General features: G+C 39.3%; 89 protein-coding genes and 2 pseudogenes (1 of these 91 running past the window's edge). 47 read left to right on the forward strand and 44 right to left on the reverse strand.

Features of this window, described 5'->3' with window-relative positions; translation table 11 throughout:
• Window positions 1–129: 129 nt before the first annotated feature.
• Complete coding sequence (locus CTY47_RS13350) at window positions 130–669, reverse strand: hypothetical protein (protein WP_099465286.1); 540 nt, start codon at window positions 667–669, stop codon at window positions 130–132.
• A gap of 154 nt (window positions 670–823) precedes the next feature.
• Here CTY47_RS13350 and serB point away from each other — a divergent pair, with 154 nt between their 5' ends.
• From serB to CTY47_RS13365, 3 genes are read left to right on the forward strand one after another with little or no spacing between them, the layout of a single operon-like run.
• Window positions 824–2,050 carry a phosphoserine phosphatase SerB gene (serB, locus tag CTY47_RS13355; protein ID WP_099465287.1) on the forward strand — a complete coding sequence of 409 codons (1,227 nt, stop codon included), beginning with the start codon at window positions 824–826 and terminating at the stop codon, window positions 2,048–2,050.
• A gap of 18 nt (window positions 2,051–2,068) precedes the next feature.
• Entirely contained in the window at window positions 2,069–2,371 is a 303-nt protein-coding gene (locus tag CTY47_RS13360; RefSeq protein ID WP_099465288.1) for a Dabb family protein, read from the forward strand.
• Between the two features lie 26 nt (window positions 2,372–2,397).
• Complete coding sequence (locus tag CTY47_RS13365; RefSeq protein WP_099465289.1) at window positions 2,398–2,871, forward strand: C-GCAxxG-C-C family protein; 474 nt, start codon at window positions 2,398–2,400, stop codon at window positions 2,869–2,871.
• Between the two features lie 4 nt (window positions 2,872–2,875).
• On the opposite strand, the gene CTY47_RS13370 is transcribed toward CTY47_RS13365, so the two are convergent.
• Entirely contained in the window at window positions 2,876–3,580 is a 705-nt protein-coding gene (locus tag CTY47_RS13370; protein ID WP_099465290.1) for an MgtC/SapB family protein, read from the reverse strand.
• A gap of 125 nt (window positions 3,581–3,705) precedes the next feature.
• Here CTY47_RS13370 and CTY47_RS13375 point away from each other — a divergent pair, with 125 nt between their 5' ends.
• On the forward strand, window positions 3,706–4,470 hold the full coding sequence (locus tag CTY47_RS13375) for an exodeoxyribonuclease III (RefSeq protein ID WP_099465291.1): 765 nt from the start codon (window positions 3,706–3,708) through the stop codon (window positions 4,468–4,470).
• Between the two features lie 90 nt (window positions 4,471–4,560).
• On the opposite strand, the gene CTY47_RS13380 is transcribed toward CTY47_RS13375, so the two are convergent.
• From CTY47_RS13380 to CTY47_RS13405, 5 genes are all read right to left on the reverse strand, one after another.
• Complete coding sequence (locus tag CTY47_RS13380; protein ID WP_099465292.1) at window positions 4,561–5,472, reverse strand: dihydroorotate dehydrogenase; 912 nt, start codon at window positions 5,470–5,472, stop codon at window positions 4,561–4,563.
• Entirely contained in the window at window positions 5,460–6,239 is a 780-nt protein-coding gene (locus CTY47_RS13385) for a dihydroorotate dehydrogenase electron transfer subunit (protein WP_099465293.1), read from the reverse strand. The genes CTY47_RS13380 and CTY47_RS13385 overlap by 13 nt, the downstream gene beginning before the upstream one ends.
• 61 nt (window positions 6,240–6,300) lie before the next feature.
• Entirely contained in the window at window positions 6,301–6,750 is a 450-nt protein-coding gene (locus CTY47_RS13390) for a helix-turn-helix domain-containing protein (RefSeq protein WP_099465294.1), read from the reverse strand.
• Window positions 6,751–7,583: 833 nt separating this feature from the next.
• Window positions 7,584–8,606: a DNA polymerase III subunit delta gene (holA, locus tag CTY47_RS13400; protein WP_099465296.1), complete on the reverse strand. Its 1,023-nt coding sequence runs from the start codon at window positions 8,604–8,606 to the stop codon at window positions 7,584–7,586.
• A gap of 12 nt (window positions 8,607–8,618) precedes the next feature.
• On the reverse strand, window positions 8,619–9,395 hold the full coding sequence (locus tag CTY47_RS13405) for an AMP nucleosidase (protein ID WP_099465297.1): 777 nt from the start codon (window positions 9,393–9,395) through the stop codon (window positions 8,619–8,621).
• A 46-nt stretch (window positions 9,396–9,441) separates the two neighbouring features.
• Here CTY47_RS13405 and CTY47_RS13410 point away from each other — a divergent pair, with 46 nt between their 5' ends.
• On the forward strand, window positions 9,442–9,897 hold the full coding sequence (locus CTY47_RS13410) for a type I restriction enzyme HsdR N-terminal domain-containing protein (protein ID WP_099465298.1): 456 nt from the start codon (window positions 9,442–9,444) through the stop codon (window positions 9,895–9,897).
• A gap of 414 nt (window positions 9,898–10,311) precedes the next feature.
• Here the strand turns inward: CTY47_RS13410 and CTY47_RS13420 are convergent, their stop codons facing one another.
• From CTY47_RS13420 to CTY47_RS13450, 7 genes are all read right to left on the reverse strand, one after another.
• Window positions 10,312–10,530 (reverse strand): hypothetical protein, encoded by a 219-nt coding sequence (locus CTY47_RS13420; protein ID WP_099465300.1) that lies wholly within the window; start codon window positions 10,528–10,530, stop codon window positions 10,312–10,314.
• 198 nt (window positions 10,531–10,728) lie between these two features.
• The gene (gene nqrF / locus CTY47_RS13425) at window positions 10,729–12,018 is read right to left on the reverse strand and encodes an NADH:ubiquinone reductase (Na(+)-transporting) subunit F (protein WP_099465301.1); all 1,290 of its coding nucleotides are present in this window, start codon (window positions 12,016–12,018) and stop codon (window positions 10,729–10,731) included.
• A gap of 28 nt (window positions 12,019–12,046) precedes the next feature.
• On the reverse strand, window positions 12,047–12,664 hold the full coding sequence (gene nqrE / locus CTY47_RS13430; RefSeq protein WP_099465302.1) for an NADH:ubiquinone reductase (Na(+)-transporting) subunit E: 618 nt from the start codon (window positions 12,662–12,664) through the stop codon (window positions 12,047–12,049).
• A gap of 23 nt (window positions 12,665–12,687) precedes the next feature.
• Complete coding sequence (locus tag CTY47_RS13435; protein ID WP_099465303.1) at window positions 12,688–13,317, reverse strand: NADH:ubiquinone reductase (Na(+)-transporting) subunit D; 630 nt, start codon at window positions 13,315–13,317, stop codon at window positions 12,688–12,690.
• A gap of 3 nt (window positions 13,318–13,320) precedes the next feature.
• Window positions 13,321–14,133: an NADH:ubiquinone reductase (Na(+)-transporting) subunit C gene (gene nqrC, locus CTY47_RS13440; protein ID WP_099465304.1), complete on the reverse strand. Its 813-nt coding sequence runs from the start codon at window positions 14,131–14,133 to the stop codon at window positions 13,321–13,323.
• A gap of 8 nt (window positions 14,134–14,141) precedes the next feature.
• Entirely contained in the window at window positions 14,142–15,353 is a 1,212-nt protein-coding gene (locus CTY47_RS13445) for an NADH:ubiquinone reductase (Na(+)-transporting) subunit B (protein ID WP_099465305.1), read from the reverse strand.
• Window positions 15,354–15,375: 22 nt separating this feature from the next.
• Window positions 15,376–16,725 (reverse strand): Na(+)-translocating NADH-quinone reductase subunit A, encoded by a 1,350-nt coding sequence (locus CTY47_RS13450; RefSeq protein WP_099465306.1) that lies wholly within the window; start codon window positions 16,723–16,725, stop codon window positions 15,376–15,378.
• Window positions 16,726–16,857: 132 nt separating this feature from the next.
• On the opposite strand from CTY47_RS13450, the gene CTY47_RS13455 reads away from it, so the two are divergent.
• Both CTY47_RS13455 and CTY47_RS13460 read left to right on the forward strand, forming a co-directional pair.
• Window positions 16,858–18,129 carry a type IX secretion system plug protein gene (locus tag CTY47_RS13455; protein WP_099465307.1) on the forward strand — a complete coding sequence of 424 codons (1,272 nt, stop codon included), beginning with the start codon at window positions 16,858–16,860 and terminating at the stop codon, window positions 18,127–18,129.
• A 201-nt stretch (window positions 18,130–18,330) separates the two neighbouring features.
• Window positions 18,331–18,900 carry a 3'-5' exonuclease gene (locus CTY47_RS13460; RefSeq protein ID WP_099465308.1) on the forward strand — a complete coding sequence of 190 codons (570 nt, stop codon included), beginning with the start codon at window positions 18,331–18,333 and terminating at the stop codon, window positions 18,898–18,900.
• A 64-nt stretch (window positions 18,901–18,964) separates the two neighbouring features.
• On the opposite strand, the gene CTY47_RS13465 is transcribed toward CTY47_RS13460, so the two are convergent.
• A complete protein-coding gene (locus CTY47_RS13465; RefSeq protein ID WP_099465309.1) occupies window positions 18,965–19,195 on the reverse strand; it encodes a hypothetical protein in 231 nt (76 codons plus the stop codon).
• A 154-nt stretch (window positions 19,196–19,349) separates the two neighbouring features.
• On the opposite strand from CTY47_RS13465, the gene CTY47_RS13470 reads away from it, so the two are divergent.
• From CTY47_RS13470 to CTY47_RS13485, 4 genes are all read left to right on the forward strand, one after another.
• Window positions 19,350–20,351: an N-acetylmuramoyl-L-alanine amidase family protein gene (locus CTY47_RS13470; protein ID WP_099465509.1), complete on the forward strand. Its 1,002-nt coding sequence runs from the start codon at window positions 19,350–19,352 to the stop codon at window positions 20,349–20,351.
• 96 nt (window positions 20,352–20,447) lie between these two features.
• Window positions 20,448–21,683, forward strand: coding sequence for an anaerobic sulfatase-maturation protein (locus tag CTY47_RS13475; protein ID WP_099465310.1), 1,236 nt, complete (start codon window positions 20,448–20,450; stop codon window positions 21,681–21,683).
• 6 nt (window positions 21,684–21,689) lie between these two features.
• On the forward strand, window positions 21,690–23,222 hold the full coding sequence (locus CTY47_RS13480) for a TldD/PmbA family protein (protein ID WP_099465311.1): 1,533 nt from the start codon (window positions 21,690–21,692) through the stop codon (window positions 23,220–23,222).
• A 1-nt stretch (window position 23,223) separates the two neighbouring features.
• A complete protein-coding gene (locus tag CTY47_RS13485) occupies window positions 23,224–24,543 on the forward strand; it encodes a TldD/PmbA family protein (protein WP_099465312.1) in 1,320 nt (439 codons plus the stop codon).
• Between the two features lie 380 nt (window positions 24,544–24,923).
• Here the strand turns inward: CTY47_RS13485 and CTY47_RS13490 are convergent, their stop codons facing one another.
• The 4 genes from CTY47_RS13490 to CTY47_RS13505 are packed head-to-tail and all read right to left on the reverse strand — an operon-like array spanning window position 24,924 to window position 30,470.
• The gene (locus CTY47_RS13490; protein WP_099465313.1) at window positions 24,924–27,320 is read right to left on the reverse strand and encodes a S9 family peptidase; all 2,397 of its coding nucleotides are present in this window, start codon (window positions 27,318–27,320) and stop codon (window positions 24,924–24,926) included.
• A gap of 50 nt (window positions 27,321–27,370) precedes the next feature.
• On the reverse strand, window positions 27,371–28,021 hold the full coding sequence (trhA, locus tag CTY47_RS13495; RefSeq protein ID WP_099465314.1) for a PAQR family membrane homeostasis protein TrhA: 651 nt from the start codon (window positions 28,019–28,021) through the stop codon (window positions 27,371–27,373).
• A gap of 5 nt (window positions 28,022–28,026) precedes the next feature.
• Window positions 28,027–28,236 (reverse strand): heavy-metal-associated domain-containing protein, encoded by a 210-nt coding sequence (locus tag CTY47_RS13500; protein ID WP_099465315.1) that lies wholly within the window; start codon window positions 28,234–28,236, stop codon window positions 28,027–28,029.
• 20 nt (window positions 28,237–28,256) lie between these two features.
• Window positions 28,257–30,470 carry a heavy metal translocating P-type ATPase gene (locus CTY47_RS13505; protein WP_099465316.1) on the reverse strand — a complete coding sequence of 738 codons (2,214 nt, stop codon included), beginning with the start codon at window positions 30,468–30,470 and terminating at the stop codon, window positions 28,257–28,259.
• A 118-nt stretch (window positions 30,471–30,588) separates the two neighbouring features.
• On the opposite strand from CTY47_RS13505, the gene CTY47_RS13510 reads away from it, so the two are divergent.
• Entirely contained in the window at window positions 30,589–31,038 is a 450-nt protein-coding gene (locus CTY47_RS13510) for a YhcH/YjgK/YiaL family protein (RefSeq protein WP_099465317.1), read from the forward strand.
• Between the two features lie 36 nt (window positions 31,039–31,074).
• On the opposite strand, the gene CTY47_RS13515 is transcribed toward CTY47_RS13510, so the two are convergent.
• Both CTY47_RS13515 and hypD read right to left on the reverse strand, forming a co-directional pair.
• Window positions 31,075–31,980 (reverse strand): glycyl-radical enzyme activating protein, encoded by a 906-nt coding sequence (locus CTY47_RS13515; protein ID WP_099465318.1) that lies wholly within the window; start codon window positions 31,978–31,980, stop codon window positions 31,075–31,077.
• Window positions 31,981–31,982: 2 nt separating this feature from the next.
• Window positions 31,983–34,367, reverse strand: a complete 2,385-nt coding sequence (gene hypD, locus CTY47_RS13520; RefSeq protein WP_099465319.1) for a trans-4-hydroxy-L-proline dehydratase — start codon at window positions 34,365–34,367, stop codon at window positions 31,983–31,985.
• A gap of 172 nt (window positions 34,368–34,539) precedes the next feature.
• On the opposite strand from hypD, the gene CTY47_RS13525 reads away from it, so the two are divergent.
• Window positions 34,540–36,204 (forward strand): AMP-binding protein, encoded by a 1,665-nt coding sequence (locus tag CTY47_RS13525; RefSeq protein WP_099465320.1) that lies wholly within the window; start codon window positions 34,540–34,542, stop codon window positions 36,202–36,204.
• Between the two features lie 538 nt (window positions 36,205–36,742).
• Window positions 36,743–38,410, forward strand: coding sequence for an Lcl C-terminal domain-containing protein (locus CTY47_RS13535; RefSeq protein ID WP_099465322.1), 1,668 nt, complete (start codon window positions 36,743–36,745; stop codon window positions 38,408–38,410).
• A gap of 123 nt (window positions 38,411–38,533) precedes the next feature.
• Here the strand turns inward: CTY47_RS13535 and dapA are convergent, their stop codons facing one another.
• The 10 genes and pseudogenes from dapA to cysQ all read right to left on the reverse strand — a co-directional run bounded on the left by dapA (window position 38,534) and on the right by cysQ (window position 49,688).
• Window positions 38,534–39,427 carry a 4-hydroxy-tetrahydrodipicolinate synthase gene (gene dapA, locus CTY47_RS13540; RefSeq protein WP_099465323.1) on the reverse strand — a complete coding sequence of 298 codons (894 nt, stop codon included), beginning with the start codon at window positions 39,425–39,427 and terminating at the stop codon, window positions 38,534–38,536.
• A gap of 51 nt (window positions 39,428–39,478) precedes the next feature.
• Window positions 39,479–39,997: a DUF6913 domain-containing protein gene (locus CTY47_RS13545; protein ID WP_099465324.1), complete on the reverse strand. Its 519-nt coding sequence runs from the start codon at window positions 39,995–39,997 to the stop codon at window positions 39,479–39,481.
• The gene (gene ligA / locus CTY47_RS13550; RefSeq protein ID WP_099465325.1) at window positions 39,994–41,997 is read right to left on the reverse strand and encodes an NAD-dependent DNA ligase LigA; all 2,004 of its coding nucleotides are present in this window, start codon (window positions 41,995–41,997) and stop codon (window positions 39,994–39,996) included. The genes CTY47_RS13545 and ligA overlap by 4 nt, the downstream gene beginning before the upstream one ends.
• An 80-nt stretch (window positions 41,998–42,077) precedes the next feature.
• A complete protein-coding gene (locus CTY47_RS13555) occupies window positions 42,078–42,938 on the reverse strand; it encodes a PCMD domain-containing protein (RefSeq protein ID WP_394340720.1) in 861 nt (286 codons plus the stop codon).
• A 123-nt stretch (window positions 42,939–43,061) separates the two neighbouring features.
• Complete coding sequence (locus CTY47_RS13560) at window positions 43,062–44,165, reverse strand: sulfotransferase family protein (RefSeq protein WP_099465327.1); 1,104 nt, start codon at window positions 44,163–44,165, stop codon at window positions 43,062–43,064.
• A 9-nt stretch (window positions 44,166–44,174) separates the two neighbouring features.
• Window positions 44,175–45,608 (reverse strand): annotated as a pseudogene (gene cysN / locus CTY47_RS13565) (sulfate adenylyltransferase subunit CysN); the annotation flags it as partial.
• A 20-nt stretch (window positions 45,609–45,628) separates the two neighbouring features.
• Entirely contained in the window at window positions 45,629–46,537 is a 909-nt protein-coding gene (gene cysD, locus CTY47_RS13570; RefSeq protein WP_099465329.1) for a sulfate adenylyltransferase subunit CysD, read from the reverse strand.
• A gap of 29 nt (window positions 46,538–46,566) precedes the next feature.
• Entirely contained in the window at window positions 46,567–47,169 is a 603-nt protein-coding gene (gene cysC, locus CTY47_RS13575; protein WP_099465510.1) for an adenylyl-sulfate kinase, read from the reverse strand.
• 27 nt (window positions 47,170–47,196) lie between these two features.
• Window positions 47,197–48,750 (reverse strand): SLC13 family permease, encoded by a 1,554-nt coding sequence (locus CTY47_RS13580; protein ID WP_099465330.1) that lies wholly within the window; start codon window positions 48,748–48,750, stop codon window positions 47,197–47,199.
• Between the two features lie 134 nt (window positions 48,751–48,884).
• Complete coding sequence (gene cysQ / locus CTY47_RS13585; protein ID WP_099465331.1) at window positions 48,885–49,688, reverse strand: 3'(2'),5'-bisphosphate nucleotidase CysQ; 804 nt, start codon at window positions 49,686–49,688, stop codon at window positions 48,885–48,887.
• Between the two features lie 295 nt (window positions 49,689–49,983).
• Here cysQ and glyA point away from each other — a divergent pair, with 295 nt between their 5' ends.
• Both glyA and CTY47_RS13595 read left to right on the forward strand, forming a co-directional pair.
• Window positions 49,984–51,264 (forward strand): serine hydroxymethyltransferase, encoded by a 1,281-nt coding sequence (gene glyA / locus CTY47_RS13590; protein ID WP_099465332.1) that lies wholly within the window; start codon window positions 49,984–49,986, stop codon window positions 51,262–51,264.
• 113 nt (window positions 51,265–51,377) lie between these two features.
• Window positions 51,378–53,726 (forward strand): family 20 glycosylhydrolase, encoded by a 2,349-nt coding sequence (locus CTY47_RS13595; RefSeq protein ID WP_099465333.1) that lies wholly within the window; start codon window positions 51,378–51,380, stop codon window positions 53,724–53,726.
• 81 nt (window positions 53,727–53,807) lie between these two features.
• Here the strand turns inward: CTY47_RS13595 and CTY47_RS13600 are convergent, their stop codons facing one another.
• A complete protein-coding gene (locus CTY47_RS13600; RefSeq protein ID WP_233202194.1) occupies window positions 53,808–56,204 on the reverse strand; it encodes an alpha-L-arabinofuranosidase C-terminal domain-containing protein in 2,397 nt (798 codons plus the stop codon).
• 269 nt (window positions 56,205–56,473) lie between these two features.
• Between CTY47_RS13600 and CTY47_RS13605 the strand changes: the two genes are divergently transcribed.
• The 18 genes and pseudogenes from CTY47_RS13605 to CTY47_RS13690 all read left to right on the forward strand — a co-directional run bounded on the left by CTY47_RS13605 (window position 56,474) and on the right by CTY47_RS13690 (window position 75,612).
• Window positions 56,474–56,836: a response regulator gene (locus CTY47_RS13605; protein WP_099465335.1), complete on the forward strand. Its 363-nt coding sequence runs from the start codon at window positions 56,474–56,476 to the stop codon at window positions 56,834–56,836.
• A 416-nt stretch (window positions 56,837–57,252) separates the two neighbouring features.
• A pseudogene (locus CTY47_RS13610) lies at window positions 57,253–58,014 on the forward strand (sugar transferase); the annotation flags it as partial.
• A gap of 25 nt (window positions 58,015–58,039) precedes the next feature.
• Window positions 58,040–58,819 (forward strand): TolC family protein, encoded by a 780-nt coding sequence (locus tag CTY47_RS13615; protein WP_099465511.1) that lies wholly within the window; start codon window positions 58,040–58,042, stop codon window positions 58,817–58,819.
• Window positions 58,819–60,978: a GumC family protein gene (locus CTY47_RS13620; protein WP_099465337.1), complete on the forward strand. Its 2,160-nt coding sequence runs from the start codon at window positions 58,819–58,821 to the stop codon at window positions 60,976–60,978. Before CTY47_RS13615 ends, CTY47_RS13620 begins: the two co-directional genes overlap by 1 nt.
• A gap of 6 nt (window positions 60,979–60,984) precedes the next feature.
• On the forward strand, window positions 60,985–62,448 hold the full coding sequence (locus tag CTY47_RS13625) for an O-antigen ligase family protein (protein ID WP_099465338.1): 1,464 nt from the start codon (window positions 60,985–60,987) through the stop codon (window positions 62,446–62,448).
• A 4-nt stretch (window positions 62,449–62,452) separates the two neighbouring features.
• Entirely contained in the window at window positions 62,453–63,682 is a 1,230-nt protein-coding gene (locus CTY47_RS13630) for a glycosyltransferase (protein WP_099465339.1), read from the forward strand.
• Window positions 63,666–64,778 (forward strand): glycosyltransferase family 4 protein, encoded by a 1,113-nt coding sequence (locus tag CTY47_RS13635; RefSeq protein WP_099465340.1) that lies wholly within the window; start codon window positions 63,666–63,668, stop codon window positions 64,776–64,778. Before CTY47_RS13630 ends, CTY47_RS13635 begins: the two co-directional genes overlap by 17 nt.
• 9 nt (window positions 64,779–64,787) lie before the next feature.
• The gene (locus CTY47_RS13640) at window positions 64,788–65,414 is read left to right on the forward strand and encodes an acyltransferase (RefSeq protein WP_099465341.1); all 627 of its coding nucleotides are present in this window, start codon (window positions 64,788–64,790) and stop codon (window positions 65,412–65,414) included.
• Window positions 65,374–66,324 carry a glycosyltransferase family 2 protein gene (locus CTY47_RS13645; protein WP_099465342.1) on the forward strand — a complete coding sequence of 317 codons (951 nt, stop codon included), beginning with the start codon at window positions 65,374–65,376 and terminating at the stop codon, window positions 66,322–66,324. The genes CTY47_RS13640 and CTY47_RS13645 overlap by 41 nt, the downstream gene beginning before the upstream one ends.
• Before the next feature lie 5 nt (window positions 66,325–66,329).
• A complete protein-coding gene (locus CTY47_RS13650; RefSeq protein WP_099465343.1) occupies window positions 66,330–67,775 on the forward strand; it encodes a lipopolysaccharide biosynthesis protein in 1,446 nt (481 codons plus the stop codon).
• Window positions 67,772–68,884 carry a glycosyltransferase family protein gene (locus CTY47_RS13655; protein ID WP_099465344.1) on the forward strand — a complete coding sequence of 371 codons (1,113 nt, stop codon included), beginning with the start codon at window positions 67,772–67,774 and terminating at the stop codon, window positions 68,882–68,884. Before CTY47_RS13650 ends, CTY47_RS13655 begins: the two co-directional genes overlap by 4 nt.
• A gap of 75 nt (window positions 68,885–68,959) precedes the next feature.
• Window positions 68,960–70,039, forward strand: coding sequence for an acyltransferase (locus CTY47_RS17645; RefSeq protein WP_099465345.1), 1,080 nt, complete (start codon window positions 68,960–68,962; stop codon window positions 70,037–70,039).
• Window positions 70,040–70,206: 167 nt separating this feature from the next.
• Window positions 70,207–71,373, forward strand: coding sequence for a glycosyltransferase (locus tag CTY47_RS13665; RefSeq protein ID WP_099465346.1), 1,167 nt, complete (start codon window positions 70,207–70,209; stop codon window positions 71,371–71,373).
• Window positions 71,366–72,286, forward strand: coding sequence for a glycosyltransferase family 2 protein (locus CTY47_RS13670; protein ID WP_099465347.1), 921 nt, complete (start codon window positions 71,366–71,368; stop codon window positions 72,284–72,286). The genes CTY47_RS13665 and CTY47_RS13670 overlap by 8 nt, the downstream gene beginning before the upstream one ends.
• Complete coding sequence (locus tag CTY47_RS13675; protein WP_099465348.1) at window positions 72,261–73,454, forward strand: glycosyltransferase family 2 protein; 1,194 nt, start codon at window positions 72,261–72,263, stop codon at window positions 73,452–73,454. Before CTY47_RS13670 ends, CTY47_RS13675 begins: the two co-directional genes overlap by 26 nt.
• Window positions 73,455–73,549: 95 nt before the next feature.
• The gene (locus CTY47_RS13680) at window positions 73,550–74,671 is read left to right on the forward strand and encodes a hybrid sensor histidine kinase/response regulator (RefSeq protein ID WP_099465349.1); all 1,122 of its coding nucleotides are present in this window, start codon (window positions 73,550–73,552) and stop codon (window positions 74,669–74,671) included.
• 76 nt (window positions 74,672–74,747) lie between these two features.
• Entirely contained in the window at window positions 74,748–75,080 is a 333-nt protein-coding gene (queD, locus tag CTY47_RS13685) for a 6-carboxytetrahydropterin synthase QueD (RefSeq protein WP_099465350.1), read from the forward strand.
• On the forward strand, window positions 75,067–75,612 hold the full coding sequence (locus CTY47_RS13690) for a 7-carboxy-7-deazaguanine synthase QueE (RefSeq protein WP_099465351.1): 546 nt from the start codon (window positions 75,067–75,069) through the stop codon (window positions 75,610–75,612). The genes queD and CTY47_RS13690 overlap by 14 nt, the downstream gene beginning before the upstream one ends.
• 1 nt (window position 75,613) lies before the next feature.
• On the opposite strand, the gene CTY47_RS13695 is transcribed toward CTY47_RS13690, so the two are convergent.
• Together CTY47_RS13695 and CTY47_RS13700 are read right to left on the reverse strand one after the other, a co-directional pair.
• Window positions 75,614–76,963 (reverse strand): dihydroorotase, encoded by a 1,350-nt coding sequence (locus CTY47_RS13695; RefSeq protein WP_099465512.1) that lies wholly within the window; start codon window positions 76,961–76,963, stop codon window positions 75,614–75,616.
• Between the two features lie 78 nt (window positions 76,964–77,041).
• Complete coding sequence (locus CTY47_RS13700; protein WP_099465352.1) at window positions 77,042–77,779, reverse strand: polyprenol monophosphomannose synthase; 738 nt, start codon at window positions 77,777–77,779, stop codon at window positions 77,042–77,044.
• Between the two features lie 260 nt (window positions 77,780–78,039).
• Between CTY47_RS13700 and CTY47_RS13705 the strand changes: the two genes are divergently transcribed.
• Window positions 78,040–78,714, forward strand: coding sequence for a hypothetical protein (locus CTY47_RS13705; RefSeq protein ID WP_099465353.1), 675 nt, complete (start codon window positions 78,040–78,042; stop codon window positions 78,712–78,714).
• Between the two features lie 36 nt (window positions 78,715–78,750).
• On the opposite strand, the gene CTY47_RS13710 is transcribed toward CTY47_RS13705, so the two are convergent.
• A complete protein-coding gene (locus tag CTY47_RS13710) occupies window positions 78,751–79,185 on the reverse strand; it encodes a hypothetical protein (protein ID WP_099465354.1) in 435 nt (144 codons plus the stop codon).
• Window positions 79,186–79,433: 248 nt separating this feature from the next.
• Here CTY47_RS13710 and mfd point away from each other — a divergent pair, with 248 nt between their 5' ends.
• The 5 genes from mfd to CTY47_RS13735 all read left to right on the forward strand — a co-directional run bounded on the left by mfd (window position 79,434) and on the right by CTY47_RS13735 (window position 91,521).
• Window positions 79,434–82,775, forward strand: a complete 3,342-nt coding sequence (gene mfd / locus CTY47_RS13715; RefSeq protein WP_099465355.1) for a transcription-repair coupling factor — start codon at window positions 79,434–79,436, stop codon at window positions 82,773–82,775.
• 64 nt (window positions 82,776–82,839) lie between these two features.
• Entirely contained in the window at window positions 82,840–84,741 is a 1,902-nt protein-coding gene (locus tag CTY47_RS13720; RefSeq protein WP_099465356.1) for an AMP-dependent synthetase/ligase, read from the forward strand.
• A gap of 51 nt (window positions 84,742–84,792) precedes the next feature.
• Window positions 84,793–87,393 (forward strand): beta-mannosidase, encoded by a 2,601-nt coding sequence (locus CTY47_RS13725; RefSeq protein ID WP_099465357.1) that lies wholly within the window; start codon window positions 84,793–84,795, stop codon window positions 87,391–87,393.
• Window positions 87,394–87,622: 229 nt separating this feature from the next.
• Window positions 87,623–90,208, forward strand: a complete 2,586-nt coding sequence (locus CTY47_RS13730) for a DUF5686 and carboxypeptidase-like regulatory domain-containing protein (RefSeq protein WP_099465513.1) — start codon at window positions 87,623–87,625, stop codon at window positions 90,206–90,208.
• Entirely contained in the window at window positions 90,208–91,521 is a 1,314-nt protein-coding gene (locus CTY47_RS13735; RefSeq protein ID WP_099465358.1) for a Na+/H+ antiporter NhaC family protein, read from the forward strand. Before CTY47_RS13730 ends, CTY47_RS13735 begins: the two co-directional genes overlap by 1 nt.
• A 158-nt stretch (window positions 91,522–91,679) precedes the next feature.
• Here CTY47_RS13735 and CTY47_RS13740 read toward each other — a convergent pair whose 3' ends face one another.
• Complete coding sequence (locus CTY47_RS13740) at window positions 91,680–93,791, reverse strand: M3 family metallopeptidase (RefSeq protein WP_099465514.1); 2,112 nt, start codon at window positions 93,789–93,791, stop codon at window positions 91,680–91,682.
• A 213-nt stretch (window positions 93,792–94,004) separates the two neighbouring features.
• Window positions 94,005–94,187, reverse strand: a complete 183-nt coding sequence (locus CTY47_RS13745; protein WP_099465359.1) for a hypothetical protein — start codon at window positions 94,185–94,187, stop codon at window positions 94,005–94,007.
• 146 nt (window positions 94,188–94,333) lie between these two features.
• Between CTY47_RS13745 and CTY47_RS13750 the strand changes: the two genes are divergently transcribed.
• From CTY47_RS13750 to CTY47_RS13760, 3 genes are all read left to right on the forward strand, one after another.
• Window positions 94,334–95,284 (forward strand): NAD(P)H-dependent flavin oxidoreductase, encoded by a 951-nt coding sequence (locus CTY47_RS13750; RefSeq protein WP_099465360.1) that lies wholly within the window; start codon window positions 94,334–94,336, stop codon window positions 95,282–95,284.
• Window positions 95,285–95,824: 540 nt separating this feature from the next.
• Window positions 95,825–96,544, forward strand: a complete 720-nt coding sequence (locus tag CTY47_RS13755) for a hypothetical protein (RefSeq protein ID WP_099465361.1) — start codon at window positions 95,825–95,827, stop codon at window positions 96,542–96,544.
• Window positions 96,545–96,547: 3 nt separating this feature from the next.
• Entirely contained in the window at window positions 96,548–98,080 is a 1,533-nt protein-coding gene (locus CTY47_RS13760; RefSeq protein ID WP_456238499.1) for an Lcl domain-containing protein, read from the forward strand.
• A gap of 106 nt (window positions 98,081–98,186) precedes the next feature.
• On the opposite strand, the gene CTY47_RS13765 is transcribed toward CTY47_RS13760, so the two are convergent.
• From CTY47_RS13765 to CTY47_RS13790, 6 genes are read right to left on the reverse strand one after another with little or no spacing between them, the layout of a single operon-like run.
• Window positions 98,187–98,867 (reverse strand): ABC transporter ATP-binding protein, encoded by a 681-nt coding sequence (locus tag CTY47_RS13765; RefSeq protein WP_099465363.1) that lies wholly within the window; start codon window positions 98,865–98,867, stop codon window positions 98,187–98,189.
• 28 nt (window positions 98,868–98,895) lie between these two features.
• Window positions 98,896–101,289, reverse strand: a complete 2,394-nt coding sequence (locus tag CTY47_RS13770; RefSeq protein ID WP_099465364.1) for an ABC transporter permease — start codon at window positions 101,287–101,289, stop codon at window positions 98,896–98,898.
• Between the two features lie 34 nt (window positions 101,290–101,323).
• On the reverse strand, window positions 101,324–103,660 hold the full coding sequence (locus tag CTY47_RS13775) for an ABC transporter permease (protein ID WP_099465365.1): 2,337 nt from the start codon (window positions 103,658–103,660) through the stop codon (window positions 101,324–101,326).
• A gap of 44 nt (window positions 103,661–103,704) precedes the next feature.
• Entirely contained in the window at window positions 103,705–106,089 is a 2,385-nt protein-coding gene (locus CTY47_RS13780) for an ABC transporter permease (protein ID WP_099465366.1), read from the reverse strand.
• 26 nt (window positions 106,090–106,115) lie between these two features.
• A complete protein-coding gene (locus tag CTY47_RS13785; RefSeq protein ID WP_099465367.1) occupies window positions 106,116–107,366 on the reverse strand; it encodes an efflux RND transporter periplasmic adaptor subunit in 1,251 nt (416 codons plus the stop codon).
• Between the two features lie 42 nt (window positions 107,367–107,408).
• On the reverse strand, window positions 107,409–108,749 hold the full coding sequence (locus CTY47_RS13790) for a TolC family protein (RefSeq protein WP_099465515.1): 1,341 nt from the start codon (window positions 108,747–108,749) through the stop codon (window positions 107,409–107,411).
• 306 nt (window positions 108,750–109,055) lie between these two features.
• On the opposite strand from CTY47_RS13790, the gene CTY47_RS13795 reads away from it, so the two are divergent.
• The 3 genes from CTY47_RS13795 (at window position 109,056) to CTY47_RS13805 (ending at window position 113,229) form a co-directional block, all read left to right on the forward strand.
• On the forward strand, window positions 109,056–110,399 hold the full coding sequence (locus tag CTY47_RS13795; RefSeq protein ID WP_099465368.1) for a sigma-54-dependent transcriptional regulator: 1,344 nt from the start codon (window positions 109,056–109,058) through the stop codon (window positions 110,397–110,399).
• Window positions 110,400–110,451: 52 nt separating this feature from the next.
• The gene (locus CTY47_RS13800) at window positions 110,452–111,768 is read left to right on the forward strand and encodes a sensor histidine kinase (protein WP_099465369.1); all 1,317 of its coding nucleotides are present in this window, start codon (window positions 110,452–110,454) and stop codon (window positions 111,766–111,768) included.
• 207 nt (window positions 111,769–111,975) lie between these two features.
• Window positions 111,976–113,229 carry an Nramp family divalent metal transporter gene (locus CTY47_RS13805; RefSeq protein WP_099465516.1) on the forward strand — a complete coding sequence of 418 codons (1,254 nt, stop codon included), beginning with the start codon at window positions 111,976–111,978 and terminating at the stop codon, window positions 113,227–113,229.
• Here the strand turns inward: CTY47_RS13805 and CTY47_RS13810 are convergent.
• Window positions 113,216–113,869: a DedA family protein gene (locus tag CTY47_RS13810; protein WP_099465370.1), complete on the reverse strand. Its 654-nt coding sequence runs from the start codon at window positions 113,867–113,869 to the stop codon at window positions 113,216–113,218. The genes CTY47_RS13805 and CTY47_RS13810 overlap by 14 nt on opposite strands.
• 111 nt (window positions 113,870–113,980) lie before the next feature.
• Here CTY47_RS13810 and CTY47_RS13815 point away from each other — a divergent pair, with 111 nt between their 5' ends.
• On the forward strand, window positions 113,981–115,343 hold the 5' portion of the coding sequence (locus tag CTY47_RS13815; protein ID WP_099465371.1) for a glutamine--tRNA ligase/YqeY domain fusion protein. The gene runs 380 nt beyond the window's last position; only the first 1,363 of its 1,743 coding nucleotides appear in the window; the start codon lies at window positions 113,981–113,983; its stop codon lies beyond the right edge, outside the window.

Consider the following 115,343-nt stretch of genomic DNA (forward strand, 5'->3'; position numbering starts at 1 on the left):
TAACATATCTCTCTGATTATGTACCATAAAGTTACTAAAAAATCGGCACATACACAAGTTTATCACTTGAATATATGCCGATGAATTTTAGATTCCATCAATGGAGAGATACTTTTTCAGTGCCCTCAATTAATTACCAGGCTTTTTCTTTATGTTTTCAGGAGGTGGCAAAGGCACACCTTCATTAATATATTCATCATATACAACCTTCGGATGATCTTGCGGTGAGGCCAAAATACTTTCCCCTTCAAAATTATCACGGCGAAAATTCTTCAACTTTAAGTTTTCCGCACTATAGTTTCTCAACGTTTCTTTTTTATCACCAAACAAAGAGCTATTCAGCACTTCCGAATTAAGTATATTCTCTTTTGGCGTTAACGATGGAAGGAGATTTTGCTCCAATAAGCCTCTGTAAGCTCCGATATACTCACACCAAACAGTTTTTCCACGTAAATAAATGCGATAGGTATAATTAGACCAGGCAGTAGTAACATGGACCTCTTCTTCCCAAATGTCGATTGAAGCCTCCGAGTCGAAATACGGATCCTTTATAACAACCCGTTTCAAGCCATGTTTTTCTTCCTTTACAAGGGTAAGCCATTTGTCTGAATGTAATACTTCGTCAATTATTTCGGGAAGCGTCTCTCTTATCTCAAACTGAATTCTCATACACATATGCCTGCCAGTCAGGACTTATTAAGGTCGCCAGGTTCTAAGTTAAACAATCCCTTTTTCTATATGTAACAAATATAGGGAAATTTGTTCGATGCTATGTCATATATTTACCTAATTCTTATGTACCTTTGCGCTATAATATCTTAATATGGTACAAAAAGACGAAATAATTCTGATTAATATAAACGGAACAGACCGACCTGGCGTAACTGCCGCCCTTACTGAAATATTAGCCAAGAACAATGCTGTTATCCTAGACATCGGCCAGGCCGACATCCATAGTCATTTATCACTAGGCATTTTGTTTCAAAGTACCGAAGGCAATTCCGGAGAAATACTAAAGGAGCTCTTATTTAAAAGTTATGAATTAGACGTGAATATCCGGTTTAAGCCAATTACGGAAGACGAATACAACCAATGGGTCGGCATGCAAGGCAAAAACCGTTATATTATTACTATTTTAGGTCGTAAATTAACAGCTAAACAAATAGCAGGCGTTTCGCGCATTGTTGCCGAACAGGATATGAATATCGATGATATCAAGCGACTTACCGGACGTATTCCGCTGGATGAAAATGCACGTACACCCAAAGCCAGTGCAGAATTCTCTGTTCGCGGTACGCCCAAAAACAAAGAACAAATGAAAGCTGATTTCATGAAGCTATCATCTGAACAGGAAGTAGATATCTCATTCCAGGAAGAAAGTATGTTCCGCCGTATGCGCCGCTTGATTTGTTTTGATATGGATTCTACATTAATTGAAACAGAGGTCATAGACGAACTGGCAGTACGTGCCGGTGTTGGAGATCAGGTTAAAGCCATCACAGAAGCAGCCATGCGTGGTGAAATTGATTTCTGTGAAAGTTTCCGCCAACGTTGTGCTTTACTGAAAGGATTGGATGTTTCAGTCATGCAAGAAATAGCAGAAAACCTGCCTATAACAGAAGGCGTAGATCGTTTGATGCATATTTTAAAGAAAGTCGGATTTAAAATAGCAATTCTTTCCGGAGGATTTACATATTTTGGCAACTACCTGAAACAGAAATACAACATAGATTATGTATACGCCAATGAACTGGAAGTTGCAGACGGCAAACTAACAGGTAACTATTTAGGCGATATAGTAGATGGTAAACGCAAAGCAGAATTACTCCGTTTGATTGCGCAAGTGGAGAACGTAGATATACGCCAGACTGTGGCCGTAGGCGACGGAGCAAATGACCTTCCTATGATTAGTATTGCAGGATTAGGTATTGCCTTCCATGCAAAGCCTAAAGTGAAAGCGACGGCCAAGCAATCTATTTCCACAATAGGATTGGATGGTATATTATATTTCCTGGGATATAAAGATTCGTACTTAGATGAGCAAATGTAACTGTTAAAATAGAAAGATATGGTCAGACACATTGTTATGTTCAAGTTAAAAGAGTTTGCAACTCCGGCTGACAAACAAGCCAAAATGCAAGAAATCAAAGAAAAACTAGAAGCTTTGATTAACAAGATAGATGTTTTGCGTATGATTCGCGTAGATTTCAATATCAATCCGGCGGAAACATGGGACCTAATTCTTACTACCGAACTTGATACTCTGGAAGACGTAAGCACATATGCCAACCATCCGGAACATGTTGCTGTATCTAAAGGAATTATAGGTCCGGTTAAAGCAGACAGAGCTTGCGTTGATTATAAATTCTGATAATCAACTTTTAATTTTGTATTATTATGAAAGACTTTGACATTGAAGAACGCGTAAAGCAAGCTATAGAAAATTTTAATTCTGGTTATAACTGTTCGCAATCGGTTTTTCTGGCTTATGCAGATGTTTTTGAATTAACTTTGGATATGGCTAAAATGATGTCCGGTTCTTTTGGAGGCGGTATGGGACGCATGCGTGAAGTTTGCGGAACAGTAAGCGCAATGTCTATGTTGGCAGGATTCAAATATCCGGTATTAGATACTTCTGACCAAGCTGCACGTACAAAAAACTACGCAATGGTGCAGAAAATGGCCGAATTGTTTAAAGAAAAACATCAAACAATTATTTGCCGCCAATTGCTTCCGGCTGCAGCGGCCGAATCAAACAGCCCTACTCCTTCTTTACGTACATCCGAATATTACAGCAAACGTCCGTGTGGCAAATTTGTTGAAGATGCAGCACGGATAGCCGGAAGGATGCTTAAAGGAGAGTTGGAATAGACATTTATGCCAATAATCTGATTTGGGATATATATCCAAGTTTTCGTATTTCAGCAAATAAGATGCTATACGAAGACTTGGATTTTACATTTACTTTATAAGTAATTATGGAAGTATTCTTATCATAATTATGTTCGTAAGACAAACTCACAATAAAGATGTTATTGTTTTCAAGGATCTCCCGTATGCCTTTTAAGTCTGGAGTTGAAGTAGAACAATTAATAGTCAGCACTTTATTCACGCCATCCAGATACATTTTTCTTTCTAAACGTTCCAAGGAAACCAAAACAAATAGCGTAAAAGCCGTTGCGATTCCTGCTGCCAGAAACATACCGGCTCCAACAGCCAATCCAATAACGGCCATCACCCAAATACAAGCAGCAGTTGTTAAACCATGAACACTGCCGTGGCTTTGTATAATAGCGCCGGCACCAAGGAAACCAATACCAGTCAATACTTGTGCAGCAATTCGTCCCGGATCACCATTCAGAAAGTTAGGATAACATTGTGGAATCCAAATAGAAATCAACATTGCTGCTGCCGAACCCATACAAATCAGCGTAAAGGTACGCATACCGGCATCCCGTCTTCTAAATTGTCGCTCTACACCAATAATTGCACCCAGAAAAAAGCTGATTGCCAATCGTACGGTTGCCGTATAAGGCGTTACAACCGTGCTATTAAGTATTTCCTGCAAATGATCAAGCATAATTGTTTCTTTTATTAACGCAAATATATAGAAATAATCTATCGTGTATACAGATTTCTAACAACATAAAATGGATGAAAGTTTGTATCTTTGGATCAAGATATTTATTTATAAGATAAAAAGATATGAAGATCATAACCTATAATGTAAACGGATTAAGAGCTGCAGTTGGAAAAGGTCTGCCCGAATGGCTTGCCAAAGAGGATCCTGATGTTTTATGCCTACAAGAAACAAAGCTCCAGCCAGAACAATTTCCGGCAGAAGTCTTTGAAAGCCTGGGATATAAGTCTTTTCTTTATAGTGCTGAGAAAAAGGGATATAGCGGAGTTGCCTTATTGACAAAAACGAATCCCGATCATGTAGAATATGGTATTGGTATAGAAAAATATGACAATGAAGGAAGATTTATTCGTGCTGATTTCGGCAATCTTTCTATTGTAAGCGTATATCATCCGTCAGGGACCAGCGGCGATGAAAGACAAGGTTTTAAAATGATATGGTTGGAAGATTTCCAGAATTATGTAGTTGAATTGAGAAAATCGCGCCCTAATCTGATTTTATGCGGAGACTATAATATATGCCATGAACCTATCGACATCCACGATCCGGTCAGGAATGCCAAAAACAGTGGATTTCTTCCAGAAGAAAGAGAATGGATGACGCGCTTCCTATCAGTTGGTTTTACCGATACATTCAGGTTTCTGCATCCTGATAAGCAAGAATATACGTGGTGGAGTTACCGGTTTAATTCGCGGTCTAAAAATAAAGGTTGGCGTATAGATTACTGTATGGTTACAGATTCCGTTAAGCCTTTACTTAAAGATGCTTACATATTAAATGATGCCGTACATTCAGATCACTGTCCGGCCGTTTTGGAGATTACGGAATAAGAAAAAAGCTAAAAGGAGAAAAGATCCCATTCGGATAAAATTCATATTTCTTTCGAGAGAAATCCAAATTCCTTCCGAATGGGATTTATTTTAAACGTCTAATGCACCTATCAATTCGCTGGCAGATTTAAAACCGTGGCGATTACAATATTCATTCAAGCCATCAATTACTTTAACAGAAACTGTAGGATCTATAAAATTATAAGTACCGATCTGTATGGCAGTTGATCCTGCCAGCATAAACTCTACGGCATCTTTCCAATTTGAAATGCCGCCTAATCCGATAATAGGAATCTTTATGGCCTTATAAGTCTGCCAAACCATACGCAAAGCCACTGGTTTCACACACGGACCAGACAAACCTCCCGTAACTGTAGACAATACCGGTTTACGCTTTTCCGCATCAATAGCCATTCCCAGCATCGTATTTATAAGAGATACAGAATCTGCACCTTCTGCTTCTACCGCTCTGGCAATTTCCGTAATATCCGTCACATTAGGAGATAATTTAACTATCAGTGTTTTAGGATAAACCTTACGGACTGCACGGACTACTTCTGCAGCTCCACCACAAGTGACCCCGAAAGCCATACCGCCTTGTTTCACATTAGGGCAGCTAATATTTAACTCTATTGCCGGAATTTTATCTAATTCTGCTATTTTTTCGGCACATTGAACGTAAGTTTCAACGGACGATCCGCTTACATTTACAATCATGTGTGTATCAATATCCTTAATTTCAGGATAAATATGTTCAGCAAAATAATCAGCACCTTTATTCTGAAGACCTACAGCATTCAACATACCTGCAGGTGTTTCTGCCATACGCGGATAATTATTGCCTTCACGAGGTTGAATGGTTGTCCCTTTTACAAAAATACCACCTAAACGGGTAATATCTATTAAATCGGCATACTCGATACCATATCCGAAAGTTCCGGATGCAGTCATAACCGGGTTTTTCAACTCCAGGTTACCAATATTTACTTTCAATTCAGCCATGTCAACTTATTTATATTAAATACAGGTCCTTCGGTACACACACACACATGATGGCCTTCGTTATCCTTTTCAACACAACATAAACATGCTCCGATACCGCACGCCATCGTATTCTCCAAAGAAACTTCACATGTAATAGACTCAGATGCCGCATATTTAGCTACAGCAACCATCATTGGCTTAGGTCCACATGTGTAAATCCTATCAAAATGTAGAGCTTTTAGTATAGAATGATTGGTTACATATCCTTTTTCACCCAAAGAGCCGTCTTCTGTTGTAACATATACGGTACCAAATTGCTCAAATTGTTCCAATTGTAATACATCTTCCTTTGAGCGAGCACCTAAAAGAAACATAGGTTCCAATCCTGCACCTTTTAGTATAGCGCCAAGATATAGCATTGGGGCCGTTCCGACACCGCCGCCAATCAGTAAAACTTTTTCAGTATTACATTCCGGAATGGTAAACCCATTTCCTAAAGGTAAAATAATGCTGATAATATCCCCAGGACGATATTCGGCCATTTTTCGGGTTCCATCTCCAACTAATTGTATAAGCAACCATAGCTCATTAGTTTCCTTATCTATATAATTGATAGAAATAGGACGACGAAGAAATGTCGTAGGAGAGTTATCTACACGAACCTCCACAAATTGGCCCGGAATCATTTCTGGTAGAGTCTGATCGGAGGTTAGCTTTAGTAGGCAGTAATTTTTATGAAGGCGACGATTTTCAGTAACCTTCATATCTAAGATGTACTTCTTCATATATGATCACTCAATTTGAGTACAAAGATACATGAATATGGTATATATACCCAATATTGAGCTAGTCTTTCTTATTTTTTTCTGATACAAAAGTATCGAATGTATTATCTGAATAAAAAATCATTATTTTACTTACATTTTTAGAAGGTTTTTCTATTGGTATAACTTGTTCAACAACAGTTTGTTTACAAGTGTTTACTGGTGTCTCAACCCCATTTTCCCTGCGATATTCGGGAACAACTTGTACTACGGGCGGATTTATTGGAGTATTAGAAAATAAATTCGGCTCTGTTAATACATGTTCTCTTATCATTTCGCCTTTTCCAAATAACAACCAGTCAGAATCTACATAAGTAAATCTCTCCAATATCTTAATAAGTACGTCTAAACTTGGATTATTTCTACCTGATATAATATGTGACATAGCAGAACGTTGAATCCCGATAGATTCAGCAAATTTAGAAGGGGTAAGTCCTTCCCGTTCCATTAATTTTAATATACGATCTCTCATTATCTCTGATAGATATTATTGTTATGAAAACACTGACAATATGACTTGTTTACAATAATGATATACACATTTGTAGAACGACACAAATATATATTATTATTTCCATTTGTGCAATTTATTTTTATAAATCCAACCAAATACAACAGTAACGCAAAATATACAATGGTATACAACACAGTTGTAAACATCTAAAAAAGCTTAGTGAAATAGTATAAAGTAAAACTTAAGTCATTGTATATAAACAACTGTTTATATGATAATTATAATGTATAAATGGACGTAATAAAGGCTTCTTGTTTACATTTAGATTAGTAATAAAGGCAAAGTTTAAATAAGAAAATCAATAAACTTATATAAAATCCTGGTTTTTGATTATTTATACTTTAATGTATCGTAAATAGATAATTGAACTTTTTATGCTGTTCACTTTACTAATATATACACTATACATATGTAACACAAATGTATGATTGTATTTATGTAAACGCTATAATCATGTATATTACTTTTGTAATTGGGTTTACATTTGTTACAGGAGTAAATCATATCACATTTGTAACAAAAAGAGAATGCCCCTATTTAAAGTTACTGTCATATTGTCTTATTTACAAAAAAGGGAATAATACTAACAATGATAAAAAGCCTAAACCCCCTATTATCGGCAGTATTTCTGTACAATTATGTTGACCGTTGTAAATATTAAATTCTCAGGAAGTAAAAAATGATGTAAACGACTGAAATATAAAAAGAAAAGGCACTTTTTCAGAATAATTATTTCTTTTATTCTGGAAAAAGTGCCCTTTCCTCCTTATTCAAATTGATAAAATATAGGCTCAGTGTAATATTTTAAATAAAAGTTCTTTTAGTAAATCCGAATCAGTGGCAGAACTATTCTCTACACCTTTTGATCTTGCGTCGGTAGTTCGTATATCCCCGATCAAATTAAAAACTTTCATTGCAGGATAATTTCTTAAACCGGTAATATAATCCTTCACCTGAAAATTACCTCTTAAACCTAATGCAGCCATAAGCCCCGCTTCCGAACGATCTTTTGTATAATAACAAATCAAAAGATTAGAAAAATAATTAAACAACACAGGAAGTGTCATTTGTATCGGATTATTTTTTGGATTTTTTTCAAAGTATTGCGCTATACGATTTGCTTTAAGTATATCTTTCGAAGCTAAGGCTTTTATTAATTCAAAATTATTATATTCTTTACTTATCCCGATGTTCTGTTCGATCATTTCTGGAGTGATGCGTTTTAAGTCCTTTTCAGGCAATAAAATTGCCAACTTGTCCAATTCCTTATTCAGGCGGCTCAAATCGTTCCCAAGGAAGTCTGAAAGCATCTGAGAGGCTTTCATGTCGATATCTATAGCCCGCTGTTTCATTAATGAAATGATAAAAGTAGGCATTTTGTAATCCGGTACTTTTTTTGACTCAAATAAAACACCTGTTTTTTCCGTTGCTGCAGCTAGAGATTTCCTTCTATCCAGATTTTTATATTTATAATTTATAACAAGCACCGTAGATGCTAATGGATTCTTTACATAATTAGTCAATAATTCTATATCCCGCACCATTTGTGCTTCGCGCACAACGATGAGCTGATAATTAGACATCATAGGAAATCTACGTGCAGCATTGATTATTGCCGAAGCATCCGTATCTGCACCATACATAATAATTTGGTTAAAATCACGCTCCGATTCTTCCAAAACACTGTCTATCAACAAATCAGTAATTCTATCCATGAAAAAAGGTTCGTCACCCATCAATACATAAACAGGTTGAAACTTTTTTGCAGTTATATTCCTACAGATTTCTTCAAAATTATATTCTTTTTTAGCCATCCTTATACCATGTTACCAGCTGAAACGAATATGACGAATTGTTTTCTTTCCATTTATTATCTGCAACAAAGCCTCTATTCCCAACAGGACATGTTCACCTACAAAGCTTTGTGTCACTTTCCGGTCACTTTCTTCGGTTTTTACCCCTCCTTCATCCATTGGTTTATCAGAAATCATAAGTAAAGCACCAGTCGGTATTTCATTGGCAAAACCGGCGGTAAGTAATGTTGCAGTTTCCATATCAATGCCTGTAGCGTGTGTTGAACGCAGATAATCCTTAAAATCCCTATCGTACTCCCAAACCCTACGATTCGTAGTATATACTGTCCCCGTCCAGTAATCGCGCCCTTTATCACGGATGGCGGATGAAATAGCACGTAACATGGAAAATGCCGGTAATGAAGGAACTTCCGGCGGCAAATATTCATTAGAAGTACCTTCACCCCGAATGGCAGCTATAGGAAGAACGTAATCTCCTAAGTTATTTGCTTTTTTCAGGCCACCACACTTGCCTAAAAATAATACAGCCTTCGGTTTTATAGCTGATAATAAATCCATTATAGTTGCAGCATTCGCACTCCCCATTCCAAAATTAATGATAGTAATACCTTCTGCCGAAGCGTTAGGCATTGAACTTTTCAGTCCTAAAATCGGAACTTTAAAATGATCAGCAAATATCTCGACATATTTAGTAAAATTCGTCAGAAGAATATACTTAGTAAAGTCTTCCAGCCTCCGCTCTGTATATCGAGGCAACCAATTTTCTACGATTTCTTGTTTTGTTTTCATAAATAACTACCTTTGATGGTAAAATATTAATTAGCAAATATAGTAAATGCTCTCGTTAAATTTACCAACATTCGCTGTCAATATAGCCGAAAAAGAAGGGAAGCGCATGATTTTGGATATTGTAAGACGCAAATACGTAGCTCTCACTCCAGAAGAATGGGTACGGCAACACTTTGTTAATTATCTTTTTACTACAAAAGGGTTTCCACATGAACTTTTGGCCAATGAAGTCTCCATCAAACTAAATAACACGTCAAAACGTTGTGATACAGTAGTCTACAATCGTTTTTTAATTCCTTTAATGATCATAGAATATAAAGCTCCTCACATAGAAATAACGAAAGAAGTATTCGACCAAATTGCAAGATACAATATGGCTTTAAAGGTAGAATACCTGACAGTAAGTAATGGTATACACCACTTCTGTTGCAAAATTAACTACAACTCACAAACATATACTTTCCTGGAAGATATACCCGAATATACAGATTTGGGGAAATAAAAAACTTTCTATCCTTAAAAAAAGACAGAATATTCACATTATAAAATGCCTCTCCCCTTATCCTTCAACACATAAACTGTAGACGGATAAGGGTTCGTCAGCCCAACCATTGATAAGGAGGAGGCAAATAGCTTTTCCTAAAAAAGATATCTGACAAAAAAACACGGATTGTTACTTTTCCGGAAAAAACAAAAATAGTTTCAGGAGAGAAAGTTCTATTTTGGAATTCCATTCCGGGGAAAGGGTATAGTATCAAAATAAAACTCTGCACAATAGACAAAACAGTAAACCACAGAGAATCTTGAATATATTGAGTTGAAAAATATTGCATATTTTGTACGTTACTAATTAAATTGCAACAAACATAGCAATATTTATTTATCAAGCAAATAATATCTGACCAAAAAGATGTTTTTAATTAAAAAAACTATTTTTTCCCATCATCTCGAGTATATTCAAATTCATTTTCTTTGCATATAACTCGATAGAATCTGATTTATGTTCATATCTCATGGCTTCAGGTGTAGTAGTAATAACCTGTTCCGGAGTACGTAGTTTCATATCTTTCTCCTTATCAAAGAATAAAGAATAACCCAATAACACTACAAAAAATGATAATATCAACGGCTTCATGTCTACTTCTTTTAAATCTACATTAGCTTAGATGTAATTATAACGCTAAACGCTGCATTATATTTCATGTTTTTTGCAGAATAAGGTAATTTATTTTCTTTTTCCGCAAAAAAACACCTGTTAATGTGCTTTTTTTAGAAACAAAAACGGGGAAAGAATGTTCTCCTTTCCCCGTAATAAATAAACCGTGATTTATCTTTAAGCTCCAAAATCATCGAAGTGTAACATCTCACGCGGAACACCCAGATTATCAAGCATATTTTCTACAGCTTTTGACATTGGGCCCGGACCACACATATAGTACTCTATATCTTCAGGAGCTTCATGATCCTTCAAATAAGTATCATAAATTACCTGATGAACAAAACCTGCCGTATATTTTACACCTGCAGCATCTGCAGCAGGATCCGGACGATCCAATGCCAAATGGAATGTAAAATTAGGAAATTCCTTTTCAATTGACAGGAAATCCTCCAAATAGAATACTTCATTCAATGCACGGGCACCGTAGAAGTACGACATTTTACGATCCGTAGTCCTCAATGTTTTCGTCATATGCATAATCTGAGCACGTAGAGGAGCCATACCGGCACCACCACCAACCCACATCATTTCGCGCTTAGAGTTAAAAATCGGGTGGAAATCACCATAAGGGCCGCTCATAGTCACTTTATCACCCGGCTTCAGGGTAAAGATATAAGAAGACGCGATACCTGGCATTACATCCTGGAATCCAGGACCCTGATCTTTCGGTTTGAACGGCGGAGTAGCAATACGTACAGTCAACATGATACGATCGCCTTCTGCCGGATAGTTAGCCATTGAATAAGCACGGATAGTCGGCTCGTCATTCTTACATTTCAAGCCGAATAAGCCAAAGTTTTTCCAGGCTCCCATATATTCGTCGCCAATTAAGTTCTTATCTATATCCTTGTCATAGTCCATAGAATAAGCAGGAATCTTAATCTGGGCATAAGAGCCCGGAATAAAGTCCATGTGTTCTCCCTTCGGCAAAGCAACGATAAATTCTTTGATAAAAGTAGCAACGTTCTTATTGCTGATAACTTCACATTCCCATTCTTTAACCCCGAATACTTCATCCGGAACCTGAACAGTCATATTTTCCTTCACTTTACACTGGCATGCCAAACGCCAATTATCTTTCACCTGCTTACGAGAGAAAAATCCCTTTTCTGTTGGCAAAATTTCACCACCGCCTTCAATAACCTGAGCACGGCACTGTCCACATTTACCACCACCACCACAAGCTGACGACAAGAAAATACCGCCACTCTGCAAAGCGCCAAGCAGCGTTCCACCTATAGGAGTTTCTATTTCTTTTTCCCCATTTACCTCCAGCTTCACATTACCGGACGGTACCAATTTTGCTTTAGCGTACAACAATGCACCTACAAGGATCAGTGTAACCAAAAGGAATACAACTGCTCCTGTTGCAATAGTAAGTCCGCCAGACATTAATAAAGTCATCTTTATTTCTGATTTAATGCGTTAATACTTAGATCTTAAGTCCGGAGAAGCACATAAATGCAATACCCATCAGACCTGTAATGATAAAGGTAATACCCAGACCTTTCAATGGTTTAGGGATATCTGAGTAAGTCAATTTCTCACGGATTGCAGCCATACCAACAATAGCCAGCATCCATCCGATACCAGAACCTAAGCCATAAACAGTAGCAACTCCCACGTTAGGGAATGCTTTCTGCTGCATAAACAACGAACCACCCAAGATAGCACAGTTTACAGCGATCAGAGGTAAAAATATACCCAATGATGCATACAATGACGGTGAAAATTTTTCGACAGCCATTTCAACTAACTGTGTAAAAGAAGCGATTGTAGCAATAAAGAGGATAAATGAGAGGAAGCTCAGATTTACATTCTGAAAATCAGCCCCTAACCAACTAAGCGCTCCTTCTTTCAATACATAGTTCTCAAGCATATAGTTAATAGGCAATGTACAAACAAGGATGAATGTTACCGCCATACCTAATCCTAAAGCAGTCTTCACATTCTTAGAAACAGCCACGAACGAACACATACCCAAATAGTATGCGAAAATCATGTTGTCAACAAAGATTGAGCGGACAAATGTGCTTAAATATTGTTCCATTCTATTTTCTGTTTAATGGTTTCTTAATTTTCCTGTAGTTCTTTGTTACGTGAACGGTGAACCCATATAATTACGGCGACAACGATCAGGGCCATAGGAGGCAGAATCATCAACCCGTTGTTTACATAGCCGAAGTCATAAAATGCCTGCGGGATAACCTGGAAGCCCAGCAATGTACCAGAACCAAGTAATTCACGAAAGAATCCAACAATAATCAGAATCAACGCATATCCTAAACCATTACCGATACCGTCCAGAAAAGATTCCCACGGACCATTACCCAAAGCAAATGCTTCCAGACGACCCATCAGAATACAGTTTGTGATAATCAAACCTACAAATACAGACAATTGCTTATTGACATCATAAGCAAAAGCCTTCAGAACTTCACTTACGATTGTTACCAAAGCCGCAACAACTACCAACTGAACGATAATACGTATACGATTAGGAATCGTATTACGAAGCAGTGATATAATTACATTGGCAAAAGCCACGACAGCCGTTACTGAAATACCCATTACAATAGCCGGCTCCAGTTTTGATGTTACAGCCAATGCAGAACATATACCCAGCATCTGAACGATAACGGGGTTGTTTGCACTCAACGGGCCTAACAACGTTTCCTTATTCTTATTAGATAATAATCCCATTTTTTACTGATTTTGTGAAGTTAAAAACTTAACATAGCCATTCAAACTATTGAACAACATGGCATCAACACCTTTACTTGTAATTGTACCACCGGAGATGCCGTCAATATAATCCTGACCGGCAACACTCTTTCCTGGTTTTACAACAGCAATAGACTTGAATACACCATCTACAAAAATATGTTTACCAACAAACTCTTTGCTGAACGCAGGCTTAGAAATTTCAGCACCCAGACCCGGAGTTTCTCCTTGGTGGCTAAAATCTGCGCCATAAACTGTATTCTTATCCTGGTCCAAAGAAATGTAACCCCAAAGCGGTCCCCAAAGCCCTGCACCATGCAAAGCCAAAATATATTTGGTTTCACCGTCTACATTTGCAATAAATACCGGATACTCATGTTCTGCTGCTGCTTTCACCACATCAGCGCTAAATGCGTCACCTTCTACTTTTTCACCATTTTCATTAACTAAGAATGCTTCCTTAATCAATTCATTATATTTGGCTTCGGCTTCAGAAGCAGGAACCGTTACATTAATAGAACGAAGAATCTGTTGTCTCTTATCGTTTTCTTCATTCTTTTGCTGGAAAGATCTCAGGGATTGAGACGTAAAAGCCAGCACAACTGCAACTAATACAACCATTACGGATGCATATATTATAGTATAAGCATTACTATTACGGTCTATTCCTTTCTTCTCAGCCTTTACTTCTTCAAATTCTGAAGCAGGAGCTGCACAAATAGGACACACGTCAGGCGCCTTATCTCCTTCGTGGACATAGCCACATACTTTACATCTAAATTTCTTTGTAGCCATACTCCTTCTTATTTATTCATTGTAATACTACGTTTCAATCTGTGGGTAATATTAGCTTCCACTACATAATAGTCGATCAACGGAGCAAATACGTTCATCAGCAAGATAGCCAACATCATACCTTCAGGATAACCAGGATTCAATGCACGGATAATAATAGCCATAGCACCAACAAGGAAACCGTAGATATATTTACCTGTTTCCGTACGGGCTGATGTTACAGGGTCTGTTGCCATAAACACAGCACCAAAAGCAAAACCTCCTAAAAACAAATGATCAAGAGGAGTTACAGCCATTGCTACCGTACTACCGATCATATTAAATATTGCAGCCATGAATGCTCCACCTACAAATACAGAAATCATAGTTTTCCAACTAGCAATCTTTGTAATTAATAAGATGGCTGCTCCAATTAAAATAGCCAAAACAGAAGTTTCACCGATAGAACCCGGTATCAATCCGATAAATGCATCCATAGTTGTAAGCGGATGTCCCAAAACATCAACGGCTTGGAAAGAACCAACCATATCATTCGGAGCAACAGCAATCTGACCTAATGGAGTTGCACCGGAGAATCCGTCTACAACCTGACCGCCTCCAATTCCAAACGTATCAGTGGTACGAACCCAAACCTGATCGCCGGACATTGCTGCCGGATAAGCAAAGAACAAGAATGCGCGGGTTACTAATGCCACATTAAATACATTATAACCTGTACCTCCAAATACTTCCTTAGCAAATATTACAGCAAATGCAGTAGCTACAGCAATCATCCACAGTGGAGTATCCACCGGAACAATCATCGGGATCAAGATACCGGAAACAAGGAAACCTTCCTGTATTTCTTCTTTCTTTGCCTGAGCAACAGCAAATTCTATACCTAAACCAACTACATACGAAACAATGATCTTAGGCAATACGGCCAAAAGACCAAAAATAAAAGTCATGCAAAATCCGGGATCAGCACCTACTGCCAAGTTATGCTGATAGCCGACATTATACATACCAAAAAGCAAAGCAGGCAACAAAGCAATCACAACAACTATCATTGTGCGCTTTGAGTCAATACTGTCATGAATATGTACGCCTGATTTTGATGTTGTATTCGGAACAAACAAAAATGTTTCGAAACCATCAAACACAGAACGGAACATCGCCAGCTTTCCGCCCTCCTCAAAGTTAGGCTTAATCTTGTCGAGATAATTCCTTAACGCTTTCAATGTATTCTAATTTTTAATGTTATTAATTCATTTCCTTGTACATCAGGTCAAGACCATTGCGTACTATTTTCTGTATTTCTATCTTCGAAGTATCTACAAATTCGCATAAAGCAAAATCTTCAGGAGCTACTTCGTATATACCCAGGTTTTCCATCTTATCAATATCAAAAGCAATAATCGCTTTCAACAGATATTCCGGATAAATATCCATAGGGAATACTTTATCATACTCGTTAGACATGATCATGGCACGTTTACCACCTTTAATGCGGGCATCTATAACATATTCTTTGTTTTTGCCAGACAACCAGGTCAGATAAGAATGACTTGTACTATACTTTCCAAAACCGGGAACACCCCAACCCAGGAACTCATGAGTATCATCACCTTCAGGAATAATAGTTATCTGATTATCGTATGCACCCAGATAGCCGTCATTCAAAACCTTAGTACCGGTCAATACATTGCCACTGATAATACGGACATGTTCATTATTATTCAATATCTTACCTTTTACAAGGCTTTCGATTGTACATCCGGCTATTGTTTTGATATATCCTCTTTCTGTCGTTTCAGAACCTGTTATCGCAACCAGGCGGCTAAAGTCGGCAATACCTTTATTAAATAAGCGTCCGATCATAATAACATCAGCTGGATTAACAGTCCAAACAACTTCCCCTTTATTAATAGGCTTAACATGATTAATCTGTACCCCTACATTAGCTGCAGGGTGCGGACCTTCCACTTCTATAATTTCAACATTATTTGCTTTTACAGAAGAACCTTTCCTTATTCCAACATATACCTTTCCGGTGGTAAGTTTAGCAAGGGCATCCAATCCTGTCTGAAAATCAGATTCTTGTCCTTTTATAATAAAATCGAAGTCTGGAGCTAACGGAGCCGAATAAAACGCAGAAACAAAAATGTCACGCGGAAAATCGGTAGGCGTTGCAACAATGTCATACGGACGTTGTTTGATACAAGGCCACAAGCCGGCATTCAGGATAGCATCTCTTACTTCTTCACCATTCAGCGAGGCTACATTCTTTTTGCCGAATTCTTCATATTCGATCTGCGCATCCGGCTTTACAACAATGTTCAGCACTTTACGCTTTTCTCCTCGGTTTACGGCAGTTACTTCACCACTTACTGGCGAACCAAACTTGATTTCGGGACGGTTCTTGTCTATCATTAATACAGAACCTGCTTTGACTTTATCTCCTACTTTGACAACAACTTTAGGGATAATACCGTTATAATAATCGGGGACAATAGCATACGTGGCACTATTTCCTCCGTTTAACAGTACATCCGAAGCTTTGCCCTTCAGATTAATGTCTAAACCCTTTTTAATCTTTATCACATTTGCCATGATACAACTAAAATTGTTTATATGTAATTTTCCCGCAAAAGTAAACATTTTTTTATGCTTAAAAGCAGGTTAAGAGAAATAATTAGAGAAATAATTCCATAATTTTGCAGCGGCAAAGAAATAATAAAGAAAATGAAAGTATTTAGTACACTAATAATGCTACTCTGCTTCATCGGAATACCGATGAAAGCACAACAAACGACGTATTATACAAACGTCAGCAACAAGCAAATAAAAACACTCCAGGTAAAGGTTGCCGGAGAAATGTTTTCTAATCCATGTATCGAATTAAATGGAGAAGATCGTATAGAAATAAATTTTGATGCATTGAATTCGGGAGGAGTACGTTATGCTTATTCTTTGATCCATTGTAATGCCGATTGGACGAAGTCTATTCTTTCTCCTATTGAATACATGAATGGTTTTCAAGGTATGACAATCGATGATTTTGCAAATTCAATGGGCACTACCGTACAATACACCAACTATCGTCTTCTTATACCGAATGAAGATGTGCAACCAAAAGTATCAGGGAATTATGCTCTTACAGTATATAAGGAAGATAATCCCGCTGCAATAGTATTTACGGCTTGTTTTTCTGTTGTAGAACCTATCGTAGGGGTTTCAGCCTCCGTTAGTGGCAACACTGACATTGACACAAACCAAAGCCACCAGCAGGTAAGCTTTGCCATCAACAACAAAAACTTTTCAATTCCTTATCCGCAAACCGACCTGAAAATATGGGTGTACCAAGACAATCGCCGCGATAATGCAGTAACAGGATTACAACCTATGTCTATCCTGGAAAACCAGATCACCTATTCCAACAACCAAAAACTCATATTTGAAGCAGGAAATGAATACCGGCGTATGGAGTTTCTGAGCAACAAATATAATGGTATGCATATACAAAATATCACTTTCCACAACCCGTATTATAATGTGGAACTTATGAAAGATTACAAACGCACCAGCGAAAGTTACCAGTATGACCAGGATCAGGACGGACGCTTTTTTATTCGTTGCAGCAACTGTAATGATCCCGACACGGAAGCCGATTATTTTATAGTTCACTTCACATTAGCTTGCGATGAAATTCCTGAAGGCAATGTCTATTTAAACGGAGAGCTATATAATAATGTATTAGACAACAATAGTAAAATGGACTATAATCCGGAAACAAACCAATACGAAAAAGCTGTATTATTAAAGCAAGGAAGTTACAACTATCAATATCTGTTTGTTCCGGATGGGCAAACTGTTGGAGAAACCGGTCCTATCGAAGGAAATTTCTATCAAACGGAAAACGAATACTCAATTTATGTATATTATCACCCGATGGGGACAAGATATGACCGCTTGATTGGTGTAACATCAGTTAAAAATGCTATGCAGGTATTTTAAAACCGTCCCGATGATTTTATAAAAAGATCCCGATGATTTTGAAAAATCATCGGGATCTTTTCTAAATCATTGTTGTTTCCGCTCCTGTCTATAACCAAAGTAGCGGATAATATTATTGTATTTTCCCGCCGCACCATATTGGATGCTATAAAATTCTTACCTTTACGGAAAATTTATATTTTCTAACACGGCACAAATACTATGAAACTACTATTTTTCGACCTGGAAACAACAGGTATCAAATACTGGCGTAACGGAATCCATCAACTAAGTGGAGAAATTATCATAGATGGCGTTACGAAAGAATCTTTCAACTTCAATGTATGTCCCCATCCGAAATGCGATATAGAAGAAGAGGCTCTGAAAATATGCAATGTAACCAAAGAACAAATACTGTCTTATCCCCCAATGGAGGAAATATATAGTAAATTTGTAGGCATACTGTCCAAATATGTAGATAAGTATGATAAGAAAGACAAATTTTTCCTTGTTGGTTATAACAATGCTTCTTTTGACAATTATTTTCTAAAAGCTTTTTTCGTTCAGAACGGGGACAATTTCTTTTATTCGTGGTTTTGGGTAAACTCGATAGATGTAATGGTATTAGCCAGCCAGCACTTATTGGATAAACGTCCAAGCATGACCGATTTCAAACAAGAAACCGTAGCACGCACATTAGGAATAAAGCTTGACCCTACAAAACTTCATGATGCTTCGTATGATATTTATATCACCAAAGAGATATATAAGAGACTGACTACTCTATTTTAAGGAAACAAGAGAATGCAGGAGTATCCTTCCTGCATTCTCTTCACAAAACAATTTATTACGTTACTTAATTTGATGTACTATTCTTCGCAGCACCTGTAACGTGTTCAACCCTATCTTTAACATATTCTACCTGATTCTTACCGGCATCTACCGCATTCTTAACAGCTCGTTTCGTTTTATCGGCAAATTTATCCAGATCATCATGCAAACAATCAAAATCACCATGATCTTCCATACGGCGGATCATATACCCAACAATAACACCAAGCCCTAAGCCTAAAAGTAAATCTTTCATAACCAACTTATTTTAAATGATTAATATAATTATTTCTTATATCTATGAAACAGAAAAGCCAGTAAGATAGTTCCGCGCTTTTTCCTTTTAATAATTCATTTTGGTTCCTGTTAACACAGAAATACGTATCTTTACTGCACAAAAAAAGCAGGGTATGGCCTTTAAAAAGATAACATTCGTATTAATCGTTCTATTTTTAATATCAGCATATACATTAAGCGCACAAGAGAAAGCAGTTCCTAAATCAGGAGAAGGGATTACTTTATTCCTCAAACGACACAACCGTACCGGCAAAGAGCATTACAAACAGTTCATTGAATTAAATAAAAACAAATTAGGGAAAGGTAACACCCTGCGTATGGGTGTAAAATACACCTTGCCTCCACTACAAAAGAACACAGCCGTTACCAGGCGCAAAAACTACGAACCGTTATTCGGTAAAGAACTGGCACAATACAATGTAACATCGTCTGAACTAAAAGACGCATGTTTTTATTTGGTAAGCGGCCATGGAGGTCCCGATCCGGGCGCTATTGGCAAAGTCGGGAAAATAGAGCTGCATGAAGATGAATATGCCTACGATATCATGCTCCGGCTAGCCAGAAATTTATTAATGAAAGGAGCAAAAGTACACATCATAATACAGGATACCAAAGATGGTATACGTAATGCTAAATATCTGAATAACAGTAAACGTGAAACTTGTATGGGCAGCACCATCCCTTTCAGCCAATTCAGAAGACTGGAACAACGTTGCAATAAGATTAACGGACTATATAAAAAAGATAAAGAATCTTATCGACGGGCACTCTTTATTCATGTGGATAGTCGTCATAAGGGAAAACAAACCGATGTATTTTTCTATCATTCTTTAAAAAGCGAACAAAGTAAACAACTGGCAAAAACTCTCCGTTCCACTTTCAACAGCAAGTACAACAAGCATCAACCGGGACGAGATTTTAAAGGGACAGTCGAGAAACGAAGTCTATACGTACTCAACCATACGGTTCCTGTATCAGCGTTTGTAGAACTGGGTAATATACAAAACAGTGACGATCAAAAGCGCCTTGTGCTTAGCGACAACCGTCAGGCATTAGCCAACTGGTTATGCGAAGGATTTGTAACAGATTACAAACGAACCATAAAAAAGAAATGATTCCACTGTTTTCGGTTAACTTATTGCGTATATGAGAGGCTAATCTAATATTTTTCATAACTTTGTAATTCAATACATATTCGTATAAAAACACCTATGGATAATCCCTATATATCACCGTTTGCGAAACCTGTATACGTGATGTTGAAGCCGGTTGGTTCAGTTTGTAACTTAGCATGTAAGTATTGTTACTATCTGGAGAAAGGGAAGTTGTACCCTGAAGTTAAAAATCATATTATGACAGACCAACTTCTGGAAAAGTTTATCCAAGAATATCTGGAATGTCAAACCATGCAGCAAGTTCTTTTCACCTGGCATGGAGGAGAGACATTAATGCGTCCGATCAGCTTCTATAAAAAAGCACTAGAACTACAACGAAAGTATGCCCACGGCCGGCAGATAGACAACTGTATCCAGACAAACGGAACGTTGCTGAACGATGAATGGTGTCGCTTCTTTAAAGAGAACAACTTTCTTGTAGGTGTCTCTATCGACGGGCCACAGGAGTTTCATGACGAATACCGCCGAAACCGGCAAGGTCTTCCCTCCTTCTACAAAGTTATGAAAGGCATCGAATTGCTGAAAAAACACGGAGTGGAATACAACGCAATGGCAGTGGTAAACGACTATAATGTAGATTACCCGCTTGAATTTTACAATTTCTTTAAAGAAATAGACTGCCGTTACATACAGTTTGCCCCCATTGTAGAGCGCCTCTCGCAACACGCAGATGGCACGCAACTGACTTCTCCCGAACAGCAGGATGCGAGTATCAAATTAGCATCATTCTCGGTAGACTCCGGTAAGTGGGGCAACTTCCTGTGCACCATTTTTGACGAATGGCTCAAAGAAGATGTGGGTAAATACTACATCCAACTATTCGATTCCACACTAGCCAACTGGGTCGGCGAGCAACCCGGAATCTGTACTCTTGCCAAGAACTGTGGACATGCAGGCGTAATGGAGTTCAATGGCGATGTATATGCCTGCGACCACTTTGTTTTCCCCGAATATAAATTGGGTAATATCCAAACGCAGACATTAACAGAAATGATGTACAGCCAACGCCAGCTAAAGTTCGGAACAGATAAACACGATAAGCTGCCATTACAATGCAAAGAATGCGAGTACCTCTTTGCCTGCAATGGCGAATGTCCCAAAAACCGCTTCATGCATACGACATCCGGCGAACCCGGCTTGAATTATTTGTGTAAAGGCTATAAGAAATTCTTCCATCATGTAGCTCCTTATATGGACTTCATGAAAAAAGAACTGTTTGCACAACGTCCGCCGGCAAATGTAATGAAATGGGCAAAAGAACGTAACATATAAAACAATATGAAATACAACAGACGTGATTTTATTAAAACAGGAGGTATGGTTATGCTTGGCTCTTTAGCGACCCCCTCTTTTTTAGGAAGTTGTACCGGTAACACTGCTGATAAAGCGGCCGGTATCTCATTTGCATTAAACCATTTCGGTTTAAGTGAAAACGACATGAAAAAAGTGCTGTCCGCAGCATTGGAAAAAGGAGGAGATTATGCAGATCTTTTCTTTGAACACTCTTACCGCAATAATATCAGTTTGCAGGATGGAGCAGTAAACCGTGCTTATTCCAACATAGACTTTGGAATGGGTGTACGTGTACTTTCCGGAGATCAGACAGGTTATGCATACGTAGAAAACATTTCGCTTGACGATATGTTGAAAGCCGCCCAAACAGCAGCCAGGATTGCAAATAGTACAGCTACCAAAGGTCCTGTCAAACTCACAGAAGAACCTATTATCAACAATTTCTACGGCGTGCAAACACCCTGGGACGAAATTGCTGTTAAAGAGAAAACACCTTACCTGCAAAAACTGAACGACGCTATTTTTGCTTTAGACAAACGGGTGCAAAAGGTAATGGCTTCATTAGGAGACATGACTTCACACATACTGTTCTGCAACTCCGAAGGACAGATGTATTATGATTATCGTCCTATGGTAACATTGGGAGCCGTGTGTATTATGGAAGACAATGGTAAGATTGAAAACTCGTATGCCTCACGTGCATTCCGCATGGGAGCAGAATTCCTTACGGATGATATTATTAACGAAGTAGCCAAAGAAGCAGTAGATAAAACGTCTATACTCTTTCAGGCCATCAAGCCTAAAGGTGGAGAAATGCCCGTTGTAATGGGAGCCGGAGGTTCAGGTATCTTGTTGCATGAAGCGATAGGACATGCGTTTGAAGCCGATTTCAACAGAAAGAATACATCCATCTTCTCCGACCAACTAAATAAGAAAGTATGCAACGAGCATATCAATGTGGTAGACGATGGAACCATTCCGTTTAACCGCGGCTCTGTAAATATAGACGACGAAGGCATAGAAGGGCAAAAGACATACATCGTAAAAGAAGGTATTCTTACAAGCTACCTGCACGACCGCATCAGTGCCAAGCACTATGGAATCCGTTCTACAGGCAATGGCCGTCGCGAATCGTTCCGTCAGATGCCTATTCCCCGTATGCGTGCCACTTACATGGAAGCCGGAAACGTAACGGAGGAAGAGATGATCTCTACAATCAAGAAAGGTATTTACGCTTCCAGCTTTACAAACGGGCAAGTACAGATTGGCGCCGGCGACTTTACATTCTTCGTAAAAGACGGATACCTGATTGAAAACGGGAAGCTGACCCAACCTATCAAAGATATCAACATTATTGGCAACGGGCCTAAAGCTCTAGCCAATATCACAATGGTTGGCAACAACTACAAGATGGATAACGGAACGTGGACATGTGGCAAGGACGGCCAGTCGTGTCCGGTAACCTGTGGCATGCCGTCTGCCTTAGTTAGCAAACTTACTGTAGGAGGAGAAAATTAATATGATAACTAAAGAAAATAAAAAGCTAGCCCAGTGGGCTATGGAATATGCGTTAAAGAATGGTTGCCAGGCATCGCGCGTAAGTCTGTACAATGGTTCGAGCAGCTCTTTCGAGATTCGCGACATGAAAATAGACCGCCTGCAACAGGCTTCGGAAAACAGTTTGGTGATTCACCTGTTTGTAGACGGCCGTTATGGTTCATTTTCTACGAACCGTCTGGACAAGCAGGAATTGGAAAAGTTTATCCGCAACGGCATCGACTCTACCCGTTATCTGGCAGAAGATAAAGCACGCACCCTGCCGGATGCTTCCCTCTATTATAAAGGAGGCAGTGCAGACTTACAGTTGCTGGATCCCAAATTCGATTCTATCCAACCGGACGACAAAGTTGCCCTGGCTATGAAAACCTGCGAAGAAATGATGGGAAAAGACGACCGCATTATCTCGGCCAATTCTTCGTACAGCGATGAAAAGGACTTTAAATATATGGTTGCCAGCAACGGCTTTGAAGGAGACGCATGCGGTTCGTCTTTTAGTTTGGTGGCAAGCGTAAGTATCCGCGGCGAAGGCGATGCCCGCCCCGAATCATATTGGTATGATTCTTCCCTCTATTACGATACTTTAATGAAGGAAGGAATCGGAGTAAAAGCCCTTGAACGTGTTTTCCGGAAACTGGGACAGAAAAAGATAGCATCAGGCAAGTACACGATGATTGTAGACAACATGAACTCGGCCCGTCTCCTATCTCCCGTAATTGACGCACTATATGGTTCTTCTATCCAGCAACGCAACTCTTTTTTACTTGATAAACTGAATCAACAAGTAATCGGAGAAAAGATTACATTAATGGATGAACCACATCTTATCCGGGCATCGGGGGCGCGTTACTTTGACGGCGAAGGAGTGGCAACCAAGAAACTGCCTGTATTCGAAAACGGTATTCTTAAAACATATTATATCGATACCTACACGGCAAACAAGATGGATATGGAACCAACCATTACTTCTCCTTCCATTCTGGCTCTGCAACCGGGTGACAAAGATTTAAACGGATTGATTGCGTCTGCAGATAAGGCAATCCTTGTGACCGGTTTCAACGGAGGTAACTGTAACAGTACAACCGGAGATTTTTCATATGGTATAGAAGGCTTTCTGGTCGAAAAAGGGAAACTTGCACAACCCGTTTCCGAAATGAATGTTACAGGAAACATGCTTACTTTGTGGAGCAATCTGGCAGAGGCAGGCAATGATCCGCGCATGTCTTCAAGCTGGAGGATACCATCGCTGGTATTTGAAGGGGTAGACTTTAGCGGACTGTAAAAAAGAACTTCTTATACGAAAAGGTAGGGGGTGTGTCAAAACGCTATTACCGGACGCAGAACACGCAGAAAAACGCAGACTGATTTTATTAATAATCAATACGGTCTGCGTTTCTCTGCGCTCCGTCTGCGTAGTCTGCGTTCCTTAATTCCGACTTTTGACACACCCCCTTCCTTTTCGACTGATAATTCCAAACACTTTGCAGGCATAACTCCAAACACTCTGCAGGCATAACTCTAAAGACTTTGCACCCATAACTCTAAAGACTTTGCACCCATAACTCTAAAGACTCTGCACCCATAACTCTAAGCACTCTGCACTTATAACTCCAAAGAGTTTGTAAGCATAACTCCAAAGAGTTTGGAATTGTAAGCCGTCTGTTATCTGTTCGGTATATCTACCGATGTCTCAGACGTACCCAGCAAATGCTGCGAGAAATAATCCACCAGGCGCCAGTAGAAATACTCGTTCATATCACCAAAACCGTGGCGTTGCTGCGGAAGAATAAGCATATCGAAACGTTTATTGGCACGAATCAAAGCATTTACCACACGAAGCGTATTACCCGGGTGTACGTTGTTGTCTATATCCCCGTGAATAAGCAATAAATGGCCTTTTAGCTGCTTAGCTATTTCAGGGTTGCTCTTGATATTGTACACAAAAGCAGTGTCGCCTTTGTCCGTCACTTCCTCCTTTACGCCGTGATGCGTTTCGCTCCACCAGCGGTTGTAAATCTTATTGTCGTGGTTGCCGGCACACGATACTGCCACCTTAAAGAAATCCGGATATTGCAGGATAGCCGCCGTAGACATAAATCCGCCACCCGAATGACCGTGAATACCTACGCGATGGATATCAATAAATTTATACCGGTCGGCCAATTGCATGATAGCAGCCTTCTGATCGGCCAGTCCATAGTCTCGCAGGTTGCCGTAGCCATAGTTGTGATACCATTTGGAGCGACTGGGATGTCCGCCGCGATTACCAACAGAGATCACGATAAAGCCTGCCTGAGCCAAACGGTCGGTACGCGGCGTCATGGCCTTAAACGGGTACACGGTAGCCTCCACCTGTGGACCGGGATATACATAATCAATAATAGGATATACTTTTGTCGAATCAAAATCGAATGGTTTGTACATTACCCCGTACAAGTCGGTTATGCCATCGTCGGCCTTCACTTTGAAAGGTTGCGGAAACTGATAGCCGGCAGCAAACATCTGCGAGAAATCACTCTGTTCCAACGACATTATTTTACGTCCCGTATTATCGTACAAGTCAGAAGACGGAACAGTATTAACACGTGAATAGTTATCTACAAAGTATTGGCAATCGTCATCCATACGGGTTTCGTGGAAGTAATCGCCGGCGGAGATCAACTGCAATCCGCTACCATCCAGATTCACACGATAGAGATGTTCGTAATATGGATTCTCGTCTTTCTCCTTTCCATTAGCCAGGAAATAGACTACGCGTTTAGCTTCGTCCACTTTTAATATCTGGTCTACATGCCAGGGGCCGGAAGTGAGACGTTTCTTCAGATTACCCTGATCATCATATAAATAAAGATGCGCCCATCCATCGCGTTCGCTCCAATGAACCAATTCCTTTCCGTTGTTGATAGCGGCCAGCGGACGGACTTCGATATAGATATTCATACGTTCTTCTATTATAGGACGGATAGCGCTTTCACCAATCGTATATGAGCATATATCAATACGGTGCAAATCCCTGCTCGAACGTATCACGAAGAAACGGTTATTGTCTCCCACCCAGCAGCGGGACTGTTCCTTCATATCACGTTGTTTCTCCAATAAAGGCTTACGGGCAATCTGCAATGTCTGATCTTTATAGGCAGATGTAGCAATCTGCTTATAGCTGTTATTATCCATGTCAAACAAAAGCAGGTATTCAACAGGAGCTTCTGCCTCTCCCGGCATTTGGTACTTATAGGTTTCCAATGTAGGACGGGGTTCTGCCACGGAGTTGATAACCCAAAGCTCCTTGACGGCACGGCTATCGGTCAGTGTAATGGCAAAATGGCGGGAGTCGGGAGACCAAACCAAATCATCCGGATAACGGCGTTTGCCATTACAAAGCGTGTCGGTATTCAATAAGCTGCGAGGTTCGCCAAAGCCGAAACTCTTTACACAATCCGTAGTCAAAGGAATCTCTACGATAGTTTTATCATTCTCGTCTTTCTTCGCTTTCTCATAATCCTCACGCGACATACGATACAGATTCATATCCTTGGCATAGACCACCGTTTTGCCATCCGGAGAAATAGAAGCCCATTCAGGGTATTTGTCTTCTTTTTTATCTTTCAGTTCTGTCAGTTTGCGTGTATTATAATCATAGGAGAAGTAAGCCGAGTCTTTCGGGGTCTTTACCTGGAACGTAAAAGTAGAACCATCCGCTTGGGCTTCCAGTTTTTGTATGGGAAGGTGCTGGGATGTAAACGGAGTTTTCATTATTTCCGTAACTTCAGAAGCCAGCTTATCAAGATCAAACAACGGATGCTTTGTCTTCGTTGCAGGATTGACTACATACCAGTTTGTGCCGTTGGTTGTCTTATACTCATACCAAAAACTATTCCCTTTCCGGAACCAATGCGGATCCACCGTAGTTGAGAAAAGCATATTCTTCAGTTTATCTTCGGTGAAACGTTGGGCCAACGTATAGTTTGGCGTTACATCGGAGGGCAATTCTTGTGACTTTGCTTCCTGAAAGTAGCACATACCGGCAGCAAGCAACACGAATAGTAATTGTTTTTTCATGATATTATAACAGATTTAAGTTTCCGTACCTCAAAAGTACGGAATAATATTTATATCAGGCTGTATATAGCAAAGAAATGGCATACAGATCCGCCCAACACAAACACGTGCCAGATAGAATGCATATACTTATGGCTATCCAAATAAAAGAAGATGGTTCCAACCGTATATGATAATCCTCCGGCAATAAGCCAGTATAATACATCCATAGAACCGGTTTGCCTGAAAACATCTACCAGCGGCTTGAACGCAATAACCACTACCCATCCCATTGCCAGATAACAAACGGTTTTCAAATGGTCTTTCTTCTTCATCTTGCGGAAGCTAAGCCACACTCCTATTATTGCAGCAATCCAAACCGTAGCAAAAAGGCTCCATCCCCAATATCCTTCATTACGCAAAGCCAGCAATGTAAACGGAGTATATGTCCCGGCTATATGAAGATAAATAGCGCTATGATCGAACCGCCTCAACAGGCGTTTACGCCGCGCATGGGCAGATGCATGATAAAGCGTAGAAGTAACATACGATAACATCATACATACAGCATACACGGCCACACTCCCTATAGCCCATGTATCGCCACTATAAACGGCTTTATATATTAAGACAGCAAGTGCTATCATCCCAAATACCATACCAGCACCATGGGTAAGCACATTGGCTAGCTCTTCTCCGTAGGTTTGTCGTTGTTTTACCATCTCGTTTACAATAGCTGTTCGGCCTTAAATCCTGCTTCAGTTACCGCAGCTATAATAGTAGTGGCAGGAAGCTCGGTTGTTACAATGAGTAACTTTTCCGGCTTCGTCAGGTCTATCGACCAATTGCCTGGGTTCAAAATCTTATTTAACTTATCACCAATGGCAGACACACAACCGCCACATTTGGCATTCGTCTTAAATTTCAATGTAGACATAATACGATTTGTTTTTAAGTTTATATTTTACTCCACTTCAGCCGAAGGCTGTTAAGCACTACCGATACCGAACTAAATGCCATAGCTGCACTTGCCAGCATCGGATTCAGCAACAGGCCGTTTATAGGAAACAGAACTCCGGCAGCCAGGGGAATACCGATCAGATTATAAATAAAGGCCCAGAACAGGTTTTGATGAATAAGCCTTACCGTACTTTTGGAAAGACGGATTGCTTCCGGCAACAACAGCAGATCTGAAGTTATTAAAGTAACCATAGCTACATCCATTGCTATATCAGTACCTTTCCCCATAGCAACACTAACGTCTGCACGTGCCAGGGCTTGCGAATCGTTAATGCCATCACCCACCATAGCAACCAGCTTACCTGCTTTCTGCAAATCTTTTATATATTCCTCCTTGTCATTAGGCAATACTTCCGCCTTATAATAACGTATACCTAAAGCAGACGCTACAGATTCTGCAGTCTTGATACTATCACCGGTAAGTAAATGGACTTCTATACCCATCCTAGTCAATTCTTTCACAGCAGCAGCCGAAGTCGGTTTAATACGATCGGCAATTGCCATTACAGCCAGAACTTCGTCATTCCGTCCGTAATATACAACACTTTTACCCTCTTGTTGCCAATTATCAATATGTACAGATGTAAAATGAGATACGGTTGCTCCAAATAATTCCAAGAAACCCGCACTGCCAGCCCAGTAAGTCATGCCATCCACATTCACACGGATTCCTCTGCCTGTTATACTTTCAAAGCTGTCCACATCACAAGTCTGCGCTCCGGAAGCTTCTGTAGAACGCACAATAGCCGAAGCTAAAGGATGTTCCGACTTCAATTCCGCCGTATATAGAACATCCAAATATCGTTGTGTGGAACCTTCCGGCCAAAATGAATCCGTTACTTCGGGAATGCCTTCCGTTAAAGTGCCAGTCTTGTCCAATACAACGGTATTCACTTTACACATATTCTCCAAGGCAAAAGCGTCTTTAATAAGAATATGCCGCTCGGCACCTTTGCCTATACCTACCATCAGAGCTGTTGGAGTAGCTAAACCCAATGCACAGGGACAAGCAATCACCAATACAGAGACCGCCGACAATAAAGCGTACGAGAAATAATTACTGCCGCCTATCAACAACCAACACGCAAACGTTACGACCGCCAGTCCTACAACTACAGGCACAAAGACTGCACTTATCTTATCGACAATCCGTTGAACCGGAGCTTTACTACCCTGAGCTGCCTGCACCATTTGTACAATCTGAGCCAGAACCGTAGCTCCACCTACGCCGGTAGCTTCCATCGTGAAAGCTCCTTTCTGATTGATAGTTCCCGCCAAAACCCGATCACCGCTTGTTTTTTCCACAGGAATAGGTTCTCCACTGAGCATGCTTTCATCCACAGAGGATGCCCCTTGTACCAATGTACCATCTACAGGAATTTTTTCACCCGGACGGACACTAATTACATCTCCTATCTGCAACAAAGAAATAGGTACTTCTTCCTCTTTCCCGTCTATAACACGACGAGCCGTTTTAGGTTGTAGTCCCATCAATCCCTTAATGGCCGAAGAAGTGCTATTCTTTGCCCGCTCTTCCAATAGTTTCCCCAAAAGAACAAAAGCGATAATTACACCGGATGCCTCATAGTATACATGCGGTTCCAATCCTCTATCATACCAGAATTGCGGATAGGCCGTATTAAACAAACTGAATACAAATGCTATAGAGGTACTTAAAGCAACCAAAGTGTCCATATTGGCACTCCCGTGCAACGCATGACGGACACCATTTATATAAAATGACCGTCCGAAAAAGAGCATAATTGTTAATGCCAGTACCATCATTATCCAGTTGGCATAAGGCATTTGCATGAACACCATACCGAGCAAAGCCAAAGGAATAGAAAGCAACCACGCCCCTATCGTATTACGACGCAATTTATAATAATGCTTACGAGACATTTCTTCCTGTATAGCTTCTGTATCTTCTTCTTCAATTACCAGATCATATCCTGCCGCCTGTACGGCAGCCCTTATCTGTTTAAGATCGATTATAGCGGGATGGTAAGTTACATTTAACGTATTGGCAGCAAAGTTGACAGTAGCTTTCTCCACGCCGGCCAAATCTTTTACGGTATTCTCGACATTACCGGCACATACGGCACAACTCATCTCCAACACCGGAAGAACTTTTGTTTCCAAGTCTTTCATTATATAATATCCTTTATAACCTTTTACACCTTATTTATATTATGAATAACAAAGGTACACCGAAAATGGTTACCTTTGGCAACAAAATTACCAAAAACAAAAACACAAAAATTATACCATGATACTAGATTCATTATGTAATTCAGCACGGTTTGAAAGTCTTCATCCTTTATTCAAAGAAGCTTTCGACTACCTGAAATCAACCGATTTCTCGAAAGTAGAAGATGGCAAATATGAACTGGAAGGTAAGCAAATAACAGCATCCATAGCAAGCCTTTTCGGCAAAGAAAAGGCAGAAGCCGCCATCGAAACCCATAAGAAATATATCGACATACAAGCTCCGTTGCTTGGTGTTGAGAAAATAGGATGGAAAGCCGGATGCGAGCTAAAAGAAGAGTCGATTCCTTATAACGAAGACAACGACATTGCCTTTTATGTAGATCGTCCTACCGCTTTCACCAAGATTTATCCGGGACAATTTGTTATCTATTTTCCTGAAGACGGCCACGCGCCAGGCATCGGCCAAGGCAGCATCCGCAAGGTAGTGATTAAAATACCAGTATTATAACGGCTGTATGCTAAAGAAAAAAGAAGATGTAACCGATTAACCTCCTATCTTTGCATTTATTCCGTACGAATGGAATATCTCTACGCATTTCTGTTGTAGATTCTCTGACGGAGTTGACATGGGAAATTGGTCCGGATTATAAACAGAACCCAATTTCTCATGTTTATTTTTACCTATATCATGGTAAGGCAGTAGGTTTACAACCTTAAGGTGATGCGGAAGTGAAGCAAGGAAAGATGCGCTTTGACGAATATTATCTTCATCTGTATTTATACCCTCAATCAAAGGTATACGGATAATGAACTCTTTACCGGCATCGGCTACCATCCGCAGGTTAGATAGAATTAATTCATTCGGCACGCCACAATACTTCTTATGCCAAAAAGAATTCATCAGTTTCAAGTCGATAAGAAAAAGATCTGTATGTTCCATCACTTGCCGAACTAATGTTGGGCGTGCATACAAAGTCGTATCTACAGCACGGTGAATACCTTCCTTTCCACAACGTTGTAATAGTTCCAATAAAAAATCGGGATGCATCAGCGGTTCACCTCCGCAGAAAGTTACCCCGCCTTCGGAGCAGTCCATAAAAAGTATTTCCTTCCTGATTTCTTTCATCAGTTCGTCGGCCGTATACTCCTTACCGGATATTTCCATTGCCAGCGAAGGACACACATCCGCACACTTACCGCACACCGTACAAAGTGAAACATCGGAAGAAACACCTTCTGAAGTCAGCCAGAGGGCATGCCCGGGACAAGCATCCACACAAGCACCACAGCCCAGACATTTCTGTCTTGTATATAGTTTCTGTCTTTGTCCGGATATACCTTCCGGATTATGACACCATACACACGACAGCGGGCATCCCTTCATAAAGATTGTTATACGAATGCCCGGCCCGTCATTAATAGCATATCGCTTTATATCGAAAACCAGCATAGTTAAAAGCTTTCCTGTTCCGTACGCGCAATAACATCTGCCTGTAAATCGGCATTCATATCATTAAAGTAGTCGCTATAGCCGGCCACACGCACCAGCAAATCGCGGTATTCTTCGGGACATTTCTGTGCAGCATACAGCGTCTCCGTATCTACTATATTAAACTGAATATGATGTCCTCCCAAAGCAAAATAACTACGGATCAGAGAGCAGAGTTTGGATATATCTTCCTCCCGTTTTAACAAAGAAGGCATAAAACGTTGATTCAGTAAAGTGCCTCCACTTTTTACCTGGTCCAGTTTACCCAATGATTTAACCACAGCCGAAGGCCCATGCGTATCTGCCCCATGCGAAGGAGACGTACCATCCGATATAGCTTTGCCGGCAAGCCTTCCGTTAGGCATAGCTCCCGTCACTTTGCCGAAATAGACATGGCAGGTGGTTGATAGCATATTCAAATGGAAACACTCTCCTTTCGTGTTCGGCTTACCCTCTATAGCATCATATAAATCGTCGTAAACATTTATGGCAATCTGATCGGCATAATCGTCGTCGTTTCCAAAGAATGGAGTCCTGTTTAATATACGTTGGCGCATGGCCTCCTTACCTTCAAAGTTAGTAGTTAAGGCTTCCAGCATTTCAGCCATACAAAATGTCTTATCCTCAAAAACATGCTTTTTCAGAGAGCAAAGGCTGTCAGTAACAGTTCCCAGGCCGGTACACTGGATATAGGTTGTATTATAGCGTGGCCCACAGTTATAGTAATCCTTTCCTTTAGCGATACAATCGTCTATAAATAAAGAGAGAAAGGTAGCCGGAGCATACTTGGCAAACATACGGTCGATATAATTACTTACACGCACTTTCATATCCACAAAATAATGAACCTGCTTCAGAAAAGCGGCATATAACTCATCATAGCTTTTAAAATCACACGGATTACCTGTCTCCAGTCCGACCTTCTGCCCTGAAACAGGATCTACGCCATTATGCAAAGTAACTTCCAAAACTTTAGGAACATTCAAATAACCGGTCAACACATAAGCCTCTTTACCGAAAGCCCCTACTTCAATACATCCACTACATCCTCCTTCGCGTGCATCTCGCAACGACTTGCCTTGCCGTATTAGTTCCTGTACATAAACATCCGGGTTAAACACTGAAGGATAACCATGTCCCTGGCGGATTACTTTACATCCGGCACGCAAAAACCTTTCGGGTGTACGCGTACCGACATGAATCGCACTGCCGGGTTGAAGAATATGCAATTCTTCTATCACTTCCAACATGATATACGACACTTCGCTTACCCCATCGCTACCGTCTGCTTTTATTCCTCCGATATTCAGATTTGTAAAATCATTGTATGTCCCGCTCTCCTTAGCCGTAATCCCCACCTTAGGGGGAGCTGTATGATTATTGACTTTTATAAAGAAACACGACATTAGTTCCTTCGCTTCATCACGCGTCAAAGAACCTTCAGCTATTTCTTTTTCATAAAAAGGAGCCAGGTGCTGGTCAAAATGTCCGGGGTTCATGGCATCCCAACCGTTCAACTCCGTAATTGTACCCAAATGTACAAACCAATACATCTGAATTGCTTCCCAGTAGGTACGGGGAGCATGAGCCGGAACCCAACGGCATACTTCGGCAATCTTACGCAACTCGGAAGCCCGTTTAGGGTCTTTCTCTTCACAAGACATTTTATCAGCCATGTCCGCATGCCTTTCTGCAAAAAGAATAGCTGCATCACAGGAGATAGACATGGCAGTAAGCTCCTCCTGCTTATCGGTAGCTTCCGGATCATTCATGTAGTCCAATGCTGCCAGTCCGGAAGCAATCTGCTCTTTTAAATCCAACAAACCATATTTATAAACCTTCCCGTCCAAAGCAGTATGGCCGGGAGCACGCTGTTCCATAAATTCCGTGAACATACCGGTCTCATAAGCCAATTTCCATTCCCCGGGTACATGGCTAAAGATTCGTTCGCGTTGCGTACGTCCCTTCCAATAAGGTATAACCTCTCTTTCGTAAGTATCAATATCTTGTTGGGAAATAGTATAACGTTGCAATTCCCGCGTATTCAATATATGCAGGTCTTCTATACTATGGCAAGTAAGTTCGGGGAAAGTAGGAACAGATTTTGGTGACGGGCCACGCTCTCCGACAATTAGTTCATCCCGGCCGATATAAATGGTTTTATGTTTGCATATCTCGAGGAAATTTAATGCCCTGAGAACAGGTATCGGATATTTACCTTCATTCTCCTTATAAAAACGGGTCTCGATAAGGGCACGTTCGATAGAAAGAGAAGGTTCTGCTTCAAACGTTTGTTTACGTAGCCGTTTGATACGGTCGTTCATGCCAAATGCATTTGTTGTTTCCATCTTGTATTTTGATTTATGCAAACAAGTAACATAGCCAATGCTACCCTACTTTTACTCCGGTTAATTATACTGAAATAAGAATATTACAATACCGAACAAACATATATGTTTTTTGCTATATTTGCAACATTCACTTTAACTTTCTGGTTATTCTCAATATAAATAAAACAACATGGAGAATCGTTTTTTGGGGCTGATAGAGAACAGCATAAAAGAGCATTGGGATTTGCCCGCTTTTTCCGACTATAACGGACATACATATCATTATAAAGACGTAGCCCGCCGAATAGAAAAGTTCCATATAATATTAGAACATGCGGGCATCAAACAAGGAGATAAAGTAGCTCTGGTAGGACGAAACTCATCCAACTGGGCTATCTGCTTTTTCGGCATACTGGCATACGGGGCTGTTGCAGTTCCCATCCTTCACGAATTCAAGCCGGATAACATACACCATATCGTTAACCATTCCGAAGCAAAGGCCGTACTTGCCGCTTCAAGCAACTGGGAAAATATGAATGAAAAGATGATGCCGGACGTCAGATTATTTATGATGCTGGATAATTTTTCCATTATTCATAGTAAGAATAAAGAAGTAACTACCGTGCGGGAACGTATCAATGAATATTTCGGGAAAAAGTATCCCCGTTCATTCACCGCCGGCGATGTAAAATATCATCTGGAAAAACCAGAAGAACTGGCCGTACTAAACTATACGTCGGGTACAACCAGCTTTTCGAAAGGGGTAATGATTCCTTATCGCAGCTTATGGAGCAATACGCAATTTGCATACGACAATTTACCGTTTATTCATCCGGGCGACAATATTGTATGTATGCTTCCGATGGCACACATGTACGGACTTGCATTCGAGATACTGAATTCGGTTAACAAAGGATGCCATGTACACTTCCTGACCCGTACACCAAGTCCTAAAATCATTGCCGAAGCATTTGCTACCATCAAACCGTCATTAATACTGGCCGTACCTCTTATCATCGAAAAAATTGTCAAGAACAAAGTATTCCCGGAGCTGGAGAAACCGCTTATCAAACTTTTACTGAAGGTTCCTTACATCGATCAAAAAATACGTGATACAATTGCAACAAAGCTAAATACGGCTTTCGGCAACAACTTCGGAGAGATTGTTATAGGCGGAGCCGCTTTAAATAAAGAAGTGGAAGCGTTTCTTAAATCCATCAATTTCCGTTATACCGTAGGATATGGAATGACGGAATGCGGTCCGTTGGTTTCGTATGCACAATGGGATGTGTTCGAACAAGGTTCCGTAGGACGCATCGTAGACAGAATGGAAGCGCGTATAGACTCCTCCGATCCGGAAAATGAAGTTGGCGAAATATTGGTGCGCGGCATGAACGTAATGCTTGGATATTACAAGAACCCCGAAGCGACCAAAGCCGTAATGATGCCTGACGGCTGGATGCGCACCGGAGACCTTGGTACCATAGATTCTACCGGTTCGCTCTTTATCCGTGGACGCAGCAAAAGCATGATACTAGGCCCTAGCGGACAAAATATTTACCCCGAAGAAATAGAAGACCGTCTCAATAATATGCTTTACGTGGCAGAGTCTATCATTATCTCGCAAAATGGCAAGTTGATTGCCCTTATCTACCCCGATTGGGAACAGGTAGACAAAGCCGGCATTCAGCACAGTGAGATAGAAAAACTTATGCAGGCCAATGTAGACCTGCTCAACACCGAGATGCCTGCCTATAGCAAAGTATCGTGCTTCAAACTTTATCAGGAAGAATTCGAAAAGACACCGAAGCGAAGCATCAAACGCTATTTATACCAGCCGGCGGAAGAAAATTAAAACAACAGTTCAAAACGCAAACAAGCGCAGATTTACGCAGATATTTTTCCTTTCCGCGCAAGAAATCCCTATCTTTGCCCCCGCAACATTTCATAAACAAGATGAAATACATTCCTTGTATAAGACATATATCTGCGGAACATACATGTTCCGCAGACCTTCTTCATGAAGAAGGAAATTTTGCAAAAAAAACGTAACCTTTCCTCCTCCTTTTTCCCGGTAAAACTCAATCAAAACATAGCAGGCTGCCCTTGCAACCTGCCGAAAACGTGTGTCCGTACCACACGGAAAACCTCCGTACACCTACAAAAGTATCACCGACGCACCGGCGGAGGCTCCGTACCCCTACAAAACCATTACCGGAGTAGCTGCAGCCATTTTGTAGGCCTACAAAACCATTACAGACGCGCCGGCAGCCATTCTGTACCCCTACAAAACCGTTGCCGGAGCTCCAGTGATACCTCCGTAGGCCTACAGAGGCTCTACAGAACGGATTTCTCAATTTTCAACCTAATATTAACTCTCTAAATTCAAAGTTATGGAACAAACAAAAGCGATCAAAACCCGCTACCTCGCGGCCGGTTTCCTGATAATGCTGGCAATGCTGCCTGCATTGACCGCCTGCAACGACGACGACGGACTAGAAAAAGACAAAACCACAGGACATACCCTGACACTTACGCTCAAAACCGACGTAGAAGCCATACCGGAGACGAGAGCGCTAATCCGCGAAGCAGCCCCGGGAAGCGAAGCCGCCCAAGCAGGCTTCAGCTACGAACTGGTATCGAGTGATGCGGACAGCGTTGCTGTTTCCAGTCCGATGACCAAAGCGCCAACAACGCTGAAAAACGTCTACGCCCTCCTCTTTAAGAGCGACGGAACGTTCAACGGCAGAGCCAACATCGGAACCATGACGGCAAACACAAACAAAATAGTAACCTTTACAAACGTAGCTGATCCGGCAGCAACAAGTTGCCGGCTAGTGATTGTAGCAAACGACAATGCGGCAACAAACAGCTACGCCAGCACGGGAGGCACAGGAAGCTTTGCGAACTTCACAGGAAACTATGCAAACTTTCAAACACTGGTGATGACGAACAATATAGCCGCAGACGCGGACGTACCCTACGCGGGAACAGCAACGGTTAACTTGTCATCGGGTACTTTTGGTGGCACAGCCTCCGTACAGCTCTACCGCACACTGGCAAAAGTGACGGTAGTGAATCAAACCTTCTCCATACCTTATAGCTCACAAGGCGGAGGAAGCATACCGCGCACAGGAATCCAACTCGTAAACATAGGAAAAAAGTGCTTCGGAACAAAAAACAACTACGACGGAACAGGAAACAACACAAACCCTATTGGCATAGAAAACTCCACCTCCGTAAATGCAAACACCGTAACCTGGTATGTAGGAGAAAACGTACAATCCGGCTACTCGGCCACTAACGCCACCGAAAGAAACAGGCTGAAAGCACCCGATGCTGCGAGGGTAATGCTGACAGGAAGCAAAACCCTGGCAACAGACGATGCCTACACATGCTATTTCGAGGTCTTTATAGGCAAAAGCGGCAGTGTGGGAGACTTCTCACTACGCCGACACACAAACTACACGTTGACGGTAAACATCAACTCCCCGCTCGAATTCATTAGAAACGAAATAACAAACTACACCAATAATTCATACTATAAAAATGACGATCCCCGGATATGGCACAGCGTGGCTTCTGTGTGGGTACCGATTAATCAAGCGTCAGCCAATACATATAAAGCTTGGCCAGGAAGTGATTTAACTAAATACCCTCCATTCAATTACGATGGTGGTGTAGTTACGGGTACCCTTGGTTCCGATTATAAAGGTGTTTCCTCTAGTGTTACTATAAGTACGCCTTATTCTATAGAAGTATCAAAAACTCAGTCATCAGACTTGTATCAATATGATAATGGCAATGCCAAAGCTCAGTGTACAGCTTTGGGTAGCGGTTGGCGTATTCCTACAATTATAGAGTTGTTGGCAATGTATCAGAATAGGGCGGCATTAGAATCCGTATCAGGCTTCGCTACGTTCATCAGAGATGCCTACTGGAGTAGTTCGGTCTACAATGGTAATGCTGGTAACCGCAGCGGAGTGTATTTCTCCAGCGGCGATTTCGGTAGCGGCCACACATATGGCGGTTGGTATGTTCGCTGTGTGCGGGATATCTGATCCATAGATAGAAAAAGTTTTCGGCTTGGCTTTAATTGTTATCTGCTAAAGCAGACGGCAATTAAAGCCAAGCCGAAAACTTAAAAGAAAAGAATAGTAAAACTTTGTATCTTTGGATTACTCCTAGCATTTAATACTTAACTGGCGCAATACGTCACGTATCTTTTCGAATGTAACGATACGAGTCGGCACCAATGGAAGGCGTAGTTTATTTTCAATAAATCCCATTGCATTCAACATACTTTTCGCTCCTGCCGGATTTCCATCCACAAACAGTAAGCTGAACAGCTCCGTAAAGCTATGATGAATCGTACGTGCACTATTATAATCACCAGCCAAAGCCAGACGTACCATACGGCTGAATTCCCTGGGGAAAGCATTTCCAATTACAGAAATCACACCTATCGCACCTAATGTAATAAGAGGGAATGCAACGCCGTCATCTCCGGAAATCACATTAAAGTTGGCCGGCTTATTTTTAATAATATCGTCCATCTGGGTAAAGTTGCCGGATGCTTCTTTTATAGCCACTACGTTCTTAAAATCACGGGCAAGACGCAATGTTGTTTCTGCAGTCATATTCACCCCCGTTCTTCCGGGAACATTATACAATACGACAGGAAGTGTTGTTGCTTCGGCTATTGCTTTATAATGTTGGTAAATACCTTCCTGTGATGGTTTATTATAATAAGGAACAACTGATAAAATGGCATCTATCCCTTCAAAATTATCATTCTTCAATTTTTCAACTATAGAACGGGTACAGTTACCACCAACCCCCAATACAATAGGAATACGGCTACGTACCTTCGTTACCACTAAATTGATAATTTTCTTTTTTTCTTCTTCCGTAAGTGTAGGGGTTTCTGCAGTAGTGCCCAGCACAACCAAATAATCTGTACCGTTCTGCACCTGGAAATCTACCAACTTGCCTAACGCCTCGTAATCTACACTCTCATCTTCTTTGAACGGAGTAATCAAAGCGACTCCCATTCCTCTTAAATTTATGTCTGCCATGGGGAAATTATTCCTTTTTGTTATTAGCACTGCAAAAATAAAGAAATTATATCACTTTGAACGGATTGTCTGCAAATAAAATAATATATGTCCGAATAAATGTTTGATATCATCTCTGCTTGTCACAGAAATAGAAAGATCATATAAATCTTGTTCGTTTCTTTTGATGCCGACCTTAAAGTCACATGGATGCAATAACATGAGGTATTGCGACACATAATTAAACGGTTTGGATAGGTCTATCAATATATCTGCATTAATAGCTTTCAGTTTATTGCATACAGATTCCTTCGGAAATCCCCAAAAGTCCAGATCAGTTTTGGCACATAAAGAAACACTTGAATCCGAATCTATCTCCGTTTCCGCTGTCCCATAAACAAAGGTTTTTACTTGCTTATGCATCATCCGGATTGTTTCCAGGCAAGGTTCCATGATATTCTGATCTTTGGCATCGTACATTACCAAAACCGTACGGGCTTCTTTCATTCCCCGGAAACAATGATCACGTTTGGAACCTTTATTTACCAACGAGCGAACTTTCCTTTTTATAAAATAATTAGTTAAAATCATTGAGTTAGCATATTTAAGAAATCGTCTTCATTAATTATTTTAACACCCAACTTTTCAGCTTTTTCCAATTTAGCCGGACCCATATTTTCTCCTGCAAGAATATAATCGGTTTTACCGGAAACCGAACCGCTATTCTTCCCTCCGTGCCGTTCGATCATCATTTTATATTCATCCCTGGAATGTTTAGAAAACGTTCCGCTAATAACAATCGTCAACCCTTGTAATTTATCGGAACGATCAGATATCATTTCTTCGGAAACAGTCATTTGCAGCCCATATTCTTTTAAACGATTAACCAACTCCCTGTTCCGTTCGTCAGCAAAATAATCTATTACGCTTTTAGCAATACGCTCGCCTATTACATCCACTTCAATTAGTTTTTCAAATGACGCTTCTTCCAATTCCGCCATAGAATGAAATGCATTGGCTAACCGTTTAGCGATTGTTTCACCAACATAACGGATTCCTAATGCATACAATACACGCCCAAACGGAACTTGCTTTGATTCGAGAAGGCTCTCCATTAAATTCCGTGCGCTTTTCTCCGCCCAACGTTCTAAAAGTAATAAATCGGGTATTTGTAAAGTATATAAATCGGCAGAATTCTTAATTAAGCCAGCATTATACAAATCTTCTACCGTTTCGGGGCCGATATTTATATTCATAGCTTTGCGTGTAACAAAATGCTCTATCCGTCCTTTAATCTGAGGCGGACATCCCGTTTCATTCGGACAATAATGTGCAGCTTCTCCTTCCGGGCGAACCAACTTGGTTCCACAAACCGGACAAGTACGGACAAACCTGACTTTATCTCCTATAAGCAAAGAGCGGGAATCAAGATCAACACCTACAATCTTAGGTATAATTTCTCCCCCTTTTTCAACGTAGACATTATCTCCTATATGCAAATCCAATCCTTCTATTATATCGGCATTATGTAATGATGCACGCTTAACAACTGTTCCTGCCAACTGCACGGGCTCTAAATTAGCCACCGGAGTTACAGCCCCGGTACGCCCTACCTGAAAAGAAACGGAATTTAAACGGGTAACAGCACGTTCTGCCTGAAACTTATAAGCAATAGCCCATCGGGGACTTTTAGCCGTAAAACCTAAATTCTTTTGTTGACGGAGAGAATTAACCTTTAACACAATACCATCTGTTGCCACCGGAAGATTCTTCCTTTCAACATTCCAGTAAGATATATAATCAAATATATCCTCTAAGCTATTACATTTACAGATAACATCAGGTATTTTAAAGCCCCACGAACGTGCAGCTTCCAGGTTTTCATAATGGCCATCGGCAGGAAGCATTTCTCCCAATAAATAATAAAAATAAGCATCCAGCTTTCGAGAGGCTACAATGCGGGGATTTTGTTGTTTCAATGTGCCGGATGCCGCATTACGGGGGTTTGCAAACAATGGCTCTTCTTGTTCTTCACGCTCCTTGTTTAACCGGTCAAATTCGGACCAGGGCAATAATATTTCTCCTCGGATTTCAAACTCACCAGGGTAATTATCCCCTCTTAATTTTAAAGGAATGGAACGGATTGTCTTTACATTTGCCGTAACGTCGTCTCCACGGGTTCCATCCCCACGAGTAACAGCCCGGGCTAAACGTCCATTTTCATATATAAGAGAAATTGAGGTACCGTCATATTTTAATTCGGCAATGATTTCGAAAGGTTCGTTTAAGAAACGTTCCGTACGTTCATAAAAATCACGGACTTCCTCTTCCGAATATGTATTGCCTAAAGAAAGCATCGGATATTTATGCTCTACCTGCTCAAACTCTTTAGACAAATCACTACCGACCCTTTGCGTAGGAGAGGTAGGATCTGCGTATTCGGGATAAGCTTTTTCAAGAGCTTGCAGTGCTTTCATCTTCACATCAAACTCCTGGTCTGATATCACCGGAGAAGAAAGTATATAATAATTATAATTGTGCTGCTCCAGCTCATCACGCAGGGCCTTTATCTTTGCTTCTATTTCATTCATAATTGAAAATGGTTATTGAGAACGGAAAATTACAAACACTACCTTGAATTACCAACTTTCCATTTCCAATTTTCAATTAATTAATATATCAATTTCACATTGTCAACCCAAAATGTATTACCCGGAGAACCGATATAAGCACCTCCGTTACTTGAGACAAATTGCGTGATTATATGTGTTGGCGTCTCACCTTCTTCAGCCCACCCCACTTCTTTTACAGGAACACTTTTCCCTTTACTATTTAAAGTATAGCGTTCTTCGGCTTGAAGCCTCATATAAGGTTTATATTCGGGATGTGAAGTAATGTCTCCATATAAAATAGGAAAAGTTGCAGCATTTACCCATCCGTTTGTAGAGGTAGTAAACCGGTGTACCATTGTGCCAATCCGCTTTGCATATACGTTTCCGGCATTATCTTCCCAGCGCTTTTGCAAGTAGAGATTAACTTCAATAGAATCTGCGCCCGCAAGTTTTGACTGCCTGCTAAAACCAGTACTGCGTATACGATAATCCTCCTGAACCATCTTCGTTTTATAATCAAAACGAAGCGCTTTAGGCTTACCAGTGAATGCTACTCCAGCACCTAACATACTTTGCGGGTTTTTAGTTCCTTTTATAGGCTCATGAACCGCTCCTAAAAAGATAGAACCGGCAGCAATAACTTCTATATCAACCAAACCTAAAACCTTTACACTTTCCATACGAGTTTCCAGCCGGGCACACCAACCGTCATCTCTACGTTCCGGAAAAACAGATGTATTTGTCTTAACAACACCTGCAACTTTTGCCATTACATTAGATGTTGCCCACGGAGAGCCTCCTTTGTTACGATATGCTATATTTCCTTTAATTGTATCTGTAGGACCTAATTCATAAAGATATTTGGTATTACCTCCTATTATCCCGGATTCATGGATTTCACGAACTATCCATTGGTTCATATCGCCATAGGAAAGAGGAACCTCCTTTTCCTGTGCAAACAACGAACCACCGGAAACAACTATGCTTAGCAGTATCTTACTTAACTTACTCATTCTATTTTATTCTTAATCAACAAAACAGCTTTACAGATCATACCCCCATTCTTTAAGAGCCATACCCCAATTTTCTTCAACAACCCGAATCGTCTTATCTTCGTATTTATACTGGTTCTTCTTATATCCTTTTTTCTTATCAAGATATTTCTCAATATAAGGCTTCGATTCATTAAATGAAGATAGATTCAGTTTGTTATATATATCTTCCGTCATAGCAAAAGCATCTTTTTCAAAATCTTCAAACTTTATTTCAACCAGGTTGCCTTTTGGTATCAAATGTTTTTGCTCTTGATATTTGTAAAAGAGGCGCTTATAAACCTCCACAAAATTATGTTCTAGTTCTTCATTTGAAATATTCTGTAATTTAAGAGGCTTGATAGTATTAGTAAAAAAACTTCGCGTACTCTCAAATACAGTGTAGGGATTTCTTTTCAGATATATAAACTTTGCATTCGGAAACATTTCCAACAATGTCTTAATGCGCCCCGTATGTGGAGGATTTTTACTTAAAAACTGAGCACCTTGAGTATTCCATAAAGATATTTTTACCAATTTCATGAATGTTTTCTTAAATACCTCCCGCTCCTGCTCCGTTATTGCATCGAATGTCAAATAACGATCACAGTACTCCAACATGCGCTGCGGAAAAAACCAAAAGTTATAATAACTGTATGGCAACATATTCGATAAAGCAAACTCTTCTTCCTGAGGCAAATCAACCTTTAACTCCATATTATCGGTCGGACGTTTATCCGGCATCAGAAATGACATATTCTTTTTAAAGAAAGGTTGTCCCCAAAGCATCAAATGAGGAAATACCGTCTGATAAGTCGTAGTATAACCAAAATGTTTATCACACGCCAAAACATTATGAACAAAGGTAGTTCCACTACGCCAATGCCCCAATATAAAAAGAGGATCAGCTTCCAAAGGCTTGTCAGCCAATTTACGATAGTACTTTTCCTCTATCGGGTTTAATAAACTCAGTAAACGGCAAACACCTTTTGTCAGATAATATTTATTTTGATATTCCTTATCTATACTCTGACGATCCGTTACTTTTTTAAAAGTATCCCAATCTGCTCCTACCAACGTATTAATAGGCAGTTTATCAAACTCCAATAATCCCATATATTTATATTAATCTGTAACACATTTAACAGGAACACCTTGACGGATTAATTCCTTGCAAACAACCTCGATCGCTTCATAATGCTCTTTACCGATGCCCAACTCTTGTAAATTCAAAACAGCCAGTGCATCTTCTGTCAACATATCTTTTGCATCTACCCGATCTATAATCATTCCTACGGCCGAAGTATTATTTGTAATCGGATCTATAAGAATAAAAGCTCCGGTTTGCTTGTTTTTCTGATATGAATCAAAAAATAATTCTTTGCCTGTTGTAAAAATAACACGTCCGATTTCATTTAGTTCCAAATGATCAACAGATGACTGTTCCATTGTATTCACATTCACTTTATAGCGAATACTGTCTACACGTGCACGAGTTGTATTTGTCGTATGTTTGATGTAGAATTGTTTATTCGTGTCCATAGGTTCTTCATCCATCCATACCAACATAGTTTCAAAATTACGATCTTCGAGTGGCAGATTATCCGGGCGGACAAGCATTTCTCCACGAGAAACATCTATCTCGTCTTCAAGTGTGATCGTTACACATTGGGGAGGAAATGCAAAATCCAACTCACCGTCATAAGTCACAATACTTTTTACTTTTGAAGTTTTACGGGAAGGCAGTGCCATCACCGTATCTCCTTTACGAACAATACCACTTGCAACCTTTCCGCAGAAACCACGAAAATCGAGGTTCGGACGTAACACATACTGTACCGGAAAACGGAAGTCCTCAAAATTGCGATCTCTGTCAATAGGTACATTTTCAAGGAAATCCAATAAAGAAGGCCCTTCATACCAAGGAGTACGCACACTCTTTTCCACTACATTATCCCCATCCAAAGCTGATAAAGGAATACAAGTAACATCCGGTATATTTAACGGGGTTACAAACTGTTTATAATCAGCAACAATAGTATCAAAAACCTGCTTATCAAAGTTTACCAAGTCCATTTTATTAACGGCCAAAACAACATGCTTGATACCCAATAAAGAAACCAAGTAAGTATGGCGGCGCGTTTGAGTAATCACGCCGGTACGTGCATCTACAAGAATAATAGCCAGATTAGCAGTAGATCCGCCGGTTATCATATTACGGGTGTATTGTTCATGCCCCGGAGTGTCAGCTATAATAAATTTTCTATTATTCGTACTAAAATAACGATAAGCAACATCAATAGTAATGCCTTGTTCACGTTCCGCTTTTAAACCATCCAAAAGCAATGCATAGTCTATATGTTCACCGGCATTACCCATGCGCTTACTATCACGTTCAAGTGCATCCAGCTGGTCTTCATATAGTTTTTTACTATCAAATAACAAACGGCCTATCAATGTAGACTTTCCGTCATCAACTGAACCTGCCGTCAGCAGACGAAGCAAATCTTTCTGTTCGTCTTTATCTAAAAATTCCTTTATATTTAATGTTGTCATATTCTTCTTAGCGAATTGATAATTTAGAAATAACCTTCCCGTTTTTTCTGCTCCATACTAGCATCCTGGTCAAAATCTATCACACGAGTCGTACGTTCGCTCTTTGTTGTAGTCATCATCTCTTCTACGATCTTCTCGATTGTATCTGCTTCACTTTCAACAGCTCCGGTCAAAGGCCAACAGCCCAATGTACGAAAACGTACCATACGCATCTTTATCTGGCTGCGATACTGCTCCGGTAACCGCTCATCATCTGCCATTATCAAGTTCCCATCTATTTCAACACAAGGACGCTCTTTTGCATAATATAACGGAACAATCGGAATATTTTCCAAACGGATATATTGCCAGATATCCAATTCCGTCCAATTTGAAAGCGGGAAAACACGGATGCTTTCTCCTTTATGGACGCGTGCATTATAAATATCCCATAACTCCGGACGCTGGTTCTTCGGGTCCCACTGATGGAATTTATCTCGGAAAGAAAAGATACGTTCCTTTGCACGGCTTTTTTCTTCATCACGTCGGGCACCACCAAAAGCGGCATCAAATTTATATTTATCCAAGCCTCGAAGCAAAGCTTGTGTTTTCATCAAATCGGTATGTACTTTACTCCCATGGGAAAAAGGACCTACGCCAGCATGAAAAGCTTCCATATTGGATTCTACGATCAAATTCCAACCAAACTTTTTTGCATATTCATCCCGGAATTGGATCATCTCCTTAAACTTCCATTTCGAATCTATGTGCATTAACGGGAACGGAACTTTTCCCGGAGCAAAAGCTTTTTCTGCCAATCTCACCATTACAGATGAATCTTTTCCAATAGAATAAAGCATAACAGGATTTTCAAATTCAGCTGCTACTTCGCGGATAATATGAATAGCCTCCGCCTCCAACTCCTGTAAATGACTTAATTTATATTCCGACATACGATTATATTATATTTTAAATGACAATTTTAATTATTCTGAACTCTTGGTAATATCAATTCTAACAAAAGATTTACCGATTCTTCTACACTCAATATAGAAGTATCTAAAGACAAAGCAGGACATGACGGAGCCTCAAAAGGTGCAGATATACCTGTAAAATCTTTTATCTCACCCTTTCTGGCTTTTGCGTATAGCCCTTTTACATCACGTTTTTCACACTCTTCCAACGGAGTACTAACATATATTTCCAAAAAATTATCTTTCCCAATAATAGAAGATGCCATTTCCCGCATTTCATTATTAGGGCTTATAAAAGCAGCAATCGTAATAATTCCCGTATCAATAAACAACTTACTAACCTCGGCTATACGACGTATATTCTCTATCCTGTCTTCTGCAGAAAAGCCTAAATTATTATTGATGCCACTCCGGATATTATCACCGTCCAAAATACGGCATAGTAACTTTCTTTTATTCAGTTCACGTTCCAAAGCTATAGCTATTGTACTTTTACCGGAACCACTCAGTCCTGTAAACCAAATCATCACACTATGCTGCTTCAACAAAGCCTCTTTATCTTCTCTACCCAACATCCGGTCAAAAATTGGATAAATATTTGTAGAGTGCATTTCTTTCATCATTCTATTCAGAGGTATTTAAAATTTCCAAATCATTGGTATTACAAATATTGAAATTAAGAAAGTAATCAGGTTAAGCGGTAACCCAATCTTTACGAAATCAGTAAATTTATAACCACCTACACCTTGTACGATCAGGTTCGTCTGATAACCTATCGGCGTACTAAAGCTAGCTGATGCAGCCATACATATCACAACAAAAAACGGTGTCGGATCTACTTCTAACTGCAATGCTACAGAGAGAGCAATAGGGAAACTCAATGCAGCTGCAGCATTATTTGTTATAAGCTCTGTAAATATATTTGTAATAACAAATAAGATCGCAAGTAATGCATAAGGTCCTAAATTATCCGCCATACTAATAATATGACTGGCAATCATTGCTGCAAAGCCCGAATTTTCCATAGCTTTACTGATTGCAAATGCACAAGCTATTGTTATCAATATATCCCAAGATATATACTTTGTGTATTTTTTAGGAGGGAATATTTTTGTCCACGCCATAATAATCGTAGTAATACAAACAAAGAAAAACATATCCAGGTTCATACCGGGTATCAATTCTTTTACAGACGGTAATTCACCGATAGTAGCACCCAAAATCATAAAGATCAATAATCCTAAAGCCAGCCAGCGTTTACCCCTGGAAACAGATTCTGTCCCGTCACTGCCATTAGCCAACATTAAAAAGACACTAGACTCACCCCATGTCGGAATGAAAGAATCATCAGCCCAGAGAACTAACGTATCGCCCTCATGAAGTACAACATTTTCAAGATTATTGGTAAATCGCTCTCCTCCGCTTTTCACTTCTTTTACAATAGCGCCATAATGCCTTGTAAAATTAAATTCGCCCAATGTTTTATTTATACCGGGAAACCGTGAGCCCAAGACGGCTTCGACTTTATGCAAATTCCCCTGATTTTCTTCCTCACCATCATCTATCAACGTATCCTTACGTTCGTCAGGAAGCAATTTATTCGAAAAGATAAATAAGTAAATGATTCCTGCTATTGCAATAAAGATACCTACACGACCTAATTCAAACATAGTAAAGCCCTGATAACCGGCTTCTAAAATCATACCATGCACCACCAGGTTTGTAGATGTTCCGATCAAAGTACAAATACCCCCCAGAATAGTAACATAAGACAAAGGGATCAGGAATTTTGTTGCCGGCAGTTTAACACTCTCTGCCCAACGTTTAATAATTGGAGCAAAAATAACAACAACAGGAGTATTATTTAGAAAAGCCGAAATAAAAGCGATCGGAGGCAGCATACGTAACTGGGCTCTGAAAACAGTTGTCTTCCTTTGTGGAAGCAGTTTTTTTATCAGTTGCCCCAAAGCACCGCTTTGACGAATACCTTCACTGACCAAAAATAGCATAGCAACCGTTATCATCCCCTTATTACTGAATCCTTCCAACATCTCTTTCGGAGTCAGTATTCCGACACATAAAAACAGCACAACAACTGTCAACAAAACCATGCCGGGACGCATACAATCCCACACAAGAGCTGCAATCATGCCAACCAAAGCCAGCAATACAAATATTATTTCAAAGTCCATGCCACCTATTTCTGTCTAAAATATTTTCAGGTAAGGCACAAAGGTAATAAGAATATCAGTTGTTTTTCACACATTAAATACTATTTTATCTTTTATACATTATTCGAACCAAAAGATTCTATATTTGGCACAAATCATTTCACAATGAACCATGGGTTATGCAAATCTTCTTTATTATAATGTATAGGAGTCTTTTCATCCAGTAAATAAATATTACAACCGGCAGCTATAGCAATTGCATGCCCTGCTGCTGTATCCCACTCCATCGTAGGTGCAAAACGAGGATACACATCTGCCGAACCTTCAGCAACCAGACAGATTTTAAGACTACTTCCACTACTGATTAAAGTAACCGGCTTGCCTTGTTTACGAAGGTTTTCAATATAATTAGTCGTTTCTTCCGACTGATGTGAACGCGAGGCGACAACTACCACTCCTTGATGGCCAATAGAAACAGGTAAACGAATTGCATTCTGTTTCAGTTCATCCATAGAGGGTTGGTTGCTGCTATCTACATTTGTTAATTTATAAGCTGCATCCGTAGCAAAATATAATTCTTTTCGTGCAGGCACATAAATAACCCCCAACACAGGTATGCCTTTTGACACTAAAGCTATGTTAACTGTAAATTCACCGTTCCTTTTGATGAATTCTTTCGTTCCATCCAAAGGATCAACAATCCAAAAAATATCCCACTTGGAACGTTCCTTATAAGGTATTTCAGCGCCTTCTTCACTCAAAACAGGAAATGGTGTTACTGATAATGCATTCGAAATTAAACGGTGAGCCGCTTTATCTGCAATAGTAAGAGGCGAATTATCCGCCTTTCGTTCAATTCCAAAATCAGATTTTGGATCAGTATATATATCCATTATAGATTTTCCGGCATCCAAAGCTGCACGTATAGCGATATATAAATAATTGGAATAGTTCATCATCACTTGTATTCTTTAGGTTGTTAATGCACAAATGTAAAACTTTTTATGAGAATAAAAAAGGCCGACGGATTATATTCAAGACTATAAAGGCCGGTAAAGTATAAAAAAAACATCACGATCTTTTATAAAAATCATCGGGATCATTTCAAAAAATGATCCCGATGATCCAAACAGTTACCTTACATAATTTTGAAACAATTTAGTCTTGTATATAATTTTTTATCGTAAATTTGCATCGATCCTCACTATATGCAAACAAAAGAGGATTCATTACAACAAACCAATTTTACAGGTAATGGAAAGAGACAAAATCATTTTCGACATCATTGAAAAGGAACATCAGCGTCAATTAAAAGGCATTGAGTTGATCGCTTCCGAAAACTTTGTAAGCAACCAGGTTATGGAAGCCATGGGAAGCTGCTTAACCAATAAATATGCAGAAGGTTATCCTGGCAAGCGTTATTATGGAGGATGTGAAGTAGTTGACCAAAGCGAAACAATCGCCATTGAAAGATTAAAAAAGATCTTCAATGCAGAATGGGCAAATGTACAACCTCATTCCGGCGCACAAGCCAATGCTGCCGTATTTTTTGCAGTATTAAATCCGGGAGATACATTTTTAGGATTAAATTTAGCGCACGGAGGCCACCTTTCCCACGGTTCTCCTGTAAATAGTTCAGGTGTATTATACCACGCTACAGAATATAATGTAAAAGAAGATACCGGACGTGTAGACTACGACCAGATGGAAGAAGTTGCATTACGCGAAAAACCCAAATTGATCGTCGGTGGCGGTTCGGCCTACTCTCGTGACTGGGATTACAAACGTATGCGCGAAATTGCCGATAAAGTCGGTGCTTTATTAATGATCGACATGGCACACCCTGCAGGTCTGATTGCAGCAGGTTTGTTGAACAACCCGCTGGAATATGCACATATTGTAACTTCAACAACACATAAGACTCTTCGTGGACCACGCGGCGGCATTATCCTGCTAGGTAAAGACTTTGAGAATCCTTGGGGTAAGAAAACACCAAAAGGTGAAACCAAAATGATGTCTCAACTATTAGATTCAGCTGTATTCCCCGGAATACAAGGAGGTCCGCTAGAACACGTTATTGCAGCAAAAGCAGTAGCATTCGGCGAAGCTCTCGAACCGGAATATAAGACATATCAAACTCAGGTTAAACTGAATGCAGCAGCAATGGCTAAAGCATTTGCCGACAAAGGTTATAAAATTATATCCGGCGGCACAGACAACCACAGTATGTTGATTGACCTGCGTACAAAATTCCCTGATCTAACAGGGAAAGTAGCAGAAAAAGCTTTAGTTGCTGCAGATATTACAGTCAACAAGAATATGGTTCCTTTCGACAGCCGTTCTCCTTTCCAGACCTCAGGTATCCGCGTTGGCACACCGGCAATCACAACCCGTGGTGCAAAAGAACCGTTAATGGCTGAAATCGTAGAACTGATGGATACCGTACTTTCTGCTCCCGAATGCGACAAAACTATCGCATCTGTCCGCGAAAAGGTTAACAGTATCATGAAAGAATATCCTATTTTTGCATGGTAATCATATCCGACAACATAGAGGGTAGGAAATGACTCCTACCCTTTTCAATAAAAAGCGGACATTTCCCGCTCCATTTCAAAAATAAACAATCCATCAACAATCATTCAAAACACATGAAAAAGCTCATTGCAACAATTTGTGCAACAAGTGCATTATGTCTTTTAGCTTCCTGTGGTGAAGAGTCAGCCAAACAGATGCCATATAACGACGGAATCAACATTATTCCGACTCCGGTAAGTCTGGTTCAAAACGAAGGAAGTTATAAGCTTAACAAAAACACGCAGATTTACGCTTCTACGCCAGAAGCTAAAACGGTAGCAGCATTTTTTGCTGCCAAAATGAATACTGCCACCGGTTATCAGGTAGCCGTAAGTGACAAAGAAGTCTCTAATGGTATTTCTTTAATTATAGATGAAAACCTGGACGTTAACGATGAAGGTTATACTTTAGATGTAACCACAGAAAATACCAACATTAAAGCTAAAACCCCGCAAGGTTTATTCTATGGTATGCAATCATTTATGCAACTATTGCCGGCTGAAATAGAAAGTCCTTCTGTTGTAAAAGGAATAGCATGGACAGCTCCAGCCGTTACAATCAAGGATGAACCCAGATTTGGCTACCGTGGAATTATGCTTGATCCGTGCCGTCATTTTATCCCTGTAGAAAATATTAAGAAACAGTTGGATGTATTGGCTCTTTTCAAAATAAACCGCATGCACTGGCATTTGACAGACGACCAAGGCTGGCGTATTGAGATCAAAAAATACCCCAAACTTACAGAAATCGGTTCTAAGCGTATTGACGGAGAAGGTACGGAATACAGCGGATTCTATACACAAGACGAAATCAAGGACATCGTTAAATATGCAGCAGACCGCTTTATAACAGTAGTTCCCGAAATCGAAATACCAGGCCACGAACTGGCTGCCATTTCTGCATATCCGGAATTATCTTGTAAAAGCGAACCAATTACTCCGCGTGTCATTTGGGGGGTTGAAGATGTTGTATTATGTGCCGGAAAAGAAGAAACATTCGAATTTCTGGAAAATGTAATTTCTGAAGTCGTTCCTTTGTTCCCTGGTGAATACTTCCATATCGGAGGCGACGAATGCCCCAAAGACAGCTGGAAAAATTGTCCTCTTTGCCAGAAACGTATTAAAGAAGAAGGTTTAAAGGGTGATGCAAAACATTCAGCTGAAGAGAAACTACAAAGCTATTTTGTTCAAAGAATGGAAAAGGTATTGGCAAAACATGGCAAAAAGATTATCGGATGGGATGAAATCCTTCAGGGAGGTTTAGCACCTACCGCAGCTGTAATGTCATGGCGCGGAGAAGAAGGCGGCATTGACGCAGCCAGCATGGATCACGAAGTAATAATGACTCCGGGAAGCAACGGTATGTATATCGACCAATTCCAGGGAGATTCAAAGATAGAACCGGTTTCTATTGGTGGTTACGATCCGTTAAGCAAAGTGTACAGCTACAATCCAACACCTGATACATTGGTAGCCCAAGGTAAAGATAAATTCATCAAGGGTGTTCAATGTAACGTCTGGTCGGAATATATGTATAATACAGATCTTATGGAATACCGTATTTACCCGCGAATTATGGCTCTTGCTGAAATTGCGTGGACTCCAATGAACAGAAAAGACTATAAAGACTTTGAGCGCAGAATAGATAATGCCTACGTTCGTCTGGACGGACATGATATCAACTACCATATTCCGCAGCCCGAACAGCCAAACGGTTCTTGTAATTTCGTAGCATTTACAGATTCGACAACATTAGAATTCAAGACAACCCGTCCAATAAAAATTGTTTACACAATAGATGGTTCCGAACCGACTCCCGAATCTACAATATACGAAACACCAATCTCGTTTACCGAATCAGGCGTATTAAAGATCCGTTCTGTCTTACCTTCCGGTAAAATGAGTCCGACGCGTGTCATTACTGTAGAAAAACAGGAATTAGCTCCGGCGAAAGAAATAGCACAAACTACACCAGGGTTAAAAATGGACGTTACATACGGTTATTTCCTGGAATCGTCGCAATTAGCTGACGCTAAAGACTGGAAGACTTCTAATATTAAAAGCCTGAGAGAACTTACCAGCGTTGAAAAAACAGACGAATCCATGCGTGGTGTAAAACAATATGGTGCTGTTGCTACAGGATATGTAAATATCCCGGAAGACGGCGTGTACTACATTTCTTCTAATAACGAAGAAGTTTGGATAGACAATAATTTGTTAATCAACAACCAGGGCGAAGTAAAACGTTTCTCTCGCCACGACACATCTGTTGCATTGGCAAAAGGCTTACACGAAATTAAAGTTGTATTCTTAGGACACATTATCGGTGGTTGGCCTTCTAATTGGAATGATGGCAGCATTTTGCTTCGTAAGGCGGATGCTAGCGAATTTACCCCTATTACGCCTGAAATGCTAGTGCATTAATACAAACTCCAGCTATATAGAAATCCTCCCGTATTATATGAAACATACGGGAGGATTTTTTATAATCTCTTGTAGCTTATATCAGTCTACCTCCAATTTCAACAACGTAATAGAATTAGGCGGAAATTTATAGACCATAGGCCCTCCGATAGAAAAGGAAACGCGTTTCTTAACAGGGATAATAGCGTCCGGAACAGAAATAGTATTCATTGTCTCCGGCGAACCGGCCAGTTGAATCAGTTCAACATTATTTTTTACGCTTATACCATTTAACTTCAGTTCTGTCTTTTCTTCATGGCGGGTAGTATTAACCACTTTCAATAAAATCGTATTCGTCTTTTTATCCAAAGTTGCGACAGAGACTAACGAAGGTAGCGGCCGTAAATTAGCCTCATGTAGTAAAACATCATCCACATAGCATTTGATCTGCTCATTTTTGCAAGATAATTTAACTGTATACCAACGGTTATTTTCAAAAGCAAAGGGTTTAAGTGCAACAAGAGAATCCCTTACAGTACCAGTTTGTTGATATAATTCGGAAACACCTGCACCGATTGTCATGCCTATATAATTACTCTTTTCATCCACCATTCCGTTATCACGCAAACGAAATTGTATTTGTCCGCTACCTTTTGTTCGCTGGATAGTCGCTGAGAGTTCATAATCATGCATAGTAGAATCACCCATTAATACATAGTTCCAGCGATTTGCATCAGGAACAAAAGTGTCATCATCTATTTTCCATCCGCCGGTTTGGACAATTGCGTCCGTTATTGATGTATTATTTATTTTAACATCCTTAATATCATAGCTATTGTCAAATAGTTCAATTCCAGCTCTGCCGAATGTAACCTGGGGACGTTTATACGTATCGACCTCCGTCTTCAAAACCTCGTCTCCCTGGTTATTGGCAAATATCTGTAATAAATAATATGATGGCGAAAGTGCAATCCGTGTATTATTAAATGCAATCATTGCCGAACGGTTACGTTCAAAATTAGTATTAATAAAGACTGGCGCATAAGCCAGTTTTTTAACTATGTCCGGATTACTTTCTGCCCCAATAAGAAAGCACGCCTCACCTATTGCATTTTGCAATGTACCTGTCTCTTTTTCCGATACGGAACCAAACTCTCCAATAAAAACACCTTGAGAACGACGATAGTTCTTATCCGTCTCATAGCGGTCATTATTAGAGATAAAGAAGTTTTCTGTTGAGTAAAAATGCGAGTCAACCCAATCTGCTCTATTTTTACGTGAAATAAAAGAACTGCTTATAACAGTTATATTCGGATAAGCTTCTTTAATGGCATCACGAAACAAAGCAAAACGTTTTGCATATTCTTGCCCGTAATTTTCACTACCAATCTCTATATATTTCAAACCAAATGGCTTGGGATGGCCATTCTTGGCACGCATAGCTCCATAAGTAGAATCGGCCGGTTCATTTGCATACGCAATAGCATCCAATGCGTCCTTCACCAGTTTATCCATAGCTGTTATATCTTCATAACGGGGACGGCGGCTTTGGCTCGTCACACCGCTATTAACAACATAGACAGGTTCTGCTTCCAGATCTTCACACATTTGCAAATATTCATGAAAGCCAATGCCGTTGGTAGTGCCATAAGACCAAACGCCCCAAAAGTGCTTACGTCCAGCCACATTTCCTATTGTTTCTTTCCAGACCGGATAAGTACCGGCTGTATATCCTTCAACAAAACTTCCTCCAGGGAAACGAATAAAAGCAGGATTAAGAGCTTTTACTTTTTCCATCAAATCAGGTCTCAAACCATTTGGCCTACCATTCCAAGTCTTTTCAGGCAATAAAGAAACCATATCCAACCAAAATATGGCAGATGTATCGACAGAGATTGTCAAAACAGCATTGTCTACATCACGGTTAGCTGTAAAAGTATGATAAAATTGCTTCCATTCATAGGATGCAGGAAAACTTGCGACATCACTCAATACAGAAGCCTTTACCGAATCTTCTAATGTAACATGAACCGTCTTCGGTGTTATTGTAGCACCTTTAATAAATAACGACAAATTATATTTTTCACCTTTTCGGAGCGGTATTCCTTTATAACCTTCAGCAACAACACCACCTCTCCCCCCTTCAGCAGATGCATTTGCAGAAACCAATAATGACCTTTTATTCGCATCATTGATTAACTCTTTGCTATCCGGATATATATTTGTATTTGGAGACAGACAATGCCAGCCAGGTATAGAATCGGGTTTTATAAAAGGTAAAGTCCATCCATTAGGGGTAATTAATAAATTCCGGGAAGCATCAAAAGGGCAATTCAAAGGAGGAACTCCATCTTCAAAGCTACGGTTTTGTATCAGTTCGGCATATATTCCGCCATCTATAGCATGATTAATTTCTTCAAAAGACAACCCGTATAATTCCTTATTTGTAGAGAGTGTCACGCTTTCTGCATCAATGGTTATAACAGACGTAATTGGCATTTCAGGCCTACATCCTGTTAAATGAAAAAAAAACAACCCACATACAAAAGGCCATATGGGCAAAAAATATAATTTTAATCTATCCATTTATTATCTCGCATATTTGATTGTACAAAACTAAATAATTATTTTTTATATATCCCATTTTTATTATCCAGTCTCATATGGGACTAAAAAAGCAATGAATTATATAGTTTTTCTAAAATAATTGCTTTACTTTTGCAGTATGACATTTAATGATGTAAAAACGGGTACTTTGGTATTGTTGTATGAAAAAATCGATTCTTTTAGTTGATGACAAACCAGAGATTGCGAAGATCATCATGCTTTACTTATCTCTTTACGAAGTAAAATATGTTGAAAATCCGATCAAAGCAATTGCATGGTTGAAAGAGGGAAATATTCCAGATACAATCATTTCCGATCTGAATATGCCGGAGATGACAGGTGAAGACTTTTTGATATATTTAAAGTCTAATGAAATGTTTAAAGACATTCCAGTATTAATTCTATCTTCTGTTGAAAGCAGTGCAAACAGAATACGTTTATTTGAAGAAGGCGCCGAAGACTTTATTTTAAAGCCATTTAACCCGGAAGAATTACGAGTTAGAATAAAAAGAATCCTTAGATAGAGATGCATTACGTCTTTTTCGGAAATAATATACAAATCGCAGAACATTTAAAAAAAGCAATAAACAAGGATATCTCCATTTGCTCAAATAGTCTGCGGGTAAATAACTTGCTTTCTCAAACAAGCAATCAGAAAAGCAATGAGATAGAATGTTGTATATTTTTTGAAAGAAAACACACAAGTACGGATGTTCATATAATCAAACAGTTAGTACAATTATATCCTAATATTTATATTATTCTGGTAAGTTCTCCCTTACCAAAAGAGGAAAAACTACCTTATTTGAAAGCGGGTATAGATTGTATTATTTCTCAAAATATTACAAAGGAAGAAATAAACAAAATAATATCATTTGCCATAACCTATCACAGCAAAACCCAGGCAAATGATACTCTTGCTGAATGTGATTTAAGCACATTCAAAATGCCTCTATGGAAACGTCTTTTCGACATTATATCATCTTTATCGGCTATATTATTACTATCCCCGGTTATTCTTGCCACAGCATTGGCTATCCGTTTAGAAAGCAAAGGGCAGGTTATCTATAAAGCCAAGCGTGTAGGCAGTAATTATAAAATATTTTATTTTTACAAATTCCGTTCCATGTATGCCGATGCCGACAGACGACTGGCCGAATATAAACGGTTGAATCAGTATATGGCCGAAGATGATACCGGTTGCGCTTCAATGAATAAAAAAAACGACACTATATCTGTATCAGAATATGACCAAAGCCAAGTTGTTCTGTTTTCGGACAATCAAAAAACATCAGAAAACGAATATTTAAAAACGAAACAGACAGAACGTTCCAACACTTTTTTCAAATTGGAAAACGATCCGCGAATAACTCATGTAGGTAAATTTATACGTAAGTATAGCATTGACGAATTGCCCCAATTATTTAATATATTAAAAGGTGATATGTCAGTTGTAGGGAATCGTCCGCTACCTTTATACGAAGCCGAATTACTTACTAGTGACGAATACATACAGAGATTCATGGCTCCGGCCGGATTAACCGGATTGTGGCAAGTTGAGAAACGTGGAGATGCCGGAAAAATGTCTGCAGAAGAAAGGAAACAATTAGATATAAAATATGCCAAATCGTTCTCTTTCATTTTGGATATGACAATTATTTTCAAGACATTTACGGCGTTCATCCAAAAGGAGAATGTATAAGATAAATTATATAAGACAATGGTCTATGAGAAAATTTCTAGTCATAATTATACTATTCACTCCTGTTTTAGTTTTTGCCCAAAAGCAAAAAAAGACTTATTTCGATAAGGCAACAGAAGTAAGAGCTAGTTCGGGAAGCGACTCTATCCAAACTATACTGGATGATTACGAACACATACAGCTACCTTCATTGTCTGTATTTTTACAATCAGTTTATGATCACCCTTCTATTAAAATATTCGAAGCAAAACGTGAAGAAGCTGATGCAGAGATGAAAGTAACTAAAAGAGAATGGCTTAACTATTTCCGTATATATGGACAATACCAATATGGCAGCATTGTTTCACTTTCCACGACATCGACAACAGATGAAAATCCTTTTCTAACCAGTATAGGAAACAACCAACATACCTATAACGGAGGTATTTCTGTAAGCATACCATTCGGTAATTTATTTGGGCAAAAACAAAAAACAAGAGCTACAAGGGCAAAACTTCGCCAGTTGGATTATGAATATGAAATATCAATTGAAGAACGTAAGCTCAAAATACTTGAAGCATACAATAATGTTTTACAAGAATTAGCTACATTAAAAGCTAAATCTGATGCTGCAGCTTTATATAACGCTCAGATGAAAATATCCGAACAAGACTTTATCAATGGAAAAATTGACATCATTGCATTGTCTATGGAAAGAAGCCGTCGATCTAACGCTGTTATTACCTACCAGGAAGGCAGAGCCACATTGCATAATGCTGTTACTTTATTAGAGATGCTCACAAATGTCAAAATTATCAACAGGTAATGGATATAACACTCTATATATCACGTTTTTTATATAGAATCCGATACCAGTTAATATTCGGGACATCCATTATTACAGCCCTTGTGATCTATTTTTCACAATTTTTAGGAAAGACTTATACTGTGAGTACCAGCATTTATACCGGTATCACTTCGCAGTCCGGATTAAGTGACGAGTCCAGGCCTGATTGGCAATCTATCAATAACACATTCGACAACATTGTGAACTTAACTAAATCCAAAGGTTCACAAGAAAAAGTATCATTGAAATTAGTAGCCATAGATTTAATTCAGGGAAACCCTTTGGAGGACAATATCTATATCACAGCAAAGAATTACAAAGAATTACTTGCTATTACTCCCAGGGAAATAATAAAGTTAGTAGATAAAAATTCTTTCGAAAAAACTGTCGCAAATTTCAATCAATATAAAAAAGACGCCCCCCGGGGATTTTTTTATATACTATTCAATGGGAATAATCCTTTTTACAGCAGTGATGCACTGTCTAAAATTTCAATTGTACGTATGGGAAATAGTGATTTGATTAATATTTCCTATCAATCTCCAGACCCAGGTATTGCATTAAGTACGGTTAAACTAACAAGTGAGGAATTACGTAATTCTTACAGTGCTCTACGTTATAAAACAGTGAACGATATTGTAAAGTATTACGAAGATGAATTAAAAAGATTAAGAACTCAATTAACGAACCTGGAAGACAAACTTACTCAATACAATATAGAAAATAGTGTTATCAATTATTTGGAACAAACAAAAGCCATTGCCATTTCATTTACAGATTACGAAAACCGTTATGAAGAAACAAAAAGGGCATACGAAAGTGCGACTAAAATACTAGAAGAGCTAAATCAATACATGGATATAAGAACAAAGCTTGTTTCTGTTAATGATGACTTTATAAAAACACTTGAACAAATTTCCACCATCAACGGGAAGATAACTGAAATAGAAATTTTCACATCTGAAGATAAACAAGATGCCGACGACGATTTAAAAAGATATAAAGAAGAACTAAAAAATGCAGAACAAAAGATTGCCGTATTGACAAATCAGATAAACAGTTACAAAGAAAGCAAAGAAGGTGTTGCCATTGACAATCTCGTTAATGAATGGCTGCAACAAACACTGATTCGTGCCAAAGCTCAAGCTGATCTAAAAATATTGGACGAACGCAAACAAGAATTTAAGGAGCAATATCAGACCTACTCTCCTGTAGGAACACAAATTAACCGGCAAGAAAGGGAAATTAAATTAGTTGAAGCATCTTATCAAGAGGTATTACATGCTTTGAATATGGCAAAAATGAAACAAAAAGACTTGTTATTGACTAGTTCAAATCTGAATACTATTACAGAACCTGTTTTTCCATTAACAAGTGATAAAAGTAAACGAATGCTACTTATTATAGCTGCATTCCTTACTTCCATGATATTTATTATCGGGTTCAATTTAGTTGTTGAGCTTCTAGATCGCACGCTCCGGGATGCAGAACGTACCCGTCGCCTTACCCATCTTCCTATATTAGGGGCTTTTACAGGAAATGCCCAATTACGATATAGAGGTTTTATAAAAATGTGCAATCGTATTTCTGCATCATATCTTTGTAATCGTTTGAATCAATATTTAAGAAAAGACAAAACCCTCGTTATTAATCTTCTTAGTATTGAACCAAAAGAAGGTAAGAGTTTTATAGCCCAATATATGAAAACCCAGTGGGAAGAGCAAGGGCTGGAAGTGCTCTATCTTACAGCAGGGAAAGATTTTCCAATTGCAGCATCTTTTATTACGGCAAGTGAATTTAATATACTCTACAAAATCTATAAAAAGCCAGACATTCTTTTATTAGAATATCCGGCAGTCCAGAAAGAAAGCCTTCCTGCTATCCTTTTAGAAAAATCTGATGTAACTATTTTAGTTGCTAATGCACGCAGAGTCTGGAAATACAGTGACGATGAATATGTAAAATACTTGAAAGACATAATAAAAGATGTACCACTATATATTTATCTGAATAATGCATCCCGTGAAGCGGTAGAAGATTTCGTCGGACAGCTTCCCCCTGTCAGTTCTATGAGATCTATTGCCAACAGAATGATGTATATGGGACTTACAGCAAAAGATTCTGCTATAAAAAAATAAATTTACATGAAGCCATGTGATAATACATATATCAGGAATCAATTTTCCATCAACCTATTGTATATTCTATTCGCAATAGGATTGGGAGGAATTGGCGTAGCCTTAATATTCAACAATTTAGCACTTGGCATTATAATTGCAACCATTCCATTAATATGTATATTAAGTATATATATACTACAAATTCCGACAATACTTCTGTTCGTTATTTTTACCGTTAACTATTTTATAATGGGTATTAACCGGTATGTAAATATAGAAGGTATAAGTGTACTAATGGATATATTATATGCGCTTGCTATAACTCTGGTATTTATGCATAGCACCCTTTTACACGATATAGAATGGAAAAGAGCTATTAATATATTAACTATCAGTTCTTTCATCTGGATGATTTATTGCATTCTTGAATTAATAAATCCTTCTGCTGTATTCCATGGATGGATTTTATCCCGAAATTTAATAATTAATGGTCTCATAATCTCGGTTTTGACTTCTCTGTTATGTACACGTTATAAAACCATTCAAACATTATTAATTATCTTCTCTCTTTTTACTATTATTGCAGCCATAAAAGCTATAATTCAAAAATTTATAGGATTTGATCTTTATGAGCGTATCTGGTTAGTTGGTAATACAACCCATTTACTCAGCACCGGAACTCGCTATTTTTCATTTTTCACCGATGCCAGTAATCTTGGTGCAAATATGGGATGTGCCGGGATACTCTTTGGTATATCAGCTTTTTACATACGAACGAAATGGCTAAAAATATATTATCTAATCGTTTCAATATTAGCAACATACACCATGTTCTTGAGTGGAACCAGAGGTGCAATGATTGTCCCCATTGCAGGATTAGCTCTTTTTATCCTGATTAGTAAAAATACAAAAGCCATTATAACAGGCGGTAGCACTTTGATTTTTATTTATATATTCTTTGCTTTTACTACAATTGGTCAAGGCAACACTATGATCCGGCGTATGCGTACAGCATTTACCCCAACAAAAGATGCCTCATTCAATGTACGTAAAGAGAATCAACGCAAATTGGGTACATATCTTAAACATAAACCATTTGGTGAAGGACTGGGATTATCCGGAGACGGACTAGGTTGGAAAATTTCCCGCAGATTTACAACTTCTATCCCTACAGATTCATGGTATGTAAAAATATGGGTAGAAACAGGTGTCGTTGGATTAGTTATTTATCTTGGTATGATTTTTATCAGCATAGGAAAAGGTGCCTGGATTTTAGCCTATAAAATACGAGATCCTGAATTAAAAGGACAATTGACAGGATGGCTGTGTGGTATATTTGGCATGTTCATTAGTGCTTACGGCAATTCTTTTTGGGGACAATTTCCCACTATGATAATTGCTTTTATGGGTTTAACTATTGTACTAAATGCTAAATATTTTGATAATGAAATAAATTGTTCATCATCTACGATAAATACAAGTAAATAAAACTATGGTAGAACAAATTTTCAATATAGGACATAATTGGCTTGAAAAACAAGAATATATTTTTCAATTAGTTGATGCAATCATATTTTTGTTTTTCTTTATTTTCGTTTTATATCTATTTGTTTTTGCATTCAATTCGACAAGAAAAGCTCCGTATACTTTTCCTAAAGCTTCTAAAAAATATCGTTATGCCATATTATTCCCGGCCTATATGGAAGATGAAGTAATTATTGATTCTGTTCGTTCTTTTTTAAACCAAGACTATCCGCGTGATCTTTATGAGATAATTGTAATTTCAAACATGATGAGTGATCAAACAAATCTGCAATTACAAAACCTAAATATCAAAGTCATCAAAATGAACGAACAAAAAAGTTTCAAAGTCCGTGCATTGCGAGAGGCTGTTAAGTATATGGAATCTCAATCATTATATTACGATAATATTGTTATATTAGATGCTGACAATGTTGTCAAGCCCGATTATTTAGACAAAATAAATGATGCGTTTTATTGTGGTTGTTCAGCAATTCAAACTCACAGAATTGCCAAAAACAGAGATACCAACACTGCAGTTCTTGATGCTGTCAGTGAAGAAATTAACAACTCTATTTTCCGAAAAGGACATACCCGCTTAGGGTTTTCTTCGGGTCTCAGTGGTTCCGGCATGGCTTTCGAATATGACATTTTCAAAGATATCATACAAGATATCAATGATATCGGAGAAGATAAATATATGGAACGTCGACTACTTCTTCAGAATATATATATTGAATATTTAGAAAACGTATACACATTTGACGAAAAAGTCCGGAAAAATAAAGAATTTTATAATCAACGCCAGCGTTGGCTTTCTACTCAATTCAGTAATTTATTTTCAGGACTGACGGAATTACCCTCTGCTATATTTAAAGGCTATTGGGATTATTGTGACAAAATATTCCAATGGATGATGCCTCCCCGTATTTTATTGCTAGGATTCATCACATTACTGGCAGTTTTTCTTACTATCGTTAACTTCACGCTAGCTCTTAAATGGTGGGGATTATTGGTCTTACTAGGTATTACTTTAAGCATAGCAATTCCAGACTATCTAGTTGATAGAAAATTTAAAAAAGCAATTCTCAGTTTACCTTTTCTTTTCATTTTAATGTTCCTAAATCTCTTCCGGTTAAAAGGAGGGAAAAACAAACACATACATACAAAACATTCCAATTTAAATGAAAATAGCCATTGAAGCACAACGTATTTTTAGAACAAACAAACATGGTATGGATTTTGTAGCTTTGGAAAGCATAAAAGAGCTACAAAAAATAGATCATGAAAATGAATATTATATTTTCGTAAGTCCGGGAGAAGACCATTGTCTGCAAGAAACAGACAATGTACATATTATTGAAGTGAAATGTCCCTCCTACCCACTTTGGGAACAGGTTGCACTTCCATTGGCTGTAGCTAAAATAAAACCGGATATCCTACATTGTACAAGCAACACTGCACCTATTTATTCACCCGTACCACTAATATTAACTTTACACGACATTATTTTTTTAGAACCTCGTCAAAGTAAAAGCAAATCTTGGTACCAAAATATGGGATGGCATTATCGTAGAATAGTCGTACCGCGCATTCTTCCTAAATGTAAGAAAATCATCACAGTATCTCATTTTGAATGTGACCGCATACGTAAGGCCCTTAATTTACCGATGAATCAAATTACGGCTATTTACAATGGGTATAACCAATATTTCCATCCCTTATCTGAAATAACAACTGTAACTCGTAAATACATTGATTCGGATAATTATCTATTTTTTCTTGGTAATACTGATCCTAAAAAAAACGTTGTCCGAACTCTGAAAGCCTACAGTATATATTTACAACACTCAATCAAAAAACGTCCTCTCTTAATAGCAGACATAAAAGAAGATATTCTTGATTCAATTCTCAAAGAACAACAAATAGAGAATATCAAACCATATCTTTTTTATCCCGGATACATACCAAATACAGATCTACCCTATTTATATAGCGGAGCATTTGCCTTCTTATACACATCTTTAAGAGAAAGTTTTGGTATACCGATGCTGGAGGCTATGGCTTGCGGTACTCCGGTTATTGCAGGCAATACTTCTGCTATGCCGGAAATAATAGGAGAATATGGAATATTAGTAGATCCTTTAGATGCAGACAAAATAGCAAAAGAACTAATCCATTTAGAAATGGATTCTACTTATTACGAAAAGCAAGTTAAATACGGGCTGAAAAGAGTTAAACTCTTTTCTTGGAAAAACACAGCAATAAACCTACTAAATATATATAAATCATTCTAATTAACGGCAATGAATAACATTAAACAAAAAATTAAGAAGAATGAAAAACTAAAAAAATTAGTCTTATATCTAATTTCTTCACCCAAAAATCCGAAACCTCGTTGTTGGGTAAAATGGTTTATAAATCCACTTATACATAAAAGAGGAAAAGGTGTAATTATCCGCAGTAGAAGATCTAGAATTGATGTATTTCCATGGAATAAATTTACAATTGGAGACAATACTCTTATTGAAGACTTTACTACTATTAATAACGGAGCAGGTGATATAATTATAGGTGTCAATGCTCGTATAGGTATAGGGTCCGTTGTTATAGGCCCTGTTCATTTAGGAAATAAAGTTGGTTTAGGACAACATGTCTTCATTTCAGGTTTCAATCATGGATATAGTGATGGAAATTGTGACTCCAATGAACAACCTCTAGTGAAAAAAGAAGTGATTATTGACGATGATTCCCATATTGGCGCAAATTCCGTGATTGTAGCAGGAGTTCATATTGGAAAAAGATGCCAGATTGGAGCAGGAAGTGTAGTAACAAAAGATATTCCTGATTATTCCATAGCAGTTGGTAATCCGGCAAGAGTTATAAAACATTATGATACAAATAAACAAGAATGGGTCAAAGTACATGGATAATTTATATGTAATAATTGTAACTTATAACGGAGCTAAATGGATTCATAAATGTCTTAATAGTATATATGAATCAACCATTACATCAACAATAGTAGTTGTTGATAACAACTCCAGTGATAATACGGTTCAAATCATAAAAGCAGATTATCCTTCAGTCATACTATTTGAATATCATAAAAATCTAGGTTTTGGAAAAGCCAATAATATAGGTATTGGATATGCACTCAGGCATCAAGCCGATTATGTTTACCTTTTAAATCAAGATGCTTGGGTAGAACCTGATACTTTCGATACATTGATTAAAATTCAAAAATCAAATACTCAATATGGTGTATTAAGCCCAATGCAGTTAAATGCACCGAAAGATAAATTAGACGATTATTTCGCAGCACTATCAATTGGGAAAAATAAAGACAATATTTTATCTGATATTTATTTGCAGAAATGTAAAGAGGTATACGAAGTTGATTTTGTTATGGCTGCTCATTGGCTGATTTCGAAAGCATGTCTAATGAATACAGGAGGTTTTTCTCCCGTTTTTTATCATTATGGTGAGGATAATAATTTCTTACATCGAATTCACTTCCATGGATACAAATCAGGAGTTTGTCCGTACTTAATAGCAGTACACGACAGAGAAGACAGAAAAAGAAAACCAAACGAAATATTTTATTTAAAATACACCTCTGCTTTTCTGGTCGACTTCAATAATATCAATAATACATTAGCCAAAGCATTTGTCAAGGCGTACGCTAATCTCATAATAGATGAAGTAACTTGCATGATAAAATATAAATCATTAAAGCCACTAATATACATATGTAAAAGCATATTCGCCTTTGCTAAAAGTTGGCATAATAGAAAAACAACTCAAAATAAAGGATCTGTTTTTTTAGAAATAACAGAATAATAAATATGACAGACACTAAAAAAGAACTTTTATCAGGTGTATTTTATACAGCTATTTCTAAATACTCGGGTATTATTATTTCCCTGGTAGTTGCTGGTATTTTAGCACGTTTAATAGCTCCTGAAAAATTCGGTGTCGTAGCAATTGCAACTGTAATAATTTCATTTTTCAATATTTTCAGTGACTTAGGAATAAGTCCGGCCATTATCCAAAACAAAGAGTTATGTAGAGAAGATTTGAACGATATCTTTTCTTTCACATTTTGGCTTGGTATCTGTATATCAATAATTTTCTTTTTATGTTCATGGCCTATTGCCTGGTTCTATCAAGATAATATATTATTAACCATTAGTCAGTTATTAACCGTAAATCTCTTTTTCGCAGCTCTAAACATTGTCCCTAATGCCTTATTATATAAAGAAAAAGAATTTAAGTTCATTGCATACAGAAGTCTTTGTATACAAATAATAGGAGGAGTTGCAGCCGTCACAGCAGCCTTATTAGGAGCAGGTTTATATGCATTAATAATCAACCCTATATTTTCCAGTATTTTACTATTCCTCATTTCATACAGAAAAAAGCCCTTACAATTACGGCTAACTTTAGGGATTGCTTCAATAAAAAAGATTTTCAGTTTTTCAGCATACCAGTTCATGTTCAATATAATTAATTATTTCAGCAGGAACCTTGATAAATTACTGATAGGTAAATATATGGATATGCAAGCATTAGGCTATTACGAAAAATCATACCGATTAATGATGTTACCTCTTCAGAATATCACCCATGTTATATCACCTGTAATGCACCCTATTTTCTCCAACTTTCAGAACGATTTACAAAAACTATCCGTCTCTTACGAAAAAGTGATCCATTACTTAGCTTTTATCGGATTTCCTCTCTCCGTATTATTGTGGTTTTGTGCAAAAGAAATTATCCTGCTTATTTTTGGAGAACAATGGTATCCTTCCATTGCTGTATTCCAGATACTATCGTTATCTGTTGGTATACAAATTATACTGTCGACATCAGGTTCTATTTACCAAGCAGCAAACGATACTAAAAACCTTTTTATTTGCGGATTATTTTCCGCAACATTAAATGTAACCGCAATTCTGATCGGCATATTCTTATTTAAAAAATTAGAAGCAGTAGCTTGGTGCATCTGCCTTACATTTACAATAAATTTTTTTCAATGTTATATCTTAATGTATACATCTACATTAAAACGTAATATGAAATATCTATTAAAGCAACTTTGCTCTCCTGCGATATTATCAATTATCTTAATTCTGATTTTATTCCCAATACAATACGCAACCAAAGATTTTTCATTAATCGTAAGCTTAATAATAAAATCTACACTATTTATTATTTCATTTACCATATACATCCAAACAACCGGTACTTACAACATTATTAATTTTATCAAGTCAAAAATACAGAGATGAAAGCCCTATTCCTTATATTTCACGGTTTCAATCCCTCCAATGGTATTAGCAAAAAAATCCATTATCAGGTCAACGCTTTACAAATATGTGGCATTGATACCAGGCTTTGTTATTTACAAGAAGACAATGATAAAAAGCAAAGGCTTATAGATTCGACTATTTTGTGTGATTATGGAAACGGAATAAAAAGTAAAATATTAAAAAGAATAGAATATACATCAATTTTAAAATACATACAAAAAGAAAATATTGATTTTGTCTATATGCGTTCTAACCATAATGCGAATCCTTTTACATTATGGATGGCATATAAAATACGAAAAGCCGGGATAAAGATATTGATGGAAATTCCGACATATCCTTACGATCAAGAATATGCAGGTTTGCTAAAACGGCGGAAAATCTTAATTGATAAATGTTTTCGCTATTTCCTTGCAAGGCAATTATATAGAATCATTACTTTTTCAGACTATAATTCAATTTTCGGAATTCAAACTATAAAGATTTCAAATGGAATAGATTTCAGCCAAATAAAACTAAAACAAACCATCAACGATACAAATAAAGAACTCCATTTAATAGGAGTTGCTGAAATTCACTATTGGCATGGATTTGACAGATTAATTAAAGGCCTTGCCCATTATTACGAAACATTTCCCGAATATAAAGTATATTTTCATATTGTCGGTGATTTTTTTAGCGACAGAGAAAGAAATGAAATTTTACCTTTGATACAACAAAATCATTTAGAAAAATACGTTATCATCCATGGTGCGAAATACGGTAATGAATTAGACCAGCTATTTGAACATGCAGACATGGCAATAGGAAGTCTGGCAAGGCACAGAAGTGGTATTACCCACATAAAAACTTTAAAAAACCGAGAATATGCCGCCAGAGGATTGTCATTCATTTACTCTGAGACCGATAATGATTTTGAGAATATGCCGTATATTATGAAAGTTCCGGCAGACGAGAGCTACATAAACATTTTAAATATTATCGATTTCTATAAAAAATTAGTTTTATCTCCCTCTGAAATCAGAAATTCAATTTCTTCCCTTTCATGGACTAACCAAATGAATACTGTACTAAAAGCAATAATATAAAAATTATTCATTAATATACAACTCTATAAATTTTATATTTACCATAATAACAACAATATAAACTGATAAGAAACCATGAATCCAATAAATCATACTAAATCACAAAGAAACTCTAATTTAGAATTACTTAGATTGGTCTGCATGTTTTACATAATCATACATCATTTTATTGTTCATGGAATGGAATTATACACAGTTAAATTCAATCTGCAAAATACCCAGTTTTATATTCTAAATGCTTTCCTAATAATTGCAGTAAACTGTTTTGTACTAATCTCCGGATACTATGGAATAAAAGATAGCTGGCAAAAACTCATAAAATTATATCTGACATGTATATTTTACTATGTATGTATTTTCTTTTGCAAATTATACACAGGAGGATGCCATTTTAATATAAAAGAATTTATTTGTTCTTTTATGCCTTTTTCTTACTCACAATTATGGTTCATACAAGTTTATGTATATCTACTATTATTATCTCCTATACTTAACAAAGCAATACAACACCTGTCTCAAAAAGAATATATAAAAATTTTGGTTTCACTTTCCATATTAACTTTTTATTTCGGATACTTATTTAGAGGTCCCATAAACCCGAATGGATATAATATAATGAATTTCATCTATTTATACTTTATTGGCAGATATCTTTATTTATATGTAGACCTGACAAAATATTCGCCTAAAACCTTACAAATAATTTCTCTATCAACTTATATTATATCATCTCTGGTAATTGCTACAATCGCATTGGGTATAGGATACCTTGACATTAACATCAAAAAAATCGAACAATTAGCCTATCCATACAATAGTCCATTTGTAATTATCTCAGCCATATCTTTCTTTTTCCTCTTTAAAAACATGAAAATTCAGAACAAAACGATTAATTGGATGGCATCATCCTGTTTAGCCATATATATATTACAAGATAATCAATATATCCGGGCTTATTGCACAAAATCTATTATTTATTTAGACACAATTATTCATAATAATATATTACTGATATTTACTTTCATCTTATATGCACTATTGATAATGCTAGCTTGCATATTAATAGATAAAGTAAGAATTGTTTTAACTCAAAAAGCAGAATTAGAAATATACAAATTAATCGAAATAGGAATGAGATATTTTAAATCTGCCTAATAAGATTTTGGCTCTTTAAATCAATAAAAATCCATTTTCGAGATAATATATAGACTATTATCGCAATTGCCCGGATAAGCTTTAAACATCAACACTTTTTTCTCTATTTAAGCTTCATCTTTCACTTTTTATTGAAATATTATTTTTAATTTTGCATAAAAAGCACAATGAATTTTTTTCTCATTATAGACATCATACTTTTTATCATTGTAACGCTATTTACAGCTTACGATTTCTTTTTTACCCTCGCTTCATTCATACCTAGAAAAAAGAAAATTCAATCCAATATAAAACAACAAAGTTTTGCAATCATCTATGTTGCATATAAAGAAGACAAGGTTATAATAGAATCTATAGAAAATTTTTTGTGTCAGGATTATCCGAAGGATAAATATCAGGTAATTGTCGTATCGGATCAAATGCAAGACTCAACAAACCAAGCATTATCACAACTACCAATAAAACTCCTTATTGCAAATTTTGAACAAAGCATGAAGCATAAATCACTTACGCTTGCCTTAGAAGAACTGAGAAATTTTGATAAAGTTATCATTATGGATGCTGACAACATTACAGAGATAAACTTTCTTAGCCGTATAAATGAAGTCACACAAAACTGTAAAGCCTTACAAACACACCGAACTAAAAAGAATGATAATACGTCCATTGCTATCTGGGATGGAATAGCAGAAGAAATAAACAATACCGTTTTTCGCAAAGGACATATAAATATAGGATTATCCGCAGCACTTATTGGATCTGGGATGGTATTCGACTTTACATGGTTAAAACAAAACATGAAACAATGTTATACCTTTGCCGAAGACAAAGAATTAGAACTCTTGTTAGCCACACAAAATGTTTTTGTAGACTATGCCAATGATATTTATGTATATGACGAAAAAACATCCCAAAAAGAAATATTACTCAGGCAAAGATCCCGTTGGTTTCATGCTCAGATATTAGCGTTCATATCTTTGATAAAAGATTTCAATTTTAAAAAATTCAATTTCAATTATATTGATAAATGTATCCAATGGATACCATTCCCCCGACCTTTGCGATTAATATTGATTATATTACTAATTCTAATTTCCGGACTAATATCCCATTCCCTTGCAGTCAAATGGTGTTATTTAGGTATTGGAACAACTCTAACTTATTTACTAGCAATACCAAAGAGGATGTATACTAAAGATTTTCTGATCAGTATATTTAAACTTCCCCTCCTATTTATCGTTTTAATAAAAAGTTATATAGCCTCCTTATATAGAGTCAGGAATAATGATATGAGATTTAATAACACACCACACAGTATCACTAAGGATGAATGACAAAGTCTCAATAATCACAGTTAATTACAATGGATTTGCCGACACATGTGAGCTTATTGAATCCTTGTTAAAGAATGAAAATCATCCGTATGAGTTAATTGTAGTCGACAATGCATCCAAACAACGTGAAGACAGGATGCTTAAAGAAAAATATCCTGCCATTGTAACTATAAGAAGCGATCAAAATTTAGGATTTGCCGGAGGAAATAATTTGGGAATAAAACAGGCAACCGGCAAATATCTATTCTTTTTAAATAATGATACAATCATATCACAGCCTGTATTATCCATTTTAATCAAACGTCTAGAAAGTGATAAAAAAATAGGATGTGTATCCCCTAAACTTGTCTGCTGGCCGGAAACTAAAAGAATCCAATATGCCGGTACAACACCAATGAGTTTAATTACTCTCAGGAATCAAGCTATCGGATATCAACAAATAGACAATGGACAATTTGACGAAGCACAGGAAACCACATTTGCACATGGTGCTGCCATGATTATCCGTTCTTCCGATATCGAAAAATATGGAATAATGCCTGAATATTATTTCCTATATTATGAAGAACTGGATTGGTGCACATATATGCATAAAGCCGGATTTAGCATCTGGTATGAACCACTGGCAAAAATCGGACATAAAGAAAGTGCCAGTGTTGGCCAGCAAAGCCCATTACAAGTATATTACCACACACGCAGCCGGTTCATCTATGCTCAAAGAACAATAGACAAAAAAACCGATAAAATAACATCTTACATTTACCAGTCAACAATCGTTTTTCTAAAACGATTCATTACATATGTAATGAATAATCAAGTAAACCTAATTACTCCACTAATAAAAGGGACTATGAGCGGGCTCATATTTGTAATCAAAAATAATACATATGGAAAACTATCGGTTTATAATTGAAATACTATTCTGGTTTACTGTTTTCCTTGTTTTTTACACATATCTGGGATATGGCATATTACTATTCATACTTGTAAAAGTAAAAGAATTATTCTGCGGAAAATCAGACTCTTTCCAAGCCCCGGAAATCTTACCGGAAGTTACATTGTTCATTGCTGCATATAACGAAGAAGATATTATCCTTGATAAAATGATGAATTGTCAAGCTTTGGCATATCCAAAAGATAAACTGAAAATCATTTGGATTACTGATGGTTCAACAGATAATACGAATAACTTATTAAGTAAATATCCGGAAGTAACTACATTATATCAACCTCAACGTCAAGGAAAAACAGCTGCACTTAACCGGGGAATAAAATTCGTAACGACTCCTTTTGTTGTATTTACCGACGCCAATACAATGTTGAATAAAGATGCTATAACTGAAATTATCAAATACTTTTCTAATTCAAAAGTTGGTTGTGTAGCCGGAGAAAAACGTGTTGAAATACAAACAAAGCAAGGTGCAACAGCCGGCGAAGGTATTTATTGGAAATATGAATCGACTTTAAAAGATTTGGATTTCCGGTTGTATTCGGCAGTTGGAGCTGCAGGCGAATTATTTGCAATCCGGACAAATTTATTTGAACAAATGCCGGATGATACATTACTTGATGATTTCATTCTCTCCTTACGAATTGCACAAAAAGGATATAAAATTGCTTATTGCAAAAATGCCTATGCCATAGAAAGTGCATCCCTCAACATGCAGGAAGAAGAAAAGCGTAAAATGCGTATCGCTGCCGGAGGACTGCAGTCGATCTGGCGTTTACGCAGTTTATTGAATGTTTTCCGCTTCAGAACATTAAGCTTCCAATACATCAGTCATCGTGTTTTACGTTGGACAATCACTCCTTTATTTCTGTTTATACTTATACCTCTAAATCTTTTACTTATCAAAGGTTCTTTATTTTATACAGCTATATTTATTTTACAAACTCTGTTTTATATAATGGCTTATGCAGGCTATCAATTTGAACAACGTCAATTAAAGAATAAATTACTCTTCATACCTTATTATTTCTTATTCATGAACATTAACGTTATAAAAGGTTTTTTCTACCTCAAGAAAAACAAAGGCAATGGTGCTTGGATAAAGGCTAAAAGAAACAATTCGAAAAAATAAATACAAAATGAGAGTAAAAACATTCGAACATATCAACATATTTAATACTTTTGTGTATTGATACTTTTTGAATATCAAGAAATCTACTAAATCAGATGAACAACTTGGCATCAAACTATACCGTTTTAATCGTAGATGACGTACCAACAAACGTCATGTTAGTGCAAGCTATACTAAAAAAGGAAGGATATACTCTTCTTACTTGCGATAGTGGAGCAAAAGCTTTACGCCTTGCTCAAGAAAGACATCCTAACCTTATTCTGCTTGACATTATGATGCCGGAAATGGATGGTTATGAAGTGCTTCAACATTTAAAAAGTAACCCGGAAACAAACAATATCCCTGTAATTATCATGTCCGCCCTAAGTGATATGCAGAGTATTGTAAAAGGATACCAGTTAGGAGCAACCGAGTACGTAACCAAACCCTTTCAACGTGAAGAGCTGGTAAAGCGGGTTGCCCATCGTTACGAACTATACAGCATTAAACGAATAAAGCAAGAATTAGAAAGTACAATAGAATCACGCGATACGTTATATTCTGTGATAGCTCATGATTTACGTTCGCCTCTTGGTTCTTTAAAAATGATGAATAATGCCATTCTAATGATGGTAGATAAAGAAAAAGTTGGTGATGAAGTATTCGAAATGCTTCAGATGATGAACAAAACATCTGAAGAAATATTCCTTTTACTTGATAATTTATTAAAATGGGCCAAGAACCGATTAAACAAACAAAAAATATACAAACAACCGACTGAAATCAATTCTATTATTGAAAGTACGGCTGAAATGTATATTCCTATGGCAACTCAAAAAGGCGTCAATATTCTATTAGAAGGACTCGATAATGAACTAATGGGGGCCGTAGATATTGATATGTTGAAAACCATTGTTCGTAATATAATTTCCAATGCTTTAAAGTTCAGTTTTGAAGGTGGGACAATCACTGTAAAAAGTAAAACCGATGGAGACTTTGTTATTATCACTATTCAAGATACCGGCAAAGGCATAAAAAAAGAAAATCAAGCCAAATTACTTAATCAAGGCACCCATTTTACAACTTACGGAACAAACAATGAAAAAGGTTCGGGGCTTGGCTTAATGTTATGTAAAGATTTTGTTGAATTACATGATGGAAAACTTTGGTTTGAATCGGAAGAAGGAAAAGGTACAACTTTCCATTTCTCGATGAAAGCATTAAACCAAAATGAATAAAGCGTAATTTTTTATATCTTTGTGCCTGCATCAAGGTGACATTAGATGCACGTTTCAAACTTATAAAAATTTCTATATGTACACAGTTATTAAACGCATGGAGATATCGGCTTCCCATAGCCTGAGGCTCTCCTATCCCAGTAAATGTGAAAATCTGCACGGTCACAATTGGATTATCACTGTTTACTGTCGTTCCAAAGAATTAAATGCCGACGGCATGGTTATTGATTTCAGTCACATAAAAAAGATTGTAAAATCAACTCTCGATCATCAAAACCTAAATGATATACTGCCATTCAATCCTACGGCAGAAAACATTGCCCGATGGATATGTGATCAACTGCATTCGTGTTTTAAAGTAGAAATTCAGGAGTCGGAAGGAAACATTGCTATTTATGAGAAAGATTAATGAAATTTTCTACAGTCTGCAAGGAGAAGGTTTTCATGCGGGAACTCCTGCCATATTCATTCGTTTTTCAGGGTGCAATTTAAAATGTAATTTTTGCGACACACAGCATGAATCAGGAGAATTAATGTCTGACAAAGATATTCTGCAAACGATTGACAGTTATCCCGCCAACATGGTAATTTTAACAGGAGGAGAACCTTCTTTATGGATAGATGACCTTTTTATTAAACAATTACATCAGGCCGGGAAAATAGTTTGTATCGAAACTAACGGAACTCGCTCCATTCCCGCATCTATAGACTGGGTAACCTGTTCTCCTAAACAAGATGCCCCGGTTTTACTAAACCGCATGGATGAAGTAAAAGTAGTTTATACCGGACAAGACGTATCACCCTATCTCGAACTTCCGGCACAACACTATTATTTGCAGCCTTGCTCTTGTAAAAACACAAAAGAAGTGGTAGACTATATACTAGCACATCCCAAATGGAAGCTCAGCCTGCAAACCCACAAGCTGATACACATCCAATAAATCAATTATTGTATTTTACTTCCATACCGCGAACAGAGTCATTTACGCGGCCATCGCTATATGCCAGCTGCCCATTAACAAAAGTCTTCCATATGGCATGGTGGAAAGTATAACCTTCAAAAGGCGACCATCCGCATTTATATAGTATATTATCTTTTGAGACAGTCCATGCAGATTGAGGATCAACCAGTACTAAGTCGGCATAATAACCGGGACGGATGTATCCTCTCTCTTCTATATGGAATAAATCAGCCGGCATGTGAGCCATTTTTTCTACAACTTTCTCATATGTAAAACGGCCTTCCATTGCCAATTCCAGCATTACAATCAATGAATGTTGAACAAGAGGTCCGCCGGAAGCAGCTTTCAAACAACTGCCTTCCTTCTCGGCCGGAAGATGCGGAGCATGGTCTGTTGCAATAATATCGATTGTATTATCATTAACGGCTGCTCGTAAAGCTGCACGATCCTCCAGAGTTTTTATAGAAGGATTCCATTTGATACGATTACCAAACAAGGCATAATCTCCATCATGAAACCACAAATGATGCACACAGACTTCTCCTGTAATTTTCTTTTCATTAAGGGGTTTACTATTATCTAATAACGTCAGTTCCTTTGCTGTAGACAAATGCAATATATGTAAACGGGAATTCAAACGTGTAGCAAGCTCCACAGCCTTAGCCGAAGAAGCGTAGCAAGCCTCTTCATTACGAATTTTACTGTGAAAAGAAATATCCAGGTCGTCACCATATTTTCCCGTATAGTAAGCCATATTTCTTTTTATCACTTCTTCTTCCTCTGCATGGATAGCGATCAACATACCTGCTTCTCCAAATATCCGCTCCAAAGATTCTTTTTTATCAACCAGCATATTTCCGGTAGACGAACCAAGAAATAGCTTTAAACCAGGAATACGGCTACGATCTAATTTACGGATTTCATCCATATTGTCGTTCGTGCCGCCAAAAAAGAATGAATAATTAGCTACCGATACTTCTGCCCCCCTATTAAACTTCCACTCTAAATCGGCAATTGCCGTAGTCTGAGGTTTGGTATTCGGCATATCCATAAAAGTAGTAACACCTCCGGCAACTGCAGCACGGCTTTCCGTGGCCATATCACCTTTATGCGTCAATCCCGGATCACGAAAATGAACCTGATCATCTATCACACCCGGCAATAGCCATTTTCCGGTAGCATCAATAACTTCCGTTGCTTCCAACCTAACGGCATCCGATATTTGACCTTCATAAACTACAGCAATTTTATCACCATCTATCATCACGGAGCCGTCAAATATACGGCCTTCGTTAATGATGCGAGCATTATGGATTAACACCTTATTCATTTTCATCCCGATGATTTTATAAAATGATCCCGATGATTTATAAAAATGATCGGGATCATTTATAAGTTTATACTTTAATTATTTCCGTTTAGGATATTTTCTAAAGAAACTCCACCATTTAAGCTTTAATACCCCAAACAAAGCTTCTCCAAATATAGAAGAATTCATTTTAGAAACACCTAAAACCCGATTGATAAAGATAATAGGAACTTCAATTATCTTGAATCCACATTTATAAGCTGTAAATTTCATTTCAATCTGGAAAGCATATCCCTTAAAATGAATTTTATCCAGTTCTATTGTTTCCAGAACTTCGCGGCGGTAACACTTAAATCCTGCTGTTGTATCCTGCACCTTCATACCCGTAACAAAACGGACATATACGGAAGCATAATAAGACATCAACACACGTCCTAAAGGCCAGTTTACAACGTTTACTCCATTACAATAACGGGAACCTACAGCAACATCGGCTCCTTGTCCGGTACATGCCGCATACAATTTTGGCAAATCATTCGGATTATGGCTAAAGTCTGCATCCATCTCAAACACAAAATTATATTTATGCTCAATAGCCCACTTGAAGCCACAAATATATGCTGTACCCAAACCTTGCTTGCCTTGACGTTCTACAAGAAAAAGACGTTCTGAAAATTCGCTCTGCAAACCTTTCACAATGTCGGCAGTTCCATCCGGAGAACCATCATCGATTATCAGAATATTAAATTCTTTCTCCAAACCAAACACGGCACGGATGATATTTTCTACATTTTCTTTCTCGTTATATGTAGGAATAATAACAATACTGTCTGACATACCTTGATTAATATATTAATTGTCAATTATTTATTTCGAACAACAAAAACTATCAATAAAATACAGCTCAAAGTTACATATTTTTTGTATAAATCAATTACTTTACTTTCCCATTCCACATCATAGAATTCCAAGTAACTCCAAATAATAAAGAACATTTGATTCTATCCACAAAGTATTTTTCACAACCGAAAAAAACTTTTTTCATTCGCAGTACACATCCCATACTTTCGTCGATACATAATAAACATAAAACAGCTATGGACAAGCATATTTCATGTCGTGATTTATCATTTTGGGGTGAACACCAGGGGTTTCGCAACAACAGATGCTCAGGTTATGCATTAGCCGCAATACTGAAAGATTTGGGACAAAACCGATTCTTTCAATTCAAAACTTCTTACAAAATACCTTTGGGACATATTATTTACAACCAGTTACAAGCTTCACAAAGAATATATCTCAGAAAATTCCCCAACAGTATTTGTGCCCAGTTCATTAATAATCCGGTAAACATGCAGAAAAACACTCACCATATTCTTCCTTCCGTAATTGTAACCTATTGCCAATCAATCCACCTGTCTCCCATATTATACTATTCTCAAGAAAAAGAAGAAAGCATCTTCCGGTCTGAAATATTAAAAGAAGACCTTTCCAGATTAACAAACTCACGATGCCAACAAATTTTGTCTGATGATTTCAAACAGCAAACCTATAAACACAAATATTTATTAGCCTTGACACGCTATCAACATTGGGTTGCCCTAAAACAAGAAAATGAATATTTTTATCTGTTCGATCCTGCTCCTCCAAAGCTGGGAGGAGGTACAATAGGGCCTTGTATATTTGAAAATGCCCTGCCATATGAAAAGTATATCAAAAAAGGAAGCTATTCGACTAAATATTTCTATGAAATAATGATTGGTTTATACTAGTATCATGGCAGGATTAACCTGCCATGATATGTTTGTTTATTTCTTTGATTTAATTATATGTTTAATACAACAGGTATTCATCTTATCGGCAGGTATCATGCCTATAAACACCCCAAATCCTCTCTTTTGTATAAATTCACCCAAGTGCAAACCAATGACTTGCTCTGTATCAATTTCATACCTCACTTCTCCCCCTTTCGATCCAACTGCTTCTTTTATAGAAGTAGCACACCATACTTCCCGGTTCATTTCCACCATACTTCCCGGATTCATCACGGATGGCTTTGGATGTGTACCACCTAAACCTGTCTTATCAATTAAATCGGCCGTTTTTTTATCCGTACCGTGATATAAAGTCTTTGGCAAACTTGGTGCGGCAAAACACTGGCAAACTTCTTGTTTATTGGTATCCTGCAATTCCTGTTTGGATTGATTCATTTCTGCATTTGCATCTTTTACATTATTACACATATAAGTTTATTTTTAATTCCTACTCTTTCCAAGGCTTTTCGGAACCCGCCTATGAATTAATTAATTCCGTAAGCTTACAAAAGCTAAATTATAGGCCATTTAAAAAGATATCTATTCTATTTTGTGAAACATGTAATCTATTTTTTAGAATCGGTAAACTAGCAATATCAACTTATTTTTCGACGATTTCAATAATACATTACGACATTTTCCGTACTTTTGCGTCTATCAATTATTCGTTTATACAATTGGAGGTACAAGAATTAGTAAAAATATATGCTGCTCATCCTCAGGTCGCAGCTTTAGACACCCTATTAAATAAAGAAACTTCCCGTAATATATTCTTAAAAGGATTAAACGGTTCGGGTGCCGCAATGACAATCGCTTCTCTTTTTACAAAAAAAGGGGGAAGCTTTGTGTGTATTCTAAACGATCAGGAAGAGGCCGGATATTTTTATCATGACCTTACACAACTTACGGCAAGTAATAAGATTTTCTTTTTTCCTTCCGCTTACCGTCGCGCTATCAAGTATGGGCATATTGATGCTGCGAACGAAATATCAAGGACAGAGGTACTTAGTATGCTTCAAGATGCCGGCAAGTCTTTTATTATAATTACATATCCTGACGCATTAGCAGAAAAAGTTGTCTCCCGGGAAACTTTAAAAGAAAACACGCTTAAAATAAATACCGGAGAAAAGCTGGATAATATATTCGTTTCCGATGTTCTGGACCAATACGGGTTTGAGCGTGTGGATTATGTATATGAACCCGGTCAATACGCTCTTCGTGGAAGTATTCTTGATGTATTTTCTTTCTCTTACGAATTTCCTTACCGTATCGACTTTTTTGGCAATGAAGTAGAAACAATACGTACTTTTGATGTAGAAACACAACTCTCCAAAGAAAAACTGGAAAGTATCTACATTGTCCCTGAGATGCTGAAAAACAACAGTTCCAAACATTCATTGCTTAATTCACTGCCGTCTGATACAATCTTAGCATCACGCGACTTAGCCTGGTGCAAAGAACGCATTGGCAGTATATGGAATGACGCTCCGGTGATTGGAGACGAAGATTCTTTCGCCAGCATTGATGACATGCGGAACAAACTAACAACGGAAGAAGATTTCTTGCGATCAGCACTGGATTTTCGCCGTATCAATTTTGGAGCACGTTCGACCGGCACCGCTGATGCAACAATTACATTCAGCACACAACCTCAACCTATCTATCACAAGAATTTCGATATGGTTAGCGAATCTTTCCAGAAATATCTGAAAAGTGGCTATACTCTTTATATATTAAGTGATGTAGAAAAGCAATCTACCCGCATCCGTGCCATCTTCGAAGACAGAGGAGATAATATTCATTTCACGCCGGTAAATAAAACCATTCACGAAGGATTTACGGACGAGACATTAAAGATATGTCTATTTACAGACCATCAGCTTTTTGATCGTTTCCACAAATTCAATTTAAAAAGCGACAAAGCACGCGGTGGAAAAATAACGCTTTCTTTAAAAGAACTCAGCCAATTCTCTATTGGAGATTATATTGTACATATAGATCATGGCGTAGGACAATTTGGCGGATTGGTGCGAACAGAAGTAAACGGTAAAGTTCAGGAAGTCATTAAACTGATTTACCAGAACAACGACATCATTTTTGTCAGCATACATTCCCTCCATAAACTATCCAAATACAAAGGTAAAGATAGTGGAGTCCCCCCAAAACTGAATAAGCTGGGAACCGGTGCCTGGGAAAAAATGAAGGAGAAAACCAAGAAAAAGGTAAAAGATATTGCCCGCGATTTGATTCTCCTTTATTCCAAACGTAAACAGGAAGAAGGTTTTGCCTACAGTCCTGATAGTTTTATGCAACATGAGCTGGAGGTCAGTTTCATTTATGAAGACACGCCAGACCAAATGAAAGCAACTGCCGATGTAAAAAATGACATGGAAAGTTTACGTCCTATGGACCGTCTTATCTGTGGAGATGTCGGTTTTGGTAAAACGGAAGTTGCCATACGTGCTGCCTTTAAAGCGGTAGCGGATAACAAACAGGTAGCAGTATTGGTTCCAACTACAGTCCTTGCATTCCAGCATTTCCAGACATTTTCCGAACGCCTGAAAGACTTTCCCTGTCGCATAGATTATATAAGCCGTGCCCGTAGCAGCGAACAGATATTGGAAACACTGACAGATGTAAAAGAAGGAAAGATAAATATTCTGATCGGGACACACCGCATTGTAAGCAAAGACGTTAAATTCAAAGATTTGGGACTGCTTATAATTGATGAAGAACAGAAATTCGGTGTCACTGTTAAGGAAAAACTCCGTCACATGAAAGTGAATGTCGATACGCTTACCATGACAGCTACACCTATCCCCAGAACATTACAATTTTCTTTAATGGGTGCACGCGACCTTTCCAGCATCACCACCCCTCCTCCCAACCGGTATCCGGTACAAACAGAGGTAGAACGTTTCAATCCTGACATTATCCGCGAAGCTATTAATTTTGAAATGAGCCGTAACGGACAGGTGTTTTTCATCAACAACCGCGTTCAGAACATTTTTGAGATGGAAGCATTGATACATCGTGAAGTTCCAGATGCACGCATAGTTGTAGCACATGGCCAGATGGCACCGGATAAGCTGGAAAAGAAGCTTATCGATTTTGTTAATTACGAATATGATGTATTAATTGCCACTAGCATAGTTGAAAACGGTATTGACGTACCGAATGCAAACACAATCATTATCAACAATGCCCAGCAATTCGGGTTATCGGATCTTCACCAGTTACGCGGACGTGTAGGAAGAAGCAACAGAAAAGCATTCTGTTATCTTTTATCTCCTCCATTATCAACTCTTACGCAAGAAGCCCGTCGCCGTTTGCAGGCCATCGAAAACTTCTCAGAATTAGGAAGCGGCATTCATATAGCTATGCAAGATCTTGATATCCGGGGCGCAGGAAATTTACTTGGCGCAGAACAAAGTGGGTTTATTGCCGATCTGGGATATGAAACCTACCAGAAAATACTGGAAGAAGCCGTTGATGAATTAAAAAATGACGAGTTCTCTGAGCTTTATGCGGATATGGAAAGCGGGAAATACAAGACAGGCAATGAATTTGTACGTGAAACGCATATCGAGAGCGACTTGGAACTAATGTTTCCTCCTTCCTATATTCCTAATGATTCAGAGCGTATTTCTCTTTATCGCGAATTAGACAATATGGAAGAAGAACGGGATATCCTTGCCTTTACCGAACGTTTGAAAGACCGTTTTGGGAAAATACCTTCGGAAGGAAAAGAATTAATACGCATCGTCCGTCTTCGCCGTATGGGTAAAAAGCTAGGTATAGAAAAAATTATGCTGAAAAACGGACGAATGAGTATTTTCTTAATATCCAACCCGGAAAGCCCATACTACCAGAGCGAAGCCTTTGACCGGTTACTCTCATTCATTCAGCGCCATCCGCGCGAATGTACACTACGTGATCAGAATGGAAAACGCAGTATCGTTATAAAAAACGTACCAACAGTAGAAATGGCTTGTAGCTATTTGCAAGAAATAGAGTAAAAATTACCTTTCTCACGAAATAATAAATTCTTCCGTGAGAAACTAAAACAGATACCAAATAAAAATGAAAAAGACGCTGATTGACCTTTTTGAAAACTCGGTACAACGATATCCGGATAATCCTTTCCTTTGGGAAAAGACAAAAAACCAATACGAGCCAACCTCCTACATTCAGGTAAAAGATCAGGTTTACGCACTTGGTGCAGGACTTATAGCTTTAGGAGTAAAAAAAGGCGACAATATGGCGTTACTTAGTGAAGGACGCAATGCCTGGATAATAGGAGAACTGGCTATGTTTTATGCCGGTGCAACCAATGTTCCGCTTTCTATAAAACTGGAAGAAGCAAACGATCTTCTGTTCCGCCTTACACATGCCGATGTCAAATACATCATGGTATCCGGCAACCAATTGAAAAAAATCCGGAATATCATAGATCAACTGCCTCTGGTTCAGAAAATAATTGTGTTTGACGAGCAAACAGAATACCGGAAAAATGAAATTTCATTATCCGAAGTTATTAATATGGGGAAAGAGTGGCTATCTCAGCATTCATTATCCGAGTTTCTTTCTGTCGGACAATCTCTGCAAAATGACGATTATGCAACCATAACCTATACATCCGGTACAACTGCTGACCCAAAAGGAGTCATACTGACTCATCGCAATTACACAGCCAATGTCGAACAATCGCTTACATGCGTAGATATTAACAGCAATTGGCGGACTTTGGTTATTTTACCTCTGGATCATTGTTTTGCACACGTTGTAGGTTTCTATATCTTTATGTCCAAAGGGGCTTCCGTTGCAACCGTACAAGTAGGAAAAACAGGTATGGAAACACTCAAAAACATACCGGTCAACATTAAAGAATTTAAGCCTTACCTGATCCTGAGTGTTCCGGCCTTAGCCAAAAATTTCAAAAAAAACATAGAACAAGGCGTACGAAGCCAAGGCAAAATTATCATGAGCCTTTTCAATACCGGCCTGCGGATCGCCTATATATATAATGGTAACGGAGGGGAAAATAAAGGACGTGGTTGGAGGATGTTACTTAAACCACTGGTTAGCTTTTTCGACAGTATTCTGTTTACCAAAATACGTGGGAATTTTGGAGGACAACTACGGTTTTTCATTGGTGGGGGAGCACTTTTGGATAAAGACCTGCAAAAATTCTATTATGCGATCGGGCTTCCTATGTACCAGGGCTACGGACTAAGCGAAGCTACACCGGTAATCTCTACAAATAGCCCAAAACATCATACATTCGGCAGTAGCGGCGTATTAGTCAAACCTTTGGACCTGAAAATATGTGACAATGAAGGAAATGAGCTTCCCGCAGGAGAAAAAGGAGAAATCGTTATAAGAGGCGAAAATGTAATGGCTGGATATTGGAAAAACCCTGCATCTACAGCAGATACGATAAAAAATGGCTGGCTTTATACCGGTGACATGGGTTATATGGGAAATGACGGATTATTATATGTACTAGGTCGTTTTAAAAGTCTCTTGATCGGAAGTGATGGAGAAAAATATAGCCCTGAAGGAATTGAAGAAGCCTTAATTGAACACTCATCAAGTATAGACCAATTACTATTGTACAATAATCAAAATCCATATACCGTAGCATTGGTTGTTCCAAACAAAGATAGGCTAAAAAAGCATCTGGCACACTTACACCTCACACTAGATACCGATCAAGGAAAGGAAGAAGCAATCCGCATTATCCAAAAACAAATTGATCGTTTCCGCAAAGGAGGTGAATTAGGAAATATGTTTCCCGACCGGTGGTTACCCACTACTTTTGCAATTCTGCCCGAACCCTTTACCGAACAGAACGGCATGGTTAATAGTACCATGAAGATTGTTCGCGGTAAAGTAGAAAAAACGTATGCCAACCGTATTGAGTATCTTTATACCCCGGAAGGTAAAAATCCGGTGAATAATGAAAACAATAAGGCTCTGTAAAAAATTACAGATAATATAATAACATCATTAAATAATTAAATCTAAACACCTATGTTTTACAAAACAGTAGTTTCCTCCTTAGCACTGGCTTCCGTATTGTCGGCTGCGCCTCCGGTTAAAGCCAATGGCGTAGCAAAACAGGAGATAGACAAAGGATGGATATTTAAACAAGTCAGAGGTAACAATTGGTACCCGGCAACCGTACCTGGGGTTGTTCAGACAGATTTGATGAACAACAAGATTATTGACGACCCTTTTTATCGTCTTAATGAACGCAGTATCCAATGGATAGATAAAGAAGACTGGGAGTATAAAACAACACTTAACGTATCTCCCGATATTTTCAACAAAGACAATATCGAACTCGACTTTAAAGGGTTGGATACGTATGCAGATGTTTATCTGAATGATTCTTGCATTCTGAAAGCCGACAATATGTTCCGCGAATGGAAAGTAAGTGTAAAAAGCTTATTAAAAAGAGACGGAAATGAGTTGCGCATCTACTTCCATTCTCCCATCAAAGTAGATATTCCTAAATTTGATGCCTTGAAATTCCCTGTAGAAGCTGGCAACGACCAATCTGAAAACGGCGGGATTTTCGACAAAAAAGTAAGTGTATTTGCCCGTAAAGCCGGTTACCATTATGGTTGGGACTGGGGACCACGTATCGTGACGAGCGGTATTTGGCGTCCTGTTTATCTGATCGGATGGAATGATGCTGTTATTGACAATATCTTCTACGAACAAATAAACGTCAATGCCAAACGTGCAGACATTAAAGCCCACGTTCAATTCAAAGCAGATAAAGAAGGTGAGGTTTTGTTGACAATTAAAGCTGATGGCATAAAAACCGGTTGGAATAAAAAAACACAGGTAAAGAAAGGTATAAACCTGATAGAAACGGATCTGGTAGTCAACAATCCGAAGTTATGGTGGTCAAACGGTTTGGGTGAGCCTCATTTATACCCATTCACAGCTACTATCACTATGGACGGAAAAGTGGCCGACACTAAAACAACCAATCTGGGACTTCGCAGTATTCGTGTCGTCAACCAACCGGATAAAGATGGTCATACTTTTTATTTTGAATTGAACGGCGTTCCTGTATTTGCAAAAGGAGCGAACTACATTCCACAAGATAATTTTTTACCGCGCGTTACACCGGAACAATACGAGGCAACTATATTAGATGCAGTTAATGCAAATATGAATATGCTACGCGTATGGGGCGGCGGTATTTACGAAAACGATCTGTTTTACGATCTTTGCGATAAATATGGTATTATGGTATGGCAAGATTTTATGTTTGCCTGCAGCATCTATCCGTTGACACCGGAACTGGAAGAGAATATCCGGGAAGAGGCCATCGAAAACGTAGTGCGTCTGCGTAACCATCCGTCCATAGCAATCTGGTGTGGTAACAACGAAATACATACAGCCTGGTTCAATTGGGGCTGGATGAGAAAATTCGATGCTTACGGCGTAACCGAACAATTGCGTAACGATACAAAAAAACTGTTCAATCATTTGCTTGCCGACGTTGTAAAAGAATATGACCCTACAACCTTCTATTGGCCATCTTCTCCTTATGGAGGCGATCCGGATGCAAAATGTGAAAGTGGTAAACCCAACTGGAATCCAAACGGCGACGCACACTATTGGGGCGTATGGCAAGGTATTGATTCCGTAGCCCATTTCAATAAAGTCAAAGCTCGCTTTTTTTCTGAATACGGGTTCCAATCTTTTCCGGAATATCAATCCGTATTGAAATACGCTCCTGAAGAACGCGACCATGATATTTATTCGGATGTAATGATGGCACACCAACGTGGTGGACAGATAGCCAACTCCCGGATCGAGAAGATTACATCTGATGAATATCGCAAACCAAAAGATTTCCCCAGCACATTGTATATGAGTATATTGTTACAGGGAGATGCCATGAAAACGGCAATGGAAGCACACCGCCGTATGATGCCTTATAATATGGGATCCCTATTCTGGCAACATAACGACTGCTGGCCTGTAGCTTCCTGGTCTAGCCGCGATTATTACGGACGATGGAAAGCACAGCATTATTTTACAAAAAAGGCATTCAATGATATTTTAGTTTCGCCAATTGCAGAAGATGGTAACCTAAACGTATGGATCGTATCAGATCGCCTAAAATCTACTAAAGGGAAACTGGATATTCGGGTAATGGATCTGAAAGGCAATGTACTTTTTGAAAAACAGAATAATGTTACTTTACCCGCAAACACCAGTAAAATACAATTTTCAGCACCGATAGAATCTGTTTTGGGAGGAAAGCAAAAGAACGAAGTAGTTGTGAACACCCGCTTCACCGAAAATAACACAAAGGAAGTTGTTTCCAATAATTACTTCTTTACCCGCTATAAAGACATAGATTTTCCTGAAGCTGACATACAAATGACTTCTGTCCCTGCAGCCGACGGTTTCAATGTCACTTTGCAAAGCGATGTATTTGCGCGCGCTGTATTCCTTAGCATAGACGGTATAGATAACTTTTTCTCGGACAACTATTTTGATTTGCTGCCCGGCGAACCGGTAACCATCCATGTTACAACAAAGCTCGACAAAACAACATTTGACAAACAGTTAAAAAGTTTCAGTATCGTAGATGCCTATTAAATGGCATCTCTTTTGAATATAAAAGTCTTGTCTTAACAATTCAAATAAGTTGATTTTTTGAATTGTTAAGACAAGACTTTCTTTTCCGGATAAATACATTGTCATCTTAAGTATACATAGTTTTGATACAATAGTGTGATTAATGATTATTAATAGCCGGCTTCCCTCTCCTAACAAGAAAAAATATACCTTTGCAAACTATATTATCCGTGAAGGAATAACAATAGTTATGGTAAAACTGATTCGTTATATATTACTCCTAATTCTGTTACTTACAGTAACCGGAACATCTGTCATATACGCTCAAAGTATCACTACCGCATCCGGTATTGTAAAAGATTCCGTCACAGGAGAACCATTATCTTTCGTGTCTGTCATTTTCGAAAATTCCACAATTGGCGCGATGACCGATGATAATGGAAAATTCACTTTACAGAATGACAAAGGACTCAAAAACCTTGTTATTTCATCATTAGGATATGATAATAAAACGATACGTCTGAATGTTGGTAAAAAGAATGATAATTTGGATATCATGCTTCGCCCTACCTCTTTCCAAATCGCAGAAATCGAAATAAAGCCCCAAAAAGAAAAATATACCCGCAAAGACAATCCGGCAGTTGAACTTATAAAAAAAGTAATAGAACATAAGAATGACAACCGTATTGAGGCAAAAGACGAATATCAAACCGAAGCATACGAAAAACTCAGTATGTCTTTAGACAACTTCAATCCGAATCTGGATAAAAACAAATTCCTCAAGAAATTCAAATTTATAAAGAACTACCTGGATACATCCGAGTTCAATGGCAAACCTATCTTAACAATTTCTGTCCGTGAAACCCTATCCGATATCTACTACCGTAAGAGTCCGAAAACAGAAAAAACGATAACAAAAGCAAAGCGTCAGCAAGGTATCGATAAGACATTAGATGACGGAGGAGGTATAACCTCCAACCTTGAAGAAATATTCAAAGGAGTAAATATTTTTGATAACAACATTAATATTCTGTTAAACCGGTTTGTAAGTCCCCTGTCCTCTACCCTTGCCACATCCTATTATAAATATTATATTATGGACACACTGGATGTGTCAGGCGATAAATGCGTAGACTTGGCTTTTGTCCCGGTAAACAGTCAGAGTTACGGTTTCACAGGTCGGCTATATATTACTCTGGATGGCAATTATGCAGTAAAAAAGTTTGTTTTAAACACACCTGCAAAGATTAACCTAAACTGGGTAGATAAACTTCGCATCGAACAAGAATTTAAACGTATGCCGGACAGTACCTGGGTATTAAGCAATGAAAATACGTACGTCAACTTCTATATCGTAAAAGGAACCCAGCAATTATATGCCCACCAGCTACGAAATTTCGACAAATATAATTTCAACATACAGAATGCAGATTCGGTATTCGGGCTTTTAGGCCCTCTCCATGTTTTGCCGGAAGCGACAGCTCAGACAGACACATTCTGGATAAATAACCGGCATATTCCATTAAAAGAAAAAGAAAATGCATTGGATGATCTGTTAGCCCAGCTACGTAAAGTACCGGCATTTAATGTCATCATCAAGACTGCTGAAATTCTTATATCCGGTTACATACCAACTACCGGCGATAAGAGTAAAAGTAAGTTTGATTTCGGTCCGATGAACACCACCTTTAGTGCCAACCACCTGGAAGGTTTCCGCATGCGTGTCGGGGGCATGACTACTGCAAACCTAAATCCGTACTGGTTTGCAAGTGGCTATCTGGCCTACGGGGTTAATGACCGAAAGTTGAAATACAATGTCAAACTGACGCATAGTTTTAATAAAAAGGCATATCACGAAGGAGAAAGCCCTGTAAATAATCTTTCATTCATACAGGAATATGATGTATATACACCCGGTCAGGATTTCCTGTTTACCAGCAAAGACAATATGTTCGTTGCCTGGAAAGTGGGAGAACCTGTTACAAAGATGCAATACATCCGCAAATCGATGTTCCAATACGAAAAGGAATGGTTAAACGGCCTTACATTTAAAACCTGGGCCCGAAACGAGAATAATGAAGCTGCAGGAACATTGCATTATGATCTTGAAAATGCGGACGGTACAAAGACGCGTATAAAAAGTATTACGACCTCAGAAATTGGAGCCCAATTACGTTTTGCTCCGGGAGAACGTGCTTACAACGGACGTTCGGGTAAAGGATCTGTCTTCAATCTATCAAAAGATGCTCCGGTATTCAAATTGTCACATCAATTAGGTATAAAAGGCGTATTAGGCGGAGATTACAATTATAATCATACGGAAATCAGTGCGGAGAAACGTATTTGGTTATCTTCTTTCGGTCATATCGATGCCCAAGTAAAAGCAGGTAAAGTGTGGGATAAAGTGCCTTTCCCCTTATTGATTATGCCAAATACAAACCAGTCTATCACAATTCAACCCGAAGCATTCAATATGATGCGCGCCCTGGAATTTGTGACAGACCAATATGTATCATTCTATTTCACCTACTATCTGAAAGGATGGATACTGAACCGTATACCTGGGGTAAAGTGGCTGAAACTGCGTGAAGTAGTCTCCTTCAGCGGGGTTTATGGAGGTTTGACCGATAAAAACAATCCGGCACTGACTCCCGGATTATTCACATTACCCGACGGTACAACCCCTCTGGGCAACACTCCTTATATGGAGGCCAGTGTCGGTCTGGAAAATATTTTCAAAATTTTACGAATAGACTATTATCGCCGGTTGACTTACCTGGACCAGCCTAATATCAAAAAAGGCGGTGTCCGTATAGCTCTCCGGTTCTCATTCTGATGCAGTATTCAAAGTTCGAAAAGAAAACACTCAACCATACACCAAACGCATGGGCTTTATTACCTCTAGCCGTATTCTTACTATCCTATCTGGTAGTATCGATTCTGGCCGGAGATTTTTACAAAATGCCTATAACCGTAGCTTTTGTTATATCGTCTATTGTTGCCATTGCCATTTCAAAAGGTGGAAAATTAAATAACAGGATAGAACAATTTTGCCGAGGGGCAGCCAACAGTAATATCATGCTGATGGTATTAATATTCATATTGGCAGGAGCTTTTGCCCAAACTGCCAAAGCCATGGGTGCAGTAGATGCAACCGTCAACCTGGCAATGTCTATCTTGCCTGGCAATCTACTGGCGGCAGGCATTTTTATTGCAGCTTGCTTCATATCCATTTCCGTAGGTACATCCGTAGGAACCATTGTAGCTTTAGCTCCCGTAGCCGTAGGTATAGCCGATAAGACCGGGATGCCCGGCGCTTTAATGTTGGGCGTCGTTGTTAGCGGGGCGATGTTTGGCGACAACCTGTCTTTCATTTCCGATACCACTATTGTAGCCACCCGCACGCAAGGATGCAAAATGTCGGATAAGTTCAAGGTAAATATACGGATCGCCCTTCCTATCGCAATCATTACAGGGCTCATATATATTTTTATGGGTAGTGAAGTGCGTGAGGCTTATATACCTTCTTCCATCGAATGGGGAAAAGTAGTGCCTTATCTGGTGGTTCTTATCACGGCTATATGTGGTATGCATGTGATGCTTGTTCTTTTTATCGGGATTATTCTATCCGGGATTGTAGGGTTGATTACCGGAAGTTTCGACGTCTGGGGATGGAATGCAGCTATGGGATCGGGGATTACCAATATGGGGGAATTAATTATTGTCACTCTGCTGGCAGGAGGTATGCTCGAAATGATTCGTTACAATGGCGGGATAGACTGGATCATCCAAAAATTAACATCACATATCCATTCCTCCAAAGGAGCCGAAATCAGTATTGCCGGCTTAGTCGGTTTTGCCAACCTATGCACGGCCAATAATACGATAGCATTGATAATGGCTGGTCCTATTGCAAAAGATATTGCGGATAAGTTTAATGTCGATCCGCGTCGAAGTGCCAGCATATTAGATATCTTTTCATGTTTCGTACAAGGTATCATACCTTACGGAGCACAGCTATTAATGGCTTCCGGGCTTGGCAACACCTCTCCTATCGAAATTATGCAATATCTGTATTATCCTTATTTACTGGGAGCCGGAGCGGTGATTGCGATCCTGACCGGCTATCCCCGGAAATATACAAACTAAAAGAAGGGAAGAATTTGTTTTGTTGCCGAACGGTTGCAATCAGGATGCTAACCTTTTTCTATTCCGATGCCTACCTTTTATGGCATTGCATCACATATATACTTTTAGAAAAGAGTATACGTCCTTTAAACAAACAGCACGTATACTCTTTTTATGAATCATTTCAAGCCCCTGTTCTTCAACAATGGTCCTGTCCCGGGTTCTTTTCCGCGGAAGTTCACATACATTACCATTGCATCGTCTATTCCTCCGGGAGTCAAAATATATCTTCTGAATTTATCTGCAACCTCCGGATTAAATATATCACCCGTTTCCTTATAGGCTTCAAAAGCATCCGCATCCAGCACTTCAGCCCAGATATAACTGTAATATCCTGCAGTATAACCGCCTCCCATGGTATGGTTGAAGTAAGTAGTGCGGTAACGGGATGGAATCTGCTTTAAGATGCCACGCTTTCCCAACGTTTCACTCTCAAACTTCATCACATCCAAACCTGCCGGGATTTCTTTCATTACATGATAATCCATATCAAGCAAAGAAGCGGCCAGATATTCGGTTGTAGCAAAGCCCTGGCCATATTTACCGCTCTTATCCAGTTTATCTATCAGTTCGGCCGGTATTACTTCTCCGGTCTGATAATGTTTGGCATAAACCTTCAATACTTCAGGTTCAAATGCCCAATGTTCCATAACCTGGGAAGGAAGTTCTACAAAATCGCGAGGTACACCGGACACACCGTAATAATGTACATCCTTAAATAAATTATGCAGCCCGTGACCAAATTCGTGGAACAATGTTTCTGCTTCATCAGCGCTCAACAAAGCCGGTTGTCCGGCAGCAGGCTGACTAAAGTTGCACACTATAGTAACCACCGGACCAAGACGGGTTCCATCCTGATATGTCTGCGAACGATAGGTTCCGCACCAGGCTCCGGGACGTTTGCTTTCGCGCGGGAAAAAGTCAAAATAGAGCACGCCCAGATAGGTTCCATCCTTATCTTTACATTCAAATGCCTGCGCCTCGGGATGAGGTAATGGGATATTCTTTATCGGTGTGAAAGTGATGCCGTATAATTTATTGGCAACATAGAATGCGCCATCACGCACATTATCCAATTTCAAATACGGACGGATCTGGTTTTCATCTAAATCAAACTTCGCCTTCTTGGCTTTCTCAAAGTAATAACGCCAGTCCCAGCCTTCGGCTTCAAAGTTGCCGCCTTCTTTCTTTATCTCGGCATTAATGTCTGCCAGTTCTTCTTTGGCTTTGGATAAGGCCGGAGTCCAGATTTCATTCAAAAGTTTATATACGTTACCTGCATTCTTTGCCATACGTTCTTCGAGTACGAATGCAGCATAGTCTTCATATCCCATCAACCTGGCTTTTTCCAGGCGGGCAGTAATCAACTTGCGTACGACCTCTTTGTTATCATTGGCATTATTGTTATTGCCGCGGCTAATATAACCGTTAAATATTTTCTCGCGTAAAGCACGGTTATCAGCATATTGAAGGAAAGGCATCACGCTTGGATTATGCAGCGTAAATAACCACTTGCCTTCCATCCCGGCAGCTTTTGCGGCAGATGCAGCATTAGCAATTAATGTTTCCGGTAGTCCGGACAAATCATCTTTATTATCAATTACCAGTTGAAACGCGTTGGTCTCCTTCAGCACATTCTGGCCAAATGTAAGTTGAAGCATGGATATTTCACTATTCAACTCCCGTAGTTTAGCTTGCTTATCCGCATCCAGGTTAGCACCTCCACGAACAAAGTCTTTATAGATTTCGTCCAATAGTTTTGTCTGTTCCTTATCCAGATTCAAATTTGCCTGATTATCATAAACAGCTTTTACCCGTGCAAATAAAGCGGGATTCAGGTTTATATCATCATCATGTTTCGACAGTAATGGAGACAGTTCCTTATTCAAAGCCTGCATTTCGTCGTTTGTATTAACGCTGTTCTGGCCAAAGAAAACAGCACTTACCTTCCGGAGCAGCTTACCGCTTTGGTCTAATGCCACAACCGTATTTTCGAATGTAGGTTCCTCCGGATTATTTGCAATTGCTTCGATCTCTTTTGTCTGCTCTTCCATTCCTTGCAGAAAAGCAGGTTTGTAATGCTCTAGTTTTATCTGCTCAAAAGGAGGAACACCAAATGGAGTGGTAAACTCTGTCAGAAACGGATTGCCGGTTTCCGCAACTTCGGCCTTTTTGCCAGAACATGCTCCCAATACAAGCGCCAATCCGGTAGCCATAATTAATTGTTTCATCATTAATAGAATTTATGTTATATTATTTCAATCCCCGATTCTTTCCCGCGGAAATTCTTATACATGTCCATTGCATCATTTATGCATCCGGGATACTCCCTGCAAATATAAGGAAGATTAGGTAAACAGGCATAAAAAGGGCTATACCAAAATTCGGAAAATTCCCGATTATGATATAGCCTTTCTGTGTATTCCGGGGACGGATAAAGAATGTTATTCTCCCAACTCGGTTTTTATGATGTCGTCTTCTTCATCAATCTTGTTCTCTATATCGTCTGTCAGATCCTTAACATCTCCCGAAGTATAATCGTCTGACAACACCGACCTGGTTGATCCTGTTTCATCAAACAGTTCATCACTCTCGTCCCATAAAGTTTTTAATATTTTTTCCGGCATATCTCTATGTATTTATTGTTTAGTTAATATTGTAACACTTCGGCCATTCATTTTGTTGTTTCATCAGTATCACTTATTTTCGCATAATGCTTAAACAACAAACCGGTAATATATAAAACAACCTGACATAGAATATGTAACAGAATATGAATAGAATTACAACACTTTTCGGGATTCAATATCCCATTATCCAGGCAGGGATGGTATGGTGCAGCGGATGGAGACTGGCCTCCGCCGTAAGTAACGCAGGCGGACTGGGTTTATTAGGGGCAGGCTCCATGCACCCCGAAGTGCTCCGCGAACATATCCGCAAATGCAAGGCGGCTACGGACAAACCCTTCGGCGTAAACGTGCCGTTGATGTACCCGGAGATAGAAACAATCATGAATATAATTGTAGAAGAAGGGGTAAAAACAGTCTTCACCTCAGCCGGTAATCCTAAAACATGGACAGGGTTTCTTAAAAAACACGGAATCATTGTTACTCATGTAGTAAGCAGTTCCAAATTTGCAACCAAATGCGAGGAAGCCGGCGTAGACGCTGTTGTAGCCGAAGGTTTTGAAGCCGGAGGGCATAACGGGCGCGAAGAAACCACCACCATGTGCCTTATCCCATCCGTTCGCAAAGCCACTTCATTGCCATTGATTGCAGCAGGAGGCATCGGAAGCGGTCAATCTATGCTGGCAGCCATTGCCCTGGGAGCCGAAGGCGTACAAATAGGGACACGTTTTGCGCTCACCCGGGAAAGCTCGGCACATGAAGATTTTAAAAAACTATGTCTGAATCTTCAGGAAGGTGATACCAGGTTATTACTTAAAAAGCTTGCTCCTACCCGTCTGGCAAAAGGAGACTTCGCCACAGCAGTAGAAGAAGCCGAAGCCCGCGGAGCCTCTGCCGACGAATTACGGGAATTATTAGGCAAAGGACGTGCCAAGAAAGGTATCTTTGAAGGCGATCTGAAAGAAGGCGAACTGGAAATAGGCCAGGTTGCTTCCCAATTCTGGGAACTGCAGCCGGTTGCAGACGTAATGCATGATATTATCGAAGGATATAAACTGGCATTGGAAAACATAAACTATACGCAGAATCTTTTTTAAAAGTTCCCGGATAGCACGGCAAACAAGCACAGATTTACGCAGATATTTTTCCTTACCGCGCAAGAAATCCCTATCTTTGCCCCCGCAACATTTCATAAACAAGATGAAATACATTCCTTGTATAAGACATATATCTGTGGAACATGTATGTTCCACAGTCCTTCTTCATGAAGAAGGAAATTTTGCAAAAAAAACGTAACCTTTCCGCCTCCTTTTTCCCGGTAAAACTCAATCAAAACATAGCAGGCTGCCCTTGCAGCCTGCCGAAAACGTGTGTCCGTACCGCACGGAAAACCTCCGTATACCTACAAAAGTATTACCGACGCACCGGCGGAGGCTCCGTACCCCTACAAAACCATTACCGGAGTAGCTGCAGCCATTTTGTAGGCCTACAAAACCATTACAGACGCGCCGGCAGCCATTCTGTACCCCTACAAAACCGTTGCCGGAGCTCCAGTGATACCTCCGTATACCTACAGAGGCTCTACAGAACGGATTTCTCAATTTTCAACCTAATATTAACTCTCTAAATTCAAAGTTATGGAACAAACAAAAGCGATCAAAACCCGCTACCTCGCGGCCGGTTTCCTGATAATGCTGGCAATGCTGCCTGCATTGACCGCCTGCAACGACGACGACGGACTAGAAAAAGACAAAACCGCAGGACATACCCTGACACTTACGCTCAAAACCGACGTAGAAGCCATACCGGAGACGAGAGCGCTAATTCGCGAAGCAGCCCCGGGAAGCGAAGCCGCGCAAGCAGGCTTCAGCTACGAACTGGTATCGAGTGATACAGACAGTTGTTCTGCGGATATGCCTTCCACCAAAGCGCCAACAACGTTGAAGAACGTCTACGCCCTCCTTTTTAAGAGCGACGGAACGTTCAACGGCAGAGCCAACATCGGAACCATGACGGCAAACACAAACAAAGTAGTAACCTTTACAAACGTAGCTGATCCGGCAGCAACAAGTTGCCGGCTAGTGGTTGTAGCAAACGATAATGCGGCAACAAACAACTACGCCAGCACGGGAGGCACAGGAAGCTTTGCAAACTTCACAGGAAACTATGCAAACTTTCAAGCGCTGGTGATGACGAACAATATAGCCGCAGACGCAGACGTACCCTACGCCGGAACGGCAACGGTGAATCTATTTGCCGGTGGAGTAAACGCAACAACATCCGTACAGCTCTACCGCACGCTGGCGAAAGTGACCCTAAGCAATACTTTCAGCATAACGGGAGGCCCGGCGCGCTAATCCATTACTTTATGCAACGCCGGAACACCCTACTTTGCAACGCGGGGCAACGACAACTACAACGGGACAGGAAATACGCAAACCGCATCCTTTGTTGCAACGACACCAGGAAGCAATGCCAATAGCAATGTCTGGTATGTAGGAGAAAACATCCGCCCGGCAGGAAGCAATATCTCCTCACAGGCAGACAGAAACAGCAGCAAAGCCCCGGCCAATGCAAGCTACATCAGGATTACATCGGCTGCAAAATCAATAGTGAACACAGCCCCTGCCATTGGAGAAGAATATATAAAGAACGGAACGGAAACATTCAACTATGACATTTATTTGGGGAAAAGCAGCAACCTGACAGACTTCTCACTACGCCGCCATACCAACTACACCATAACATCCACGGTAAGCGGAACGCTGGCCGCACAAAAATATCTGGCAGCAAACGATGGGAGGGTGACAATGGATGTATCCAAACAAGCCGTTGGATTATGCATCGGCCTGTTTGGAGGGGCTAGCGGCTACACGACAGGCACAGGTGCTACATATACTATAACCGGAAGCTACACAAAGATGTTGCTGCTCTCAGCTTATTCAACCGATAAAAGCGGAATAAAATGGTCGGACGATGAAACCACCCGATACCAACCAGAAAGCCGGAGATTCTGGGACCACACCTATACATTAGCCAACATAGAGAAAGGATCCGGATACGCTTACGACTATTGCAACAGCCTGAATGTAAACGGAGAGACAGGATGGTATCTGCCAACCCAAACGCAGCTGATGGCTATATGGGCTATGAAGCAAGGGATAGATGGCAGCGGGAAGTTTAAAGAATATAGAACGTCAAACAATTACTACTGGGCATCCACGGAGGGAGATTCGCAAAGCAGCTATATGACAACCCTCACTACCGGCGGAACGAACATCTTCAGCAACGGCAAGGCGGGTCGTTTCTATGTGCGTTGCGTAAAGGATGCCGGGCAGCCATTAACGGTAACACCCATGGCTACCACCATTAACGGCTATCCGGTGATAGACCTGTCGGCTCTGAATCCGCTGGGCTGTTTGCTACCCCTTTCGGAAGCAAACAGCCGGCGCGAAGCCATGCATGCATGCACTCCTAGCAATACGGAATACCTCTCTGTTGGACAGGCTGTCTCCAATCATTCCGGTACATGGAATGCAAAGATGTCCACCCGCTATCAGGTGATGAGGGACAAGCTGACAAATAGTAGCGGAGGAACTTCTATGACTTGGGCAGATGCATGGAATGCCTGCAAGGCCTACTCGGGAGAAGGAGGAACAGCCGGACAATGGCGCCTGCCTACACAACGGGAATTACAGATGATTTGGGTGCTACACCCGCAACTGATAGGCAAAGGAGGCTTCACTACAAACAATGACTACACCTGGACAGCCACTGAGGGCAGTGATGGCAAAGCCGGTAACGCCTGGACTGTAAGTCTCTACAGTGGCTCCACGAACCGTTCCTTCTCCAAGACAAATAACCTCTACGTTCGCTGCGTGCGGGATATCTGATTGGCAGATAGAATATGGCTTTAGCCCAACCCCAGAAAGAAATTTGTCTAAAGCCAACAGAGAGAACATCCTTTAGGCCGTCCGCTTCAGCGGACGGTAACTAAACTTAGATAAATTCGCTAACCGAAGATACAATACTACCATCAAACAAATTGATAACACGGTGGGCAAAGCTCGCATCATGCTTGGAGTGGGTCACCATTACAATTGTGGTTCCTTCCTTATTCAGCTCGGTGAGGAGTTGCATTACCTCCGCCCCATTCTTTGAATCCAGATTACCGGTAGGCTCATCCGCAAGGATGATCTTCGGGTTGGAAACCACAGCACGGGCGATAGCCACACGTTGCTGCTGACCACCGGACAACTGCTGAGGGAAGTGAGCGGCACGATGACTGATATTCATTCGCTTCAGGATATCCGTTACCATCTGCTTACGCTCGGAAGCCTTTATTTTTAAGTAAGTCAAAGGAAGCTCTACATTCTCGAAAACATTCAATTCATCGATCAGGTTGAAACTCTGGAACACGAATCCTATGTTACCTTTACGAACCTGCGTGCGTTCCTTCTCTTTGAGGTGGCCTACTTCCAGCTCGCCCAGATAATAATTACCCTCAGAAGGATTATCCAGAAGGCCGAGAATATTCAACAAGGTAGACTTCCCACAACCGGAAGGACCCATGATAGCGACAAATTCGCCGTCCTTTACTTCCAAAGAAACCTTGTTCAATGCTATTGTTTCTACTTCTTCCGTACGGAAGAACTTACTTAAACCTTCAATCTTGATCATAATCGTATTTGTTTTATTTATGTTTTAATTATTCTGTTTTAATACTATCCACCGGATTTTCATTTGCTGCACGCCAGTTCTGGAACGTAACCGTCAGAATGGTTATCATAGACACCAGCAGGAAAGCTAGCAGAAACACCCAGGCATAGACCGGCGTTTTGTAAGCAAAGTTCTCGAGCCAGCGAATTATCGCAAAGTAGGCAACCGGAGCCGCCAACACGAAACAAACCAGCAAAATGCGAAAATACGTTTTATTGAACATAACCAGTATTTGAGATGTAGTAGACCCCATCACCTTACGCAAGCCTATCTCCTTGCGGCGGTATTGGCTCTCGAACACCACCAGCCCAAATACGCCTACAATCGAAATGAATACGGCTATCAGGCTAAATAGTGTGATGAGCAGGCTCAGGCTTCTCTCTTTGGCATACGCATTATTCAGCACTTCGTCGAAGAAGCGGACATAGAAAGGATAATCCGGATCGATATTCTTCAGGGCGCCTTTCACCTCCTGCATGGCCGCATGCAGATCGGTTCCGGCCTTTACCTTAATATAGGCATACGAAAGGTTTTCTTCCATCTCCGGCTTGTTGCCCCAGAAGTAGAATGCCATCGGGGTCACTTCCGTACGGAAGGTGGCAAACTTGACGTCCGGCATAAAGCCGACCACTTCGTCTCCATATATCTTATCGCCCAACCGGATATTATACATACTCCTGGCCCGTTCGTTGAAAACGTAGCAACCCGTGCTTGCCAGTTCATCACTCTTTCGGAAGCCGCGCCCTTCGTTTACTTTTATTCCCATCAGGTCCATGAAAGCAACATCTACCGGCAAGCATTGAAACTGGATATTATTCCCGTTCAGTTCACGTCCCCATCCCATAAACTGGTCTTGGTTCGAAATAAGTACCGAAGCGAAAGTTACACCCTCAATACCCGAATACGACTTCAACTGGTTGGCAAACGCCTCTTTCTTATCCTTCACCGACTGAGTAATATTGGTAACAATCAGTTGGTCTTTCTCGTATCCCAACGAAGAGGTAGACATATAACGGTTCTGCAGATACATAAACATAGCCCCGATGATCAGCGCAAACGAGGCAAAGAATTGGATGCCTATCAGTACATTCCGCAACATGCGTCCCTGAGACGAAAGACCAAAAGTCCCTTTTAGCACCAGTGCCGGAGGAAAGGAAGTGACATAGTTGGATGGATAATAGCCTGCTACCAGACCCAAGACAATGGAAACACCGGCTGTGACAGCCACCAGCAAAGGATGAGCCGCCAACGACAATTCCGCATTCACCAACAAAGCCAACGGGGTTTTCCCCAGCATAGACACCATCCACAAAGCCAGCAAAAAGGCAATCATACTGATACAAACAGCCTCCATCTGCAAAGAAAAGCGAAGCGTACTATCCGGACTTCCCAATACTTTCTGTGTGTTTATACTTTTGATGCGCATCGGCGTAAGTGCCATACTGAAATTCGTAAAGTTGATGCCGGCAATAATAAGTATCACGATGGCAATTGCGACCAGTACCCACAGCGTCTGACGGTCTGCCTTAGGGGTAGAATCGTACGTAGCGTCCGTCGTGAAATGGATGTCCGGAAGTTGTACAAGGCGGAAATTAACCCCGCCTTTAAACCAAGTGATATTCTTCCCCAAATCGTTCTTCTTATAGTAAGCCAGAAAGTCGTTTACCAGCTCCTTTGCCGATTCGGGCGAATCCAGACGGATGTAAAAGTAATAGCTGGAATTACCCCAATGGTGTGCATTTTCTTTTTCATTCATCGGCTTATAGATCACGTTCTCTACAATACTGTTCTTGGGGAAGTCTTTATACACACCTCCCACAACGAGCCGGCCACTCTTCTCATCAAACAAGCCGGCCATCATCGAATGTGTCTCCCTCGGTTCGAGCACTTTGCCTACTGCCGATTCGCTGCCGAACATTTTACGTGCCAGGCTTTCGGGTAACAGAATCTTATTCGGTTCATTCAGCGCTTTATCGCTTCCTTCTGTCATATCAAACCGGAACACATCGGTGAAAGAAGGGTAAACCGTCAGGCTCTTTTCAAAATAACTCTCTTTATCTCCATCCCTATCCACAGTAAAAAGTGTCTCCTGGCAAAAAGGATATGTCAAAGCTCCGGCCTTGATATGAGGGGAAAAGCGGGCAAAGGCATCCGCCATCGGACGGGAAAAGATGGCCTGCACCGGATCGCCTTCCCATTGCAGGTCTACCCGGTAAATTACCTCGGAATCTTTATGAAACGTATCGAAAGTACGGTCATATTCCACCTGCATCTGAATTACCATAAAGGCACCAAAAGCAACCGACAACCCTAGTATGTTAAGTATTGTCGCCATCTTGAAGCGGCGCAACACGCTGATAAAGTTCCTTATAATCGTTTTCATACCTGTTTTCTCCTATTTATATTTTGTGTAATTTCTACTGTTGTACATGTCTGAAGCTCTCCACCGGATCGGTATTGGCAGCCCGCCAACTCTGCACGAATACTGCAGCAAACGAGATAACGAAACAGAACAGACCTGCAACAATAAAGACGAGCGGATTTAGCGCTATGCGATATGAATAATTGGACAGCCAATCATTACCAAAATGATAGATGATCGGGACTGCTATCACAAAAGCTATACCTACATAGATCATAAAAGTACGTACCAATTTTATCAATATCTCTTTATTAGTCGAGCCAAACACCTTACGCACGGCAACTTCCTTTGAACGCTGTTGGATGAAGTAAGTTGACATAGCGATAAGACCAAGCAAAGAGATCAAAATAGCGATTATAGCAAAAACACTGATGATTTTAACCATACGAATCTGCGAAGCATGCTGTTCACGTAATTCCTGATCCATAAAAACACCCTCATATTCCAATCCTGTCACCTTCTCATAAGCTGCAGCAACCTCTTTATAAGCTACAAACGGATTGCCGATAGTTTCAACCACAATCTGCCAGGGCATTTCATCCTTTTTAAGGAAGCGGAACATAATAGGTTTGTTTTCCATAGAAATATTATAAATATGGAATTCCTTAATAATTCCGTAAAGACTAATCGGATCACCATCGTTTAATACGAACGACTGAGCATCTGCCGGCAAGTTCATATCACGCACAGTTTGTTCACTTAAATAAAAGCCAAAATTAGAATTGGCAACCTGATTATCCCGGACAATTTCTAAACCCAAAATGTCGAAACATTCTTTATCCATAATGAATTGTTGAAAGCTGAAATTGCGTCCATCATACGTTGCTGTCCAATTGTTACTTCCACCATATACCGGTACTCCACGAGTCTTTCCTACCTGCTTCACACCAGGCAAACTACGCAGTTCGTTAACAAAAGCATTCAATTGCGTATCATCCCAGATACTTCCCGAAACCAATACATTGGTTGTTTTAAAGCCTAACGGGGCATCCAACATGTGTTTGATTTGCATAATCATCAAAATGGATACGGCAATCATCGTAATGGTTATCACATTCTCAAAAGTAATAAAGAACTTACTAAACACCATTTTTGTTTTGGCACGAAACGTACCACGTACTACCTCTATCGGTTTTGCCGAAGAGATAACCAAGGCAGGCAACAATCCTGAAAGCACCCCTACCGACAGTGTCAATGCCAGAATACTAACTATCCAAGGCCATGTAAACAATACTGACAAATCAATATGGGTATTCAGCAGATCATTCACAAACGGAATAGCCGCAAAAGCCAATAAAATACCTATTAATAACGATATAAATGTTAGCAAAGTAGCTTCCAACATCAACCGGAAAAACAGCTCTCCACGTGAAGAACCGAGCAAACGGCGGGTAGCCATCTCTTTTGCACGAAAACCGGCTTGAGCTACCGTAAGGTTGATATAATTGATTACAGCAAAAATAAGGATCAAGATTCCTACGGACATCAAAACCATTACGAACTTCCAGTCGCCTGTATGCAATGGCCATCCACCACCCCAACCGGAAAAGTAGAATGTTTTAAGAGGCTCCAAGCGTACTTCTTTCCAAACATCACGTTCATAAATCCAAAAGAACGTTTTGAACCAGTCATGAATATCCGTCGTACGTGACTGAAAATTACTTCCTTTTTGTGCCAGCACAAAGATGGTAATGCTACCTGCATTATTTAAAGCATCAGGAGTAAGAGACGGATTCATTTTCTGTATCTGTTCCCAACGGATTATTATATCCGCAGCAGGCAATGCAGAATGTACCATGTCTTTTACAACACCGCTCACCACAACAGAGATAGTGTCTCCTACAAGCAACGATTTGCCTGTCGGGTCTTGCTCACCAAACAGTTTACGGGCAAATGATTCGGACACTACAGCATAATTGCGTGCACTCAGAACCTGAGACGGGCTACCGCTTATCAACTGGAAATCAAAAAGATCAAAGAAGGTAGAATCAGCAAACAACAAATCCGCTTTCATTTTCTTATCTTTCCATTTCATAGTCAGACCGTCCCAGGCACCAGCCATAACAGGACATACTTTCTCTATCTCCGGATAACGGTTTTTCAGCTGGTAAGCAATACCCGGTGCGGAGACTGGCATATTTTCGTTACCCAACACATAAATACGATCGGCTTTCGTTTGAAAACTATCAACCGATAGCTCCTGTACGGTATAGACCGCAATTAATAACACAAACATCAACGATACACTCAGTCCGAATATATCGATAGCAGTATAGGCCTTATTACGGCTCAGAAATTTAGCGAAAGCTTTTAAATTAAGTAGGTTATTCATTGTATTCCATATTATTCATCATAGAAATCTATCACTGTATATCCCTATTCGCTCTTCAGGCTATTTACCGGATTATCATTTGCTGTATGGTGTACATTCAGACAGACCACCGACAGAATAACCAACAACACAGCTGCTCCGCAACCAATGAAGATATACCATGCGAGCGGCACCTTCTCTGTGAACTGCTCCATCCATTTCTGCACTGCAAAGAAGGCAAAGCAACCGCCTAATATGACCGCAGGAAGTGCAATACGTATTATATCACGGAGGAACAGTTTTATAATTTCCATCACCTCAGCTCCACTTACCCGGCGGACGGCAATCTCCTTACGGCGGCGGTTCACCTCGTCGTTCGTGTAACCTATCAGACCAATCAGGGCAATAAGCAGAGTGATACAACCGCCTATCAGCACGGAGTCACGAAACTGACGGGATTCGTTATACATATCCTTTATCTCCGTACGGAATGCATTCAGTGTAATATCATTGTTTGGAAAAAGGGCAGAAATCTCCTTCTGCACATGCTCCATTCCTCTTGCATCCAGATTGTGGAATTTCACCAACAAATTATAAGAGGGCGTTTTAGAATAGAACATAACCGTCGGGCGCTCATCCTGGCTGGCGATCGAACCTAAACGGAAATTTTCGTAAACACCGCAGATTGTGAACGGTGACCTTTGGCCTGTTGTTTCATCATACCCGTGTTCTGTCACTAAAATAGCTTTCCCTATCACATCGTCTGTCCAGCCTGCCAATAGTTTCATCTTCTCAACAAACCGGCGATCCACCATAACCTCGTTCGAATTAGTTATATTTTCTGTAAAAGAACGTCCCTGTATGACCGGAATTCCCATAATCTTCAGATATCCGTTACCCACACTATATTGGTCTGCTATATTGAAATATTCTCTGTCCGAACCAGGTAGTGTTATATTGTTGCCGGAAGATACAGCAAAAGGTAACTGATAGCAAGTTGTAACCGCTGCGACTTCCGGTAAACGCATCAATTCGTCTACCGCTTTACGACGAGCAGTAGAATCCACACCAGCCAATTCACTATAAGCCAGATTTTCATACTCATAACCCGGATTGTCATTTACCATATAATTATACTGACGGCCTATAAAGATCAACATCGTAAACAAGAAACCGGCGGCAATGAACTGCGCAAACAACAGAGCTAATTTCCATACACGTTTATTCTCTCTAAAATTACGGAAAGCAGAAGCCACAGGAATACGGGCATACAGATAACCGGGCATCAAACCACTGCCTAAGAAAATAAGCCCGCAAACAAGCAACAGTATCAGACTGCCTTTTGAAAGTAGTAAAGCTTCGAGTGATGCTCCTAACAATTCCTCCACTGTTCCACGGAACGCAAAGATCAGAATGGCAGCCAATACCAACGAAAGAACCATGTGTACAAAAGCTTCCCCCAGCATCATACCATTAATATTTTTACCGGTAGCTCCATAACATTTATGAACAGCCACCTCTTTGGAACGGGACACAATGCCGGATATAACTATCAATATATAATTCATCATTGCAGTAAACAGCAAGGCAAATGCCAACAGTGAAAGCAGCCAAGCCATTCGTTTCACCTGCGCATCTTCCTTATGTATATCGGATATTGCATGCAAAGTATATGAAAACTTATACCCTTGCTTAGCTTGTTCTTCCGGAGAAAAGTGCTTGTAAACAATATTAAGCATTCCTTCAAGTACAGTAGGGACAGATGCTTTGGTATAAAGTTTGATGTAACTGATATAACGGTCGTTTCCAAATAGATTCGTATGCGATTCCGCAAACATAAACTGAGGTGAAGAAGGCATGGAGATAATAACATCGTAACGGTCGGATGCATTTTCTGGTATCTCCTCAAATACACCGCCAATAGTAAGCACGCGCCCCGGGGCATCGTCGGCAACGAAGGTTTTTCCAACTACATTTCCACCGATTTTTTCGGCCATACGGCTGGATATCATTACCTGCATCGGAGTAGAAAGAACTTCTTTCGCATTACCTAACAGGATAGGACGAGGTAACATTTCAAACAGGCAACTATCACCAAAAACAGTTTTGCCTTTATATTTAAGCTGTGTATCCGTCATAGTAAACGTCCATGTTCCATACGGATTAATACGTGTAGCCATCTCTATCTCCGGAATACTCTCTTTCATCAGGCCGGCAGTTCCTCCGCTAGTACGTCCCCAATCTTTTAATTCTCCATCTCTTTCTACACACTCCCATATCTGGAAAATACGGTCGGCATCGGGATAGAAACTATCATACGATTGTTCAAAGTAAACTTTAGCTATCAATACCAATCCAACAGCCAATCCTACCCCTAAAGAGACGATCTTCATTATATTATGCCTTCCTTTCTTGAAAAGAGAACGAAAGGCAATGATTATATTTTTCATACATTTTTGTTTCTTGTTGCCTGTAACTATTCGAGTACTAACACTTCGTTATCCTTATAGCTTTCATAACTTGAGATAATAACTTTTTCTCCTGCTTCAAGTCCTTCAAGTACTTCATAATACTGCGGGTTCTGGCGACCAATCTTTATACTGCGTCTATATGCCTTCTTTCCGTCTTTATCAAGAACAAATATCCAGCTTCCTCCTGTACTCTGGAAGAACGTGCCTTTTGGTATGATAATACTTTCGGTAGGTTGGCCCAATTCAAGATTAATATAGTAGGTCTGTCCGCTACGGATATTATCCGGACGTTCCCCCGTAAAAACCAAATCAGTGCGGAATTTACCATCACGTACCTCAGGATAGACTTTACGTACGGAAAGAGCAAAGTTAGAACCTTGACGTTCAAAGGTTGCATTCAACCCCGGTTTTACACGGTCTATATAGTGTTCGTCAATCATAGCTTCAATTTTATAGTCAGACAAATCATTAATCTGTCCGATCTTCTGACCCGGAGTGATATTCTGTCCCAAGACAACATCCAGCAATCCTAACTCGCCGGCAATTTGCGAACGAACATTCAGGTTTTCTTTACGTTCGCGTATCAACAAAATATTCTTACGCATATTTGCCAAACTAGCTTCCATTTCTTCCATCTGAATAGTACGGGAAAGGGAATCCTGGCGTAAACGCTCCGTTATCAAAGCATGTTTCTTGGATGATAATTCATAGTCTTCCTTTGCTTTCAGATAATCTTCCTTTGCAATCAGGTTTTCTTTATATAATTGTTCTTGCTGGCGATAAGCACGCAAAGAACGCGTCATATCCATATCATACTGCAATTTTTCAGTCTGATTGGTCAGCTTATCTTGTTCCATTGTCACCTGTGTATTACGCAAAAAGTTCTGCTTTTCCGCCAATTCGGCTTCGGCATTCAATATCTGTAAATCCAGATTAGAATTGCTAAGACGTACAATAATGTCTCCTTTCTTCACATGAGCACCTTCTTCAACCACCTTTTCCTGTACAATACCTCCTTCTTCGGGGCTAAGTTGCACAACAGTTATTGGTTGTACCTGGCCATCAACACGAAAGAAATCGTTAAACTGATCACGGGTCACATCACCAATACTAACGCCTCGTGCGTCCACTTTTAATGTAGAAGCATGATCACCAAAAATAATCCATCCCAGCAATACTACAAATAAAGCTCCACCTGCAATGTACGGAATGTGCTTCTTTTGAACGCCTTTTTTCTTTTCTAATTGTATATCCATTGTATTTTGATTTTTATTTTCTTAATTTGTTATTTTCTATTCTCAATTTTCAGCTTCCACAAGCGGTTTTCCTTTATAGTAATCAACCAATTTACTCTTCATCAAATACATCAGCTTTTTCTGTAGCAGATTAGCCTTTGAAGTAAGCAGGTTGTTCGAACTTGTTTGTACATCCAGGGAACTCATCAAACCTTCTTCATACTTGCGAAGTGTTATGCGATATGCCAAATCATTCGAACTAACTTGTTTATCCATCTGAATAGCCTCTTTTGCATAGCCTTCACGATCTAAAACCGACTGTTCAACAGCATTCTGCAACTGACGAAGTACTTCCGTTTTCGTTTCTTCTGCGATACGCAAATTATTACGATAACGACGGAGGTTCGTTACTTTACTCAAACCGTTGAACAACGGAAAACTAATAGTAAATCCTAAATATTCGCCACGGTTATTCTTAAACTGACTGTTAAAGCTGGCCGGAGATGCCTCCGATTTCAGATTTTCAAAATAGTTTGTAGAAATACCCGCATTAAAATAGATTTGAGGCAACATAGCACCTTTAGACATACGATATTGATATTTAGCGGCCTGCAACTGAAAATCAGCTTGTTGGGATGTAGGATTATTCTCCTCCGCATAATCATATATTTCATTTACATTCTCATTGACGGTAACAAATGAAACATCCGGCAAAAGCGTATCTACTTCCAGCTCCAGGTCGGAAGGATAATTCATCTTTTCCTTTAATGTCAACAATGCCGTATTATAAAGATTCTGCTGATGTGTTAATGTATAATCGTCCGTAGCTACCTGAGCTTCAAATTGGGCAACATCGGCTTTACCTTTCAGCCCAAGCTCTTCCTGACGTTTTGTTTTATAAAGTGTGCGCCGGCTCTCCTCCAATTTCTCGGCAGCCATCTTGATTGTACCTTTATAATATACAACATCTGCATAAGCCTGCATCGTTTCCAATGCCAGATCATCCTTTTTCTTCTGAATATCATTCTTACCCATTTTCACATTCGACTTTCCTAACAACCATTGATTTATTAACTGACCACCGGTAAAAATCGGAATTTGGGTACTCAAGCCGTACGAGTTATTAAAGGTAGACGTATTATTATATGTATTTGTTTCCGGGTCAATAGAACGGCCAAAATTATACTGGGCGCCTACGTTGGCAGAAGCCGTTGGAAAGAAAGAAGCCACCGATGCGTTACGTTCTGCCTTATACGTATCATAAGTGAATGTTTGTTTTTTTACGGCCGGACTATTTTCAACGGCATACCGCATACAATCATTTAGCGACCAGAATTTCTCCTGTGCCACCGTTGTAGTAACCAAACCAAACGAAAGAATTGTTGTAAGTAATATCTGTTTCATTTCTTTATTATTTTCTACCAACAAAGAAGCAAAGAGCATGCCAAAACGAATAATAAACTATTTATCAAACTATTACAAAAACAACAAAGTCAGCACAGTGTCAAAAAATTGGACAGTATTGTAAAATTATTGGACAAGACAAAAAATGTTCACGATCATTTATTCAAAACATCAGGATGATTTTATAAAAAGATCCCGATGATTTTTTTGATTCATAGTTATGAGTTTATTTTTTGTTTAACAGAATTGGAGTAATTCTGATAGTATACATTATCTTTGCCGTACTCATTACACTTAATATAATAAATGGCAAAACAAGGAACCATACTCGTTGTAGATGATAACAAAGGAATTCTTACAGCCGTACAAATGCTGCTGGGTACTTGCTTTGAAAAAGTAATCACAATCTCTACGCCCAATAAGATTAAATCGACATTACACGATGAACCCATAGACGTTGTATTACTGGATATGAACTTTAGCTCCGGTATTAATAACGGTAACGAAGGGCTTTTTTGGCTCTCGGAAATAAAAAAAGAATATCCATCCGTACAAGTTGTACTTTTTACGGCTTACGCAGATATAGACCTGGCTGTACGAGGCATTAAAGACGGTGCAACCGATTTTATCGTAAAACCGTGGGATAACGCCAAATTAATAGAAACATTACAAACTGCATACAACTTACGTTCGTCTAATCAGAAAAAAACAAATGACAAGCAGGTCATATCAAAGGAAAGCGGTATGTTTTGGGGCGAAAGCAACGCCATGCAGCAACTGCGCATACTGATAGATAAAGTTGCAAAAACAGATGCCAATATTCTAATTACCGGAGAAAACGGTACAGGCAAAGAGATGCTGGCGCGGGAAATACATCTGCTCTCTAACAGAAAGAACGAAGCTATGGTACCTGTAGATATGGGAGCCATTACAGAAACATTATTTGAAAGTGAACTGTTTGGCCATGTAAAAGGTGCTTTTACGGATGCCCGTGCCGATCGTTCGGGAAAGTTTGAAGTTGCCAATAACGGCACTTTGTTCCTTGACGAAATAGGCAACCTATCCTTTCACCTACAAGCTAAACTTCTGACAGCCCTGCAAAGAAGAAGTATTATCCGCGTAGGAAGCAATACACCCATACCTATTAATATACGTCTGATCTGCGCTACCAACAAGGATTTACAGGAAATGGTACAAAAAGAAGAATTCCGTGAAGACTTGCTTTACCGTATCAACACGATTCATGTTGAAATTCCTCCCCTGCGGGAACGTTTGGAAGATATTATACCATTAACTGAAATATTTCTTTCCAAATATGGAAATATCTATAGTAAACCTACTTTGCATCTGAGCAACGATGCACAAGAAAAACTAAAACAACAACCTTGGTTCGGAAATATCCGTGAATTGGAGCATACCATTGAAAAAGCGGTTATTATCTGTGAAGGTGACACTTTAGATAGCAACGATTTTGATTTTCCCCGCAAAAAAGAGACACAAACAAAAGAAATCACTACATTAGAGGAAATGGAATATAACATGATAAAAAATGCTATGGACAAATTTGGAGGGAACCTGTCTTTAGTAGCCAACCAATTGGGAATCTCAAGACAAACATTATATAATAAAATAAAGAGATACGAAATTTGATTGGAAATTGAAATATAGCTTGTCATAATTTTCAACACCCGATTACCAAGCGATGCTAAAAGGTATATACTATAGTCTTACATTCCGGCTTCTGTTACTGCTTATCACTACAGGAGCATTCACGTATTGTTGTCTGCAACAATACTGGGAATTTTGCATACTTATCTGTATAGCATGGCTATATAGTATACAGATGATGCGCACGTTGTATAAACGTAATGCGCAAAAAATAGCATTTATGTTTGATGCTATAGACAATAGCGACTATGCTTTCAAATATGCAACCAGCGGCCGTTCATCAAATGATAAAATGGTTAGCGAGTCATTGAACCGCATCACTCAAATTCTGTTTCAGGCCAAAGCCGAAGCGCTCCAAAAAGAAAAGTATTACGAACTTATCATGAACTCCGTTAATACGGGGATTTTAGTTATAGACGACAAAGGTGTTATATTTCAAACAAACAACGAAGCGCTGCGATTGCTCGGGCTAACTGTTTTTACTCATGTCAGACAGTTAGGACGTATTGATGAAGAATTAGAGCAAACCATATCGTCCGTGCTCCCCGGAGAAAAACACCAAATATCTTTTAATAACGAAAGAGGAACCGTACATCTTTCCTTGCGCGTATCTGAAATGACATTGCAGGAAAAACATGTCCGTATTATTGCGCTTAATGACATTAACAGCGAACTGGACGAAAAAGAAATTGACTCGTGGATACGACTGACGCGCGTATTGACACACGAAATTATGAACTCGGTAACCCCTATGACTTCATTAAGCGACACTTTACTTTCCATCCATGGAGATGCCAATAAAGAAATCCGGAATGGTCTGGAAGTTATCAGTACAACAGGAAAAAGCTTAATTTCATTTGTTGAGTCATACCGTAAATTTACTCATATCCCAACTCCGCAACCCTCATTATTCTATATATCGAAGTTTGCAGACCGGATGGTGCAGCTTGCCCGGCACCACAACAATTATCCGAATATAAGCATTCGGATAGATGTCCAACCGACCGATTTAATTGTTTATGCCGATGAAAACCTCATTTCGCAAGTTGTTTTGAACCTACTTAAAAACGCCATGCAAGCAATTGGCCATGAACAAGAAAACGGTTTAATCGAATTAACAGCTTACTGTAATAAGGATGAAGCAGTATTTATTGAAGTAAGCAACAATGGCCCTGCTATTCCTCCGGAAGAGGCCGAACATATTTTCATACCGTTCTTTACTACCAAAGAAGGCGGAAGCGGTATAGGACTTTCCATTTCCCGTCAGATTATGCGTTTATCGGGAGGAAGCATAACCCTGAAAAGTTCTCCTTCCACAAAAAAGACGACATTTATATTGATGTTTCCTTAACATATTTCCGCTGATGAAGTTTAATTTTCTCCCGGATGTGTGTTTTTTTGTCTCTCTAATTTTACTCTAAGAAAAATAACAAACCGTTGCCGATAAAAAGAATCAATAAACTCTTAAAGATATTCAATAGCCTTATGTTATATAAAATTTAACAACAAATTTTACCTTTGCAGTGTTAGAAATCAAAAACAGCTACATTTGAAAAACATGAATATACTTGACAAACTAAAGAAAAATCATCATCCCAGCTCAGGCGCATTAGATCTATTAAAATATATTGGCCCCGGACTTCTGGTTACCGTAGGTTTCATCGACCCGGGAAACTGGGCAACCAATCTGGCAGCAGGTTCCGAATTTGGTTACGCATTGCTTTGGGTCGTAACCTTTTCTTCCATTATGCTGATCATTATACAACATAACGTAGCCCATTTAGGAATTGTCACCGGGCTTTGCCTTTCGGAAGCAACCAACAAATACCTGCCGCGTATTCTGAGCCGCCCGATTCTGGGTTCAGCTATGCTGGCCAGTATTTCTACATCATTAGCAGAAATACTGGGTGGCGCAATCGCTTTGCGTATGTTGTTCAGTATTCCTATAAAAATCGGCTCTATAATCGTAACGGTTGCATGTATAGCCATGTTATTAAGCAATACATACAGCAAAATTGAAAGATGGATTATCATGTTTGTTTCCATAATCGGGCTATCATTCCTTTACGAACTTGCCTTGGTGGATGTACAATGGGGCGAAGCAATTCAAGGCTGGATAAAACCATCTTTCCCCGACAATTCGTTACTTATTATCATGAGCGTATTGGGTGCTGTTGTAATGCCCCATAATCTTTTTCTGCACTCGGAAGTGATACAAAGCCGTGAATGGAACTTGGAAGACGAAACTGTCATCAAAAAACAGTTGAAGTATGAATTTTACGACACTTTATTATCTATGGTAATTGGCTGGGCTATCAACTCTGCTATGATTATACTGGCCGCAGCAACTTTCTTCAAGCAAAAAGTTGCTGTAGATGAACTGGATCAGGCACAACAATTACTAGTACCGCTGGTTGGTAGCAACGCCGGCGTTATTTTTGCAGCAGCTCTGCTATTAGCAGGTGTCTCTTCGACCATTACTTCGGGTATTGCCGGAGCCTCTATTTTCGCAGGATTCTATGGAGAACCATACAATCATAGCGATCTGCACTCCAAGTTGGGTGTATTGCTATCCTTCCTTCCTGCCCTACTCATCATATTTGTGATCGGAGACCCGTTTAAAGGATTGATTATATCACAAATGTTCCTGAGTATACAATTACCGATAACGGTTTTTACACAAGTCTATCTGACTTCCAACAAAAAAGTTATGGGAGTTTATGCAAACAGCCGTTCCACTATGGTTATTTTACTACTTCTGGGCACAATGGTAACAATACTGAATATTGCATTGCTTATCAGTCTCTTTTAGCTTTCAGTTTATTCCGGAGTATTTCAATTATACCAGGTAAAACAGAAACAAAAATAATAAGAACAATAAGCAATTCGAGATTTTCTTGCACAATCTCCAATCCACCAAAGAAATAACCGGCATAAGAGAATAACGTAACCCAAATAATACCGCCTACAACATTGTACAGGGCAAAATGGCGATAAGTCATCTCCCCCATACCAGCAACAAAGGGCGCAAACGTACGGATAACAGGAACAAAACGAGCCAGAATAATCGTTTTTCCGCCATGGCGTTCATAAAAAGCATGCGTCTTTTCCAAATAGCTCTGTTTAAATATCTTCGATTTGGGATTACTAAACAATTTCTTGCCGAAAAAACGACCGATCAGGTAATTGGAAGCATCTCCCAGAATAGCAGCTATAATCAACAACAGAACTATCAAATGAATATTGATCCGGTTCGCAGGCATAGCAGCCAGGGCACCTGCTACAAACAATAAGGAATCACCGGGAAGAAAAGGAGTAACAACCAAGCCTGTTTCACAAAAAATAATGATAAACAAAATGGCATAAACCCAAACACCATACGTAGTTATCAACTCTGCCAGATGCGCATCGATATGTAAAACGAAGTCAATCAGAAAATTCAACAGCTCCATATCAATATCTATTATTAATTAAGCAGCAAATATAGGAAAAAGGAGGCATCATTATGTAAGCAGCAAAGAATTCATTACCTTTGTTCCCTTATTGGAAAAATACATAATAATATGAGCGACATCAGTACAAACGAAGAAGAAGGTAAAAAAAGCTTGAACTTCATTGAAGCAATGGTTGAAAAAGATTTGGCTGAAGGTAAGAACGGAGGACGCGTTCAGACTCGTTTCCCGCCGGAGCCGAACGGCTATCTTCATATCGGACATGCTAAAGCTATTTGTCTGGACTTTGGTATTGCAGAACGCCATAACGGCGTGTGCAACCTCCGCTTCGACGATACCAATCCTGTGAAGGAAGATATGGAATATGTTGACTGCATTATGGAAGACATCAAATGGCTGGGTTTTCATTGGAACGAAATATATTATGCCTCCGATTACTTCCAGCAATTGTGGGATTTCGCCATACAATTGATCAAAGAAGGAAAGGCCTATGTTGATGAACAAAGTGCCGAACTGATCGCCCAACAAAAAGGAACTCCCACACAACCGGGAACCAATAGTCCGTATCGTGACCGCCCGATAGAAGAAAATATGCAACTATTCCTGAAAATGAACAGTGGCGAGCTGGAGGAAGGTTCAATGGTATTGCGTGCCAAAATAGACATGGCAAACCCCAATATGCATTTTCGTGATCCGATTATTTACCGTATCATCAAGACTCCGCACCATCGTACGGGTGATAAATGGAAAGCTTATCCGATGTACGACTTTGCACACGGACAAAGCGATTATTTTGAAGGGGTTACACACTCATTATGTACATTGGAGTTTGTACCTCACCGTCCGTTATACGACTTATTCATTGATTGGTTGAAAGAAGGTAAAGATTTGGACGACAATCGCCCGCATCAGACAGAGTTTAACAAACTGAACCTGAATTACACGTTAATGAGCAAACGTAATCTGCTGATTCTGGTAAAAGAAGGATTAGTGAACGGTTGGGATGACCCGCGTATGCCTACTATCTGCGCATTCCGTCGACGTGGTTATTCTCCGGAATCGATACGTAAATTTGTAGACAAAATAGGTTACACTACATATGATGCCCTGAATGACTTTGCCCTGCTTGAAAGTGCCGTTCGCGATGATCTGAATGCACGTTCAACCCGTGTATCCGCTGTTATCAATCCGGTAAAACTAATCATCACCAATTATCCGGAAGGACAAGTGGAAGAGATGGAAGCAATCAATAATCCGGAAGATCAGTCGGCAGGAAGCCATCACATTGAATTCAGCCGCGAACTATGGATGGAACGTGATGACTTTATGGAAGATGCACCGAAAAACTACTTCCGAATGACACCTGGACAGGAAGTTCGTTTAAAAAATGCATACATCGTAAAATGCACAGGTTGTAAGAAGAATGATAACGGCGAAATCGTAGAGGTATATTGCGAATATGATCCGAACACCA

Origin of the sequence: Parabacteroides provencensis, from assembly GCF_900232875.1 — a bacterium.
GTDB classification, from domain to species: Bacteria; Bacteroidota; Bacteroidia; order Bacteroidales; family Tannerellaceae; genus Parabacteroides; species Parabacteroides chinchillae.

What these genes read in the sequence shown, in the direction of transcription:
- CTY47_RS13640 (WP_099465341.1), top strand. Translation starts at nt 64,788, where the DNA reads ATGAATAACATTAAACAAAAAATTAAGAAGAATGAAAAACTAAAAAAA.
- CTY47_RS13745 (WP_099465359.1), bottom strand. Translation starts at nt 94,187, where the DNA reads ATGCCGGAAAAAATATTAAAAACTTTATGGGACGAGAGTGATGAACTG.
- CTY47_RS17645 (WP_099465345.1), top strand. Translation starts at nt 68,960, where the DNA reads ATGAATCCAATAAATCATACTAAATCACAAAGAAACTCTAATTTAGAA.
- CTY47_RS13505 (WP_099465316.1), bottom strand. Translation starts at nt 30,470, where the DNA reads ATGAAAGACTTGGAAACAAAAGTTCTTCCGGTGTTGGAGATGAGTTGT.
- CTY47_RS13635 (WP_099465340.1), top strand. Translation starts at nt 63,666, where the DNA reads ATGAAAATAGCCATTGAAGCACAACGTATTTTTAGAACAAACAAACAT.
- queD (WP_099465350.1), top strand. Translation starts at nt 74,748, where the DNA reads ATGTACACAGTTATTAAACGCATGGAGATATCGGCTTCCCATAGCCTG.
- CTY47_RS13490 (WP_099465313.1), bottom strand. Translation starts at nt 27,320, where the DNA reads ATGAAAAAACAATTACTATTCGTGTTGCTTGCTGCCGGTATGTGCTAC.
- CTY47_RS13510 (WP_099465317.1), top strand. Translation starts at nt 30,589, where the DNA reads ATGATACTAGATTCATTATGTAATTCAGCACGGTTTGAAAGTCTTCAT.
- CTY47_RS13460 (WP_099465308.1), top strand. Translation starts at nt 18,331, where the DNA reads ATGAAACTACTATTTTTCGACCTGGAAACAACAGGTATCAAATACTGG.
- cysD (WP_099465329.1), bottom strand. Translation starts at nt 46,537, where the DNA reads ATGTCGGAATATAAATTAAGTCATTTACAGGAGTTGGAGGCGGAGGCT.
- CTY47_RS13720 (WP_099465356.1), top strand. Translation starts at nt 82,840, where the DNA reads ATGAAAAAGACGCTGATTGACCTTTTTGAAAACTCGGTACAACGATAT.
- CTY47_RS13385 (WP_099465293.1), bottom strand. Translation starts at nt 6,239, where the DNA reads ATGAAGAAGTACATCTTAGATATGAAGGTTACTGAAAATCGTCGCCTT.
- CTY47_RS13450 (WP_099465306.1), bottom strand. Translation starts at nt 16,725, where the DNA reads ATGGCAAATGTGATAAAGATTAAAAAGGGTTTAGACATTAATCTGAAG.
- CTY47_RS13785 (WP_099465367.1), bottom strand. Translation starts at nt 107,366, where the DNA reads ATGGATATACAATTAGAAAAGAAAAAAGGCGTTCAAAAGAAGCACATT.
- CTY47_RS13700 (WP_099465352.1), bottom strand. Translation starts at nt 77,779, where the DNA reads ATGTCAGACAGTATTGTTATTATTCCTACATATAACGAGAAAGAAAAT.
- CTY47_RS13765 (WP_099465363.1), bottom strand. Translation starts at nt 98,867, where the DNA reads ATGATCAAGATTGAAGGTTTAAGTAAGTTCTTCCGTACGGAAGAAGTA.
- CTY47_RS13675 (WP_099465348.1), top strand. Translation starts at nt 72,261, where the DNA reads ATGGAAAACTATCGGTTTATAATTGAAATACTATTCTGGTTTACTGTT.
- CTY47_RS13525 (WP_099465320.1), top strand. Translation starts at nt 34,540, where the DNA reads ATGGAGAATCGTTTTTTGGGGCTGATAGAGAACAGCATAAAAGAGCAT.
- cysQ (WP_099465331.1), bottom strand. Translation starts at nt 49,688, where the DNA reads ATGATGAACTATTCCAATTATTTATATATCGCTATACGTGCAGCTTTG.
- CTY47_RS13805 (WP_099465516.1), top strand. Translation starts at nt 111,976, where the DNA reads ATGAATATACTTGACAAACTAAAGAAAAATCATCATCCCAGCTCAGGC.
- CTY47_RS13650 (WP_099465343.1), top strand. Translation starts at nt 66,330, where the DNA reads ATGACAGACACTAAAAAAGAACTTTTATCAGGTGTATTTTATACAGCT.
- CTY47_RS13620 (WP_099465337.1), top strand. Translation starts at nt 58,819, where the DNA reads ATGGATATAACACTCTATATATCACGTTTTTTATATAGAATCCGATAC.
- CTY47_RS13770 (WP_099465364.1), bottom strand. Translation starts at nt 101,289, where the DNA reads ATGAAAACGATTATAAGGAACTTTATCAGCGTGTTGCGCCGCTTCAAG.
- CTY47_RS13465 (WP_099465309.1), bottom strand. Translation starts at nt 19,195, where the DNA reads ATGAAAGATTTACTTTTAGGCTTAGGGCTTGGTGTTATTGTTGGGTAT.
- CTY47_RS13605 (WP_099465335.1), top strand. Translation starts at nt 56,474, where the DNA reads ATGAAAAAATCGATTCTTTTAGTTGATGACAAACCAGAGATTGCGAAG.
- CTY47_RS13360 (WP_099465288.1), top strand. Translation starts at nt 2,069, where the DNA reads ATGGTCAGACACATTGTTATGTTCAAGTTAAAAGAGTTTGCAACTCCG.
- CTY47_RS13735 (WP_099465358.1), top strand. Translation starts at nt 90,208, where the DNA reads ATGCAGTATTCAAAGTTCGAAAAGAAAACACTCAACCATACACCAAAC.
- cysC (WP_099465510.1), bottom strand. Translation starts at nt 47,169, where the DNA reads ATGCACTCTACAAATATTTATCCAATTTTTGACCGGATGTTGGGTAGA.
- dapA (WP_099465323.1), bottom strand. Translation starts at nt 39,427, where the DNA reads ATGGCAGACATAAATTTAAGAGGAATGGGAGTCGCTTTGATTACTCCG.
- CTY47_RS13350 (WP_099465286.1), bottom strand. Translation starts at nt 669, where the DNA reads ATGAGAATTCAGTTTGAGATAAGAGAGACGCTTCCCGAAATAATTGAC.
- CTY47_RS13595 (WP_099465333.1), top strand. Translation starts at nt 51,378, where the DNA reads ATGAAAAAGCTCATTGCAACAATTTGTGCAACAAGTGCATTATGTCTT.
- CTY47_RS13725 (WP_099465357.1), top strand. Translation starts at nt 84,793, where the DNA reads ATGTTTTACAAAACAGTAGTTTCCTCCTTAGCACTGGCTTCCGTATTG.
- CTY47_RS13630 (WP_099465339.1), top strand. Translation starts at nt 62,453, where the DNA reads ATGGTAGAACAAATTTTCAATATAGGACATAATTGGCTTGAAAAACAA.
- CTY47_RS13730 (WP_099465513.1), top strand. Translation starts at nt 87,623, where the DNA reads ATGGTAAAACTGATTCGTTATATATTACTCCTAATTCTGTTACTTACA.
- CTY47_RS13480 (WP_099465311.1), top strand. Translation starts at nt 21,690, where the DNA reads ATGAAATACAACAGACGTGATTTTATTAAAACAGGAGGTATGGTTATG.
- CTY47_RS13365 (WP_099465289.1), top strand. Translation starts at nt 2,398, where the DNA reads ATGAAAGACTTTGACATTGAAGAACGCGTAAAGCAAGCTATAGAAAAT.
- CTY47_RS13810 (WP_099465370.1), bottom strand. Translation starts at nt 113,869, where the DNA reads ATGGAGCTGTTGAATTTTCTGATTGACTTCGTTTTACATATCGATGCG.
- CTY47_RS13470 (WP_099465509.1), top strand. Translation starts at nt 19,350, where the DNA reads ATGGCCTTTAAAAAGATAACATTCGTATTAATCGTTCTATTTTTAATA.
- CTY47_RS13580 (WP_099465330.1), bottom strand. Translation starts at nt 48,750, where the DNA reads ATGGACTTTGAAATAATATTTGTATTGCTGGCTTTGGTTGGCATGATT.
- CTY47_RS13555 (WP_394340720.1), bottom strand. Translation starts at nt 42,938, where the DNA reads ATGAACCAATGGATAGTTCGTGAAATCCATGAATCCGGGATAATAGGA.
- CTY47_RS13740 (WP_099465514.1), bottom strand. Translation starts at nt 93,791, where the DNA reads ATGAAACAATTAATTATGGCTACCGGATTGGCGCTTGTATTGGGAGCA.
- CTY47_RS13515 (WP_099465318.1), bottom strand. Translation starts at nt 31,980, where the DNA reads ATGCTGGTTTTCGATATAAAGCGATATGCTATTAATGACGGGCCGGGC.
- nqrE (WP_099465302.1), bottom strand. Translation starts at nt 12,664, where the DNA reads ATGGAACAATATTTAAGCACATTTGTCCGCTCAATCTTTGTTGACAAC.
- CTY47_RS13390 (WP_099465294.1), bottom strand. Translation starts at nt 6,750, where the DNA reads ATGAGAGATCGTATATTAAAATTAATGGAACGGGAAGGACTTACCCCT.
- trhA (WP_099465314.1), bottom strand. Translation starts at nt 28,021, where the DNA reads ATGGTAAAACAACGACAAACCTACGGAGAAGAGCTAGCCAATGTGCTT.
- CTY47_RS13380 (WP_099465292.1), bottom strand. Translation starts at nt 5,472, where the DNA reads ATGGCTGAATTGAAAGTAAATATTGGTAACCTGGAGTTGAAAAACCCG.
- CTY47_RS13695 (WP_099465512.1), bottom strand. Translation starts at nt 76,963, where the DNA reads ATGAATAAGGTGTTAATCCATAATGCTCGCATCATTAACGAAGGCCGT.
- CTY47_RS13615 (WP_099465511.1), top strand. Translation starts at nt 58,040, where the DNA reads ATGAGAAAATTTCTAGTCATAATTATACTATTCACTCCTGTTTTAGTT.
- CTY47_RS13755 (WP_099465361.1), top strand. Translation starts at nt 95,825, where the DNA reads ATGGAACAAACAAAAGCGATCAAAACCCGCTACCTCGCGGCCGGTTTC.
- CTY47_RS13535 (WP_099465322.1), top strand. Translation starts at nt 36,743, where the DNA reads ATGGAACAAACAAAAGCGATCAAAACCCGCTACCTCGCGGCCGGTTTC.
- CTY47_RS13405 (WP_099465297.1), bottom strand. Translation starts at nt 9,395, where the DNA reads ATGAAAACAAAACAAGAAATCGTAGAAAATTGGTTGCCTCGATATACA.
- serB (WP_099465287.1), top strand. Translation starts at nt 824, where the DNA reads ATGGTACAAAAAGACGAAATAATTCTGATTAATATAAACGGAACAGAC.
- CTY47_RS13410 (WP_099465298.1), top strand. Translation starts at nt 9,442, where the DNA reads ATGCTCTCGTTAAATTTACCAACATTCGCTGTCAATATAGCCGAAAAA.
- CTY47_RS13690 (WP_099465351.1), top strand. Translation starts at nt 75,067, where the DNA reads ATGAGAAAGATTAATGAAATTTTCTACAGTCTGCAAGGAGAAGGTTTT.
- CTY47_RS13780 (WP_099465366.1), bottom strand. Translation starts at nt 106,089, where the DNA reads ATGAAAAATATAATCATTGCCTTTCGTTCTCTTTTCAAGAAAGGAAGG.
- ligA (WP_099465325.1), bottom strand. Translation starts at nt 41,997, where the DNA reads ATGAATGAAATAGAAGCAAAGATAAAGGCCCTGCGTGATGAGCTGGAG.
- CTY47_RS13750 (WP_099465360.1), top strand. Translation starts at nt 94,334, where the DNA reads ATGAATAGAATTACAACACTTTTCGGGATTCAATATCCCATTATCCAG.
- CTY47_RS13645 (WP_099465342.1), top strand. Translation starts at nt 65,374, where the DNA reads ATGATACAAATAAACAAGAATGGGTCAAAGTACATGGATAATTTATAT.
- holA (WP_099465296.1), bottom strand. Translation starts at nt 8,606, where the DNA reads ATGGCTAAAAAAGAATATAATTTTGAAGAAATCTGTAGGAATATAACT.
- CTY47_RS13475 (WP_099465310.1), top strand. Translation starts at nt 20,448, where the DNA reads ATGGATAATCCCTATATATCACCGTTTGCGAAACCTGTATACGTGATG.
- nqrC (WP_099465304.1), bottom strand. Translation starts at nt 14,133, where the DNA reads ATGGCTACAAAGAAATTTAGATGTAAAGTATGTGGCTATGTCCACGAA.
- CTY47_RS13655 (WP_099465344.1), top strand. Translation starts at nt 67,772, where the DNA reads ATGAAAGCCCTATTCCTTATATTTCACGGTTTCAATCCCTCCAATGGT.
- CTY47_RS13600 (WP_233202194.1), bottom strand. Translation starts at nt 56,204, where the DNA reads ATGCCAATTACGTCTGTTATAACCATTGATGCAGAAAGCGTGACACTC.
- CTY47_RS13795 (WP_099465368.1), top strand. Translation starts at nt 109,056, where the DNA reads ATGGCAAAACAAGGAACCATACTCGTTGTAGATGATAACAAAGGAATT.
- CTY47_RS13420 (WP_099465300.1), bottom strand. Translation starts at nt 10,530, where the DNA reads ATGAAGCCGTTGATATTATCATTTTTTGTAGTGTTATTGGGTTATTCT.
- CTY47_RS13370 (WP_099465290.1), bottom strand. Translation starts at nt 3,580, where the DNA reads ATGCTTGATCATTTGCAGGAAATACTTAATAGCACGGTTGTAACGCCT.
- CTY47_RS13670 (WP_099465347.1), top strand. Translation starts at nt 71,366, where the DNA reads ATGAATGACAAAGTCTCAATAATCACAGTTAATTACAATGGATTTGCC.
- CTY47_RS13375 (WP_099465291.1), top strand. Translation starts at nt 3,706, where the DNA reads ATGAAGATCATAACCTATAATGTAAACGGATTAAGAGCTGCAGTTGGA.
- CTY47_RS13435 (WP_099465303.1), bottom strand. Translation starts at nt 13,317, where the DNA reads ATGGGATTATTATCTAATAAGAATAAGGAAACGTTGTTAGGCCCGTTG.
- CTY47_RS13665 (WP_099465346.1), top strand. Translation starts at nt 70,207, where the DNA reads ATGAATTTTTTTCTCATTATAGACATCATACTTTTTATCATTGTAACG.
- nqrF (WP_099465301.1), bottom strand. Translation starts at nt 12,018, where the DNA reads ATGACTTTATTAATGTCTGGCGGACTTACTATTGCAACAGGAGCAGTT.
- glyA (WP_099465332.1), top strand. Translation starts at nt 49,984, where the DNA reads ATGGAAAGAGACAAAATCATTTTCGACATCATTGAAAAGGAACATCAG.
- CTY47_RS13485 (WP_099465312.1), top strand. Translation starts at nt 23,224, where the DNA reads ATGATAACTAAAGAAAATAAAAAGCTAGCCCAGTGGGCTATGGAATAT.
- CTY47_RS13710 (WP_099465354.1), bottom strand. Translation starts at nt 79,185, where the DNA reads ATGTGTAATAATGTAAAAGATGCAAATGCAGAAATGAATCAATCCAAA.
- CTY47_RS13455 (WP_099465307.1), top strand. Translation starts at nt 16,858, where the DNA reads ATGAAAGTATTTAGTACACTAATAATGCTACTCTGCTTCATCGGAATA.
- CTY47_RS13790 (WP_099465515.1), bottom strand. Translation starts at nt 108,749, where the DNA reads ATGAAACAGATATTACTTACAACAATTCTTTCGTTTGGTTTGGTTACT.
- CTY47_RS13560 (WP_099465327.1), bottom strand. Translation starts at nt 44,165, where the DNA reads ATGGGATTATTGGAGTTTGATAAACTGCCTATTAATACGTTGGTAGGA.
- CTY47_RS13545 (WP_099465324.1), bottom strand. Translation starts at nt 39,997, where the DNA reads ATGATTTTAACTAATTATTTTATAAAAAGGAAAGTTCGCTCGTTGGTA.
- CTY47_RS13775 (WP_099465365.1), bottom strand. Translation starts at nt 103,660, where the DNA reads ATGAATAACCTACTTAATTTAAAAGCTTTCGCTAAATTTCTGAGCCGT.
- CTY47_RS13500 (WP_099465315.1), bottom strand. Translation starts at nt 28,236, where the DNA reads ATGTCTACATTGAAATTTAAGACGAATGCCAAATGTGGCGGTTGTGTG.
- CTY47_RS13625 (WP_099465338.1), top strand. Translation starts at nt 60,985, where the DNA reads ATGAAGCCATGTGATAATACATATATCAGGAATCAATTTTCCATCAAC.
- CTY47_RS13705 (WP_099465353.1), top strand. Translation starts at nt 78,040, where the DNA reads ATGGACAAGCATATTTCATGTCGTGATTTATCATTTTGGGGTGAACAC.
- hypD (WP_099465319.1), bottom strand. Translation starts at nt 34,367, where the DNA reads ATGGAAACAACAAATGCATTTGGCATGAACGACCGTATCAAACGGCTA.
- CTY47_RS13800 (WP_099465369.1), top strand. Translation starts at nt 110,452, where the DNA reads ATGCTAAAAGGTATATACTATAGTCTTACATTCCGGCTTCTGTTACTG.
- CTY47_RS13680 (WP_099465349.1), top strand. Translation starts at nt 73,550, where the DNA reads ATGAACAACTTGGCATCAAACTATACCGTTTTAATCGTAGATGACGTA.